The sequence below is a fragment of the Streptomyces sp. NPDC050534 genome (assembly GCF_044457745.1).
In the GTDB taxonomy this organism is placed as follows: Bacteria; Actinomycetota; Actinomycetes; order Streptomycetales; family Streptomycetaceae; genus Streptomyces.
Genome location: NZ_JBITHF010000005.1, coordinates 110,105 through 221,315 on the forward strand (window position 1 = coordinate 110,105; position 111,211 = coordinate 221,315).

Sequence of the window (111,211 nt, forward strand, 5' to 3'; positions counted from 1 at the left end):
AGTGGGCGTCGAAGTGGACCAGTCCCTGTGCGCTCATGAACGCCGTGGCGCGGGTCAGGGCCTTCTCCATCCAGGGCAGCGCGGTGTCGGCGTCCTGGTGGTCGGCCAGCCATGCGGCGAGGGTGTACGGCACGTGTTCCAGGAAGAGGACCAGACTGGCCGAGGACCGGCCGATGGCCTCCAGCCGGCGCCGCACCGCCGCGGAGCCCTCCCAGTGCGCGACGGCGCCCTCGATGCCGCCGAACGCGTCGGCGAAGCCCGTCGGCGGGTGATCGGGCAGGATCCGCCAGTGGTACAGCAGCGGAAAGCCCGGATGCCCGCCGCGCAGCACCCAGCCGGTCGTCATCAGATGCGCGGCCAGCTCCCGCCAGGCGCCGAATCCGGCGGACCCGACACCGTACTGGTAGAACAGCGGCAGTTCGAAGAGGTTCGCCGTCGACCGCATGTGTTCCGGCCGCAGTTCGAGGTCCGTCAGCGGCACCCGCTTCACGAAGACGCGCACCCCGTCCACCTCCAGCTCCGCCGCCCGGCCGCCGATCCCGGAGCCCAGCGCGGGAGCGGCGGCCACCACGTCGGCGAGGCGACGGTCGCTGAGCAGGGCGAGCGCCGTCCCGGCCGTCGCATGAGCGGACAGACGGGCTGCGGGCACATCACCCTGGGCGTGGTCCATGGCGGTCATCCTGCCCACCGTGTCCGCTCCGCGACAGCGATTGGCGCCCCTCGAGGATCTTCACGCCTCAGGGTCCAAGGGTGACGGTGTCCTCATCGGCGAGGCACAGGGCTGATGCCCGCCGTCCGCGCCCAGTCCGGGCGCCCTTCGTACGGGCGGGCGGGCCGGGCGGGCGGGCCGGGCGGGCGGGCCGGGCGGGGACGGTGCGTCCGCGCCCTCGGGGATCAGCCCAGCTTCTTGAGCAGTTCCTCGGCGACCGGAGCCGAAGAGGCCGGGTTCTGGCCGGTGACGAGGTTACGGTCGACGACGACCTTCGGTGCCCACGGCTCGCCGACCTGGACCAGGACACCGGCCTCGGTCAGGCGGTCCTGGAGGAGCCACTTGGCCTGGTCGGCGAAGCCGGACTGGGTCTCCTCGGCGTTGGTGAAGGCGGCCACCTGGTACCCGGCGAAGGAGTTCACGCCGTCCCGTTCGGCGGCGAGCAGCGCGGCCGGGCCGTGGCAGACGACGCCGAGAGGCTTGCCGGACTCCAGGGCGCGGGTGAGCAGCCGGCCGGAGTCGGCGTCGACGGCCAGGTCCTCCATCGGCCCATGGCCGCCCGGGTAGTACACGGCGGCGTAGTCGTCGAGGTTCACGTCCTCGAGGCGTACCGGGTGCTGCAGTTCGGCCGCCGCGGTGAGCACGGCGGCGACCCGGTCGGCGTTCTCCTGGCCGCCGTTGAACTCGGGCGCGAGGCTGGACTTGTCCACGGTGGGCTCGACGCCGCCCGGGGTGGCGACGACGATCTCGTGTCCGGCCGCCTTGAACGCCTCGTACGGGGCGACGGCCTCCTCGGCCCAGAAGCCGGTGGGGTGGAGGGTGCCGTCGGCCAGCGTCCAGTGGTCCGCGCCGGTCAGCACGAAAAGGATCTTCGACATGGGATGTGTCTCCGAGGGGTCGCGGAAGCTTGTCAGGTTCCGACCGTATGGCTCCCCTCCCATTGGAATCCAATAGGCTCGTCCATGTGAGAGATAGGGAAACCAATGGCAGGGAGACCAGGGACCGGTCCGCCGATGCCTCCGCCCTGGATCTCAACCTGCTGCGCACGTTCCTCGCCGTCTACCGGACGGGCTCCTTCACGGCCGCGGCACGGATGCTCGGGCTGTCGCAGCCCACGGTGACCACGCAGGTGCGCGCGCTGGAGCGGCAGTTGGACCGCGAGCTGTTCGAGCGCCAGGCCCGCGGCGTCTCCCCCGCTCCGTACGCGGACGAACTCGCCTCCCGGATCGTGCAGCCGCTGGACGCGCTCGCCGAGGTCGCGCCGGGCGGGCCGGGTTCCGGCCGTCCGCCGGAGCCCGTGCACCTGGCCGGCCCGCACGAGTTCCTGACCCGTTCCGTGCTGCCCGGCCTGGCACCCCTGGTGGAGCGAGGCGTACGGCTGCGCATCACCCCCGGCCTGACCGAGCCCCTGCTGGAGGAGCTGCGGGCGGGCCGCCACGACCTGGTGATCGCGACCTTCCGGCCCCGCGGGCGCGCTCTGGCCTCCGTACCGCTGGAGGACGAGGAGTTCGTGCTGGTCACCTCTCCCGCCTGGGCCGAGCACATCGGCGGGCCGGCCCGGATCGCCGACGCCGGGCCGGCCGCCCTGCACGGCGTCCCCCTCCTCGCGTACGCCGAGGACCTGCCCATCGTCCGCCGCTACTGGCGCCACGTCTTCGGGCGGCGCCTGGTCCGTCAGCCCGCGGTCACCATGCCCGACCTGAACGCGGTCAAGGCGGCGGTCGCCGGTGGTACGGGCTTCACCGTGCTGCCCCGCTATCTGTGCGCCGGCGAACTGGCCTCCGGCGCCCTGGTCCTGCTGCACGACCCGGACGACCCGCCCATCAACACGGCGTTCCTCGTCCAGCGCCCGGGCGCCGTCACCAACCCCCATGTGACGCTGGTCCGCGACCACCTGCTGGAGACCGCACGCGGCGCGTGACCGAGGCGTCAGTACTTCTTCGCGCCCGCCACGATCGCCTCGCGGATGCGGTGGTACGTGCCGCAGCGGCAGACGTTGCGGATCTCGTCGAGGTCGGCCTCGGTGATGTCGCGGCCCTCCTCGCGCGCCTGGCGGACCTTGGCGACGGCGGCCATGATCTGGCCGGGCTGGCAGTAGCCGCACTGGGCGACGTCGTACTCCAGCCACGCCTCCTGCATCGGGTGCAGGTCCTTGCCGACGGTGGCGGGCAGTCCCTCGATGGTCGTCACCTCGTCGGTGGGGGCGAGGTCCCCCACCGGGACGCTGCAGGGGTTGAACGCCTTGCCGTTGATGTGGCTGGTGCAGGCCTGGCACACGCCGAGCCCGCAGCCGTACTTCGGCCCGGTGACGCCGAGGACGTCCCGCAGCACCCACAACAGCCGTACGTCGTCCTCGATGTCCACGGTCACCGGTCTGCCGTTGAGGATGAAGGTGTGTTCGGGCACGAAGGGCCTCCAGAACTCCTAGTAGGCGCGGCTCAGGCCGTCGGTGGGGGACGCCGGGATCGGCGGGCTGGTGGGCAGCGGCTCGAAGCCGAGCGGGCCGTCGTGGTTGATCGGGAAGGTCGTCGGCATGGTGCCGGTGGCGCGTCCGTAGGCACAGGCCACGGCCGCCATCGCGCCGGCGACGGCGAGTTCACCGGCGCCGCCGGGCCTGCCGCTGGTCGGCGGCATGACGACGATCTCCAGCTCCGGCGGGGTGTTCCACTGGCGGGTGTAGAAGTAGTTGTCCCAACTGCCCTCCAGGAAGTGCCCGTTGTCCAGGTGCAGCCCCGAGCTGAGGGTGATCGCGATGCCGTCCATGATGCCGCCCATCATCTGGGCCTCCAGACCGCGCGGGTTGACGGCGAGTCCCACGTCGACGGCGCAGACGACCTTGGTGACCCGGGGCCCGGTGCAGGCGTCGGGGACCTTGCGTCCGGTGGTCTGGGGGCGGCAGTCGATCTCCGCGAGGACGGCGACGTAGCCGTGGTACTCGGGGTGCAGGGCGATGCCCTGGGCCGTGCCGGCGGGCATGCTGCGCCCCCAACTGCCCACTTCGGCCGCCTTGTCGAGGACGGCCCGGGCGCGGTCCTCCTTGAGGAACGACCTGCGGAAGTGGTAGGGGTCCTTGCCCGTCCGCCTGGCCAGCTCGTCCACCACCAGCTCCTGCGCGCACCGCACGTTGGGCGAGTAGATGTTGCGCATGGAGCCGGTGTGGAAGCCCTTGTCGGTCTCGCTGAGCAGCTGGGTCACGACGCCGAAGTTGTACGGCGTCTGCTGGGTGAGCGTGAAGATCGTCTCGGAGAAGGTGAGGTCGCCGACGGGCAGTTGGGCGGCCTCGGCGGTGATGATCTCGCCGACGCCGTGGCCGAAGTCGGTGGCCACGGAGGTGTGGTGCTGGTTGTAGGTGAGGACCTGGCCGAGGGCGTAGGAGGCGCGCACGCGGGAGGTGGACATGGGGTGGGTGCGTCCGTGCCGGAAGTCGTCGGTGCGGTGCCACATCAGCCGGACCGGCTTGCCCGTCGCCTTGGAGATCTCCGCGGCCTCGGCGGCGCCGTCGTGGAAGAGCTTGCGCCCGAACGAGCCGCCGCCCTCGGTGACATGGACCTTCACCGCGGCCGTCGGCAGTCCGAGGGTGAGCGCGATCTGCTCCTGGGCCGTGATCGGGGACTTCAGGCTGGCCCAGATCTCGGCGGAGTCCTGCCGTACGTCGGCGACGGCGCAGTTGGGCTCCAGGGCGCTGTTGCTGGCGAAGTGGAAGGTGAAGCGGGCGTCGACGGACTTGGTGAGCAGGTCGAGCGCGGGCAGCGGCAGTTCGGCCTTGCGGAGTTCGTCGCCGATGGTGTCGTCGGACTCGTCGTCGGCGGTGCCGGGGCCCCAGGTGACCTTCAGGGCCCGCACCGCGTCGATGCACTGTCCGAAGGTGCGGCCGCGGACGGCGACTCCGCTGGAGATCCGTACGACGTCGGTGATGCCGGGCATGGCCCGTACCGTGTCGAGGTTGTCGACGGAGCGGACCGTGCCGTTGATCGTCGGCGGCCGGCACACCATCGCGGGCAGCGCGTCCGGCACCTTCAGGTCCATGGCGTACTTCTTGCGCCCGGTGACCGCCTCCAGCGCGTCGATACGGCGCTGCGCGGTCCCGATGACCTTGAACTCGGAGGTGTCCTTGAGGGCGACGGACACCTGACCGGTGGTCACCGACGCCGCCTTCTGCGCCAGTTCGCCGTAGGTGAGGCTCTTGCCGGTGACGGTGGACGTGACGACTCCGGCCTTGGCGGTCAGGGTGCCGAGGGCTTCTCCCAGTTCGAGTGCCGCCGCGTGCAGCAGCCGGCCGCGGGCGACGGCGGCGGCCACCCGGATCGGGGTGAAGGTGGAGATCGTGGTGTTGGAGCCGCCGGTGAGCTGGTTGAACAGCAGCTCGGGGCGGGCGTCGGCGAGGGTGACGCGGACCTGGTCGAGCGGGAGGTCCAGCTCCTCGGCGACGAGCATGGCGCTGGAGGTGGTGATGCCCTGCCCGACCTCGGCCCGGGGCAGGGCGAAGTGCGCGGTTCCGTCGGGGTCGAGCCGGATGGTGATCAGGTTCGCCGTGGGCAGGGTGGCGTGCGTGAGCATGTCGTTGAGGTCGTAGATCTCGGCCGGTCCGGGCACCGAGGGGACGACCGCCGCGGCCGGGGTGGGGGCGAGGACGGCCTCGCCGAGTTCGGCGGCGACGGTCAGCGTCGAGGCGGCGACGACGTATCCCAGGAATCTTCGCCGCCCGATGCCGCCCGGGGTGGACACGGCATCCTGCGGCTGCGGGTGTTCGTGGGCTCCCATCAGCTGTCCTCCCAGCGCACGGCACTCGCCTTGATGGCGGCTCCTGACTGTGCACGTCGGTCGCGTGCCGCGATAGATCTACGTTCCGCTTCCACACGGAAACGCCATAAGGCGTCCGGTGTGTGAAGCGCTTCGGCACGCCGTCCGGAGAAAACCCGAATGCGCCGGCCGGCCGGGCTCTGCGATCATTCCGGAATGTCCCACCTTCTGGAACCGCTGGTCATCCGGCACACCCACCGCATCCCCCTCCCGGCCGGCCCGGCCGGTCAAGGGGACGTCGCGGCGCGGCAGTTCGACGCCGTGCTGATGTCGGTGGGCTTCAAGCTCTCGGCCGAGCTGCTGGAGCATCTGTCGGGACTGTCCGAGGGCACGGTCGTCGACACCGCCGTACGCACGCTGCGCACGGTCCGCGAGATGGTCGGCGACCACGTGCGGCACAACGTCTACTTCATCGACTTCCCGGCCAACGTGCCCGACACGTTCGACTTCTGGATGCGCTGCATCGCCGAGGCACTCGCCGACGACAAGGCCCGCCCCGGGACCGTCGCCCAGCTGGAGAGCGGCGTGGTGGACCTGCTCACGCTGCCCTCCTACGGCAACTACCGGCACACGTACGCCGAAATGCTGGCCGCGCACGGCGAGTTGATCGCGGCGGCGGGTGACCGCACGACCGTGCTGCACCTGGGCGGCAAGGCGGACGACGAGATCGGTGCGCTGTACCTGGCGCTGGCCGGCAGCGCCACCCCGCTGGGCGAGGACGACCTGAAGGACCTCAGGATGCTCGCCCGCCACTGCGTCGACGGCCCGCAGCCCGAGGAGATCCCGGTCCGGGAGAACCGCGCGGTCGTCAACGAGGCCCGGCTGCGGGCCGGCGCCGGCCTGCTCCTGGACACCGTGACCGACGTGCTGCGCCTGGCGTGCGCCCTGTCGGACGGTGACGTGACGCTGCAGACGGCCACCCGGTTCAAGGGGCTGTCGCGGCCGGTGCGCCGCGCGCTGCTCGCGGGTCTGGACGCGGTCGTCGCGGCGTCCCCGGCCAAGCTCGCCGACGTCAACGCGTGGCGGGAGGACTTCAAGCGGCTCGGGGAGCGGCTGCACCCGCACGAGTACCCTCAGTGGCCGCACGCGGCCGAGGTGTTCGCCGTCGCCCGGGGCGAGGTCCAGGCTCGGTCCTTCGACAGCCGCGTCGAGGAACTGCTCGCCGTGCACGACGTGACGGGTGCCGCGCGGCTGCTCACGTCCGCGCCGGGCAAGTTGTTCCGCTCGCTGGACCGGCTGCTGCGGATGGCGCTGACGCAGGACGAGCGGGAGGCCGTGGTCGCCGCCGCCGAGCAGGTCGTGCCCGAGGTGTCCGGCCGGGTCGTGCTGTCGGTGCGCGAGCACCTTCACAACCGCGCCGAGGCCACCGGCGAGCGCCGGGTGTTCGTCAACCGGCTCGGCCGCGCCTGGGTCGCCGAGGACGAGCGGCCGCCCGTGCTGCCGGCGGAGCGGGGGCGCCTGATCTCCGCGCTCGACGCCGAGATCCGGCGCCGACTGCCCTCTCCGGAAAGGGTGTTGGTCGATCCGGACGTCCTCGGCGTCGCGCTGCCGCTCAGCGGCAAGGCGACCGCGGCCGGTCTCGGGGTGCTGCCCCGCGGCTCCGTCTCCCCCGTCGAGGGTGAGCTGCTGCGCTTCTTCGTGTACTGGAAGGAGTCCCGGCAGCGCACGGACTTCGACCTGTCGGCGGTCATGCTCGACGAGCGGTACGAGACGCTCGCCTGGCTGTCCTACACCGCGCTCACCCAGCTCGAGGGCGAGCACTCCGGCGACATCACCGAAGCACCGGACGGCGCCTCGGAGTTCATCGACCTGCGCCTGGGAGCGGTGCGCGGCAGCTACGTCGTGCCGCAGGTCAACATCTTCGCGGGCGAGGGCTTCGAGGAGGTCGAGGAGTCCTTCTTCGGCTTCATGCTGCGCGAGGCCGAGCAGCAGGGGCGGCCGTTCGAACCGGCCACCGTGCGCATGAAGTCGGAGCTGCGCGGGCCCGGCCGGGTCGCGCTGCCGCTGGCGTTCCGGCGCGAGAAGGACGGCAGTTGGACCGCCAAGTGGCTGCACCTGTACCTCAGGGGGACCCCGTCGGCCAACCGCGTCGAGGGCAACCGCGTGACGGTCGCGACGCTGCTGCGCGGCATCTTCGAGCGCGAGCACCTGACGGTCCGCTACGTCACCGACCTGATGGCCGGGGGCGAGAGCGCGACGGAGGTCACCCTGTGGGACCGCGAGACCCTTCCACCGGGCCCCGTCACCTACATCGGCCTGGAACGTCCCGACGGGCTGCACCCGGACTCCCAGATCATCACCCCGGAAAATCTGCGCGACTTGATCCCCGACTGACTGTTAGGGTTGCCGCAGGCGAGGCCATGGACGGACTTCCTTCTCACACTCCTGAAACTAGTCCGTTCGCTCTCCTCGCCGCTCACTTCGGGCAAGGGTCCTCGCGTGACGTCACGCGAGGGCCCTTCGCGCTGCCGTGAGGGCCTGTTCGGCATAGCCGCGGCCGAAGAGCACGGCGTGCACCAGCAGGGGAAAGAGCTGGTGCAGCGCGATCCGGTCCGCCCATCCGTCCGCGAGCGGGGCCGCCTGCCGGTATCCGTCGACGACCTGCTCCAGGTGCGGGCAGCCGAAGAGGTGGAGCATCGCGAGGTCGGTCTCCCGGTGCCCGCCGTGCGCGGCCGGGTCGATCAGCCAGACGTCCCCGTCGGCGCCCCACAGCACGTTGCCGTTCCACAGGTCGCCGTGCAGCCGGGCGGGCGGCTCGGCGGGTCCGGCCAGTTCGGGCAGCGCCTCGCAGACGCGCTCGACCACATCCGTCTCGGCGGGGCGGATCGTGCCCCGGTCGACCGCGGCGCGCAGATACGGCAGCACGCGATGCTCGGCGTACCAGACGGGCCAGTCGGTGCCGGTGACGTTCCGCATGGGGGCGAGCCCGATGTACGCCTCGACGGGGCCGCCGGGTGGTGGCGCGCCGAACGCGGGGGCACCCGCGGCATGCAGGGCTGCCAGGCCGCGCCCGAACTCGTGCGCCGCCCCAGCCGACGGCCGGCCCTGCGGAATCAGGTCGGTCACCAGCCAACGCGCCTCGTGGCCATGGACCTTGGGAATGCGGACGGCGCCGGCTTCGGCCAGCCAGCACAGCCCCGCCGCCTCGGCCTGCGCCGCTCCGGGATCGTCCGCACGCTTGACCATCACCAACTGCCCGCCGTCCAGGCCGACTTCGGCGAGCGCTCCGGACATGGGGCGCTCGCCGCGCACCGTACGGCCGGTGATCCGGGCGGCAGCCGCGGCCGGTCCGTCGCTGTCGCCGTCGCCGTAGGACGAGGAGTCGTCGGAGGGAGAGGAGGAGCCGTCGGAGGAGGAGCTCCCGGACGGGGAGCCCTCGGAGGGGAAGCCGCTGTGCACGGGCACCAGGGTAGAGCTGCCGTCGAGCGGCCACGGTCAGCCGGGAAGCTCCTGTTCGCCGCCGCCGTCATCGGCGTCACGGTCGTCTCCGTCGTCACCGGTGTCGCCGTCATCGCCGTCATCGCCGTCGTCGCCGTCGTCGTGCGCGGCGTACGGATGCACGTAGCCCTCGTCGCCGAAGGGGATGAACCAGTCCCGGACGAGGCCCTTGCCGACGCCGTCCGCGGCCGGTGCGTAGAGCCACTCGTGGTCCATGTCCTCGCCCACTCCGTCGGCGAAGACCTGAAGCGCCGTCTCGACCTCCTCGCTCAGCAGCTCGTACAGGTCTGCCGTCGCCTCGGCCTGGCCGACGAGGAACTTCAGCAGCAGTTCCTCGGCGACGCAGCTCAGCCGGCCGAAGTGCGGCTGAGCGAGGCGGCCGGTCAGGGCCACGGCCGTGACGGTCAGGCGGCGCGCGAACAGGACCGAGTACTGCTGGGCGAACTGCCGGGGCAGCTCGTCGAGGATCATGAACGGCGCGTCGGTGTCCGCGACGGTGGGCCCTTCCTCCTCCAGACCGGCCAGGTCGGTGAACAGCTCGTCGACCAGGAGATCGACGGCGTACACGACGGCGCCGGCCGCGATCTCCGCCGCCTCACGGCTGACGATCCGTTTCTCCTCGTCGTCGGAGTGGCCGAAGGACGTGAGGGGGAAAGCCTGCAGGCTGGGGGCGAGGGACCGGAGCTTGCGCCGCATGTCCGCGACGTCGGTGTCGTCCCGGCGGCCCGTATCGCCGGACGACTTGCCCGCCGCGTGTCTGCGGGCGCGTTCGGCGGGGTCCGCCGGCGGTGCGTCGGGGCCGTCGGCCGCGTCGAGGCTCTCCTGGAGCACCTCGGGGGCGAGTTCCACGCCGCAGCGGGTGATCTCCCAGGCGGTGAGCGGTTCGGACCGCTCCAGCAGTTCCGCGACGACCTCACGCGCGGCGTCCTCGGCGAACTCCAGCGCGGGCGCGTCGACGTAGAGCTTGAGCCGGGCCCCCTGGGGATGGACGGTGATGACGTCGTCCACCAGGTCGACCTCCATCCCGTCGGGACCCTCGATCGCAGCGATCGAATCGAGGCCCTTGCGCAGCAGGAAGACCACGCCCTCCCGCTGAAGAACGTCGAGCCGCGGGCCGCCCTCGGGCAGCTCCACGTCCACAGTCACCGCGTATGTCACACGATCATGGTGCCTGAGGGAGGGCACGTGGGGGGAGGGAACCGGAAGGAAGCCGTCTTTAGGGGCGGAACCCGGTTTAGGGGCGGAACCCGGTTTAGGGGCGTAACCCGGCTTTCGCATGCCCACTTTGCATGACCATGCGAGATGATGCATACTCTTCCTATGTCCAAGGTCCTCACCTCCCTTCCCGCCGGCGAGCGCGTCGGCATCGCCTTCTCAGGCGGCCTCGACACGTCGGTCGCGGTCGCGTGGATGCGCGACAAGGGCGCCGTCCCGTGCACCTACACCGCCGACATCGGCCAGTACGACGAGCCCGACATCGCCTCGGTGCCCGGCCGTGCGAAGACCTACGGCGCCGAGATCGCGCGCCTGGTCGACTGCCGTGCGGCGCTGGTCGAGGAGGGCCTGGCCGCGCTCACCTGCGGCGCGTTCCACATCCGCTCGGGCGGGCGGGCGTACTTCAACACCACGCCGCTCGGCCGCGCCGTCACCGGCACCCTGCTGGTCCGGGCGATGCTCGAGGACGACGTCCAGATCTGGGGCGACGGCTCGACCTTCAAGGGCAACGACATCGAGCGGTTCTACCGCTACGGCCTGCTCGCCAACCCGCACCTGCGGATCTACAAGCCCTGGCTGGACGCGGACTTCGTGACCGAGCTCGGCGGCCGCAAGGAGATGTCGGAGTGGCTGGTCGCCCACGGCCTGCCCTACCGCGACAGCACGGAGAAGGCGTACTCCACGGACGCCAACATCTGGGGCGCCACGCACGAGGCCAAGACCCTGGAGCACCTGGACACCGGCGTCGAGACCGTGCAGCCCATCATGGGTGTGCGGTTCTGGGACCCCGAGGTCGAGATCGCCACGGAGGACGTGACGATCGGCTTCGACCAGGGCCGCCCGGTGACGATCAACGGCAAGGAGTTCGCCTGCGCCGTCGACCTGGTGATGGAGGCCAACGCCATCGGCGGCCGGCACGGCCTGGGCATGTCCGACCAGATCGAGAACCGCATCATCGAGGCCAAGAGCCGCGGCATCTACGAGGCGCCGGGCATGGCGCTGCTGCACGCGGCGTACGAGCGCCTCGTGAACGCGATCCACAACGAGGACACCCTGGCCCAGTACCACAGCGAGGGCCGGCGCCTCGGCCGCCTGATGTACGAGGGCCGCTGGCTGGACCCGCAGGCGCTGATGATCCGCGAGTCGCTGCAGCGCTGGGTCGGCGCGGCCGTCACCGGCGAGGTGACGCTGCGGCTGCGCCGCGGTGAGGACTACTCGCTCCTGGACACCACGGGCCCGGCGTTCAGCTACCACCCGGACAAGCTGTCGATGGAGCGCACCGAGGACTCCGCTTTCGGCCCGGTGGACCGGATCGGCCAGCTCACCATGCGCAACCTGGACATCGCCGACTCCCGCGCCAAGCTGGAGCAGTACGTCGGGCTCGGCCTGATCGGCACCGGCAGCCCGACCATCGGCGCCTCCCAGGCCGCCGCGACCGGGCTGATCGGCACCATGCCGGAGCTGCCCGAGGGCGGCGCCGAGGCGATCGCCTCCCGCGGCGAGGTCTCCGAGGAGGACGCGCTGCTGGACCGTGCGGCGATGGAGTCCGGCACGGACTGACCCGGACGACAGGCCGCATCTGCGGAAGAGGCCGGCTCGACGGCGCCCATGTCGTCGAGCCGGCCTCTTCCGCTGTCCTCTTCCGCTGCCCTCAGGGCTCGGCCGTCGTGTGCAGCGCCCGCAGCACGTCGTCGTCCGTGAGCTGCTCGAAATCCTCGTAGAAGTTGCCCACGGCCATGAAGGCGGGCGGGCGTTGCAGACAGATCACCTCGTCGGCCTCGGGCCGCAGGCGGTCGGCCGCGTCCGGCGAGCCGACGGGTACGGCCAGGACGAGGCGGGCGGGTTCTCTGCGCCGCACGAAGCGCAGGGCCGCGCGGGCCGTCGAGCCGGTGGCGAGCCCGTCGTCCACGACGATCACGGTCCGGCCTCTGAGTCCGGGCGCGGGGCGGCCCTCCCGGTAGAGGTCCTCGCGACGGTGGAGCTCTTCGCGCTCCCGCTCGACCACGGGGGCGAGTTCCGAGTCGCCGAGGCCCAGCTGATCCAGGAACTGCTCGTCGTAGAGCGGGTCGTCGTCGCCGACGATCGCGCCGACGCCGAGTTCCTCCTCGTACGGGACACCGATCTTCCGTACGACCAGGACGTCGAGCGGAGCGTCGAGCGCCGACGCCACCTCCTGGGCCACGGTGACACCGCCGCGCGGCAGGGCGAGGACGAGGGGATCGGGCAGCATGCCCTTCTCCTGCTCGATCCGCAGCCGCACGGCCAGTTCCCGTCCTGCCTGCTCACGGTCATGGAACTGCATCTGGGTCGCCGCTCCTTTCCCGTTCGTTCGCGCTGAGACATCCTTTTCGGTCCGGCTGTGCGAGTACCCGCACGGAGTGAAGTACCTCAGCAGATGATTTCAAGGATTCGAGGAGATGGACCCGGTCGCGGGCCTCAACGGAGCGCACGAAGGTGCCGCAGCTCCCCGATCTTCAGCAGACGGGCCGGCACGAGATACGCCAGGGCCAGCGCGAGCGTTCCCGCGCCGAGGGCGCCCGCCACGGCCCAGGTGCCGCTGCCCAGGAACCCGTTGCAGGCGCGGGCTGTGGGTCGCTCGCGCGCGCACGAGCTGGGGCACCAGTACGGCGTTGAGCGCGCCGCCGATCAGCAGTGTGTAGAGGCTGGTCGGCACGGTGTTCGCCGTGTTGTACGTGGTCGCCAGCAGGCCGGTGCCCAACGCCGCGGCCTGCAGGATCTGCCGTATCAGCCCGGTGGCCCGCGAGACGACAGTGGCGACCGCCATCAGCAGCGACGACCGCGCCGCCCCCGCCTGCACGTCCGGGGCGGCATGCCGCCCCTGTTCCCGTTCGCCCGGCGACGTGGTCGGCGCCGCGGGCTGCTCCCCCTGTGTCATGCGGCCCGATTATGCCTTCGAGATCGCGCCGCCCGAGACGCAGGGACGGCTGGTGGCGGCCAGGGAGAGGCGATCGGGTCGGGCCGCAGTCGAGTGGCCGCCCGGGTCACGTCGTTACCGGCGCCTCCACGGCAGCACCGCCGGGGCGGTCTCGGTGCCCTCGGCCCGGTGCAGTGCGTCGCTGATGGCCTCGCCGATCTCCGCGAACTGCCGTACCTGTTCCGGGGTGAGGGCGTCGAACACCGCCCGTCGCACGGCTTCCACGTGCCCTGGTGCGGCCCGTTCCAGCAGGGCGCGACCCTCGCCGGTGAGGACCGCGAGCTGACCGCGCCCGTCGGCGGGGTCCTCGCGCCGGTCCACGAGGCCGATGTCACGCAGCCGGTTCACCGCGTGGGTGAGCCGGCTCCGGGTGATCTTGAGCCGCTCGGCCAGTTCGGACATGCCGAGGGCGCCGTCGGGCGTGGCGGAGAGGTAGGCGAGCAGGCTGTAGTCGGCGTGCGTCACGCCCGCGTCGCGCCGCAACTGCCGGTTCAGATGGTCGCCGAGCAGGGTGGAGAAGTCGACGTAGGCCAGCCAGGCCCGTCGTTCGTCCGCGTCGAGCCAGCGGGGCGTCGTCGGCATGGGCACACTCTACCGCGAGTGCGTTTGAATTTTCAATCACATGGGCCGGGCTCCCGAAGGGCCGTGGCCGGAATGCGCGCCCGGCCCGACGGAGCATTGCGGCTCCGCGGTTCATCGGCGGCGCGCCTGGGCACGGATCGACCTCGGCGGATGTGTCGGCAGGAGCTGGAGGGGACGGGTGGCCACTGCGGCACAGCCGACCGCGGGCGGGGGCCGCGCGGGACGCGCCGTACGGATATGGCCAGATTCAGCAGCTCATCGGGTGCGGAGTGACATTGTTCGGTCACTGGGCGCTTCTACCAGTGTCGAGTATTTTCGACGGCATTAGGGAGGGATGCGTGTGCGGCATTGGGGAGGGGTGCGTGTACGCAAGTCGGGAGGGGTGTCCGTGCTGAGACGCAAGACGTTGCGGCTTCCCCGGCATCCGGCCTCGGTGGGCCTGGCCCGGTACCGGGTACGCCAGCATCTGGCCGCCTGGGGGCACGCCACGGGTGACGAGATCACGGAGCGGGTGGTCCTGCTCGCCTCCGAGCTGGCCGCGAACGTCGTGCGCCACGGGCCGATCATGGAGCGCGAGTTCGAGATGGCGGTGACGGCGCGGGCCGACGGCTCCTGCTTCATAGCCGTGTCCGACGAGAGCCCGGACAACCCCGTCCTGCAGGAGACACCCACCGGGGAGGACGAGCGGGGCAGAGGTCTGCACCTCGTCGACCAGCTGGCCCAGAACTGGGGAGTACGGCACCGGGGGCGGCAGGGCAAGACGGTGTGGGCGGTGGTGCGTCACACGCGTCCGCACGGCACGGTCCAGACGTCGCAGACGCGGCAGCACAGGTAGCGGACCCGTCGGCGCGCGATCCGCACCCCGAGCGGGCCGCGGTGCACCACCCGAGCGCCGGCCGGCCGGACGCCGTCGCCCGGACGACGGCGCGCCTCGACCGGTCCTACTGCGCCAACTGCGGGTACAGCGCCGCCAGTTCCCCGGCCAGTCCCGCCTTCACCTGGCGCGAGATGTCGTCGGCCAGCACCTCGTGGGCACCGGCCTCGACGCCGTCGAGGGCGAGTGCGGCGACGGCGCGGGGGTCGGACTTGGGGGCGTCGATACGCGTGGTCAGGTCGGTGTCCACGTAGCCGACGTGCAGGCCGGTGACCGCGATGCCGCGCGGCTGCAGCTCCAGGCGCAGGGAATTGGTCTGCTGCCACAGTGCGGCCTTCGAGGCGCTGTAGGAGCCGGCGTTGCCGAGCCAGGACAGCACCGAGTGGACGTTGAGGATGTGGCCGCCGCCGTTGCGCTCGATGACCGGGGCGAAGGCGCGCGTCACCAGCAGCGGGCCGTAGAAGTTGATGTCGAACTCGCGGCGCACGTCGTCCACGGGGGTGTCCAGGAATGTCCCGCCGACCGAGGCCCCGGCGTTGTTGATCAGGACCGTGACGTCCTGCGCCTGCTCGGCGGCGGCCGCCACCGAGTCCGGGTCGGTGACCTCCAGCGCCAGCGGGACGGCGTCGGGGTGCGTCACCGTCCGCGGGTCGCGCGCGGTGGCGTACACCTTGCCCGCGCCGCGGGCGTACAGCTCCTCCACCAGCGCCTTGCCGATGCCCCGGCTGCCACCGGTGACGAGGACGACGGCGTTCTTGATAGCGGTCATGACAGAGTCCTCCCAGACATAGGAAACCGATCGGTTTCACCGTGATGGTAAACCGATCGGTTTCCTATGTCCAACCGTCCTCGCCTCGGTCCTCGCCCCGCCTCCAAGCCCGCCTTCGGACCTGCCTACGAACCCGCCTCCGAACCCGTCCTCAAACCCGCCCTCGGTCGCCACCCGACCGACCGAGGGCGGCGGCGCGCTCGCCGAGTCTCTTGAGGACCGTCTCGCTCCAGCGGAGGTTGGCCCGCTCGTAGGCGATTCCCCCCTGCAGCGTCAGGTACGGGCCGATGCGCTCGGCGGTGGCGAGGTACTCCTCCTCGCCGCGTCCGTCGAGCATGCGCTCCTGCATGCGCAGGTAGCGGGCCAGCTTGGCGGTGGCCCGCTCACGGCGCTCGGCGACCGCGGCCCGTACGGCGTCGAACGCCGGGCCCTCCACGATGTCGACGCACTGCACCTTGACCATCAGCTCGTCCCGCATGGCCGGCGGCTTGTCCGGAGCCTGGCCGACGTAGTCGCGCAGGACGTCCAGGCCCGCCTCGGTGAGCGAGAAGAGCCGCTTGTTGGGCCGGCGTTCCTGCTGGACGACGCGGGCGGAGACCAGCCCCTCCTGCTCCATCCGCTCCAGCTCCCGGTAGAGCTGCTGCGGGGTGGCCATCCAGAAGTTGGCCACCGAGGCCTCGAAGCCCTTCGCGAGGTCGTATCCGGACGCCTCACCCTCCAGAAGCGCGGCCATCACCGCGTTGCGCAGAGCCATGGGCCCAACGTATCAGCGTGTTGATTAATCAACAGAGCGACTACGAGGGCTCAGGCGTCCCCTCGCTGAACGCGGTCACCGGGAGCAGCGCGGGCCGCTTGGCCTGCCGTCCGTCGCCGGACGAGCGGCCCCGGACGCGGCGCACGAGCCAGGGGCCCAGGAAGGTGCCCAGCCAGCGCAGTTCGGCGCCGACGGCCCGCAGACCCGTGTGCGCCGCCAGGTCCGGAGGCAGCGGCCGCGTCCAGCTGTCGTCGCTGCCCGGCACCTCCAGGGCGTGGGCGACCGCGGCGGCGATGCGGGCGTGACCGCTCGGGCCGGCGTGCAGCCGGTCCGGGCTCCACAGCCGGGGATCGGTCACCGCGGGGAACGGCTCCGAGTCGGCCACCACGACGTGGTGCCGCCTGGCGGCCGCCCGGATGCGGGCGTTGAGTGCGAGGACGCGCGGTGCGAGCGGCCGGGCCAGCGGCGCGATCCGGCCGATGTCGGGGAAGGTGAGCGTCGCGACGCGGGCACCCTGTCCGGTGAGCGCGGCGAACATGGCCTCCAGGTGGCCGGCCACCTCGTCCGGGTCGAACCGGGGCCGCAGCACGTCGTTGACCCCGGCGACGACGGTGGCCAGGTCGGGCTTCAACTCCAGTGCGGGTGCCAGCTGTTCGGCGCGCACCTGCCCGGCCAGCCGGCCGCGCACGGCGAGGTTGGCGTACAGCAGGCCCGGGCTGTCGTGGGCGAGCTGCTCGGCGAGGCGGTCCGCCCACCCCCGCAGGCCCCGCTCCTCGTCGCCGTCGCCGAGCCCCTCGGTCTGACTGTCACCCAGGGCGACGTACCGCAGATATCCACTGCCTGCCACGGATCGACCGCCTTTCGCCGCCGTCACGCACTGACTCCGACTGACCGACTTGTTGCTTATTCGCATTGTTGACTATACAGCCCGGGCAGCACCTATGCTCCTGCGCATGGTTGAGCATCGCGAGATCGGCGTGAACGGGATCCGGCTGCACATCGCGGAGCAGGGCGAAGGCCCCCTGGTCGTGCTGCTGCACGGCTTCCCCGAGTCGTGGCACTCCTGGCGGCACCAGTTCGGCCCGCTGGCCGAGGCCGGCTTCCGGGTGGTCGCCCCCGACCAGCGCGGCTACGGGCACAGCGACCACCCCGCCGACGTGGACGCCTACAGCATCCTCCACCTGGTCGGCGACGTGGTCGGGCTGATCCACGCGCTGGGTGAGGAGAAGGCGTACCTCGTCGGGCACGACTGGGGCGCCCCGGTCGCCTGGCACACCGCGCTGCTGCGGCCCGACGTCGTGCTCGGCGTGGCCGGGCTGAGTGTGCCACCGCCCTTCCGCGGCTCCGAGCCGCCGCTGGCCGTCATGGACCGGAGGTTCGACGGCCGCTTCTACTGGAACTGGTTCAGCCGGCCCGGAGTCGCCGACGCCGAGTTCGCGCGGGACACCCGCACCACGCTGCGGAAGTTCTTCTACATGGGCTCCGGCGACGCGCCCGGCGCGGGCACGGGCCGGCAGCCGCTCATCGAGCCCGGCCAGAGCTGGCTCGAGACCCTGCCGGACCCCGAGGTGCTGCCGGAGTGGTTCACCGAGGACGATCTCGACGCGCTCACCGAGAGCTTCTCCGGTGGCTTCACCGGTCCGCTCAACTGGTACCGCAACATGGACCGCAACTGGGAACTGACGGCCCCGTGGCACGGCGCCGTCGTCACCTCGCCCGCCCTGTACGTCTACGGCGACCGCGACCTGGTGCCCGCCTTTCCCGGCACGCCCGACCTCATCGCCGCCCTGCCCCGCCTGATGCCGAACCTGCGCCGCAAGCCGATCGAGCTGGCGGGCTGCGGCCACTGGACGCAGCAGGAACGCCCCGACGAGGTGAACGCCGCACTCGTCGACTTCCTCACAGAGCTCCGGGACGGCCCCGCACGCTGACTGCCCGGCGGGTCCCCGGACTCGACGCCGAGCCGCCGAGCCGCCGCGTCAGTGCACGGACAGCCCGCCGTCGACGAAGACGGACTGCCCTGTGACGTAGGCGGAGGCGCGGCTCGCCAGGAACACCGCGGCGCCCGCGAAGTCCTCGGCGAGGCCGTTGCGGCCGACCATCGTGCGGGCGGCCAGCTCCGCCACCTTCTCGGGGTCGGAGGACAGCCGCGCGTTGAGCGGTGTCATCACGAAGCCCGGCACGAGCGTGTTGCAGGTGACGCCGTACGGCGACCATGCCTCGGCCTGCGAGCGGGCCAGCGACTCGAGCGCCCCCTTGGACACCCCGTAGGCCCCGCTCTGGACGAACGCCCGATGCGCCTGCTGCGAGGTGACGTGGATGATCCGCCCGAAGCCGCGCTCGGCCATGCCGGGGCCGAACCGCTGCCCCAGCAGGAAGGGGGCCTCCAGGTTCACCGCCATCGTGGTGTCCCAGACGTCCTGGCCCAACTCCCCCAGCGGGGGCCGCAGGTTGATGCCCGCGCTGTTGACGAGGATGTCGGGCTCGCCGAACGCCTCGACCGCCTGCTCCGCGGCGGCGTGCACGCCGTCGCGGCTGCCCAGGTCGCCCGCGACCCAGGCCGCCCTGCAGCCGTCGGCCGTCAACTCGTCGACCGTTGCGGCCAGTTCCTTCTCCCCGCGGGCCACCACCACGACGCTCGCCCCGGCACGGGCGAGGGCGCCGGCGATGGCGCGGCCGATGCCGGAGCTGCCGCCGGTCACCACGGCGGTCCGCCCGTCCAGCGAGAACAGTTCGGAGAGATACGTCTGCGAGGTCATGCCCGCACCCTAGATCGCCTGCACGGCCTGCCAGGGCTCGGGGCGCGCGAGCGGCCGTCAGGTGGCGGTGTACCCGAGTTGGCGCCTCATGTACGGCGTCATCAGCGTCTTCGCCTTGGCCAGCACCGACGTACGGCCGCCGAGGACCGCGCTCTCGCCGCCCGGCACAGGCAGCAGGGTCATCCCGTCGCCCGCGCCGAAGGGCACGATGAGCGGGGCGCGGTGCGTCGCCCGGTAGTGGCGCAGCTGCTTTCGGTGCCTGCCCGAACTGGTCAGGTGGGTGCGGATGTTCCAGGCGGCGAGGTCCGCCTGGGCCAGCGCGGCGGGGGTGATCTTGAGTTCGGTGGCGTCGTTGACGTCGCCGACGGCGAACACGTCCAGTCGCCCCTCGACCCGCAGCGTGCGGTCGACCCTGACGTGCCCGGTCTCGTTCAGCCAGGCGCCGTGTCCGCCGAGCCGCAGCCAGAGCGTGTTGGGCGTGGTGCCGGTCGCCCAGAAGGACAGGTCCGCCTCCACGACCTTGCCTCGGCTGTCGCGATAGGTGCCGAAGTCGTTGCCGGGCGACATGAACGAATCCAGCCGTACGTCGACGTCGTGCGACTCCAGCCAGTCCCGCGCCCTGCGCCCGGCCCGTTCGACGCCGGTCGAGTGCAGCAGCGCCGGGCCGGCGTGCGCGAGGGTGACCCGGGCGTCGGGCCGTGCCAGGCGTATCTCCGCGGCGAGTTCGACGCCGGAGGGGCCTCCGCCGACGACGAGGACATGCTCGGAGGTGGCGATCTTCTGCTGGTGCCCGGCCAGGGCCTTCACCGCCTCGTCGGTGGTGGTGCCGGTGAAGCGGGCCGGTTCGGGGTAGTCGGCGCCGCTGGCGATCACCGCCACGTCGAACGGCAGCCGCTCCCCCGTCGCCAGCACGACCTGGCGCTCGGCGGTGTCGATGCGGACCGCCTTGCCCACGACCACACGGCCGTGGTTCAGCAGGCGGTCGTAGGGGATGAAGGGGGTCACCGACCATTCGGGGCGCACGCCCGCGCGCAGGGATGCGATGCGGTGGAAGAAGACTTCCTTGCGGTCCACCAGCGTGACCCGCGCGACCGGGTCCAGCCGCCGGGCCAGCCGGACCCCCGCGTAGCCGCCACCGATCACCACTACGTCGCCGTCGTGCACCCCGGGTCTCCTGTGCCTGCGGAGGGAGCGGCGCGAGGAGTGCCTACTCGACCGCTCGGACTGCCGCTGAGCGTAGCGCTTGAAACCTAAAGTTCACCCTGAGGTGTGTGGGCATTCTGTGAAGCGTGGGGTGTGACGGGGGGAGAGACGCCGGAATGGAGTCAGCCTGCCTCAGTCCTCCTCGCGGCACAGGCAGAAGGGATGACCGGCCGGGTCGAAGAGCACGCGTACATTCTCCTGCGGTTGAACCGGCGCCGGCGTGGCCCCGCTCGCCACGGCGACGGCCACCGCCTCGTCCAGGTCGCCCACCTGGAAATCGAGGTGCATCATCGGCCGCTGCTCTCCGTCGTGCGGCGGCCACGCCGGCGGCCGGTATCCGGTGGCCTGCTGGAAGACGAGGTAGACACCCGCCTGCGGCGGACCGACGACGGCGGTCCCGGGTTCCTCGTGAACGATCGGCCACTCCAGGAGCTCCGCGTAGAAGCGGGCCAGTCCCGCGGGATCCGGCGCTTCGATGGCGGTCCCCCACCACATGCCGCTCGTTCGAGATCGCATGCCTGACTTTAGCCGGGGGCCGGCTCGCCGGAACGGCCGAACACCGGGTCACGCCTGCCAAGGCACCCGCCCCCCGCCGTACCCCCTAGGGAGTGTCCGGCAATCGTTCCAGCGTCGCCGCGATCCCCGCTTGACCGACCGCGTCGATGAGGGCCTGGCCTATCACCGAGATCGGGTCGCGGGCCGGGAGGACCAGGCCGATGCGTTCTGTGCGGGTCGGGCGGACCAGGGGGACGGCGTGCATGCCGGCGGGGACGCCGAAGACGTGGAGCCAGGCGTGCGGCACGATGCTGGCCCATTGCCCGGCTCTGACCTGGGCGAACAGGGAGGCGATCGAGTCGGTCTCCACGCGCGGGGTCACGGAGACGCCGACCGCCTCGAAGGCCGCCTCGAGGACCTGGCGTCCCTGCATGCCGGGGTGCAGAAGGCAGAGCGGGTACTGGGCCGCGTCCTCCCAGGAGATCTCGTCCGGACGGGCCTCACGGGCGGAACGCTGGATCAGGAGGACGTAGCGCTCCCGGTACAGCGGGACGAACTTGAAGCCGTGTTCCACGACGGTGCTGTGGTAAGTGACCGCTGCGTCGAGTTCGTAGGTCCGAAGACGGTTGACGATGTCCACGGACTGCAGGTCCGCGAAGACCTGGACCGTGGCCAGTGGGTTGGCCGCGCAGAACGGCTGCGTCAGCAGCGCGACCGCCGTGGCCGCGGTCGGCACGGTCCCGATGCGCAGCCGGCCGCTGAGTCCGGCCTGCAGTGCCTGGATCTCGTCCTGCATCGCGTCGCGGTCGGCGAGGATGCGCCGGGCCCACAGCACGACGCGCTCGCCCTCGGGGGTGAAGCCGTCGAACCTGCGGCCCCGCTGCACGAGGGGGATGCCGAGCTCCTCCTCCAGTTTCCGGATGCCCTCGGACAAGGCCGGCTGGGAGACGTAGCAGGCCTGCGCCGCCTTCGCGAAGTGGCGGGCGCGGGCGAGGGCGACGAGGTACTCGAGTTGGCGGAGCAGCACCCTCCAATGATCCACCGCGGCGGGCCGTCCGGCACCGGTGTCGTCAGCCCCGCGCAAGTCACCCACCCAGCCCTCATCGGTGCTGCCTCTCAAGCGATAAGAACTTCCGCTTTGACCTGGCCCGACGCCCTGCCGAAGAGTGTGGCGCGACGACTGGGCGAGAACGGTGCCCGGCACGGAGAGGGCGTGGTACTCGATGCGGGACTTCGACGAACCGGACGAGGGCGAGCTGTCGGTCTCGGCTCCCAAGACGTGGGCCACCGGCGCGCCCGCGGTCGTCCACGCCCTGAAGTACGCGCTGGGCCAGACCTCGCCGAAGCGCACCGCACTGACCCTGCTCAACATCAACCAGGCGAAGGGCTTCGACTGCCCCGGCTGCGCCTGGCCCGAGCCCGCCCCCGGGCAGCGCCACCGCAACGAGTACTGCGAGAACGGCGCCAAGCACATCAGCGACGAGGCCACCTCCCACCGGGTGACCGCGGAGTTCTTCCGGCAGCACTCGGTCGACGAACTGAGCCGTAGGTCGGACTACTGGCTCAACCAGCAGGGCCGGCTGACCGAGCCGATGGTGCTGCGCGAGGGCGCGACCCACTACGAGCCGATCGGCTGGGACGAGGCCCTGGACCTGCTCGCGGGCGAACTGCGCGCCCTGGACCACCCGGACGAGGCGCTGTTCTACACCTCGGGGCGGCTGGCCAACGAACCCGCCTTCCTGCTCCAGCTGTTCGCGCGCGCCTTCGGCACCAACAACCTGCCGGACTGCTCCAACATGTGCCACGAGTCCAGCGGTTCGGCCCTCGGCGAGAGCCTCGGCATCGGCAAGGGCAGCGTCAGCCTGGACGACCTGTATGACTCCGACCTGGTCTTCGTCGTCGGGCAGAACCCCGGCACCAACCACCCGCGCATGCTGTCCGCGCTGGAGGAGACCAAGCGCCGCGGCGGACAGGTCGTCGCCGTCAACCCGCTGCCCGAGGCCGGGTTGCTGCGCTTCAAGCACCCGCAGAAGGCGCGCGGCGTCATCGGCCGCGGCACGGACATCGCCGACCAGTTCCTGCAGATCCGGCCCGGCGGCGACCTCGCCCTGTTCCAGGCCCTGAACCTGCTGCTGCTCGAGGCCGAGGACAAGGAGCCGGGCACCGTCCTGGACCGGGAGTTCATCGAGGCGCACACCACCGGCTACGACGCCTTCGCCGAGCAGTTGCGCGCCACGACGTCCTGGGACGCGGTCCTCCAGGCCACCGGGCTGAGCCGGGACGAGATCGAGCAGGTCCACGAGCGCGTGCTGAACAGCCGCAGCGTCATCGTCTGCTGGGCGATGGGCCTGACCCAGCACAAGCACGGCGTACCGACCATCCGCGAGGTCGTCAACTTCCTTCTGCTGCGCGGCAACATCGGCCGTCCGGGCGCTGGCGTGTGCCCGGTACGCGGGCACAGCAACGTCCAGGGCGACCGCACCATGGGCATCTGGGAGCGCATGCCGCAGGCGTTCATGGACCGCCTCGGCAAGGAGTTCCGCTTCACCGCGCCCACCAAGCACGGCCTGGACTCGGTCGACTCCATCCGGGCCATGCGCGACGGCCGGGCCAAGCTCTTCGTCGGCGTCGCCGGCAACTTCGTACGGGCCACGCCCGACAGCGACGCCACCGAGCGTGCCCTGCGCAACTGCCGTCTGACCGCGCACATTTCGACCAAGCTGAACCGGTCGCACGCGGTGTGCGGCCGCACCGCGCTGATCCTGCCCACGCTCGGCCGCAGCGACCGGGACGTGCAGGCGGGCGGCGAGCAGTTCATGACGGTCGAGGACTCCATGAGCGAGGTGCACGCCACGCGCGGGCGGCTCGCCCCCGCCTCGGAGCACCTGCTGAGCGAGGTCTCCATCATCACCCGGCTGGCCCGCCGGGTCCTGGGCTCCCGGCCCGGCATCCCCTGGGCGGACTTCGAGGCCGACTACGACCTGATCCGCGACCGGATCGCCCAAGTCGTCGAAGGATTCGCGGACTTCAACGAGCGGGTACGGCAACCGGGTGGATTCCGCCTGCCCAACCCGGTCAACGAGCGGGTGTTCCGCACGCCCAGCGGCAAGGCCGTCTTCACCGTCAACGACTTCACGATGCTCGAGGCGCCCGAGGGACACCTCGTGCTGCAGACCCTGCGCTCGCACGACCAGTGGAACACCGTCCCCTACGCGATGGACGACCGCTACCGGGGCATCAAGGGCGGCCGGCGCGTCGTCCTGGTCAACCCGGCCGATCTCGCCGACCTCGGCCTCACCGAGGGCGGTCTCGTCGACCTGGTGAGCATCTGGTCCGACGGCTCCGAGCGTCGCGCGGAGAGCTTCCGCCTCGTCGGGTACCCCACTCCCCCGGGTTCGGCCGCGGCGTACTACCCGGAGACCAATGTCCTCGTGCCGCTCGACAGCGTCGCGGACATCAGCAACACCCCGACGTCGAAGGCCGTGATCGTGCGCCTGGAGCGGGCGCGGGAGCGCGCCACGGCCTGACGCGAGGCTTCGCCCGCCCCGTGGCCGGCCCTCAGGAGTCGAGGTCGTCGGCGAAGTGCCGGTAGCCGTGGCGGGTGCGGTGCATGTCCCACAGCGCGTCCGCGAGGACGGCCGGGTCCTTGCGGTGGTGGCCGGGGATGATCGCGCCGGGGATGATCAGCTGCGCGACGTGGATGCCCTCGCCGGCGAGCACGTCGTGCAGCAGATGGCCGTAGGCGCTCTCGGCGGCGAAGGCGATGGAGGTGCCGGCCCGGTCGGGGTGCGGCACGACGGCGCTGCCGCCGTTCACGAACAGGACGGTGCCGCGGCCCAGGGCGCGCATCCCTGGGAGCACCTGCTGGACGGCGGCGACGGGGCCGTAGACGGAGAACTCGATCGGTCCGACGAGGTCGATGTGCGTCGTCTCCAGCACCGGCAGCATGAACTCCCTTTGCGGGACCGGGCTGTACTGCAGTACCTCGATCGGGCCCAGTTCGGTGTGCGCCGTGTCGAGTGCGGCCGCCAGGGCCTTCGGATCGCGTACGTCGGCGGCGAAACCGCGTGCCGTGATGCCCCCGTCGGACAGGGTCTCGGCGAGGGCGTTCGCCCGCTCCTGGCTGCGGGAGACGAGCGCCACGTCGAATCCCTCACGGCCGAAGCGGCGGGCGACGGCGGCACCGAGGCCCGGTCCGGCTCCGATGACGGCGATGGTGGTCATGGCGGCACTTCCTTCGTACGGACGGTCACTGCTGCGGCTCGGGTCCGGGACTCACCCGGGCCCACCCGTCCAGCACACCACTTACGGCACCGGCCCGCTCGCCCGCTTCGACATCCGGCACGCCGGTCGGTCTCCGGGCGCCGTCAACGATGCGCCCACGTCAGCCATTCGGCCGATCCGCCCGGTGGCCGTCGCCCCCTAGGCTGCGACGGGTGACGTCGATGACGTCCGGGGCCGACAGCCTTACGGGGCGGGCCGGTTCACCCGCGCGAACCCGAAGGACCAGCGAACGTGCCGTCGAAGAACAGTCGTCTCATGCTTGCTTCCGTGGCCGTCGTCGTGGCGGCCTCCGGCCTGACCACGGGACCCGCCATGGCGGCCACGCGGCAGGCGGCCCAGGAAACCGCCGCCTCGCCGCAGACGCGGACGCCCACCGCACCCGGCCACTACCTGGACGAGCCGGCCGGCGCCCTGCAGGCCGACGGAGAGCAGCACGAGTTCACGGTCACGTACCGCAACGACACGGCGCGGGATCGGACGGTCGCCCCGCAGCTTCTGGTGGTGTCGCCGGACGGGGGCCCGTACCTGGCGCCGTCGGACATCCTGCTGGAGCGCCTCGCGGCGGGCGGCTCCTGGGAGCCCGTCCAGGTCGGCAGCGGCACCGGCACCCTCTTCACCGACCTCCCCGGCGCCCGGCGCACCCTGCACCCGGGCGAGCGGCTCACCGAGGTCTACGGTCTCACCGTTCTCGACCCGTCGGCCGAGGGCACGGTGCAGCCGAGGGTGGCCCTCTACGACTGAGGCCGGCCGCGTCCGCTACGTCCGCAGGTGGCGGCTCAGATCGCCGGCCAGGTGGATGCGGACACGGCGTTCCGTGAACCGCCACCGCCCGTCGCGGCGCACGAAGCGGTCGTTGTACCGTCCTGCGGCTATGGACTGCAGCGGCAGGTCGGGCAGGGCCTGGAAGATGGTGACGTAGGAACGCGCGGCGGCCGTGCCCGTGGCCTCGTCGACCTCCACGGCGAAGTTGGTCGTGACGTGGTGGGTGCGCGGCGTGCCGTCCTCGTAGAGGATCACGGTGTCCCGCAGCATCCGCTCGACGGCCTCGCCTCCTTCGAGCGATGCCCCGCTGCCGATGAACACGGCGTCGGCGAACAGCGCGCCGGCACCGGCGAAGTCACCGGTGTCGACCAGTTCCGCGTACGTGGCGATCAGGTTCGTGACGGCGGACGTGTCCGCGGTTGCGCTCATGACCTGTGAGGATATGCGCCCGGGTGCACCGGGACCGTCCGCTGATAGTCACTGGGCCCGTCCGCCGAACTGCCAGTCGTGCACATCGATGCAGGCATACCGGTCCGCCGTCAGGACGGCCCGTGCCGCCTTCGCGTCAGGGGCCCGCAGCAGCACCGCCGTGCCGAGCCAGGTGGCGCCGTCGTCCGACAACAGGGGCCCGTACGCGATGAGTTCGTCCCTGTCGTGCGGTACGGCGAGGTCGGCGCCCTGTCCCGCGCCGAGCCCCAGCACGAGGTAGCGGTTGCCGCCCTCCCGGCCACCGGGGAAGTCCCACATGGTTCTCCCCAGCAGGTTGCGCCACCGGCGCAGCAGCACGTCGCGGTAGACACCGGCCTGGTAGTTGGGCTCGTCGAAGGCGAACGCACGGGCGGCGGCGGGATCGGGCAGATCGAGGATGTGCACGCTGCCGCTGGGGGTGGCACCGTCGTCGGCGAAGGTCGGGCCGCGGACGATCATCTCGGCGGCGTACCGGTCCATGTAGGACCAGTGCTCCTCCAGCAGCTCGTCGCGCAGCGCCACTGATCCGACCCGGTCCCGGTGGTAGCAGAAGTACTCCATGACCACGGAGCCTTTCCCATCGACGGGCGCCGTCTCAACCGAGTTGTGGCTCAGCGGTCGGCGGACAGGGCGGAGAGCCAGTCGATCAGGAGGCGGTTGACCTCGTCGGGACGCTCCTGCTGGATCCAGTGGCCGCAGCCGTCCAGAAGGTGGGAGGAGACCAGGCCGGGCAGCGTGACCGGGTAGGCCTCGATCGCGTCGGACAGCCAGGTCGTGGAGGCGTCCAGGGCGCCGCCGACGAACAGGGACGGCTGGGTGATGGGGGCGCCGTCGTAGGCGGCGAGGTCCTCCCAGTCGCGGTCCATGTTCCGGTACCGGTTGAGGGCTCCGGTGAGGCCGGTGCGTTCGAACTCCCCTGCGTAGACGTCGAGTTCCGCCTCGCCGAGCCACGCGGGCAGCCGGCCGGCGGGGAACCGGTCGCGCAGCGTTCCGCCCTTGCCGACGAAGTGCGGGTCGGGGGCGCCGGGTGCGGGCATGGTGTCGGCGGACAGGGCGGCGTAGAAGCCCGCGAGCCAGCCGCGGACGTCGGGCTCGATCTCGGCCTCGGCCCGGCCCGGCTCCTGGAAGTAGGAGACGTAGAACTCCTCGTCCCCGCCCATGCGGGCGAAGACGTCGCTGGGGCGGGGTCCGCCGCGCGGGGTGTAGGGGACGCTCAGCAGTCCCGCCGCGCGGAAGGTCCCGGGCCTGAGCAGGGCGGAGTTCGCGGCGATGGTCGCGCCCCAGTCGTGGCCGACGATCACCGCCGACTCCTCGCCCAGGGCGTGCACGACGGTGACGTTGTCCTCGACCAGTTCGAGCATGCGGTACGCGTCCGTCGCGGCCGGCCTGGAGGAGCGGCCGTAGCCGCGGACGTCGACGGCGACCGCGCGGAATCCCGCCGCGGCGAGGGCGGGCAGCTGGCGGCGCCAGGAGTACCACGACTCCGGGAAACCGTGGACGAGCAGCACCAGCGGCCCTGTCCCCTGTTCCGCGAGATGGATCCGGCCTGCCGGCGAGGGGATCAACCGGTGTGTGATCTCCGGGACTTGCTGCGTCATGCGCTCTCCTCCAGGACGGTTCCTATTTCTCTGCCGATGTCCATCGATCATGCGGAAAGCCCGGCGAGGAGGAGGAACGCGTTTGCCGATTCGGCAAGTCCCGCGAGCGCGCCTCGGCACCGTCACGCACCCGCACCGACACGCACCCTGGCTGACTTGATTTGATCGAACGCATGCTCGAATATTAAGGCATGTCTGCAAGACCGGTGGCGAGCGTTGAAGCAAGTGGCGGTGCTGCCGGGTCGGCTCGCGAATCGGCGCAGGCGTCACCGCTCGGAGCCTTGTTCCCTGAGGGGCGCATCCGCCCCGGAACGGCGGTCAGCGCAGGTGGCGACATGCCGCTGCTGCTGGCGCTCGCCGCGGAGGCGTCCAGCGGCACCGTCGGCTGGGCGGCGGTGGGCCTGCCGCAGATGGGGGCGCTGGCGGCGCAGGCCGCCGGGCTGGAGCTGGCGAGCGGGATGCGGATCGATGATCCGGGCCGTCAGTGGGCGCAGGTTCTGGCCACCGTGGCCGAGGCCGTGCCGGTCGTCCTGGTGGGCCGGCTCGGGCCGGTGCCCGACCGGATCGCCCGGCGCCTGGCCGCCGTACTGCGGCGCAGCGGATCGGTGCTGCTGGCCGCGGACTCCTGGCAGGGCGCGGAGGTGCGGATGAGCGTGGTGTCCGCGGCTTGGGAGGGCGTCGGCGGCGGGCACGGCCTGCTGCGCGGGCGGCGGGTGCGGGTGGCCGCCGCCGGGCGCGGCGCGGCGGCCGTGCCGCGTCATGCGGAGATGTGGCTGCCCGGGCCCGACGGCCACGTCGCGCCCGTGCACAGCGCGGCGGAACCGGGCGCGCGCGAGGCCGTGACCCCGGAGGCCGCCTCACGCCGGGAGCGGCCGGCCCTGCGCGTCGTGGGGTGAGCCGGCGGCAGGCCCACGCCCACCGCCTCCAGCCATCGGCCCACGCCCACCGCCTCCAGCGATCGGCCGTCCGCCTCCGAGGCCACGGGTCCTCCGCTTCCGAGGTGGCCGACCATCGGCGCCGGGGCTACTGGTTGCCACCACGTGGGCCGTCGAGCCAGGCTGGAGCGGACGGTCAGGGAGTGGCCGCAGCCCGGCGGAAGGATCGGCCGCATGACACAGGAGCAGGCGGCGCCGCTGCTCGGTGGCGGTACGACGCGCGATGCGGCCCTCTCGGTGCGGCCGGCCGCCGGCCGGGTGGAGATCCTCTGCCTGTCGGGCGTGCTGGACGCCGACGGCGCCATCGCGCTGACACAGGACCTGGCCGGTCACGCCGAAAAGGCGTCCCGTGCGGGGCGGCGCCTCGTACTCGATCTCACGGACCTCGGCCTCGTCAGCGCGGCGGCCGTCCGGGTCCTGGACACTCGTACGCGCCATCTCGGGAAGAACCCCGTCGTGGTGATCGCGACGGCTCCCCATGTGCAGGCGCTGTTCTCCCCCTCACCACCGCCGGGGCTGCGCGTGTACCCCACCCTCGGTGCGGCTCTCGCCGCGTTGACCCCCACAGGCTCCCGTATGGAGGTGCCGATCGGAGGCGAGGATCTGCAGGCCGAGTTGTTCGGCCTGCACGCCAAGATCCGCACCGGCCCGCTGATCGGGACGGCCCAGGGAGTCCTGCTCGAGCGCTACGCCCTGGCCGACGCGGACGCGGCCTTCGGCCTGCTGAAGCAGGCGTCCCAGCGGCACAACGTGCCGATGCGGGTTCTCGCCTCGGCCGTGGTGACCGCTCCGCCGCCCAGCGCGTCCTCACCCGAGTGGTTTCCCGGGCGCCTGCGCACCCCACCGCCCCCGCTGGAGCTGCTCGGCGGCCCGGGCTTCCAGGCCGACGACCGCAAGCACGTGCTGCGCAGGCTCGTCTACGAGGCCGTGACGCTCGCGGACGCGGACGGCGCGGAGGTGCACCTGTCCGACCGCGCTCTGGAGAACTTCCTGGTGCTGGAGGCGCAGGCGGGACTGGACGCGGCCTACCGCGACCGCCTCGCGCTGGTGAGCGGCCCGCCCGCCGTGTGCGCGCAGGCCCGGGACCTGGGCGAGCCGGTCTTCGTCGCGGACATCGCGGCCGACCCCGACCTCGCCGGGGCCGAGGAGGGGCTGGCCGCACTCGCCACCGGCAGCCGTGCGCTGTACGCCGTGCCCGCGCTGACCGAGACCGGCGAGTGCGCCGGAGTCATCTGCGTCCACCGGATGCGCCCCGGACGCTGGATGACGGCCGCGCAGCACACCGCTCTGGCCATCCTCGCGGACGATCTGGCCGCCTGGCGCACCTGGTACCGGCGCACCGTCGTCCCCGAAGCGCTGGAGTACGTGCACGCGCACGCCCCGCACCGCGGCTGACCCTCCGGGACCGAACGGGCCGGAGACCTGCAATCGGGTGTGTGAGGCGCCCGCGAAGGGGCTACCCGAAGTGGCGAGGGGTTGGGAAGACAGCTCCTCGGGTTCTCCGGGGCCGCCTTGCCCCGGGGAGCCGCCTTCCCGCCCGGTGGACGTTCGCAACAACATCGTCGCGTGAGCGCTCCACGGGCGGGATCGCTTTCCGTGCTCCACGCACACTCTTCCGTGCTCGACGCACACTCCCTGGGAACAGGTACATCACCTGAGACAGCCGACTTGATTAAATCGCACGCGCATTCGAATATCGGTCCATGAGCGACGGGCGGAGCAGCAGGATCATCGTCGGCTGGGTCCCGGACTTCCCGGTCGTCGCGGCCGGCCCCGAGGGCACCGAACCCGTCGCGGTCGTCCACCGCGACGAGGTGGTGGCCTGCTCGGCGGCCGCGCGGGCGGCAGGCGTACGACGGCGGATGCGCGTGCGGGTCGCGCAGTCCCGCTGTGCGCACCTGCGGGTGGTGGAGCGGGACCTCGCCGCCGAGATACGGGTGTTCGAGCCCGCCGTCCGTCATGTCGAGGGCACGGTCATGCCGCGCCTGGAGGTGATCAGGCCCGGCCTGATCGCCGCGCCCGCCCACGGCCCCTCCCGCTACTGGGGCGGCGAGCCACAGCTGGCCGAACGTCTGGTGGCCGCCTTGACCGAGGTGGGCCTGCCGGCCCGCGCGGGCATCGCCGACTCGGTCTTCGCGGCCGCCCTCGCCGCCCGCACCGGGGCCGTGGTACCCCACGGCGGCGAGGCGGCCTGGCTCGCCCCGTACCCGGTGGGCGTCCTCGGCGTGCCCAGGCTGGCGGAGCTGCTGCGGCGTCTGGGCATCCGCACGGTCGGCGCGTACGCGGCGCTGCCCGAGGCCAAGGTGCTGGCCCGTTTCGGCGCCGAGGGGATCACCGCCCACCGCACCGCCCGCGGCCGCCACGACCGCCCCCTCGCCGTACGGGCGGACACGGAGGCGCACACCGTGGCGTACTCGTTCGAGCCGGCCGCCGGCCTCCTCGAACCCGTCGTGTTCGCCGCGAAGGCGAGCGCCGAACAGCTCCATGAGCGCCTGTCCGCGGCGGGGGTGGTGTGCGCCCGGCTGGAGGCCGCCGTGGAACTCGCCGACGGCCGCACCCTGTCGAGGATCTTCCGCCACGAGGGCCGGCTGTCCGCGCTCGCGGTCGCCGAGCGGGTGCGCGGTGTCCTGCAGGCGTGGGCGGACGCGGGGCTGCTCGACGCCGGTGGCGAGCAGGGCATCGTGCGCCTCGCGCTGCGTCCGGAGCAGATGACGACGGCCACCGGCCGCCAGAGCGCGCTGTTCGGCGAGCGGCACACCCCCGAGGAGATCGAGCGGGCCGCCGCCCGGGTGCAGGCGATGCTCGGCCACCGTGCCGTGGTGCGCGTGGAGTTGGGCGGCGGCCGTGGCCCGGCGGATCAGGTCCGACTGGTCCCGTTCGGCGACCTGGACACCGGCCCGCGTCCGCCCGACGGCCCATGGCCGGGCCGGTTGCCGACTCCCCACCCGGCCACGGTCTTCCCGCACTGGCTGCCCGCCGATCTCACCGACGCGGGCGGGCGGCGGGTGGCGGTCTCCGGCCGCATGGCCCTGTCCGCCGCCCCGGACCGCCTCGCCGTGGAGGGCTACGGCGGCGCCCCGGTCGAGGGCTGGGCGGGACCCTGGCCGGCACTGGAGTGGTGGTGGGACGACGACCGCTCCCGCCGCATCGCCCGCATGCAGATCACCGCCGCCGACGGCCGCGCCTGGCTCCTGGTCGTCGAACACGGCCGCTGGTGGGCGGAGGCGCACTATGGCTGAGACCGACATCGAGGGCGCAGGACGCGGGAGCCCTCCGGGCGAGGACGCCACAGCGGCGACGGACGGCGTCACAGCCGGCTCGGTCCACCCGCGGGACGCGACGGGCCGCCTCGATCCCGCCGACACTCTCGGCACGGGATTCGTACCGCGGTGACAGCCGGTCGGCCGCCGACCGCTCAGGCGCGCGCTCGCACCCTCAGGAGCCCGCCACGGCTGATTAATCTTGTCGCATGGACGCTCACACCGAACCCACTGCTCAGCCGGTGGACAGGCAGGCGCGGATCCTCGACGCCACGCTCAAACTGCTGGCGCGTCACGGGATTTCGGGCGTGAGCGTCCGCGCCGTGGCCCGCGAGGCCGAGGTCGCGCTCGGCCTCGTGAACTACCACTACGCCGACAAGACCAGCCTGATCCGCGCAGTGCTCCACCGGATCGAGGAACAGGACGTGGCCCTCCTCGCCGTGGACGCGTCTCTCCCCCCGGAGAAGCAGGTTCGCCTCGTGCTCCGCCGCATCGCGGAACCCCAATTCCTGACCCAGGAGTACCTGTCACTGCGACTTCAGCTGTGGGCCCTCGCCCAGGCCCACGAGGACTTCGCCGACATCAACACGAGGGCCCAGAAGAAGTACCGGTCCGGTCTCGCGGCATTGATCCGCGCGGCACGACCGGCGATCACCCGAGGTGAGTCCAACCGCCGGGCGGCCGACATCGACGTCCTGCAGAACGGCCTGTGGCTGACGGCCCTCCTCGGCCTCGACCAGGCGTCGATCCGCAGATGCGTCAGGCGCTGCGAGGAGATCGCGTTCGCCGACCACTGAACCTGTCTGCGCGGTTCGGTGGACAACGGAGACGATGCGGCAGGCGGCGACCGCCGCAGCGCGGCCACCACCCATTGATTGCCTGAACGCTCGTTCAAGTCGTACATTGAGGACCGATGACTTCACACGATCACTCCGCCGCGTCGGCCGCAGCCGTCGACTTCGATCACACCTCGTTCGCCGTGCGCGACGCGATGAGCTGGGCGAGGCGGCTTCGCGGGGAATTCGGCGCCACACCTGTCATCGGGGAAACCCTCCAGGAGTTTCGGTACCTCCTGTTCTACGTCGGAACCCCCCACGGCGGCGGCCGCATCGAGCTGCTCGAACCGAACGGTCCCGGCTTTCTGAGCCGCTTCCTCGACAAGCACGGCGAGGGCGCGCATCACGTGACCTTCACGGTTCCCGATCTCCGCGAGGCCGTGGAGCAGGCGCGGTCCATCGGCGCCACCGTGGTCGGCGAGAACTACGACCATCCCGCCTGGCGCGAGGCATTCCTCCTGCCCGACGCCCGGCACCGTGTCGTCATCCAGCTCGCCCAGACGGACCGCGCCTACCCGTCCACAGAGCAGCTCCTCGCCACACGCGAGCGCGACGTCACGACTCTCCCGAGCACCGGCGGCGCGACCGACTCGGACTGGTGGACCTCCCTGTGGAGCACCCCTGCCGGGCCCGCCGTCACCCTCGGACCGACGCATCTCAGCACCACGGACCCCGAGTTCAGCAGTCGCCTCTTCGCATCCGTCCTCCAGGCCGGTGTCACCGAGCACGACGGCGAACTCGCCTTCACCTGGCCGAGTGGCTCCCTGCGCGTCCGCACCGCCGAACGCGCGGGGATCACGGGCGTCAGCCTGGAGGACACCTCCGCCGCGGGCCTGACGATCGGGTCGGTACCGCTGGGAAGTCCCGGCCGCTCCAGGTGAGTTCGGGAAGATTCCGCGGCATGAACCGCTGGAACAGCTCCGGGCTCGGATCGGGCTGACCCGTCCGGGGGTTGCGGGCGTGGGGGTGGATGATGGCCGCTCCGGCCTCGGCCGCCTCGACGGTGGGGGCGCAGGTGATGATCACCGGCTTGGGCATGTCGCGTCCTTCGCGGCCAGCGACCGGTAGGCGTCCAGCACCAGGCCGTGGAAGTGGTGGACACCGTGTTCGGACAGTCCCGAACCCCCCGCGTCGTAGACGATCCGGCCCTGGTCGAACGCGGGTGTGCTCATGCCGCGTTGGACGCTCTCCACCAAGGCGATGTCCTGCACCTGCAGCACGTCGTCGATGTAGCTCACCGACTGCGCCTCCGCCTCGGTGAGTTCGGGCGTCCCGAGGAAGAAGTCCCAGGTCTCCAGGGTGCGATCGGGGCCCGCCGGGACGACCTGGAACACCATGAAGTTGCCCCGGCCCGGGTAGCGGAGCAGGCAGGTGCTGGGCCAGAGCCACCACACGGCGTGGTCGTCGACCGTTGCTCCGGACACGTCGTAGGCGTTCTTCCAGTTGCTGCGCACGTCGTAGGTGAGGCGCTTGGCGTGCGTCAGGAAGGCCACATCGGGAGCCCACCGCGCGATGTCCGCGGCCAGATCACCGGCCTGCTCGGACAGGGGCGCGACCGTCGTGTCGAGGTTCACGTAGACCATCCCGCCGAACTCCTCCACCTGCACCTGGTCGAGGCAGATCCCGGACTTGTCGAAGGTCGGCATGCGGTCGGCGCGGCGCGCGGCCCTGAGTGAGCCGTCCAGGCCGTACGACCAGGCGTGGTACGGGCACACGATGTTCCGGGTGGTGCCCGAACCCTTGAGTCGCACAAGACTCGAGGCTGGACATTCGTTCAGTTCGGGCGAAGGCAGACCCGGCTTGCATCGTTCGTACATTTATTCGAATATTGGGAGTATGGGTGCGCCAGGGACGAGTGAAGGGACAGCCGAGGCGCAGATCATCGGCTTCCCCGTACCCTCCGGCGAGGAGAACGGGCCAGGCTGGGCCGAGCTGCACGTCCACTCCGCCTTCTCCTTCCTCCAGGGAGCCGCCCAGCCGGACGAGCTCGTCGCCGAGGCGGTCCGGCTCGGCATCAAGGTCCTCGCCGTCACCGACCGGGACGGCCTCTACGCCGCACGCCGCCTGGCGGAGGCAGCCGAACCGGCCGGCATCGGCACCGTCTACGGCGCCGAACTCACCCTCGACGACCCGGAGTTGGGCACACCCGTGGTCCTCGCCCGCACCCTGGAGGGCTTCCGGCTCCTGTCGGCGGCGATCAGCGCGGCCCAGCTGGCGGGCGCCAAGAACGCCCCCGTCCACGATCTCCACGCGCTGTCCGCGGCCGCGAGCGCCGGACACTGGGCGGTACTCCCCGGCTGCCCCGCCCCCGACACGGTGCGCTGCGACGTCGCCGCGGTCGCCCACCGTCTGGAGCGGCTGACCGACGTCTTCGGCACCGGCAGCGTGTACGCCGAGATCGTCGACCACCACCTGCCGCAGGACTCCGTCGCCGCCGACGTCACCGTCGTGGCCGCGCGCCGCCTCGGCCTGCCGGTGGTGGCGACCGGCGCGGTCCACTACGCCGCCCCGCGCCAGGCCCGAGTCGCCCAGGCGCTCGCCGCGCTGCGCCGCCGCGAGACCCTCGACCGCGCCGCCGGCCACCTGATGCCCGCCCCGACGGCGCACCTGCGCTCGTACGCGGAAATGCGCCGTGCACTCGCCCGCCACCCGGGCGTGCTGGAGACCACGCTCGAACTCGGTCGCTCCTGCGTGATCGACCTCGGTGGCCTGCGTCCGCAGCTGCCCGGCTTCCCCACCCCGCCCGGCTTCACCGAGAACGCCTGGCTGCGCTACCTCGCCGAACGGGCCTGTGCCGCCCGCTACGGCGACCGCGACGACCCCTCCCCCGACGTGGCCGCGGCCTGGAAGCAGCTCGACCACGAGCTGGATGTGATCGGCGAGTTGGACATGGCGGGCTACTTCCTCATCGTCCACGACATCGTCCAGTTCGCGACCGGCCGCAACATCTGGTGCCAGGGCCGCGGCTCCGCGGCCAGCAGCGTGGTCTGCTACGTCCTCGCCATCACCGCGGTCGACGCGCTCAAGAACGGCCTGCTGTTCGAGCGCTTCCTGTCCGTGGAGAAGGCCGGACCGCCGGACATCGACATCGACTTCGAGGCCGGCCGCCGGGAGGAGGTCATCCAGTACGTCTACAGCCGCTACGGCCGCGACCACGCCGCCCAGGTCGCCAACGTGATCACCTACCAGCCCCGGCTGTCCGTGCAGGACGCCGCCAGAGCCTTGGGCTACCCGGCCCCGCACATCCGCGAGATGACCCGGCACATCGACCACGGCCCGCCCGGCCCGGACCTCGACCTGCCCGCGGACGTACGTCAACTCGCCGCCCAACTCCACACCCTGCCACGGCACATGGGCATCCACGTCGGCGGCATGGTCCTCACCCGGCAGCCGCTCGGCGAGGTGATGCCGCTGGAGTGGGCGACCGCCGAGGGCCGCTCGGTCCTGCAGGGCGACAAGGACGACGTGGCCGCCGCCGGCCTGATCAAGATCGACCTGCTGGGCCTGGGCACGCTCGGCGCCCTGCACACCGCCTGCGACCTGATCGCCGAGCACTACGGGGTGCGCCTCGACCTCACCTCGATCCCGCCCGACGATCCCGGCGTCTACGCCATGATCGCCCGCGCCGACACCATCGGCGTCTTCCAGGTCGAGTCCCGCGCCCAGATCAGCACGCTGCCCCAGCTGCGCCCGAAAACCTTCAACGATCTGGCCATCGCCGCCTCGATCATCCGCCCGGGGCCGATCCAGGCCGGTTCCAAGCACCCCTTCCTGCGCCGGCGCCGCGGCGAGGAGCCGGTCACCTACCCCCACCCGCTCGCCCGCCGCGCCCTGGAGAAGACCCTCGGTGTCGCCCTCTACCAGGAACAGGCCATGCAACTGGCCATCGACTGCGCCGGGTTCACCCCCGGCGAGGCGGACCACCTGCGCAAGGCGATGGCCGCCAAGCACGCCCCCGAGAAGGTCGCCGCACTGCGCGACCGGCTCCTCGCAGGCATGGCCGCGAACGGCATCCCGCCCGCGGCCGCGGACCGGATCACCTCCATGATCGAGGCGTTCAGCGACTACGGCTTCCCCGAGAGCCACGCCCAGTCGATGGCCCACATCATCTACGCCAGTGCCTGGATCAGGCACTACTACCCGGCGGCCCTCACTGCGGGGATCATGGCCAACCTGCCCATGGGCTTCTACGACGTCCAGACCCTCATCCAGGACGCCCAGCGCCACGGCATCGGCGTGCGCAACGTCGACGTGCGCACCTCCCGGGTGCACGCGACCCTCGAACCCGACGGAGAAGAAGGGCAGTTCGCCATACGCCGAGGTCTGACCAGCGTCAACGGTCTCAGCGAGGACACCGCCCGCGGCATCGTCGCCGCCCGCGACCTACGGCCGTTCAGCGGTCTGGAGGACTTCGCCCGCCGCACGCGGCTGCCCGCCCGGCTGATGGAACAACTCGCCACCGCCGGCGCGTTCACCGCCTTCGACGACCACCGCCGCAGCGCCCTGTGGACGGCCGGCGCCTTCCCCCGCGGCGTCCAGCCCTACCTGCCCGGCCTCGGCACCCTCGCCTCCGCCCCCGATCTGCCGGTCATGAGCCCGGCGGAGGAGACGGTGGCCGACCTGACCGCCACCGGGGCCAGCACCACCGGACACCCGGTGCACCACGTCCGGCCGCTTCTCGACCGCCGGGGCGCCCAGACCGCCGCGGCCGTCCGCGCCATGGCCGACCAGACCCGCGTACGGCTCGGCGGACTCGCCAAGTACCTGCAACGCCCGCCCACGGCCAACGGCGTGGCCTTCGGTGCCCTGGAGGACGAGACCGGCATGATCAACCTGGTCTTCTCCCCGCCTGTCTGGGAGCGCTGCCGCCGCGTCCTGCTCGAGGCCCCGGCGGTCCTGCTCGACGGTCATGTCGAGCGCGAGCACGGCTCCTTCAACGTCATCGTCCACCGGGCCGGGAGCCTGGCGGTGCCGACATCGCCGCGTCCGCCGCGCCGTGGGCCCGGACGCCGATGAGCTCGTCGGCCACCCAGCGTGCGACGCCGGCCGGATAGGGCGACGGCAGTCCGAGGACGATGTGCCGGAAGCCGGCGTCGACCGCTTCGGCGATCGCGTCCCGGGTGGGGCCGGCCCGGTCGTAGTCGACGGCAAGGTGGAGGGAGCGGGTGATCGTGGCGGGGTCGCGGCCGATCTCGGCGCAGTAGCGGTCGAGGAGTGCGCTGCGGCGGACGACGTCGTCGATGTCGCCGCCCGGGATGTTCCACAGGTCGGCGTGCTCGGCGGCCACGCGCAGCGTCGCGGACGAGCGGCCGCCGATCAGGATCGGCGGGTGGGGGCGCTGGACGGGCTTCGGGTTCCCGAACGCTCCGGTGAGCCGGACGTACTCGCCCTGGAAGTCGAACGGTTCGGCCTCGGTCCACAACCGCCGTATCACCGTGCAGGCTTCGGTGAGGCTGCCCACCGCGTGGGCGGTGTCGTGGAAGGGCAGCCCGTGGGCGGCGTACTCGCGCCGGGCCAGCGGATGGCCGGGACGGGAGCCGACGCCGATGCCGAAGTCCAGCCGCCCGCCGGAGACGATGTCGACGGTGGTCGCGATCTTGGCGAGCAGCGCGGGCGGCCGGAACCGGTTGCTGGTCACCATCACCCCGAGCCGCAGCCGCCGGGTCTGTGCGGCCAGCGCCGAGAGCAGCGTCCAGCCCTCGTACGCCGGCCCGCCGGGGTCGCCGCCGATCGGCATGAGGTGGTCGAACAGCCACGCGTGCTCGATCTGCGGGATCGCGTCCGCCTCGCGCCAGACCCTCAACAGGTCGTCGTAGTCGACCTGTTGGGGAGCGGTCATGATGCCGAAGCTGGGTCGGGTGGTGTGCGGCATGAAGATCTCATTCCTCAGCGACGCCGGAGTGACGGGTCGAGCAGCGCGGGCGGGGTGTCGTGCTTCTCGTCCGCGGCGAGGTCGGTGCCGGGAGCGACGATCGCGTCGATGGCATCGAGTACGTCGGCGGAGAGCACGGTGTCCGCGGCCGCGAGGTGGGAACGCAGGTGGTCCAGGGTGCGAGGGCCGATGAGCGCGCTGGTGACGGCGGGGTGCGCGGTGACGAAGCCGAGCGCGAGCTGGATCATCGTCAGGCCGGCCTCGTCGGCGACTGCGGCCAGCCGCTCCACGGCGTCGAGCCTGGCCCGGTTGGCCGGGACCGCGGTGTCGAAGCGCTGGGGCATGAAGGCCGCGCGGTTGCCGGTGATCGCGCGGCCCTCGCGGATCGCGCCGGACAGCCAGCCCGAGGCCAGCGGGCTCCACACCAGCACGCCGAGCCCGTACTCCTCGGTCACGGGCAGGACGTGGGTCTCGATCCCGCGTTGCAGGACGGAGTAGCTGGGCTGCTCGGTGACGTAACGGCTCAGACGGTGTTCGCGGGCGGCCCACTGGGCCTGCACGATCCGGTACGCGGGGAAGGTCGAGGAGCCGAAGTAGCGGATTTTTCCCGCGCGTTGGAGGTCGGTCAGGGCCGACAGCGTCTCCTCGTCGCCGGTGCGCGGGTCCCATCGGTGGATCTGGTAGAGATCGACGTGGTCGACGCCGAGGCGGCGCAGGCTGTTGTCCAGCTCGGTGACCAGCCAGCGGCGCGAACTGCCCTGGTGGTTGCGCTCGTCGCCCATCGGCATGCCGGCCTTCGTGGCGAGCACGATGTCCTCGCGGCGGCCGGCGATCGCCTTGCCGACCATCTCCTCCGACTCGCCGTCGCCGTACATGTCGGCGGTGTCGATGACGTTGACACCGGCTTCGAGGGCGGCGTCCACGATGGCCGTGGCCTCGTCCTGCGTGGTGCGCCCGATCCTGCCGAAGTTCATCGCGCCGAGTGCGAGGGAGCTGACCTGCACGCCGGTGCGGCCCAAGGTGCGGTACTGCATGAGCGTATTCCTCCATGGGGGCATGGCTTGGTGGCCGGGCCCCGGCTCTGACATCATGAGCAAACGGAACCTCGTTCCGGAAACGACGATACGGAACACGGTTCCGTTTTGGCAAGAGACAGTGCGGGAGCGGCAGGGTGAACGACGGCGACGAGAGCAAGGGGCAGGCGGCCCGGACCAAGCGGGCGGACGCCAGGCGCAACAAGGAGACGCTGCTCAACGCGGCCGCCGAGGTCTTCGTGACGTCGGGCGTGGAGGCACCGGTGCGCGACATCGCGGCCAAGGCGGGCGTCGGCCTGGGCACGATCTACCGGCACTTCCCGACGCGGGCGGATCTCATCGTCGCCGTCTACCGGCACCAGGTCGAAGCGTGCGCCGAGGCCGGACCGGACCTGCTGGCGAACAGCCCAACTCCCTATGCCGCACTACGGGATTGGATCAGCCTCTTCGTCGACTTCCTGGTCACCAAGCACGGCCTCGCCGGCGCGATGCACTCCGACAGCGCCGGATTCGACGCTCTGCACGCCTACTTCCTCGACCGCCTCGTCCCCGTGTGCACCCAACTCCTGGACGCGGCAGCCGAGTCGGGCGAGGTCCCGTCCGCTCCGACGGCCTACGAGCTGATGCGCGGCGTCGGGAACCTGTGCGCCGGCGCGGACAACGATCCCCGCTACGACGCCCGAAGGCTGGTCTGCCTCCTCATCGCGGGACTGCGCCGACCGTAGGGGCGACAACCGGACAGGCCGGAACAGCACAAAAGGCCGGAACAACAGAAAGGGCAAGGAGAGATCTGCACTCCTTGCCACTCTCAACTTATAGCGCACTGGGGGGCTTGCGGCAAGGCCGGGGTCGTGCCGCACAATCGCAGGCCGAAGCCAGAACCTGCGGAAATGGGGGATTCCCGAAGTGCGCACGTCTTTGTCAGCATTCGATCTGCCCGATCGTCTCGCGCCCAAGGCGGACCCGGCGCTGATCGCCCGCGACGAGCGGCATTTCGCGGCCATCGCGCAGTGCCTGGAGCAGACGATCGCCGAACTGTCCGAGCAGCTCGCCGCCGAGCTCAGGGCGCCGGGCGGCCTGGGCCGGCAGGCGATGGACCGGGACGTCGAGGTCCACCGGCTGAACAGCCGTCTGCGCACACTGCGCCGCTTCGGCCTGGACCTGTGCCTCGGCCACGTCGTCGCCGCGGACGGTGCCGAGCCCCTGTACATCGGCCGTCTCGGCCTCACCGACAGCGAGGGCCGCCGGCTGCTGGTCGACTGGCGTTCCCCCGCGGCCGAGCCGTTCTTCGCGGCGACCCACGCCAGGCCCATGGGCCTGGCGAGCCGCCGCAGGTACCGCTGGACCCGCGGCCGGATCAGCGACTACTGGGACGAGGTGTTCACCGCCGACGGACTGGAGGGGCACGCCGCGCTCGACGACCAGTCCGCCTTCATCGCCAGCCTGGGCGGCAACCGGTCGGACCGCATGCGTGACGTGCTGGCCACCATCCAGGCCGACCAGGACGCGATCATCCGGGCGGGCTCCCGTGGCGGCCTGGTCGTCGACGGCGGTCCCGGCACGGGCAAGACCGTCGTCGCCCTGCACCGCACCGCCCACCTGCTGTACTCCGACCCGCGTCTCGGTCACCGGCGCGGCGGCGTGCTGTTCGTCGGCCCGCACCAGCCCTACCTGGCCTACGTCGCCGATGTCCTGCCCAGCCTGGGCGAGGAGGGCGTGCAGACCTGCACCGTGCGCGACCTCGTCACCGAGGGAGCATCGGCGGCGGCCGAGGCCGACCCGGCCGTGGCCGCTCTGAAGTCGTCCGCGGAGATGGTGAAGGCGATCGAGAAGGCCGTCCGGTTCTACGAGGAGGCGCCCACGGAGGCGATGACGGTCACCGTCGACTGGACCGAGATCCCGCTGACCGCCGACGACTGGACCGAGGCGTTCGAGGCACCGGAGCCGGGCACCCCGCACAACGAGGCGCGCGAGCAGATCTGGGAGAAGCTCGCCTCGATCCTGATGGACAAGCACGCCGGCGACGACCTCTCGCCCGAGCAGTTCCGCCGGTCACTACGGCAGGACAAGGAGCTGGCGGACACCCTCAACCGCGCCTGGCCGCTGCTCGAAGCGACCGACCTCGTGGGCGACTTGTGGTCCGTGCCCGCCTACCTGCGGATGTGCGCGCCGTGGCTCGACCGCGACCAGGTGAAGAAGCTCCAGCGCCCGGACGCGCAGGCCTGGACCGTGTCCGACCTGCCGCTCCTGGACGCGGCCCGGCAGCGGCTCGGTGATCCGGAGGCGGCCCGGCGGCAGCGGCGGCACGCGGCCGTCCTCGCCGCCCAGCGCGAGCGGATGACGCAGGTCGTGGACAACCTGATCGAGGCCGCGTCCTCCTCCGGCGCCGACATGGACGACGGCGAGGGCCTGGTGATCATGCTGCGCGGCCAGGACGCCAAGGTCAGCCTGGTCGACGAGTCCGAACTGGTCACCGCCGAGCCGGACTTGCTGGCGGGCCCCTTCGCGCACATCGTCGTGGACGAGGCCCAGGAACTGACCGACGCGGAGTGGCAGATGCTGCTGCTGCGCTGCCCGTCCCGCAGTTTCACCGTCGTCGGGGACCGCGCCCAGGCCCGGCACGGCTTCACCGAGTCATGGCGGGAACGGCTCGAACGGATCGGGCTCGACCGCATCGAGGTGGCATCCCTGAGCATCAACTACCGCACCCCGGAAGAGGTGATGACGGAGGCCGAACCGGTCATCCGCACCGTACTCCCGGACGCCAACGTGCCGACCTCCATCCGCAGCAGCGGCATCCCGGTCGTCCACGGATCCGTCGCGGAGCTGGATACGGTCCTCGACGCCTGGCTCGCCGACCACGACGAGGGGATCGCCTGCGTCATCGGCGCTCCCGCGTTCCGCGCGACGCCCCGCGTCCGCTCACTGCCGCCGGAGCTGTCGAAGGGCCTCGAGTTCGACCTGGTCGTCCTCGTCGACCCGGAGTCCTTCGGCGAGGGCATCGAGGGCGCGGTCGACCGCTATGTGGCGATGACCCGGGCGACCCAGCGACTGGTCGTCCTCACGAGCTCCTGACGTAGGCCAACTCAACTGCGGGGGAAGGCCGTTGCCGGGCTGTCCGGCTGTCCAGCTGTTCCGGTATGCGCTAAGCCCCCGCGGTCACGGCCTTGAGCTGGTCCATGGACTCCTCCATCAGCTCCTCCATCGGGCGTTCCTCGCCTTCCGCGACCCACCGCTCGAACCCGATCTTGAAGACGGCGAGGCCCGCTTCGGCGGTCAGGCTCGCGGCCGGTTCGGCGACGCCGCGGCGGCGCAGCGCGTCGGAGAGCGCGGCCGACAGCGAGGCGAGCTTGATCAGCTCGCGTTCCTGGAGTTCCGCGTTCGCCATGATCACGGCCTGGCGCTTGCGGGCGAAGGGGCGGCGGTCGACGAACACCGCGGAGACGGCCTCGAGCCCGGCCGCCACCATGTCGATGGGCGCCGCGGACTCCGGTGCCTCGGCGACGGACCGCACGAACAGCTCCTGCAGCGCGCCCGCGCCATCGAAGAGCACCTCGCGCTTGTCGGCGTAGTGCCGGAAGAACGTCCGCTCGGTCAGCCCGGCCTGCTTGGCGATCTCCGCCACCGTCGTTCGTTCGTAGCCGCGCTCGCTGTAGAGCTCCAACGCCGCTTTGGCCAGGCGTTCGCGTGCGTTCGGCTCCCATCTCACCATGCGCCAGATCCTACGCGATGGCAGTCACTGACATCAGGTGCTAGCGTTGATGACAGTCACTGACATCGACAGTTTGGGGCTTTCCCATGCGCATCTTCGTGACCGGCGCGTCCGGCTGGCTCGGCTCCGCGCTCGTTCCCGACCTCCTCGAAGCGGGTCACCAGGTCACCGGCCTCGCCCGCTCCGACTCCTCCGCCGCCGCCCTCACCGCCGCCGGGGCGGACGTGGTGCGCGGCAGCGTCGACGACCTCGACGTGATGGCCGCCGCCGCGGCCGAGGCGGACGGGGTCGTCCATCTCGCCTTCAAGCACGACATCGCCTTCAGCGGCGACTTCCAGGGCGCCGCCGAGGCCGACCGCCGTGCCGTCGACGCCCTCGCCGAGCCGCTGGCCGGCACCGGCCGCCCGTTCGTCCTCGCCTCCGGGCTGGCCGGTCTGAAGCCGGGCCGGGTGGCGAGCGAGCGGGACATGCCCACCGTGGACGGCTCGGCGATGTCCATCCGCGCGTCCACGTCCCTGGCGGCGCTCGCCCTCGCCGAGCGCGGCGTGCGCTCGTCGGTGGTGCGGCTCTCCCCGACCTGCCACGGCGAGGGTGACAACGGGTTCATGGCGTTCCTGGTCGCCGTGGCCCGGGACAAGGGCGTCTCCGGCTACATCGGCGACGGCGCCAACCGCTGGCCCGCCGTCCACCGCCTCGACGCCGCGCGGCTGTTCCGGCTGGCGGTCGAGAAGGCCCCCGCGGGGTCGGTGCTGCACGGCACGGCGGAGGAGGGGGTCGCGATCCGTGACGTGGCCGAGGTGATCGGCCGGCACCTCGACGTGCCGGTGACCTCCGTGTCACCCGAGGCCGCGCCCGGGCACTTCACCTGGATGAGCGGCTTCCTCGGACTCGACGCCCCGACGTCGAACACCCTCACCCGCGAACTGCTGGACTGGCGGCCGACCCAGCCCGGACTTCTGGAGGACCTCGACAAGGGGCACTACTTCGACGGCGCCTGAGCAGCGGGGACTGGGGCTGAGGGGTGGTGGGCCGGCTGCCGACAGGGGGCGGCGAGTGCGGGGTCCGCCGACGGCCGGAGGTTGGTTCCGCTGGGGGCCGACGGTCGGTTCGGCCGGCGGTCGGCGGTCAGTTCTGCCGGCGGCGTGCCCGCCTCAGCTCGCGGTCGAGGGCCCAGGCGTCCGCGACCGGTCCGACGTGACCGAGCTTGTCGGGATTGATCACCGAACGGATCGTGCGGATCCGCCCGTCCAGCACGTCGAGCACCATGACATTGACGACCCCGCCGTCCCGGTCGCGGAAGATCGCGCCGGGCTGGCCGTTGATCTCGTGGGGCTCGATGGTCACGTCGATCCGGGCCATCCAGGGGAAGACGGAGGCCAGCAGCCGGGCCACGTTGTCGGCGCCGACGACCGCCCTGGCCAGCTGCGGTGCCTTGCCGCCGCCGTCGCCCGCCATCGACACGTCCGCGGCGAGCAGGTCCTGCAGAGACGCGACGTCGCCTTCGCGCAGGGCGTCGAAGAACCGCGACGCCAGTTCGTCCCGCTCGGTGCTCACCGCTTCGAAGCGCGGCCGTCCGTCCTGCATGTGCCGTCGCGCCCGTACCAGCAACTGCCGGCACGCCGTCTCCGTCCGCCCCACCGCCGCGGCGACCTCGTCGAAGCCGAAGCCGAACACCTCGCGCAGTACGAACACCGCGCGCTCCAGCGGGCTGAGCCGCTCCAGCAGCAGCAGAGCCGCCATCGACACCGAGTCGGCCAGCTCCATCGCCCGCGCCGGATCCTCGTACGGGTCGTTCAGCAGCGGCTCGGGGAACCACGGGCCGACGTACTGCTCCCGCCGTACCCGCGCGGAGCGCAGCACGTCGATGGCGATCCGCGTCACCGTGGTCGAGAGGTACGCCTTGGTCGAGGTGGGACGGGTCGCCGTGCCGTCGAAGCGCAGCCATGTCTCCTGCACCGCGTCCTCGGCCTCACCCACGCTGCCCAGGATCCGGTAGGCGACCGAGAACAGCAGCGGCCGCAGCTCCTCGAACTCCTCGACCTTACTCACGTCCACTCAACTCCCCCTGCAGTTGTGTCCGTTGAGATCTTTTGGGACCTGTCGGGACCCATTGGCACCAGCCAAGACCTGTACCGATCAGTGGAACTGTCCGGGCTCGTAGTCTCCGGCCGGCTGACGGCTGATGACGTTGAGCCGGTTCACCATGTTCATGAAGGAGACCAGAACCACCAGGGCGGTGAGCTGCTCCTCGTCGTAGTGCTTGGCGGCGTACGCCCACACCTCGTCGCTGACCCCGCCGGCGCCGTCCGCGACCCGGGTCCCCGCCTCCGCCAGCTCCAACGCGGCGCGCTCGGCCTCGGTGAATACGGTGGCCTCCCGCCAGGTCGCGACCAGATTCAGCCGCACCGAGGTCTCGCCGGCCGCGGCGGCGTCCTTGGTGTGCATGTCGATGCAGACGGCGCAGCCGTTGATCTGGCTCACCCGCAGCGCCACCAGCTCCTGCGTCGCGGCCGGCAGCGGCGCCTCCTTCAGCGCCCGGCCCGCCGGCATGAGGTGCTTGACGGCCTTCCCGGCGCTCGGGCTGGTGAAGTAGTTCACTCGCGCTTCCATGGTGTGCTCCCCTGTGGTCGTCACTGGCTACACCCCTGGGACGGGGTGGCCCGACCCCCTGTGACATGCCCGGTTGTGACCTGCGTCTCCTCGCCCGGCGTCAGAGGGCGACCAGGCGGCTGCTGTGGCCGCGCAGCCGCACGGAGGCCAGTGCGCCGCACAGGAGCGCCACCCCGAGGAGCGTGCCGCAGGCCGTGGCGGCGGTGTGGGCGTCGCCGTCGAGTGCGGCGCGCAGGCCGCGGGCGGCCCAGTAGCCGGGCGAGGCCGGGGCCGCGTGGGCGACCCAGGCGGGCAGCACGCTGAGCGGTACGAGTGCGCCGCCGACGCTGCTGAGCAGCATGCCGCCGATGTCGTAGGCGGCCGAGAGCTCGCCCATGCTGCGCACCAGCACACCGAGGAGCGTGCCGAGCCCGAGCAGGGTGCCGCTCCAGCTGAGCAGGACGCCAAGGAGCAGGAACGGATGCGGGACGCTCAACCCGAAGGCGCACACCCCGAAGCCGATGATCAGCAACTGCTGGGCCAGCAGGGCCGCGAGGACGGGAACGGCCTTGCCCACGAGCATCTCCACCGGGTGCAGCGGCGTGGCGCGCAGACGGTCCCAGGTGCGGCCGATGCGTTCGGCGAGGATCGCGCTGCCGGCGATGCTGAGCGCCAGCAGGGAGAAGGTGACCAGTGTGCCCACGACGGCCTGTTGAGTGCCGGCCGTGCGGCCCTGTGCGGCCAGGTAGAGCGGGCGCAGCAGGGTCATGAAGGCGAGTGGCAGGATCATCCGGCTCAGCAGCGGGCCGGGTTCGCGCAGCATCAGCATCGCGTTGTGACGTACGAGGGCGCCCACGCGGGTGGCGGATTCACGCGGCGGCATGATCGGACTCCGGCACGGTGGTCTCCAGGGATCGGTAGAGATCGTCCAGGCTGGGACGGCGGACGTCGACGGACGCGGGCGTACGACCGGAGGTGAGCAGGGCGGCCAGATCGGCCCCGGGGTCGGTGGTGGGCATACGCAGGTCGGGTACGGCCGGGTCGGCGAAGGTGACGTGGAGTTCGCCGGGCAGGTCGCGGGTGAGCTCTTCCTGGGTGCCGCGGGCGATGACGCGTCCGGCGCGGGCGAGCGCCAACGTGGCGCCGAGATCGACAAGTTCGGGCAGGTAGTGCGTCGTGTAGACCACGGCGGCACCGGCCGCGGCCCGGGCCTTGACGGCGGCCAGCAGCGCGGAGCGGGTCTCCGGGTCGGCCCCGGCGGTCGGCTCGTCCAGCAGCAGGAGGGGCGGGGAGCCGACCAGGGCGGTGGCCGCCTGGACGCGGCGGCGCTGGCCCCCGGACAGGACGCCGACGGGACGGTCCGCGACGGCGTTCAGGTGCAACTCGCCCAGGACACGGGCGATTTCCGCGTCGCGGCGCCGGCCGCGCAGTCCGGCGAGCCCGGCGAACAGCCGCAGGTTCTCCCGCGCGGTGGCACTGCCGTACAGGGCCAGTTCCTGGGGAGCCACACCCAGCAGTCCTCGTGCGGCCCGCCCGTCGCGCAGGGCGTCGTGCGGACCGATGCGGATCCGGCCCGCGTCCGGCCGTACGAGACCGGTGACGATCTCGACGAACGTGGTCTTGCCCGCGCCGTTGTGGCCGATGAGGCCGACGATCTCGCCAGGCGCGACCGTGAGACCGAAGCCGTCGAGAACTCGCTGCCGGCCGTAGAGCTTCACCAGTTCCTGGGCGATCAGCATCCCCGCCTCCATGATGTCTACACCGTATACGTCTACACTGTAGACTCATGAGCGGCAGGCGGGAAGAGATTCTGGACGCGGCGCTGGACATCGCCGACGAGCACGGCCTCGACGCGGTGTCGATGCGTGCGCTGGCCGACCGTGTCGGCGTCACGCCGATGGCGTTGTACCGGCACGTCAAGGACAAGGCGGCATTGCTGGACGGCATGGTCGGACGCCTGCTGGCCGCCGTCCTGCCCTCGGAGCCGCCCCAGGAGCAGACCTGGGAGGAACGGCTCACCGCCCTCGCCCACGCCTTCCGCGAGATGACGCAGCGTCACCCCTGGGCGGCGCACCTGCTGTTCTCGCGGCCGGCGATCACGCCGGACGCCGTGCGCGCGGTGGACGTCATCTACGTCGCCCTCATCGAGGCCGGGGTCCCCGCGCCTCAAGTGCCCCGGCTGGAGCGCATGATCAGCACCTTCGTGATCGGGTTCGCCGCCTCCGAGGCGTCGGGCCGCTTCGCCCCCGGCAGCCTCGACCCGCGCGGCCGGCGCGGCCGGCTCCCGGACAGCGAACTCCCCGGCCACGGCACCCTCGCGCCGTGGCTCGACCTGCCCGTCGACCTCACCGCCGAGTTCGAGGCCGACCTGGAGGACATCCGGCGACTGGTCAACGCGGCGGCGGGACGAACGGACTGACCACCGCCCCGCGCCACCCGCGGGAGGTGCCGGGAGGAGCGGCGATCACACGGCCGTGAAGTGACGAACGGCGCGGACGACGGGTCGGCCGCGCCCTGCGAACCGGTGAGATCCCGGAAACGGCCCGTTCACCACGTGATCAACCTGCGGGAAACAAGCGGTTTCTAGCGTATCCGCCCATGGATTCAGAGTCGTATACGGCCCGGTCACCCGTCGACGTCCCGGACGCCACCGAGCCGTGCCCGCCAGCGCCGTCGGCTCAACCGCCGTGGTGAACGAGCGCGCCCGCCGCGCGCCGCGGTCTCGCGCCAACCGGCTCTGAAGACAAGGGACTTCTCTCCCCCCTCAACTCCCTGGCTGCCGACGACGCCACCCCGGGACGCCTCACCGCTCACCGCCCCGCCCCCCACCGGAGCACCACTCCACCCCGAAGGGCCGACCATGAGTGCAACCCAGTCCCCGCAGACCGGCACGCCACCAAAGTCCCCGCCCGGACAGGCGACCAAGGAGACCCTGGAGGACTACACCCTCCGCTTCGCACCGCGCAGTTACCGCCGCTGGACCCCGATGGTGGTGGCGACGACCGCGCTCGGCGGCATCGCCTACATGGCCGACTTCTCCATCGGCGCCGGCATCGGCCTGGCGCACGGCACGGGTAACGCGCTCGTCGCGATCGCCGTCGCCGCGGTCGTCATCTTCGTCACCGGCTTTCCGCTCGCCTACTACGGCGCCCGCTACAACATCGACCTGGACCTGATCACCCGCGGCTCCGGCTTCGGCTACTACGGTTCGGTCCTCACCAGCGTCATCTTCGCCAGTTTCACCTTCATCTTCTTCGCCCTCGAGGGCTCGATCATGGCCCAGGGCCTCAAACTCGGCCTCGGCCTGCCGCTGTGGCTGGGCTACGCCGTCTCCACGCTCATGGTGATCCCCCTGGTCGTCTACGGCATGAAGGCGCTCAGCAAGCTCCAGGTGTGGACCACCCCGATCTGGCTGCTGCTGATGGTCGGCCCGTTGATCTATTTGATCGCCACCGACCCCAACACGGTGGACCGCTTCCTCTCCTACGCCGGCACCGACGGCGACGGCGGCGTCGGCATCGCGCCCGTCCTGCTCGGCGCAGGGGTCTGTCTCTCCCTCATCGCGCAGATCGGCGAGCAGATCGACTACCTGCGTTTCATGCCGCCCAAGACCGCAGTAAACAAGCGCACTTGGTGGACCGCCGTGATCATGGCGGGCCCCGGCTGGGTGGTGCTCGGCGCACTGAAGCAGGCCATCGGCGCCTTCCTCGCCGTCTACATCCTCGCCGAGGTGGGAGCGGAGGCGGCGCCCGAGCCGATCCAACAGTTCCGCGGTGCCTTCGACGCGATGATGCCGTCATGGATGGTCGTCCCGCTGGCCGTGGCGCTCGTCGTGATCAGCCAGATCAAGATCAACGTGACGAACGCGTACTCCGGTTCGCTCGCATGGACCAACTCCTTCACCCGCGTCACCAGGCACTACCCCGGCCGCATGGTGTTCGTCCTGGTCAACCTGGGCTTCGCGCTGGCCCTGATGGAAGCCGACATGTTCAGCTTCCTCAACAGCATTCTCGGCTTCTACTCCAACTGCGCCATCGCCTGGGTGGTCACCGTCGCCACCGACATCGCCGTCAACAAGTACCTGCTCAAACTCTCCCCGCTCCGGCCGGAGTTCCGCCGCGGGATGCTCTTCGCCGTCAACCCTGTCGGCGTCGTGGCCTTCGTCGCCGCCTCCGGTCTGTCGATCGCCATGTACTTCCACCTCTTCGGAGACACCCTCCAGCCCTACTCCCCCGTCGCCGCGGCCGTCATCGCCTTCGCCCTCACCCCGCTCATGGCCGTCCTCACCAAGGGCAGGTACTACCTGCGCCGCACCGACGACGGCATCGAGGAGCCGCTGCTCGACGCGGAGGGCAACCCCACTGCTACGACGTACGACTGTCACGTCTGCCACCAGCCCTACGAGCGGCCCGATCTGACCGCCTGCGCCACCCATGACGCACTGGTCTGCTCGCTGTGCCTGAGCACGGACAAGATCGGCGACCATGTGCTTCCGGCGACGGCATAGCACGTGACGGCGAGCGGGGTGCGTCGCCGCCCCGCTCGTCAAGCATGAAGAAGAGCAGGCGCGTTCGCGCTCCGTACGGCCCGCGCATGACCGCTGCTCCCTGACGTCACCGTCATCACCTCCCTCCTGCCCGTCAGACCTGCCCGTCAGAGCCAGTGCCGCGACGAATCCCTCCGGCCGACAGCCCCTTCGCGCACCGGGGCCGGCCGGGACCCGTCCGCCCGCCCGGCTGACCGCGCGTGCGCCAGACGGGCGCACGTGGCGCGCCGCGACCGGGCGGGGCGTGACGGGGTGTCGAAGCTGGGGCCTCCCCGAGCCCCACTGACGCCCCGTCACCAGGAGGTGCGCACCTTGATGCGCCGCATCCTCAAGGCCGCAGGAACCGCCCTGGCCGCGGCGGTCTGCCTGACCGCCGCCGCCCCCGCCGCTTCGGCCGTCCCGCCCAGACCCCACCCGGTCGCCGCCTGGGCCCCGTCCACCGCGCCCGCCAACCACTTCGGTTATCTGGGGGCGGTCAGCACGGGCCTGGCCGCGCTGGCCTCGCTGCCGAACCCGGACCGCTCCCCCGCCGGAGCCAACGACTTCAGCTGCAAGCCCTCGGCCGCCCACCCCTACCCGGTGGTGCTGGTCCACGGCACCTTCGCCAACGCCTACGACACCTGGAGCGGGCTCGCACCGGTGCTGAGGAACGCCGGCTACTGCGTCTTCGCCCTCAACTACGGCGAGAGCAAGCCCCACGCCCTGATGAAGGCGACCGCCCACGTGCCCGACTCGGCCAGGCAACTGGCCTCCTACGTCGACAAGGTGCTGGCCGCCACCGGCGCCTCGAAGGCCGACCTCGTGGGCCACTCCCAGGGCGGCGGTGTGACCCCCGAGTGGTATCTGCGCTTCGACGGCGGGGCCGCGAAGGTGCACCAGCTCGTGGGCATCAACCCCAGCAACCACGGCACCGACGCAGCCGGCCTGGCCAACCTCCTCGATGCGGTGCTGGACGTGGCGGGCCGGGCCGGCAAGCCGCTCGGCCTGGACAGCCCCGCGGCCAGGGACCAGACGACCGGCTCCCCCGTGCTCCAGCAGCTCTACGCCAAGGGCGACACCGAGCCCGGCGTCACCTACACCACCCTCGTCACCCGCACCGACGTGGTGGTGACCCCGTACACCCACCAGTTCCTCAAGGCCGGCCCCGGCGCGACCGTCCACAACATCCTGCTGCAGGACACGTGCCCGCTGGATCTCACCGGTCACGTGGGCGGCATGTACGACCCGAACATCAACCGCCTGGTGCTCAACGCCCTCGACCCCGCACACGCCGAACCGGTGCGCTGTGCCCTCATGCCCGTACCGCTGTAAATCCGGTCGCGCCTTCCGGGGACCTCGACCGAGCCCCGGAGGCGTGGTCCACACCCGGGCCGTGACCCGTTGGACTGTCAGGGTGGTGGACGCGTCGCCCGGGCCCGTGCGCCCGGGGAAGCGCGGTGCCGGCTGCTAGCTTCCAGAGCTGTCGGAGGGTCCCGTCCATCTCGCGCAGAGACGGGGCCATTGCTATGAGCTGAGGCGAAATTGACTGGTACGACAGAAAATTCGGACAGCCCGGCAGTTGCCCCCTTCAAGCGCAGGAGCTTCCTGGCGACCGCCGCCCTGGCAGCGGGCGCCCCGGTCGCGGCCACCGGTCCTGCGCAGGCCGCCGCACGGCCGGCGAGCTCAACGCCCGCCGCGCCCGGCCACCACTCCGTGGCCCGTCTGCTGGCCGTACCCGAGGACGGCCGCGGAATGAGCTGGCTCCGCAACGCCCTCCAGGTCGCGGTCGCACTCGAACTGGCCACCATTCCCCCCTACTTGTGCGGCTGGTGGTCCATCAAGGACCGCAGCAGCGAGGCCGCCCGGCTGATCCGGCGCATCGTCGGCGACGAGATGTTCCACCTCGGCGTGGTCTGCAACCTCCTGGTCTCCGTGGGCGGCAGGCCGCAGATCAAGGCAGTGGCGTCCACCTACCCCGGCCCGCTGCCCGGCGGCGTACGCCCCGGAGTCACCGTCTACCTGTCGGGCCTGACCCGGTCCTTCGTGCACGACGTGATGATGGCGATCGAAGCCCCCGACCGGCCCCTCGCCCGCAGCATCGAGGCCGAACCCAGCGTGGGCACCTTCTACGGCGACATCCTGCAGACCTTCCGCAATGTGGCACCGGACCTGCAGGAGCGAGGCCAACTGTCCACGCGCATCGGCTCCGACGTGCTGGAGCCGGTGAGGACCCCGGACGACGTCATGCGCGCCATCGAGATCATCAAGGAGCAGGGCGAGGGCACCACCAGCTCTCCCGCCACGGCCTTCGACGACGACTACCCCGCGCACTACTACGCCTTCGGCGAGATCTACCACGGCCGGCGGCTGCGCGAGAGCGACGGCGACTGGGAGTTCTCCGGCGCTCCCGTGCCCTTCCCCGACGCGCGCCCCATGGCCCCGGTCCCGGCCGGCGGCTGGTCCGACGCGCCGGGCGAGGTGCGGCGACTCCTGGACGGCTTCGACGCCACCTACCACGCCGTCCTGCAGAACCTGGAGATGGCCTGGGCCGGTGGCGGCCACCGCACCCTGCACACGGCCATCCACACGATGCGCGGCCTCGAACACCCCGCCGTGGAGCTGATGGAGCGCTCGATCCCCGACGCGCCGGGCAACTACGGTCCCCAGTTCCGCCCCTTCTGATCGTTCGAGGACACGGCTGCTCTTCCTCCTTCCGGCTTGTGCCGCCCGCCCCGATCCCGGCTAGTGCTGCTCGCCGCCGACCTGGCGGGGGCCGGCCGGGGCGGGGCGCAGCCTCGGCAGGAGCGCCGGGACGCGGGCGCGGTAGGCGTCGTAGGAGGCGCCGAACTGATCGGCCATCAGCCCGTCCTCTCTTCGCACCCGGCGCAGCAGCCACGGCACGGCGACCGCCACGCACGCCGTCCACACGCCGAATCCGCAGGCCAGCATGGCGCCGACGACCAGGCCGAGGAGACCGGTGTATATGGGGTGCCGGACCAGCCGGTAGGGCCCGTCCGTGCGCAGCTCGTGATGCTCCTGGACCATGGGGATGCTGGCCCACATCGTGCCCAGGACCCAACGGGCCCACAGCAGCAGAGCGGTGGAGGCGACAGCCAACAGGCCGCCCAGCAGGGCGACTTCGGGCTGCCAGTACTGCAAGTGGTGCCAGAAACCCTGCGAGTGTCTGATCAGCGTGACAAAGATCCAGACGCCTGCGATCAGCAGTATCCGGCGAGGCAGTTCGCGGCGCAGTCCGCGCATCCAGCCGTGCAGGCCGGCCTGGCTCTTGACGCCGAAGTAGACGGCGCCCGCGAGCCAGGCCGCGACGAAGACCACGAAACAGACGCCGATCAGAACGACGAGTGCCGAGTGCAGAGAACTCATGCCTCAAGGGTGCTCCGAGCAGTGAGCCGATCACCACCACCCACGAGTCGATGGACACGTCTCCACCCAGGGATGGAGGAAAACCCCCAGGCACGGCGGCGGGCCCGCCGGATGGTGACGATCAAGCCGAGCCGGGACTCTGTAAGTGATCGCTCCACACGACGTGATCACCGGACACGTACCGGACGAAGTACCGGACAAGTACCGGACAAATGACGGCAGTTGCACCGCGACCGGCAGCTGCACTCGTATCGACCAAGGGGACCAGCCATGCAGACCCGCCGTGCCGTTTTGATGTCGGCCGCCGCCGCCTTCGCCGTGTCCGCGCTCCCGGCACGCGGCGCGTCCGCGTCCGCCGCGTCAGCGTCTCCCGCGTCTCCCGCGTCGCGCAAGGACGGGCTGGTGCGGCTGACGTTGCCCGGGCCGAGTGGTCCGTACCCGGTCGGCACGGTCTCGCTGCACCTCGTCGACCGTTCCCGCCCCGATCCCTGGATCGCGTCGCAGCCGTACCGGGAGCTCATGGTCGACGTCCGCTATCCGGCCAGGACGGTCACCGGACATCGACGCGCGCCGCAGATGCTGCCCGGCGCGGCCGCCGGATTCGCCGCCCTGAACAGCTTCTCCGATGTGCCCGCCGACAAGGTCGACTGGGCGGCCACCCTCACCCATGCCCATGAAGGCGCCCCCATCGAGCGCGGCAGCGGACCGTTCCCGGTCGTCCTCTACTCACCGGGCGCCGGCGACCCCCGCACCATGGGCACGACACTCTGCGACGACCTCGCCTCGCGCGGCTATGTGGTGGTGAGCGTGGACCACACCTACGACGCCTCGGCCGTGGAGTTCCCGGGCGGCCGCGTCGAAGACTCCGTCCTGCCCGCGGAGTACGCCAAGGCATCCCCCGACCAGGAGCGCATCAGGGCGCTGCTGAAGAAGGCGATCGGCGTGCGGGTGGCCGACACCCGCTTCGTGTTGGACGAACTGCCCAGTGCCCTGCCCGGGGCCGTGCGCGGCATGCCGGACTTCGGCCGTCTCGGCATGTTCGGCCAGTCGGCGGGCGGCTTCACCGCCATGCAGACCATGCACGACGACCCGCGCATCGCGGCCGCGGCGGACCTGGACGGCCTCCTCGCGCACGAGCAGGAGGACAGCACCCCCGGCCACCTCTCCACCGTGGCCGCCGACGGCGTCGACCGCCCCTTCCTCCTGATCGGCAAGGACGGCAACGACCTGCGGACCGTACCGTCCTGGAAAGCCGTGTGGCGGCACAGCCATGGCTGGCACCGCGGCCTGAACCTGCGAGGCGCGGAGCACGCCACGTACACCGACGCCGTCGCCCTCGTCCCGCAGATCGCCCGTCTGCTGGGCCTGCCGCACGAGACCGTCGTGAAGAACATCGGCACGATCGCACCGAGCCACGCGATCAGCGCCGAGCGGGCGTACATCACCGCGTTCTTCGGCCGCTGGCTGCGCGGCCGGGACGATCACGGGCTGCTGGACGGGCCCTCGCCTTGCCACCCGGAGGCCCGCTTCTTCTGAAGCCGCGTGCGCGGCGGCAGGGCCGGCGCCGAGGCTTGGTGCCGGCCCTGTGGCCAGGAGCCAGGGAGACGTCACGGCCACCGAAAGGCCCGGGAGAGCCCGACACGCCTCGTTGATCGACCACAGGCCACAGGACTGTGCTACGGTTTCCGTGTTGCAGTTGTGGTACCCATGAACCTATGTGCGCCTGACGGGAATGTTTCTCCTTCAGGCGCATTATTTGTTTTCCGGCATATCCGGGTGGGCCCTCTGCCTAGAGAAGGAGTAAGTCATGGCACAGGGAACCGTGAAGTGGTTCAACGCCGAAAAGGGTTTCGGCTTCATCGAGCAGGACGGCGGCGGTCCGGACGTCTTCGCCCACTACTCGAACATCGCGACCCAGGGCTTCCGTGAGCTCCAGGACGGTCAGCGGGTCTCGTTCGACGTCACGCAGGGCCAGAAGGGCCCGCAGGCGGAGAACATCGTCCCCGCCTGATCGCAGGACGCGTATCCGCTCACCGGGGTCCGCACCTTTATGGTGCGGACCCCGGTTTGTGCTGTTCCAGGAAGGCAGACAACCGAATGTCCCGCAGGTCCCAGAAGCCGAACCGGCGCGCCTCGTCGCCCGCACCGTCCGCCCAGTCGCCGCGGGAATTCCGGCTGCCCGAAAACACGACCCCCGCCCTTCCCGCCGTCGAGGACTTCGCCGGTATGGACATGCCGGCGGGGCTGCTGAAGACCCTCGCCGCGCAGGGGGTGACCACCCCCTTCCCCATTCAGGCCGCCACGCTGCCCAATTCGCTGGCCGGACGTGACCTGCTGGGACGAGGACGCACCGGTTCCGGCAAGACGCTCGCGTTCGGGCTGGCGCTGCTGGCCCGCACAGCCGGGCTGCGCGCAGAGCCCAAGGCCCCCCTCGCCCTCGTGCTGGTGCCCACCCGGGAACTGGCTCAGCAGGTGACGGACGCGCTCACCCCGTATGCGACGGCCGTGAACCTGCGGCTGACCACCGTGGTCGGCGGGCTCTCCATCACCAAGCAGGCCGGTGCGCTGCGCCGCGGCGCGGAGGTGGTCGTGGCGAGTCCCGGCAGGCTCAACGATCTGGTGGAACGCGGAGACTGCGTGCTCGACCAGGTACGCATCACGGTGCTGGACGAAGCCGACCAGATGACCGACATCGGCTTCCTGCCGCAGATCACCAAGCTGATGAAGCTGGTGCGGCCCGACGGACAGCGGATGCTCTTCTCGGCCACCCTGGACCGCAACATCGACCGGCTGGTGAAGCAGTTCCTGACCGACCCCGTGGTGCATTCCGTGGACCCGTCCGCGGGAGCGGTGACCACCATGGAGCACCACGTGCTCCATGTGCTGGACGAGACCGACAAGAAGGCCGTCACCACGCGCATCGCGGCCCGTGACGGCCGGGTCATCCTCTTCCTCGACACCAAGAGATCCGCCGACCGGCTCGCCAAGCGGCTCCTGGCCGTCGGTGTCCGTGCCGCGGCACTGCACGGAGGCCGCTCCCAGCCGCAGCGCAACCGCACCCTGGAACAGTTCAAGAACGGCCACGTCACCGCCCTGGTGGCGACGAACGTCGCGGCCCGGGGCATACACGTCGACGACCTCGACCTGGTCGTGAACGTCGATCCCCCCACCGACCACAAGGACTACGTCCACCGGGGCGGCCGCACGGCCCGCGCCGGCGGCTCCGGCAGCGTGGTCACGCTCGTCCTGCCCGAACAGAAGCGGGACGTCACCCGGCTCATGTCGGACGCGAACATCCGTCCCCGGACGGCGCGCATCAAGTCGAGCGACGCGGAACTGACCACCATCACGGGCGCCCGCGAGCCTTCCGGCGTGGCCGTCACCATCGAGGTCCCCGAACCGCCGGCACCGAAGGCGTCCCGCCCGGGCGGGAAGACCGGCAGCGGGGCGAGCAGGCGGTCCGGCCGGCGCCGTAGCAATGGGGCTGGGGCCGGGGCCGCGACCGGTGCCGCCGCCGGTGGGGAGAGCCGTGGATCGGGCCGTCGCACCGCGGCCGGTGCGACGGCCACCGGTGGCGCCTCCGCACCCGCCAAGCGCGGTTCTGCCCGCCGGGCAGGCTCCGGCGGGGCCAAGAGCGGCGCCGCCGCAGCGGGCGGCCGCGGCTCGGACCGTCAGTCCACGGGAGCCCCGGCGACCGGCGGCACCACCGGCAAGGCCGGCCGCGCGTCCGGGCGGCGGCCGGCAGCCGGCGGAAGCACGAGCGGCACGAATGGCGCCGTCAAGGGCGGCGGGCGCGGCTCCGACCGACGAGGAGGCACCCGCCGTACCTCTGCGACCTAGGGGTGCAAGGCAGCGCCGGGCTGATCGGCCATGAGCTCTGCGCTGCCGGAACCGGCTGTGTGCCGGCCCGCGGGCCGGTCCCGCCGGAGCGGCCAGGGTGCGGGCGGCACGGGTGGCCCTCCCGCCTGCGGAGAGCCACGCGTCCTCGAGCCGCGCCCATCGCATACGGCGGTTCGGCCCGGAGCACGGTGTCAGCCCCCTTCGGGGATCGGCACAGCCGTGGTCCCGGAATCCGCAGGGACGGGGTGTGGTCAGCCGGGTGGGCCGGCGGCAGTCCGGTCGGCTTGTCGCTGGTTGAGAAGCTCCACGATCTTCCGCGCGGCCGACGATCCGGTGGTCGTCAGGCGGGCCCATGAACCGTCACCGAAGCGGATCCTGAAGTCGGACTCGTTCATGCTGAAGGACTTGACCTCCGCGCCGGCTATGTCCTGCCGCGGCAACTCCCAGAGGACGGCCTCGGATCCCGGCACCTTCCCGCCGCCACCCCATTCGACGAAGCGGTTGCCGCGTGCCGTGTCCTCGTAGGACGTGATGCGTACGAGGCCGTCGGAGTCGGCGAGTTCGAGCTCGGTGACGGTTCGCCGGGGCCGCCGGGAGGGATCGAGCTGCCAGGGCAGGCTGCGAGCCGTCTCGCCCGGAGCCGCGCACATCACGGGGAAGTCGTCGATCTCATTCTCGCGCTCCTCCAGCTTTCCGCGTCTGTCGGGTGACGCGGGGCTGTTGAAGAGGCCGGCGATGACGTACAGCGGCAGCATCAGCAGCCCGCCGACGACGGTTTGGACGTGCTGGCCGAGCTTGCCGAAGAGCCCTCGTACCACGAAGGGCCGCTTAGGAAGCCAGCCTGGCAGGTCCGCTTCCACGTCATTGCGCTCGTGGTCGCGGAACGAGCGTCGCTTCGCCACTGAGGCGGCCGTGCCACTGGCGAACTCGACCCGGAACCGCTGGTGTTCGGCGTCCATCTGCCCCGTCTCTCCCTGGCCCTTCGTGCCGGGTCAACTATGCCAAGTGGGGCCGCGGTTGCCGCACCCTGGGCGGGACCTGGCCGACGGGGCCCGGCCTGCGGGGCCCCGAGGTGCGGCCCGTGCGTGAGCCTGCGGAAAAGGAGTTGCCTGCGGGCCGCGCCTTCGATCAGGATCGCCCGCATGGATCTGTAAACGCTGCCACGTACCCACAGTCGACCTGTCGCGCGATCGACCTCGGAGCCTGACGACCCGGCCTCGAGGCGGCACCCGCGCCCTCGTGTGCATCCGCCAGATCCCAGGAGTCGCGGCCTGGCCCGCGTGAGCTCCTGCTGAGCCCAGGAATCAACCACATTCATGAATACCGCCCGCAAGGCCCAGTGGGCCGTGCGTCAATCCGCCCTGCCCACCGTCGTGAAACCCTGCCTGGATTGCACCGGCACGCGTCATCGTCCCTCGGGCAAGTTCCGCGTCAACGCGAGCGGCAAGCTCCTCGACGTCTGGCTGCTCCTGAACTGCGCCGTGTGCGACCGCACTTCGAAGGTGCCCGTCCGCGAACGCATCCACGTGTCGTCGCTGGAACCCGCTCGCCGGGTGGCATATGAGTCCAACGACCCTGCCGTGGTTGGGGAGTTGACGATGAGCGCGTCGCTGGCCGCGAAGAACGGATACCGCCTCGACTGGACCGGTACCTGGCGACTCCGGACCGGCACACCTCTCGACGCACTCCACGACCCGTCACCGCTCACGGTCCGGATCAGCTTCGAACTGCCCGCGCCGGTCCGGGTCGAACGACTGCTCATGCTGGGGCTCGGCCTCAGCCGTACCGCGGTGCGACGCATGGTCGCGGACGGGCGCATCCGGCTGCCGCTGGCTCCCGGGGCCAAGACCCATCGGGACTTCGAGTTCACCGTTGCCCGATCCGACCCCGCCGGCGTCGCGAAAGGCTCAACGGTCCTTGTCGCTCCGGCGGTTGAGGAGCGCACCTACCTACGGCGAGCCGGGGCACGCGACGCACGGTCGAGGGTGCTGAGCTCGGCGGTGCCGGCGGGAGAGTAGACGAGGGACAACGGGGCTTCCCGGACGGCTCGTCGGCGCAGACACGCTGCGAGCCGCCAGGAGGCCCTGCTGTCGTGCGGGGCCCTAGCGGCGCACCCTGAACCTCAGATGCAGCACGCCCTCGCCCTGGATGACCACATGCGGGTCCTCCAGCAGATGCTGGGCGTCGATGCCGCCGAAGTATCGTTTGCCCGAGCCGAAGATCACCGGAACCACGTCCATGGCGACCTCGTCCACGAGACCGGCTGCGAGGATCTGGCCGCCTGCCTCGCCGGCGTTCACGGCGACCACTCGATCCCCGGCGAGGTCCTGCGCCTTGTCGATCGCGGCCGTGGCGCCGTCGACGAAGTGGTAGGACGCCTCGGGGTGCCAGCCCTCGGGCTTGGGCCGGTGGGAGACCACGACCACGTGGTCTCCCACGGGCGGCGCGCCCTCCCAGCCGTTCACCAGGTCGAACAGGTTGCGGCCCATCACGATCGTGCCGATGGAGGCCCACATCGACCGGACGTACTCCGCCGACGCCCGCGAGACCTTGAAGCGGCTGCCGGCCCCGGAGTGGTCGTACCGCTCGTCCCCGCTTTCGATGATCGGGACGTCCCCGTTGAAGTACCAGTCGTGAAGTGGCCCGACCGCGTCGTTCTTGTCGGCGATGAAGCCGTCCACCGACACCACGCTGTGCATGATCACTGTGCCCACAGGACCTCCTCGCGGTCGCCTTGCCAGCCGCTCCCATCTTGTCGCCCCGAGGGTGTCCTGGCATGTAAGAAATCAATCGGCCGGCATCGGGCCGTTGTCCTGCGGGGCCCCCGGCTCGGCGGGGAATCGGCGCCGCAGGGCCAGGTACTGCGTCGGAGTGTGGCCGGTGAAGTCCTTGAACTCCCTGCTGAAATGGGCGTGATCGAAGTAACCCGCCGCGTGGGCGAGCTCCGACCAGTCGACCGGACGCAGGGCGTCCACGGACACGATGAGCCGCGCGAAGCGGTAGATGCGTGCCACCCGCTTCGGGGTGACGCCGACGTGGTCCTTGAACAGCTTGGCCAGGTGATTGCCGCTCACCCCGGCGTCATCGGCGAGCGCACCGACCGGGATCGCGCCGTGGGAGGTCTCCAGCCGCCCGCCTGTGTGCCGGACGAGGTCGAGACCACGCCACGGTGGCTCGGTGAGGCGTGATCGCAGCTCCTCCTCCACCACCCGCAAGGTGTCGGCGGGCGATGCGGCTTCGCCGACCCGGTCACGCATCCGGTCCACGGACCGCTGCCAGACGGCGTCGACCGGCACCCATCGGTTGCGCAGCTCGTTCGCCGGTATGCCGACGAACGGCGACATCCCCCAGGGTTTGAAGTGCACCCCGACGAGCCGCACCCGTGCGGGATACTCGAAGAGGAAGCGCCTGGTCCACACCCCCATGAACCATGCGTCGGTGAACACCGCCGGCGGCACCGAGCGGTCGGAATCCAGCAGGCGGACGGGGCCGCCCAGGTGAATGAACAAGTGGGCCGACGGCATCGGCGGGACGTTCATCCACCGGTGGCGCGGCACCCCGGTCAGGCAGTAGATGTCGTCGACGAACAGGTCGAGCGGCGGAGCGGGAACCCGGCCGACGTATTCCATGCAATCAGTGTGGCCGCCCAGGGGACGGTTCGCGACGGAAGTGCCGCAGGACGACGTCAGGACGGGCGGTCCCGACCAGCACGACGTCGCCCGACCCGTCCCCCGAGCCCGTCCGCATGTACAAGACTGTGTTCCGTGACCGTGTGTGCCGCCGGCCGGCGCCGCGTGCAACCGTATGAAAAGGCACTGCCCCGGGAGAGCAACCCAATGATCATCTTCGGCACCAAGCGATACGTGTACCAGCTCGCGATACTGACGCTGGTGTGTGGCAACTGCGGCAACCCCTCCGCGCACACGCTCAAGAGGTACGTCACCAAGTTCTCGCTGTTCTTCGTGCCCCTGTTTCCGATCTCGACGAAGTACGCGACACAGTGCACCTTCTGCGGTCTGGAGCAGAAGGTGACGAAGGAGCAGACGGAGCAGCTGCAGGCGCAGGCCGCGGGCGGGCAGAGCGGTCAGGCGTACGGGCAGCCCCAGCAGCCCTATCAGTCCTGAGCCGGTCAGCGCCCCCGTCAAGATCCCCGAATCGGTGGTCGGAACCGACAGTGCCCGCTACGTTGTCGCTTGCCACCGGCGGGGAGCAAGGAGCGTGTCATGCCTGAGGAATCGGCCGACGATCGTGAGGCGGTGCTGGCGCGCCTGGACCTCAACACCCCGCATTCGGCGCGGGTGTGGAACTACTGGCTGGGCGGCAAGGACAACTACGGCCCCGACCGCTCCATGGGCGACCAAGTCCTGCAGTACTTCCCGGAGATCGTCGATTCCGCGCGCGCCGACCGGGCGTTCCTCGGGCGGGCGGTGCGTCATCTGGTCGGCGACGTGGGCATCCGCCAGTTCCTCGACCTCGGCACCGGCCTGCCCACGGCGGACAACACGCACGAGGTCGCCCAGCGGCTGGCCCCCGACGCGCGGATCGTCTACGTGGACAACGATCCCCTGGTCCTGGTCCACGCCCAGGCCCTGCTCACCAGCAGCCCCGACGGCGTCACGGACTACATCGACGGGGATGTCCACAGCCCCGGCACGATCCTCGAAAGCGCCGCCCGCACACTGGACTTCGACCGGCCGATCGCGCTCATGCTGCTGGGCATCATGCAGTTCGTGAACGACGACGAGGAGTCGTACGGGATCGTCGACCGCCTCGTCGCCGCCCTGCCTTCCGGCAGCTACCTGGCCCTCGCCCACCCGACCGCCGAGGTGCACACCGAGGCCATGACGGCGGCGGTCGCCAGCTGGAACGAGCAGGGCTCGGCCCCGATGAAGCTCCGCAGCCGCGAGCAACTGCTGCGCTACTTCCGGGGGTTGGAGCTTCTCGAGCCGGGCGTGGTGTCCTGCTCGCGCTGGCGTGCTGACCAGCCCGACATCGGTGAGATCGTCGACGTGACGCAGTTCTGCGGAGTGGCGCGGAAGCCGTGACACGAAGCCCGGCGGCGAGCCGGGCGCCCCGTCCCGCGGGGAGGCCCGGGCTCGCCGTCGTGACGGATGCCGAGCCGTGGCGCGCGGTCAGCGCGCGGCGAGCAGTTCCAGCGTGTCGATGACGCGGTTGGAGAAGCCCCACTCGTTGTCGTACCAGGCGACCACCTTGACGTGGCGGCCGTCGACGCGGGTGAGGGCCGAGTCGAAGATGGACGAGGCCGGGTTGCCGGTGATGTCGGAGGAGACCAGGGGGTCCTCGGAGTACTCGAGGACGCCGGCCAGCGGGCCCTCGGCCGCGGTGCGGTAGGCCGCCAGGATCTCGTCGCGGGTCACGTCGCGGGCGACCGTCGTGTTGAGCTCGACGATGGAGCCGACCGGGACCGGCACGCGGATCGAGTCGCCGGACAGCTTGCCGTCGAGGCCGGGCAGGACGAGGCCGATCGCCTTGGCGGCGCCGGTCGTGGTCGGCACGATGTTGACGCCGGCGGCGCGGGCGCGGCGGGCGTCGCGGTGCGGGCCGTCCTGGAGGTTCTGCTCCTGCGTGTAGGCGTGCACGGTGGTCATGAACCCGTGCTCGATGCCCGCGAGTTCGTCGAGGACGGCGGCGAGCGGCGCGAGGGCGTTGGTCGTGCACGAGGCGTTGGAGACGACCGTGTGCAGCTCCGCGTCGTAGGCGTCGGTGTTGACGCCGTAGGCGAGCGTGACGTCGGCGCCGTCCGACGGCGCGCTGACGAGGACCTTGCGTGCGCCGGCGTCGAGGTGGGCGCGGGCGGCCTTGGCCGAGGTGAAGCGGCCGGTGGACTCCAGCGCGAGGTCGACGCCGAGTTCGGCCCAGGGCAGCTGCGCCGGGTCGCGCTCGGCGAGCACCTTGATGCGGCGGCCGTCGACCACGAGGGTGTCGCCGTCGACGCTCACCGGGCGGCCGAGGCGGCCGGCCGTGGAGTCGTAGGCGAGCAGGCGGGCGAGGGTGGCGGGCTCGGTGAGGTCGTTGACGGCGACGACCTCGAGGTCGCTGTCGCGCTCGAGCAGGGCGCGCAGCACGTTGCGTCCGATGCGGCCGAATCCGTTGATGGCGATGCGAGTCATGACTGTCCCTTGTGTCCCTGTCCATGTCCGTGCGGTACGTCTCCAGCCTCGCGTGCGGGGGCCCGGTCGTGGCCGTGGCGTGAGCGCCATGGTTCGCAAGGATCGCGCCAAGCCCGGCGGACGGCGGACTACTCGCCTCGGGTGAAGGTGCGCCGGTACTCGCTGGGCGTCGTGCCGAGGATGCGCTGGAAGTGCATGCGCAGGTTGGCTCCGGTCCCGAGCCCGACGTCGTTCGCGATCTGCTCGACGCTCCGCCCGGAGCGTTCCAGCAGCTCGCGGGCCCTGTCGATGCGTGCGCGCATGACCCACTGCATCGGTGTGTATCCGGTGTCCTCGACGAAGCGCCGCGAGAAGGTGCGCGGTGAGACGGCCGCGTGCTGGGCGAGGGTTTCGAGGCCGAGGGGTTCGTCGAGGCGGTGCAGGGCCCATTCGCGGGTGGCTGCGAACCGCTCCCCGAGCGGCTCGGGCACGCTGCGTGGCACGTACTGCGCCTGGCCGCCGCTGCGGTAGGGGGCCGCGACCAGACGCCGGGCCGCGTGGTTGGAGGCGGCCACCCCGAGGTCGGCGCGCAGGATGTGCAGGCACAGGTCGATGCCCGACGCGGCGCCGGCCGACGTCAGCACGCTGCCCTCGTCGACGAACAGGACGTTCTCGTCGACCTGGACACGCGGGTGCTTGCGGGCGAGGGCGCGGGTGTAGTGCCAGTGCGTCGTGGCGCGCTTGCCGTCGAGCAGACCCGTCGCGGCGAGCGCGAACGCGCCCGTGGAGATCGCGGCGAGCCGCGCGCCCCGGTCGTGGGCGGCGACCAGCGCGTCGACGACGGCCTGCGGCGGATCGTCGCGGTCCGGGAACCGGTAGCCGGGCACGAACACGATGTCCGCCCAGGCGAGCGCGTCGAGGCCGTCGGCGACGTGGTACGCCAGTCCGTCACCGCCGGTCACCAGGCCGGGCGCCGCCCCGCACACCCGCACCTCGTACGGCATGCTCCGGCGGGTGGTGAACACCTGCGCGGGGATCCCGACGTCCAGCGGCTTCGCGCCCTCGAGCACCAGGACGGCGACGCGTTGCAGGCGGGAGGAGGACACGAGGACAGGGTACGAGGGGTGCGCAGTCCAGCCGATCATCCGGAGCCGAGCCGCACCCTTCCTCGGGTGATCTCGGCCGACCTCTTCGGGTGTTCACGGCCCGACCTCTTCGGGTGTTCACGGCCCGACTTCTTCGGGTGTTCACCGGCGACTTCTTCGTGCGTTCACGGCGAATCGCTCAGTTCACGGCCGTCAGGGTGCCGGCCCACTCCTTCGTCGTGGCCACCTCGCCGCGGCGGTTGAGGACCGCGGTCATCAGGGTGTGGTGCAGGTCGGGGTCGGGGTCGGCGCACGCGTCGGACAGGACGGTGACGCGGTGGTCCAGGTCGGCCGCCTGCAGGGCGGTGGACAGGACGATGCCGCCGGTGGCGATGCCGGCCAGGACGAGGTGGTCGATGTCCTGGGCGGCGAGGATCTGCTGGAGGTTGTTGCCCGCGAAGGCGCTGACGCGGTTCTTGTGCACGACGATCTCGTCGCCGCGGGGCGCGACGTCGGGGTGGATGGCGGCACCGGGGTCGTCGGCGGTGAACAGGTGGGTGGGCAGGCCGCCGAAGATCTTGTTGCGGGGGTGGGCGTCGACGTGGCCGGGACGGAGCTGGAGGGCGACGTGGATGACGGGGACGCCGGCGGCTCGGGCCGTCTCCAGCGCCCGTACGGCGGCGGGGAGGTAGTCGTCGGGGACGTGGCCGAGGTTGCTGAGCTGGAGGTCCATGGAGAGCAGGGCGGTGCGGGGCATGGAAGGGCCTTTCGGTACGGGTGCGGAACGGCTGCGCCTGCGGAACGGCTATGACGTGCTGGTGCGTTCGGCCACGTCGGCCGACGGGCGTCGCAGGCTTCGGTCGAAGACGGTGACGAGGAGGTACAGGGCCCCGGCGCCGAGCATGATCCAGGCGAGGTGGTGCATGCCGGAGGTGCTGGCGCGCTGCCCGAAGGACGCGGCGGTGGCGGAGGAGGCGACCATCGAGCCCAGGTAGGCGAAGGTCCGCAGCAGACCGGCGGAGGAGGCGGTGCGCCGGGGGTCGGACTGGAAGTACACGGAGTTCTGCAGTGCCAGGCCGTTGGCGCCCTGCGGCACACCGAAGATCACCGCCAGGACGAGCAGCGTCCATACGGCACTGCCTTCGGTGAGGGTCAGCATCAGGACGCAGGCGGCGATCTGGCCGGCGCCGCCGAGCAGGAGCTTTCCGAGGACTCCGGTGCTCCGGCCGACGGTGACGGAGACGCCGATGCCCACCAGGAACATCGGTATCTGGACGAGCCCGGCGTGGAAGGGCGTGAGCCCGTAGCTCTCCTCCGTCCACTGGGTGAAGCCGTAGAGGAAGGCGTAGGAGACGACGTACGCCACCAGTGCGCGCCCGTAGGTGGCGAGCAGGGCTGGGTTGCCGCCGAGTACGCGCAGGTCGATGAAGGGGGTCCTGGCGCGCAACTCCCGTACGGCGAAGGCGGTTGCGGCGGCGACGGTGATCACCGGGAGGTACCAGGTACCGGCGTGCAGGTTCATCAGGAACAGCAGGAGTGAGAACAGCATGGCCGCGAACAGGGCCATGCCCGGCAGGTCGATCTGCGCGGCCAGGCGGCCCCGGACGGCAGCCGTGCCGGTGCTGGGCTGCCTGGGCAGGCGCAGCGCGCCGAGGGTGACCGCGACGGCGGCGAGGGGGATGTTGAGGGCGAAGGTGGAGCGCCAGCCGCCCAGGCCGATCAGCAGGCCGCCGAGCAGGGGGCCGGCCACGGCGATGGTCTGGTTGGCGACCGCCAGCGCGGTCAGCACGCCGGCGGGACTGTCCTGCCCGGTCCGTGCGGCCTCGGTGCGCAGCAGGGCCATGGCGGCGGGGTAGCCGGCGCAGGTGCCGAAGCCGAGCAGGACCCGGGCCGCGATCAGGACGCCGAGGCCGGGGGCGAGGGTGCCGACGACACCGGCGACTCCGACGAGGCTGGTGCTGAGGAGGAAGAGGCGGCGCGGGCCGAAGATGTCGATCAGGCGGCCGACGATCGGCTGCCCGAGGGCGGTGGCCAGATAGAGGGCCGAGACCAGCCAGGCGGTCTGCGAGGGCGGCGCTCCGAACGCGGCGCCGATGGGCACGAGGGCGACCGCGATGACGGTGGAGTTGACCGGGTTGAGGACCGAGCCCAGCATCATCGGGGGTATGAGCCGGCGGTCGAAGCCCGCCTTCCCGATGTCACCGCGCGCCGTGGTGGTCCGGTCAGTCATGGACGAGTCGCTCCAGTACGGCCATGGCCGCGATCACGGTCTGCCGCTCTTCCTCGGTGCACTTGTGCTGCAACTGGCCGGCGAGCCATTCGCCGCGGGCCGCTCTGCCCTCCTCGGCCCGCCGGCGGCCCTCGGCGGTGAGTGCGATGAGCATGCGCCGGCCGTCGCCGGGGTCCCGGTGGCGTTCGACGAGGCCCAGGCCGTCCAGCGCGCCGACCGTGCTCGCCATCGACTGGTGGCGCATGCCCTCGATCGCGGCGAGATCGCTGACCGTGAGCCCCTCGGTGTTCGTCAGGCGGGCCAGCACCGACGCCTGGGTGAGGCTGATGTCCCCGGTGTCCGCGGCCGCGCGGATACGGCGGCGCAGGCGCCCGACGACCGACCGCACGTCCTGCGAGGCGCGGAGGGCGGAAGCCGACGGTTCGGCGTGTGCACTCATGACCTCCACCCTAGAACCGTCAGTTCAAGCTGTCCAGTTTACCTGCGCAGATGACCTGCACAACTGGCGGCTGGAGCGGGACAGGTGAACGCCGGTCCACTTTCTTGTGTCACTCTCACCCCCTTCGGGTGAACCGAACGCGCCCGATCCCCCCTCTACATGATGTAGTAGGCAATTGTGGAGAGGGCGGACATGAGCACCCAAGGCGTCGACACCGACCTGCGGCGGCGCGACGCGCCCTCGTCCGTCGGCGGCCCACTGCGGGCTGCTCCCTACGACGCGCCCCGGCAGTGGCACCGGGGCATGACGCTGATCGCCACGATCAGTCTGTTCATCGGCACCCGCGCCGCCTGGACGCAGGCGATGCTCGACCATCCGCCCGTCGCCGCGGTCATCTCCGTCTGCTACGCCGGGATCCTCGTGTGCGGGGTGTTCACCCTGGCCGTGCGGAGCCGGCGGGCCCTGGCCCGGGTCGACGTCGCCGTCCTGGTCCTCGCGATCGCCCTCGTGCTCTGCGGGTACTGGCTGAGCCACGGCGGCACGGACGAGGGAAGGCTGACCGCGCAGGCCGCGGACCAGATCTGGCACGGCCAGCCGGTCTACGGACAGCCCTGGCCCTGGCTGTTCGGCACCTCCAGCTCCGGCCTGACCAAAACCATGTCAGGCGGAGCGGACCTCACCTACGGCTATCCGCCGCTGACCGCCCTGCTCGCCGCACCGGTCCACGCCGTGCTGCACTCGGTGGCGGCCGCCACCCTCGTCACCACCGGCGCGCTGATCGCCGGCGCGGTCGCGCTGTGGCTGCTCGTGCCGGCCCCCTGGCGGTCGGCGGCCACCGCCGTGTGCCTCGGCTTCGGCATCCTGCCGGGCTACGCCCGCTCCGGATACCCGGCCATCGTCGCGCTGGCCCTCCTCGTGCCGGTGGTGGTCCGCTGGCCGGCCACCGGCGCGAGCGGGCGGCTGGGACGGGGCGGAGTGCTGCGGGCCGTGTGCCTGGGTGCCGCCTGCGCCGCCCAGCAACTCGCCTGGTTCTTCACCCCGTTCCTGCTGATCGGCCTGTACGCGGTGCGGCGCTCCGACCTCGGGGCCCGGCCCGCGTCGGCCCTGGTGGCCCGGTTCGCCGGCGTCGCCGCGCTGACCTGGGCGGGCGTCAACGCCTACTTCGCCGCCCGGGGCTTCTCCGCCTGGCTGCACGGACTGCTGCTGCCGATCACGCAGAAGGCGATCCTGCACGGCCAGGGCCTGATGGGCATCTCCTACTACTTCACCGCCGGCAGCAGCCGCCTCGACTACTACTCGTACGCCAGCATGCTGCTTCTGGCCGGTCTGCTCGCCGCGACCGTGCTGTTCGCCCGGCGGCTGGGCACGGCCATCACCGTCCTGCCATGGCTGTCCTTCTACCTGGCCACCCGTTCCCAGGACGGCTACTTCCTGATGATGACCCCGCTGTGGCTGGCGGCCGCGGCGACCGTCCCTGCCTCCTCGCTGGCCCACGCCTGGCAGCCCCGGCTCCCCCGCGTCACCGGCCGCCACGCCAAGGCCGCCGTCGCCGCGGCTCTCGTCGTCCCGGCCCTGCTGTGCGCCACCGTCGCCGCCGCCAGCCCGCCTCCGCTGCGCCTGACGCTGGCCCCCCACGTCAGGGGCCGGGCGCACACGACCCTGACGGCCGTGACGGTACGTGCGGTCAACACGACGGGCACCGCCCTCACCCCGCACTTCGCCAGCCGCGTCGGACAGGGCGCCTCCAACTGGTGGACGATCACCGGCGGTCCCGCCACACTCGCCCCGCACAGCAGCGCGGTGTACGTCGTGCGCCCGCCCGGCGGCCACCGCCCCCTGCCCCACGGACGTCAGCGCATGTACCTCATCGCGGTCACCGGAACGCCGATGACGATCAGCAACGCGCGCATCGAGGCCACCGGGTAGCCGTTCAGGTGCACGGCCGGGCGAGTCCGTGGTCGTAGGCGAAGATCACTGCCTGGATGCGGTCGCGGGCGCCGATCTTGGCCAGGACGCGGCCGACGTGGGTCTTGACGGTGGACTCGGACAGGACGAAGCGGGTGGCGATCTCGCCGTTGGTCCAGCCCTTGCCGATGGCGACCAGGATCTCGCGCTCGCGGTCGGTGAGGGAGCCGAGGCGTGGGTCCTGGCCGGAGTCCGCCCGGTGGGCGGGGACGTAGCGTGCGAACTCGTCCAGGAGGCGGCGGGTGAGGGCGGGCGCGATGACCGCGTCGCCGCCGGCCACGGCCCGGATGCCGGCGAGGAGTTCCTCGGGGCGGGCGTCCTTGAGCAGGAAGCCGCTGGCGCCGGCGCGGAGGGCGGCGTGGACGTACTCGTCGACGTCGAAGGTGGTCAGCACGAGGACGCGTGAACGCTCGCCCGCGGCGACGATGCGGCGGGTGGCCTCGATGCCGTCCATGCCGGGCATCCGGACGTCCATCAGGACGACGTCGGGGCGCAGTTCGGCGGCCTTGCGGACGGCCTCGGCGCCGTGCGCGGCCTCGCCGACGACATCGGTCTCGGGGACGGACTCCAGCAGCATGCGGAAGCCGTAGCGTTGCAGCGGCTGGTCGTCGACGACGAGCACGGTGGTCACCGGACACCGCCCTGGGGGGTCAGGTCGAGGACGGCCTCGACGCTCCAGCCTCCACCGCCCGCCGGTCCCGCGTTGACGGTCCCGCCGTAGAGGGCCGCCCTCTCCCGCATGCCCACCAGGCCGTGTCCCTCCTCGTGCGGCCCGGGCGTTCGGTCCGGGCCGGTGTCCTGGACCCGGATGGTCAGCCGGGCCTCCGTCTCGACGATCGCCAGGTGCACCCGGGCTTCGGTGTCGGCGTGCTTGAGGGTGTTGGTGAGAGCCTCCTGAACGATGCGGTACGCCGTCAACTGCACCCCGCTGTCGAGGGCGTCCACGTCGCCGGAGGTCCGGTAGACGACCTCCCGTCCGGCGGCGCGCACGGTGGCGCACAGGGCGTCGACGTCCGCGAGGCCGGGCTGCGGGCTGAGTTCGGGCCCGCCCGGGGCGGCGTCCGCCGGCTCGCGCAGGACACCGAGCACGCGCCGCAGCTCACCGAGGGCCTGCCGGCCGGTGTCGCCGATGAGCTGGAGGGCCTCCTTGCCGCGTTCGGGTGCGGTGTCGGTGGCGTAGGCGCCCGCGTCGGCGAGCGTGATGATGACGGAGAGGTTGTGGCCGACGATGTCGTGCATCTCGCGGGCGACACGGGTGCGCTCGGTGGCCGTGGCCAGCCGGCTGCGCTGGTCGCGCTCGATCTCCAGGCGGGCGGCCCGCTCACGCAGTCCGGCGAGCTGGGCCCGGCGGACGCGGATCATCAGACCGAGCGCGACGGCCGCGGTCGTGGTGCTCAGCAGGAAGAACAGCGCGTCCCAGACGGATACGGTCGGGGACACCCGTACGGCGACCAGCACCATGGCGCCCGCGGTGGTGGCGCAGGCCCACGGCAGCTGCCGTAGCCGCCCGTGCAGGGTCAGGCTGTACAGCGCGACGAAGAGGGCGACGTCCGCGCGCAGCGCCGCGCCGAGGGACCACTGCAGGACGAACACCGCGGCGATGACGGCGAAGGCGGCCACGGGCCTGCGCCGCCGCCACAGCAGGGGCAGGACGAGTCCCGCCTGCAGGGCCAGCATGCCCGCGACGGGCAGCTGGGTGAAGGCGAGCCGGAAGCGGCGCGGGCCGTCGCCGTCGCCGGTCCCGCCGTGCAGCAGGTCCGCCAGGCAGAACATCAGGAAGACCACGGCCACGACCGCGCTGTCCAGCACCCAGGGGCGATTCCGGTCGGCCTGCCGCAACCGCCGGCCGCCCCGGGAGAGCCGGGCGACCAGCGGTCCCATCCCGCTGAGGTCTTCGGTGGTCACGGATGTCACCTGTTCATGGTGCGGGGTGCGTCGACGGCGCGGGGTGTGGTGGCGGTGCCGGGCGTGGTCATGGTGCAGGGCGTCAGACGTCGCTGCGTGCCATCCGGTACGCCGCGCCGCCCAGCGCCAGTGCCGTCCAGCACAGGAAGACCAGCATTCCGGCGCCCGGCGACAGGGTGGTCGAATCGTGGGTGAGGGCGAACATCGACTCTCCGGCGTTGGAGGGCAGATAGGGGCTGATGTCGTCCTGCCAGGAGCTCGGCAGCAGCGAGACCAGTCCGGGGATCAGCATGAGGGTGGCCACCAGCACCGAGATCCCGCCGGCCACCGACCGCAGCAGCGCGCCCAGCGCGACGCCGATCACGCCGACCAGGCCGAGATACAGCCCGGCGCCCAGCAGGCTGCGCAGAACACCCGCGTGCGAGAAGGTCATGGCCGCGGGCGTGCCCGACACGATCCCGCTGCCGAAGAAGAAGGCGACGAACGCCCCGAGCGCTCCCAGCACCAGAGCGACAAGACCGTACGCGGCAGCCTTGGACCACAGCACGGGCAGCCGGCGTGGCACCGCCGCGAGCGTCGAGCGGATCATGCCGGTCGAGTACTCCCCCGCCGTGATCAGCACGCCGAGGACGCCCAGGGCCAGCTGGGCGAAGTTCGTGCCGAAGAGGGACAGGCTCACGGCCGTGGAGCGTGCGAAGTCCCGGTCCATGTGGTCGGAGCCGATGCCCGACTTGTAGCGGCTGGAGGCGATCAGCCCGAAGGCGACCAGGAACAGCAGGCCGAGGCCCAGGGTGATCCAGGTCGAGCGCAGGGACCACAGCTTGGCCCACTCCGAGGACAGCACACGCCGTCCGGTCACCCGGTACGCGGGCCGGGCGGGGGCGGTCCTGGGCTCCTCGGCGGTCGCGGTGAGGGTACTCATGCCGGCCTCCCGACGGTCTCGATCCCGGTCGTGCCGTGGTACTCCACGGCATCCCTGGTCAGCTCCATGAACGCCTCCTCCAGCGACACCGACCGGGCGGTCAGTTCGAACAGCGGGATTCCGTGCTCAGCCGCCGTCAGCCCGATCTGGCGGGCGGTCAATCCCGTCACGTGCAGTTCCTCGGAACCGATACGGCCGGTGATGTCGACGCCGGGCCCGGCCAGTACGTCCCGCAGCCGCGCCGGGTCCTGGGTCGCGACCGTCACCGTGTCGCCGCCGGCTTCGCGGACGAGGTCCCCCACGGTCGTGTCGGCCAGCAGCCGCCCCCTGCCCACGATGATCAGGTGGTCCGCCACCAGGGCCATCTCGCTCATCAGGTGCGAGGAGACGAACACCGTGCGGCCCTCGTCGGCGAGCGCCTTGAGCAGGTTGCGGATCCAGAGCACGCCTTCGGGGTCCAGCCCGTTGACCGGCTCGTCCAGCATCACCGTCTGCGGATCTCCGAGGAGCGCCGCGGCGATGCCCAGCCGCTGGCCCATGCCGAGGGAGAAGGCACCGGCCCGCTTCTTCGCCACACTGCCCAGCCCGGCGAGGTCGATGACCTCGTCGACGCGGCGGCGCGGAATGCCGTGGGTCAGCGCCAGGGCTCTGAGGTGGTTGTAGGCCGAGCGGCCCGGGTGGACCGACTTCGCCTCCAGGAGGGCACCGACCTCCTGCAACGGTGCCCGGTGGCGGGCGTAGCGCTGTCCGTTCACGGTGACGGAGCCGCTGGTCGGGGCGTCCAGGCCGACGATCATGCGCATGGTCGTGGACTTGCCGGCGCCGTTGGGCCCCAGGAATCCGGTCACCGTGCCCGGCTTCACGTCGAAGTCCAGCCCGTCCACGGCCGTCTTCTCGCCGTACCTCTTGGTCAACTGCCGTGCGTCGATCATGCGCGCTCTTCCTGTCGGCCTGCGGCGTCGGTCGCCTGCGGCACCTCACGACCAAGCTAAGAGCCGGATCACCCCAGACCGGTGGTACCGGGAGGCTGGATTGCGCCGGGCGGGTGGTACCGCGGTACTACGCGGGGCCGGGCGGACCTGTGCCCGGCCTCGGCACCGCCCGCTCGCACCGTCAGCGGTCACGCCGTGACGTCGCGCTGGATGTCCTTGCGGGAGGCGGCCAGGTAGCCCACGAAGCCGAGGATGGCCACGGTCCAGGACAGCGTGACCGGCCCCAGGCCCAGGGCGAGCCCGCCGCGGCCGTGGCCGACGGCCATCCAGTCGGCGACGGAGGCGCCGAGCGGGCGGGTGATGACGTACGCCGCCCAGAACGCGGTCACCGCGTTCAGGCTCCCCCAGCGGTGCGCTACGGCCGGGACGGCGATGGCGGCGGCGTACAGGACGGCGGAGCCCAGGTAGCCCAGGCCGATCGTCGCGGTGAGGTCACCGGCGGCGGTGCCCAGTGCGAACGTGGCCAGCACGGCGGCCCAGTAGAAGGCCTCGCGGCGCCGCGTGTGGATGCTGTGGATGGACAGGGTGCCTTCGCTGCGGTGCCACAGGACGAAGACGACGGCGAGCGCGGCCAGGAAGAACGGGGTCGAGAGCATGTAGGGCACGCCGAGCCCGACGTGCAGGACGTCGGCGGCCATCGTGCCGAACACGCTGACCATCACGATCGCCGTCCAGTAGATCCAGGCCACGTAGCGCCGGACGGCGAACTGCACCGCCAGGGCGGCCACCAGGGCGACGCCGCCCAGTCCGACCGCGGGAATCGGCCCGAGCAGATGGGCCAGGAAGTCGGAGGCCGTCTCGCCCATCCCGGTCGTCAGTACCTTGATGATCCAGAAGTAGACGGTCACCTCCGGCACCTTGCTCGCCGCGTGTCGTACGTGGCGCATGGGTCGGTCGTGCATGAGGTGATCTGTCGTCATGCGGGGCACGATGGCACGGCCCCCGGTGATCACCCCAGACCTCTTTGCCATTGTTTTGGCGCTTCTGGAGAGTGAGTTGGCCAAGGCTCCACCGGACCTGAACGCAACCTGAACGTCGAGGCGTGTGCGCTGTTCAGCGGGGCGCGGCGGGTGTTATCCACGCTTTCGCGGCGGGTCTGCCGGCCACGTGGCGACACCGCCGAAGCGCGGCAAGACCGTGGAGATCACCGGGCTGAACGAGCCCAGCGCCCGGGTCCACGGGACGCTCAGCGGGGAGCTGAGCGGGAGCCACTGAACCGGGAGCCGCCAAGAGGCCGCGATGACTTTCGCCGTGGCCTTCGGTCTGCAACTCCGACACGTGACCAGCCGCACGCTAGGAGATCACCGTGACCGCCACCTACACCTTCGACGTCTTCTGCAGCCTCGACGGCTTCGGCGCCGCCGGCGGCAACTGGACCGGCTACTGGGGCAAGCAGGGCCCCGAGCTCCTCGACCACCGCCTCGGCCTGTACGGCGAGAAGCAGCGGATGGTCTTCGGAGCCAACACCTACCGGGCGTTCGCGCAGATGCTGGCCTCCAGCACCGAGGAGTCCGAGGTGCGCGATCCATGGGTCACCCGGATGAGGAACATGCCGGCCACGGTGGTGTCGTCCACCCTGGAAGGAGACCTCGACTGGCCGGACGCGACCGTCGTCGGCGGCGACGCCGTCGACGTCGTCGCCCGGCTCAAGGAGGAGTCCGACGTGCCGTTGCGCTCGCACGGCAGCCTGTCGATGAACCGGGCGCTGATGGCCGCCGGCCTGGTCGACCGCGTCCAGGTCACGCTCTTCCCCGTGATCACCGGCGAGACCGGCCTCGACCCGGTCTTCGGGAATGCGGCCGACTTCGACCTCGAACTGCTCGAGAGCCGCACGCTCGACCGTCACATCCAAGAACTCGTCTACCGGCCCACCCTGCACGTCTGAGGTGTTCGGGCGAGGGACCCCATGCGTCTTGCGGGCTGGTCGCCCGCGAGGTGATGTGCCCGACGGCGCTCACACCTCTCCCAGCCCCCTACGCCCTCTCCGAGGCCCTCTTCCAGGCCGCCTCACGCAACAGCCGCAGGCCGTTGAGCCCGACGATGACCGTGGATCCCTCGTGGCCCGCGACACCCAGGGGCAGCGGCAAGGTCGCGGTCAGGTCCCAGGCCACCAGGCCCGCGATGAAGACGCCGGCGATGACCAGGTTCTGCACGACCAGCGCGCGGGCCCGGCGGGACAGGGAGATCACGGCGGGGACGGTGGCGAGTTCGTCGCGGACGACCACCGCGTCGGCCGTCTCCAGCGCGAGGTCGGAGCCCGCGCGGCCCATGGCGACGCCGGTGTGGGCGGCGGCGAGGGCCGGGGCGTCGTTGACGCCGTCGCCGACCACCAGCACCTTACGGCCCGTGTCCGCCAACTCCCGTACGGCGGCCACCTTGTCCTGCGGCAGCAGCCCGGCGCGCACCTTCTCGATGCCGGCTTCGGCGCCGAGGCGGGCAGCGGCGCGCCGGTTGTCGCCCGTCAGCAGCACGGGTGCGATCCCGGTGAGGGACGTCAGCCCGGAGACGGTGGCGGCGGCGTCGGGGCGCAGCCGGTCCGCGATGCCGAGCACGCCCACCGGCCTGCCGTCTGCGGTGACCAGGACGGCGGTCCGCCCGCCGTCCTCCAGTTCGGCGGTCAGCACCGCGGCGCGGGCGGAGTCCGCGTCGCTCGCGCCCTGGAGCAGCCGGGCCGGTGCGCCGACCGCGACGACCTGATCCTCCACGGTGGCACGCACTCCGACGCCGGGCGTGGAGGCGAAGTCCCAGGCCACCGGCAGGGCGAGCCCGCGCTCGTGCGCCGCGTCCACGACCGCGCGGGCCAGCGGGTGTTCGCTCGGGTGCTCCGCGGCGGCCGCCAGAAGCAGAACCTCGTCCGGGCCCGCGGCGGTCAGCGGCCGGACGTCGGTGACCCGCGGGGTGCCCTCGGTCAGCGTGCCCGTCTTGTCGAGTGCCACGGCGTCGACCTGTCCCAGACGCTCCATCACCACGGCCGACTTGACCAGCACCCCGTGCCGTCCCGCGTTGGCGATGGCCGACAGCAGGGGCGGCATCGTCGCGAGCACGACCGCGCACGGCGAGGCCACGATCATGAACGTCATGGCCCGCAGCAGCGCCTGCGTGAGCACCTCCCCGAACGCGAGCGGCACCAGGAAGACGGCGAGCGTGGCCGCCACCATGCCGAGCGAGTAGCGCTGTTCGACCTTCTCGATGAACAACTGCGTCGGCGCCTTGGTCTCCGACGCCTCCTCCACCATCCGCACGATCCGGGCGATCACCGAGTCGGAGGCGTCCCGTTCGACGCGGACCCGAAGCGCGCCGGTGCCGTTGAGCGTCCCGGCGAAGACCTCGTCGCCCTTCTCCTTGACCACCGGCAGCGGTTCACCGGTGATGGTCGCCTGGTCGACGTCGCTCGCCCCGTCCAGCACCCGGCCGTCCGCGCCGACGCGCTCGCCGGGCCGTACGAGAATCGTGTCGCCGACGGCCAACTCCGCGACGACGACGGTCTTTTCGCCGCTGTCGGCGTCGAGGCGCGTGGCGGTGGCGGGTGCGAGGTCCAGCAGGCCGCGTACGGAGTCGGCCGTGCGGGCCGTGGCGAGTGCCTCCAGCGCTCCGGACGTGGCGAAGATGACGATCAGCAGCGCGCCGTCCATCACCTGCCCGATCGTCGCCGCCCCGAGCGCGGCGACGACCATCAGCAGGTCGACGTCGAGGGTCTTCGCCCGCAGCGCCGTCAGCCCCGCCCGGCCCGGCTCCCAGCCGCCGGTCACGTACGCGAGCGCGTACAGCGCACCCCACGCCCACACCGGCGCGCCCGTCAGCTGCAACGGCAGTGCGAGCAGGAAGAAGACGGTGGCCGCGAGCGCCCAGCGCGCCTCGGGCAGCGCGAGGACGCGGGTGCGGCGCCTCGGGGGGCCACCTGAGGACGCGGGCGCGGCCAGTTCGGCGGACGGCTGGGAGACGGTGGTTGTCATCGGGGCGGAGGCCCTTCGCGAACGGAGGCATGGCGAACAGCGGTCGGCCGGGTTTCCGGCACCGCACTCTCCACCGTACAGGACCACATGAAGACTCATTCATGTGTTCATGGCTCACGCTCCGTAGGATGAGCGCCATGGGCCACGGAGCTGACGCCAAGACCACCACCGCCACCGCGCGCGAGCGCCTGGAGAGCGTGGGTGCCGCCGACGTGGCCACCACGCTCCAGGCCCTGGCCACCCCGTCCCGGCTGCGGATCCTGGCCCGCCTCCAGGAAGGCCCGTGCGCGGCGACCGAACTCGCCGACGCCGTCGGCATGGAACAGTCCGCCTGCTCCCACCAGCTGCGCCTGCTGCGCAACCTCGGCCTGGTCACCGGTGAGCGCCGCGGCCGCTCGGTCATCTACGCCCTCTACGACAACCACGTCGCCGAACTGCTGGAGCAGGCCCTCTACCACGTCGAGCACCTGCGCCTCGGCCTGCGCGACACCCCGGACGAAGCCCCGTCCACGGTGAGCGGCACCGGCTGACGCACCCTCGAAGGGGACCGAGTCGCAGCCCCCTGTCCGGGTACCCGCCGGGTAGTCGCCATCCACCCCATCACCCCTACAACGTGTAGGGTTCTCTGTGTCCTGCAAGGCGTGGGGCGGGGCGGATGGTGAGCACACGGGAAGAAGCATGGACAAAGCGCGGGCGCCCCGATCATGCGTCAAGCCCTCGTCCGTCCGCCCTCCCCGACCGACCACCGCATCGCGTACGGTGAACCACCCCTGCCTCGGGCATCGCGGACCTCGGGCCGGCGCTTCCTCGGACTGCGCCGTGCAAGCGGTCCGGCATGCGGCCACCCACCGCGTGTCCCGTCCCCAGCTGTCCCGAACCCACCGCTCACTCCCCAAGGTGACCGCCAGTCATGTCCGTTCAGCAGCAGTCAGCACCGATCCCCCGCCGGCGCACCGCTCCCGAACAGCCGTCCGCCCCGTCCCAACTACGAGCGAGGGCAGCCGCGTTCACCGTCTGGTACCTGCGGCTCATCGCCCTCGTCAACATCGCGGCGGTCATGTCGGTGCCGTTCCGGCGCGAGGTCGCCGAGCACAACACCGGCCGGATCTACGCCTCCCACAGCGCCCACCGGTTCCACGCGCACCACGCGGGTGAGTTCTTCACGCCGTACCTGGCCACGGCCGGCCTGGTCTCGGCGGCGCTCGCCATCTTCCTGTCGCTGGTGATGCGGCGCGGGAAGCGGGCCGCCTGGGTGGTCAACATGGCCCTGGCCGGGCCGCTGTTCCTGATCTACGCCGTCGCACTCACCCAGGACCCCTACCGCGCGCACCTCTTCAACTGGGTGTCGGCCCTGCTCACCGGCCTGTTCGTGGCCGCGCTGGTGATCGGGCGCCGCAACTTCGAAGCGGTCGGGGACCCGTCCAACCCGAAGCTGGCGGTCGCCGTCGGCGCGGGCGGCCTCCTGGTCAGCGGCGCGATCGGCACCCTGCTGGTCGGTGCGACCAACACGCTGCAGGGCTCCACCCTCTTCGACAAGGTCGCGTACACGCTGCTGCGGGGCATCAGCGTCGGCCCGCTCGCCGACCGTGTGTCGGCCGTGCACTCACCACGCTGGGTGGACGTCGTCATCAACATCATGATGGCGGCGAGCTTCTGCCTCGTCCTGTACGCCGGCTTCCGCTCGCCGCGCGGCCGCGAACTGCTCGGCGAGGAGGACGAGGAGCGGCTGCGCGCGCTGCTCGACCGGCACGGCGAGCGCGACTCCCTCGGCTACTTCGCGCTCCGCCGGGACAAGGCCGCCATCTTCTCCCCCAGCGGCAAGGCCGCCGTCACCTACCGGGTCGTCGGTGGCGTCAGCCTCGCCTCGGGCGACCCGATCGGCGATCTTGAGGCATGGCCCGGCGCCATCGACGCCTGGCTCGCCGAGGCCCGCCGGCACGCCTGGACGCCCGCCGTGATGGGCGCGAGCGAGGAGGGCGGGGGCGTCTACGCCCGGCACGGCCTGGACGCCTTGGAGCTGGGCGACGAAGCCATCGTGGACGTCGCCGACTTCACCCTGGAAGGACGCGCCATGCGCGTCGTACGGCAGGCGCACAACCGGGTGCGGCGGGCCGGGTACACCGTGCGCATCCGCCGTCACGCCGACATTCCCGACGACGAGATGGCCACGCTGATCGACCGGGCCGACGACTGGCGCGACGGCGCGACCGAGCGCGGCTTCTCCATGGCGCTCGGCCGCATCGGCGACCCGGGCGACGGGCGCTGCGTGATGCTGGAGTGCCGGGACGCCGAGGACCGGCCGCGGGCGCTGCTGAGCTTCGTGCCGTGGGGCGAGCGCGGGCTGTCGCTGGACCTGATGCGCCGCGACCGGGCCTGCGAGAACGGCCTGATGGAGTTCATGGTCGTCGAACTTCTGCTGCACGCCGAGGAGTTGGACGTACGACGGGTGTCCCTGAACTTCGCCATGTTCCGTGCCGTCTTCGAGCGCGGTGCTCGGCTCGGCGCCGGGCCGGTGCTGCGGCTGTGGCGCTCGATCCTCACCTTCTTCTCCCGCTGGTGGCAGATCGAGTCCCTCTACCGCGCCAACGCCAAGTACCGGCCCGTGTGGGAACCCCGCTATCTGCTGTTCGCCAAGAGCGCCGACATCCCGCGCATCGGTCTGGCCAGTGCCCGTGCCGAGGGCTTCCTCACCCCGCCGCGCCTGCCCCGGCTGGTGAACCGCCGTTCCCCGGAGGCGGCGCAGCCGGACCGGGCACACGAACCCCTCACGCCGTAGGGTTTCGACATGGCAGGCACATCTCCCCGTGGCGGTGGGGAACGGCGCATCGCCGGCGCGCTGGAGAGCGAGGTCCTCGCCACCCTCTGGGCGACCGAGGACACGCTGTCCCCGGCCGAGATCCAGGACCGGCTGGGCGGCGACCTCGCGTACAACACCGTGCACACCATCCTCAAGCGTCTGTACGACAAGGGGCTGGTGCTGCGGGATGTCGCCGGGCGGCGCGGCGCGTACCGCCCGGCGAAGAACGCCGCCGAGGTGACGGCCGAGGCCATGCGTCAGGCCCTGGACCGCGGGCCCGATCCGATCGCCGCGCTGCAGCAGTTCGTCAACGGGCTGACCCCGCGGGAGGAGCAGGCACTGCGCGACCTGCTCGACGAGGAGCCGTAAGGGTCCCCGTAGGCGGGGAGCCGTAGGGGTCCTCGTGGGCGCGGCGCCATCGCATCTGCACCCGTACCCCGACAAGACGTAGGGTTGAAGAACGGAGTCAGGGGCATCCCGGCCCCGCAGGAGCGGCGGCCGCTCCTGCGGGTAGCACACGGGGCGCCGGCTTCCGCACCGGGATGACCCCGGCGCGCACTCCGAGCTGGGAACGGGCCGATGGGAGACTTCGGACAGCAGGCGTCCCGGGTCGGACGCCGGACCGTACTGCTGGCGGTGGGCGGCCTGGCGTTCGGCGTCGCGGGCTGCTCCGCGTCGCGCCCGCACCCCACCGCTTCGGGCACCCGGCGCACAGAGGCGCCGAGACGGCAGCCGTCCGCCGGCGGCAGCGCTCCGCCCGCACTCCCCCGTGCCGCGGCCTGGCATCCCAGCCCCCATGACGTCGATCCGCAGGTCAAGCTCCGTGCCGTCCAGCTCGTCGAGGCACTCGGCAGCTGGCACACCGGGGAACACGGCATGGTCGCGGCCCGGCGCCGGGTGTCCGCCCTCGGGCTCGATCCGGGCCTCGCGGGGCCCGCCGCGCCGCTGCTCGCCTCCGCCGACGAGGCGGTTTTGCGGGTCGTGGACGCCCAGTACGGCGGCATCCTGGCGGACACGGGCAGCGTGCTGGTGGTCTGCCGGCAGTGGACCCGCCGGGGAGGCACCGTCACCGCGGGCGGAACCACGGTGGACGTACGGCTCAGCCGCGCGCGGCCGCGGTGGACGGTCACCGCGCTGCACCCGGCCGCCCCCGGCCCGGCGGTGTCGTCCCTGCCCGCGGCCGCGCGCAAGGTGCTGGACGACTCACGCATCGAACTGCCGCCCGCCGCACGGGCCGACGTGCGCAGCGGGCACATCCACCCCACCGCCCTGGGGGCGCTGCGGGAGCTGGCGGGCACGTATCGGATGTACGTGAGCGTGATCCGCTCGGGCCATCCGCTGTACGTCTTCGGCACCTCCCGCCGCAGCGACCACCCGCGCGGCCGGGCGTTCGACGTCTGGCAGATCAACGGCCGCTCCGTGGTCGACCCGGCCACCCCGCGCCGTCTGGTCGAGTCGTTCATGCGGGACGCGGCGGCGGTCGGCTCCTACAACGTCGGCGGCCCGGTACTGCTGAGCGGCGGCGCCCCGGGCCACTTCTTCAGCGACCCCACCCACCACGACCATGTCCACGTCGGCTTCACCACCTGACCGGCCACCGGGCAGCCCCTCCCGTCGCGCCCGGCGCGCGCTGACGGGCGAGATCGTGAGGTTCGCCGCGGTGGGCGGTCTCGGCGTGGTGGTGAACTTCGCGGTGTTCAACCTGTGCCGCGCGCTCACGTCGCTGCCCGTGGTGCGGTGCAGCGTCATCGGCACCGTCGTGGCGCTGCTCGTCAACTACCTGGGCTTTCGCTACTTCGCCTATCGCGACCGCGACAAGCGGCGGCCGGCCCGTCAGTTCACGCTGTTCGTCGTGTTCAGCGTCGTCGGCCTGGTCATCGAGAACGGCGTGCTGTACGCGGCGACGTACTGGTTCGGCTGGGACAGCGCCGTACAGAACAACTTCTTCAAGGCCGTGGGCCTCGTGATCGCCACCGGGTTCCGTTTCGCGGTGTACCGGACCTGGGTGTTCCGGCCGCGCAAACCCGAGGACGAACACGGTCGCAGCCCGGCGACAACTCCCAGCGTGACGCGGTGATGCAGGTCACAACCACGGACCTGTCACAGGTCATGGGCCGGCCTGGTCAAACGTGTGTATCCGCATCACGACCAGGAGATCACCGTGGAATCACGTCTCAACTTCTTCACCCACCCCCTCGCGGGCAAGGTGCTGCGGCACATCAACTCCGCCAACAAGGTGGTCGCCGACTCGACCCTGCCGCATGCCACGCAGGAACTGGTGAAGATCCGCGCCAGTCAGATCAACGGCTGCGGCTACTGCACCGACATGCACACCAAGGACGCCACAGCCGCGGGTGAGACGCAGCAGCGCCTCAACCTCGTGGCGGCATGGCGGGAGGCCACGGTGTTCACCGAGGCCGAGCGCGCCGCGATGGAGCTGGCGGAGCAGGGCACCCGCATCACGGACGCGGCCGGAGGCGTCCCGGACGAGGTCTGGGAGAACGCCGCCAAGCACTTCGACGAGGACCAACTCGCCGCGCTGGTCGGCCTCATCGCGATCATCAACGCCTACAACCGCGTGAACGTCATCACCCAGCAGCCCGCCGGGGACTACCAGCCCGGCATGTTCGGCTAGCCCGCACCTTCCTCCGCGCCCGACGAAGAACGAACCCCACGGGCGCGGGGGCCGCGGCGGCCGCCGGATGGTAGGCATGAGCGGTGATCGGTCGCCTCCCGCTCGACGAGCAGCTCGCCGCCCTCAAGTCCGCGCTGTCCCGCAACGAGGTGCTGCTGGAGGTGCTGGACCGGGCGGCCGCCTTGAACCTTCCCAACTGGTACCTCACGGCGGGCTACTTGTTCCAGACCGTCTGGAACGTGGTCACGGACAGGCAGCCCACCAGCGGCATCAAGGACTACGACGTCTTCTACTTCGACGACCGCGACCTGTCGTGGGAGGCGGAGGACGCCGTGATCCAGGCTTCCCGCGAGGCGTTCTCCGGGCTGCCGGCGGAGGTCGAGGTCCGCAACGAGGCCCGCGTCCACCTCTGGTACGAGCAGAAGTTCGGCGTCCCGTGCGCGCCCTACACGTCCACCGAGGCGGCCGTCGACAGCTTCGCGGCAACCACGTGCTGCCTGGGCGTACGGCTGGAGCCGGGCGGTTCGTGGCGCGTCTACGCGCCGCACGGGCTCTCCGACGTGTTCAACCTCGTCGTACGCCCCAATCCGGTGCTCGCCCCGCGCGAGGTGTACGAGGCGAAGGCGGCACGCTGGCAACAGCACTGGCCCGAGCTGACCGTGCTCGACTGGCCGGCGGCATCGACGAGCCCGCCGGCACCGGGCCTGGACAACCGCACCGCATGAAACCTCAGGCGCGTTTCTCGTTGTCCGCGACCACACTCGATGCTCCGAACGCCCATCGGACGGCACGCCACCGGCGGAGCCAGGCTGTCGTTCCGGACGGAGCCGTTGCCCCCCGGGGGGCGCGAGTGTCTCCGCCTTCCAGCCTCAGGCCGATGTAGCGCGCGCCGTCCGTGGCACGGTCAGACGACGGGACGCGGTGCTCGCAGGTGGGCCCTGCGGGCCAGTTCCTCCTCGTCGACGAGGGTGAGCATCGGCCGGCCGGGGGCGCAGAGCATGGTCACGATGAAGCGGCAGGGCACATCCGTGCGGGCGTTGCCGTCCTGGTAGTGGATGACGTCGCCGCCCGGCTCCCAGAAGGTCTCCCCCGCCCTGACCACGCGCTCGGGCTCACCCTCCAGCTCGAACCGCACCTCGCCCTCGACGACGTAGCCGAAGGCCGGCCCGGAGTGGCGGTGCGGGGGCGTGCCCGGGTCACCGGGCGGCCACTCGACCAGGATGGTCATGCCGGATGCGCCCTCGGGGACGAAGAGCGGCTTCGCGTCCTGCAGCATCTTCGCCGCCGTCTGCCAAGTCCCGGACTGGCGCTGTCCGTTGGTGTTGTCTGCCGACTGTGTGTCAGGCACTGAGCTGCACCTCCATGAGTACGCCCCGGGACGAGGGAATCGCCGCAGGGCGGGAGAACGGTTCCGCAGTGTTGACCGGACACACTGTGTGGTTGTGACACCTTCCTCCGGCCGCCGCGTCGCACGCCACGGTGGCGGAGGTGGGAGCGGCCCCACCTGAGTGACAGCTTGTAGCATGGTGATCCACTTCTGGAGGACTCACATGCGCGCCGGAGAAGACCCAGACTCCCTCGACCAGGCAACGAGGGAATTCCTGGCCGCGCGCCCCCAGCTGTTCGGCATCGCCTACCGCGTGCTGGGCAGCGCCACCGAGGCCGAGGACATCGTCCAGGAGGCCTGGCTGCGCTGGCAGAGGGCCGACCGCGCGGAGATCCTGGACCCGACCGCGTTCCTGGCCACGGTCACGTCCCGGCTGGCGATCAACCTCGCCCAGTCCGCGAGGAAGCGGCACGAGACGTACACCGGCCCCTGGCTGCCCGAGCCGGTCGACACCAGCAAAGATCCGCAGCTGGGCGCGGAACGGGCGGAGGCGCTCGACCTGGCGGTGCTGTTCCTCCTGGAGAAGCTGAACCCCGTGGAGCGCGCGGCCTACGTCCTGCGGGAGGCGTTCGACTACCCGTACCGGCAGATCGCGGAGATGCTGGAGACGAGCGAGGCCAACACGCGCCAGCTGGTCAGCCGCGCCCGCAAGCATCTGTCGAAGGAACGCAAGGAGCCCGTGAGCACCGAGGCCCACCGGCGGCTGCTGGAGGTGTTCCTCGCCGCGGCGCAGACCGGCAACCTGTCGGTCCTGGAGGACGTGCTCACCGCGGACGTGGTCAGCTACACCGACGGCGGAGGAATGCGCGGAGCGACCAGGATCCCGGTCGTCGGACGTCTGCACGTCTCCAAGTACCTCGCCGCCTTCGCGCCGCGCTTCTGGCCGCGGTCGGACGTCCGCTGGGTCGAGGCGAACGGCAGGCCGGCCGTCCTGGTCACCACCGGCGGCAAGGCCGTGGCCCTGCTCAACATCGAGGCGTCGGAGCGCGGCATCGAGCGCGTCATGTGGGTCATGAACCCGGCGAAACTGGCGCCCTACGTGGCCTCGCTGGAGAGCTGAGAGTCACTCTCCCACGCCGTGGAGGGCGTGCCCCCGGCACAGGCTGTCCGTCGCCGTCGGTGTCCTGCTCGCGGGCGCGGTTGAGGTGCTGGGCCACCAGCACCGCCGCGCGGATCGTGGCGGAGTTCGACGGCTGGGCGCCGGAGCTCACCGCGCCGGTCACCGACAGCGACACCCCCGCCGGTCCTGCGCCCGACGTGCTGCCGCAGGTGCGCGGTGGCAGAAGCAGCGGAGCGGTGTCACAGTTACCTCGTCGCCCCGGTCGTACTGAAGGAAACAGATGACAACCCTGGCGACCGGAGATGACCGTGGCCCTCACCGAACAACGTCTTTCCACCATGGTGCTGGTGATCGGCACCGGAGGCGCCGGCCTGCGTGCGGCGATCGAACTGGCCGAGGCCGGGGTCGACGTGCTCGCGATCGGCAAGCGTCCCAAGGACGACGCCCACACGGCGCTCGCCGCCGGAGGCATCAACGCGGCGCTGGCCACCATGGATCCCGAGGACAGCTGGCAGCAGCACGCGGCGGACACGCTCAAGGAGAGCTATCTGCTGGCCGATCCCCGGACCGTGCAGATCGTCACCCAGGGCGCCGCCCGCGGCATCGACGATCTCGAGCGCTATGGCATGCCCTTCGCCCGGGAGGAGGACGGCCGGATCTCCCAGCGGTTCTTCGGGGCGCACAAGTTCCGGCGGACCGCGTTCGCCGGTGACTACACCGGCCTGGAGATCCAGCGCACCCTCGTCCGGCGCGCGGAGCAGCTCGCCATCCCCGTACTGGACGGGGTGTACATCACCCGGCTGCTGGTGCACGACGGCGCCGTCTTCGGTGCGTACGGCTTCGACCAGACGAACGGCAGGCGCTATCTGATCCACGCCGACGCCGTCATCCTGGCGGCGGGCGGCCACACGCGGATCTGGCGGCGCACCTCGTCACGGCGCGACGAGAACACCGGTGACTCCTTCCGCCTGGCGGTGGAGGCCGGGGCCCGGCTCCGGGACGCGGAGCTGGTGCAGTTCCACCCGTCCGGGATCATCGAGCCGGAGAACGCCGCGGGCACCCTGGTCAGCGAGGCCGCCCGAGGTGAGGGCGGCGTCCTGCGCAACGCGCTCGGGGAACGGTTCATGGCGCGATACGACCCCGAGCGCATGGAGCTGTCCACGCGTGACCGTGTGGCGCTGGCCTCCTACATGGAGATCAAGGAGGGCCGCGGGACGCCCAAGGGCGGCGTATGGCTCGACGTGTCGCACCTGCCCCGGCAGACGATCATGACGCGGCTGCCCCGCGTCTACCAGACGCTGCTGGACCTGCAGATGCTGGACATCACCCGCGAGCCGATCGAGATCGCGCCCACCGCGCACTACTCGATGGGCGGGGTGTGGGTACGGCCCGAGGACCACAGCACCGACGTACGCGGCCTGTATGCCATCGGCGAGGCCTCCAGCGGGCTGCACGGGGCCAACCGGCTCGGCGGGAACAGCCTCATCGAGCTGCTGGTGTTCGGCCGGCTCACGGGCCGGGCGGCGGCCGCGTACTCGGAGTCCCTGACCGCGCAGCGCCGGTCGGCGTCGGCGATCGCCGAGGCCCGCGCGGAGGTCGACGAACTGCTGGCCGCCGACGGGACGGAGAACGTACGCGCCCTGCAGCGCGCCCTGCGCAACACCATGACCGAGCACGCCGGTGTCGTACGCAACGAAGAGGGGCTGCGCGCCGGGCTCGCGGAACTCGCGGAGATCGAGAGGCGGATGGAGGACGTCGGCGTGCACCCGGACATCGCCGGCTATCAGGACCTCGCGCACGCCTTCGACCTCAAGTCCGCCGCTCTGGCGGCCCGGGCCACCCTCGAATCGGCCCTGGAGCGTCGCGAGACACGCGGCTGCCACAACCGCAGCGACTTCCCCGGCCAGGACCCCGCGCTCCAGGTCAATCTCGTGTGGTCCCCGAACACCGGCGTCACCCGCGAGAGCATTCCGGCCGTCCCGGACGAGATCTCCTCTCTGATGCAGGAGATCTCGACGGAAGGAAAGCTCGCCGAGTGACCCCGTCACACATGGCGGACCTGTCCGGTCTCTCTTGATGCAGAGCGAATTGCTTCCCCAAGAAGAATCCGAGAGGAATCCGTCATGAAGATCGTAGTGATCGGTGGCACCGGGCTCATCGGCTCGAAGCTGGTCGGCAAATTGAAGGAGCACGGGCACGAGGCGGTTGCGGCGGCGCCCAACACCGGCGTCAACACGCTGACCGGCGAGGGGCTGGCCGAGGCGCTGGAGGGGGCGCCGGTCGTGGTCGACGTGTCCAACTCCCCCTCCTTCGCGGACGATGCGGTCATGGAGTTCTTCCGCACCTCCACCACCAACGTGCTGAAGGCGGAGGCGGAGGCGGGTGTGCGACACCACGTGGCGCTGTCTGTGGTCGGCACGGACCGTCTCCAGGAGAGCGGCTACTTCCGCGCCAAGCAGGTCCAGGAAGACCTGATCAAGGCGTCCGGCATCCCGTTCACCATCGTCCACGCCACCCAGTTCTTCGAGTTCGCGAAGGGACTGGCCGACGGGGTCACCGAGGGCGACACCGTGCGCCTGCCTGCCGCCAAGATCCAGCCCATGGTCTCCGACGACGTGGCCGCGGCCGTCGGCCGCGCCGCGGTGGGCGACCCGGTGGGCGGCGTGGTGGAGGTCGGGGGGCCGGAGGCGTTCGAGCTCGAGGAGTTCGTCCGCATGGGGCTCTCCGCCGTGGGCGACCCCCGCAAGGTCGTCACGGACCCCCAAGCGCGTTACTGGGGTGCCGAGTTGGAGGAGAACACCCTCCTGCCGGGTCCTGACGCGCACCTCGCTGGAACCAGGTTCGCGGACTGGCTCGCACAGCAGCAGTAGCAGTGGCGCCAAACCCTCGAAGGGGGCCCCCGCCGGAAGGCGGGGGCCCACTTCACTTGGTCGGAGCAGCCGATCCTCACCGGCTCGTCGACGATCGCTCACCTGCCTGCCGGTATCGCTCACCTGCCTGCCGGTGGCGTGGGCCCGGCCGTGATCTCCTGGTGCTCTCGCTCGGTCGGCTCGTCGATCGGGACCTGCGCGCCGTAGAAAGTGCGCTTCAGCGCGGCACGCAGGCGGCGCACCGGGCGGAATCCGTCGTCCGGGTCTTCCCCGTCGGCCGAGCGGCCCGGACCGATCGCACGGTACTGGTCGCGCTGCGTGAGAAGGGCCAACTCCTCCTGGCTCAAAGGCTCGTGCACCTCGACGAACTCACCGTTCGGCATGCGCTTGATGATGCCGGTCTCGCGGCCGTGCAGCACCTTGTCGCGATCCTGGCGTTGCAGGCCGAGTGCCCAGCGCCTGGTGAGGACGTAGACGAGGGGAGGTACGACGACGAGGCCGATGCGCACCGCCCAGGTCACCGATTCGACGGCGACATGGAAGCGGGTGGCGATGATGTCGTTCGCGGCGCCGAGCAGGGCCACCAGGTAGAAGCTGATCCAGGAGACGCCAAGGGCCGTACGGACGGGGCGGTTTCGGGGGCGGTCGAGCAGGTGGTGCTCACGGTCGTCACCGGTCACCCATGCCTCGATGAACGGGTAGACGCCCATCGCGGCGAAGACGGCGACGCCCGCGAGCAGCGGGATCAGGTTGTCCAGCGCCAGGGTGTGGCCCCAGAAGGTGAGCTCCCAGCCGGGCATGACCCGCAGCAGGCCGTCCGCAACGCCCATGTACCAGTCGGGCTGCGACCCGGCCGAGACCTGGTCGGCGCGGTAAGGGCCGTACCGCCAGACGGGGTTGATCTGTGCGACCGCGGCGACGGCGAAGATGACGCCGGCCACGAGGCAGAAGAGTCCCCCGGACTTCAGGGCCCGTGCCTTGAGCGGCAGGCCCACGACGTTCTTCTCGGTGCGCCCCGGGCCGGGGTATTGCGTGTGCCGGTGGGCGAGGGCCAGGAAGAGGTGAGCGACCAGCAGTCCCACCATCAGGGCCGGGATGATCAGCACGTGGATCGTGTTGAAGCGGGCCACCAGATCGTGCCCGGGGAACTCGCCTCCGAAAAGGAACATCGAGAGGTACGTGCCGACGATCGGGATGGAGAGGATCGTGCCGTTCACGACGGCGAGCCCGGTGCCGGACAGCAGGTCGTCGGGCAGGTCGTAGCCGGTCAGGCCGCCGAACATGCCGAGGACCAACAGCAGGAATCCGAAGACCCAGTTGAGTTCGCGGGGCTTGCGGAAGGCGCCCGTGAAGAAGACGCGCATCAGGTGGCACAGCATGGCGGCGACGAAGACCAGCGCGGCCCAGTGGTGGGCCTGCCGGATGAGCAGACCGCCGCGGACGTCGAAGGAGATGTGCATCGTCGAGTCGAAGGCTTCGGACACCATTCGACCGCGCAGCGGTGCGTAACTGCCGTGGTATTCGACCTGGTTCATCGACGGGTGGAAGAACAGCGTCAGATAGATGCCCGTGATGATGACGACGACGAAGCTGTAGAGGCTGATCTCGCCGAGCAGGAACGACCAGTGGTCGGGAAAGGCTTTCCGGGCCTTTCCCCGCATCAGGTTGTAGAGACCCAGACGCCCGTCGGCCCATTCGGCGACCCTTTCGCCTCTACCCCGCTCTGATGCATCGTGCTCCTGGAGTCCGTCACCCACGCCCCATCACCGCCATTCCGTGAAGTGTCAGAAAGAGTTGCGATCAGGCCGCCGTGGTGACCGAGTCCTGGCCCTGGTGGACGTCGCGCCGGCTCGCCGCCCGGCGTTCGCTCTCCGTGGTGCCGCCCCAGATGCCGTCCACCTGCCCCGCCTTCAGGGCCCAGCGGAGGCACTGCTCCACGACCGGGCACCGTCCACAGACGGCCTTGGCCTCGTCGATCTGGACGAGCGCCGGACCGCTGTTGCCCACGGGGAAGAAAAGCTCGGGGTCCTGCCCCAGACAGGCGGCCCGTTCGGGCCAGGGCAGGGCGGGATCTCCTCTTACGGCGCTCATGGGAAGCGCACCTCCAGCTTCGCCGGGAGTGGTACCGGTCTCTGTAGGTGAGACAGGACAACCGGCGCAGATGTGACACGGGGGCGAGTGTCGTGCGTCACCGCGGGGGCGTCCGGCGGAAAGACGCCTGTCACAACATCCGCGGGTGCCCGGTCGGACAAGGTGAACCGACATGCCGAGATGGATGTGCCGGTCGGACTCCGATGCCGCTGAAGCCCTGGCGCGGGAGGGGGGATGCCGTATGGACGAGGCGGACGCGGTGCCGATCGCGGATCTGGTCGACGAACGCCGGTATCTGCTGGACGTGGCCTACTGGATGCTCGGCAGCGCCGGGGAGGCGGAGCGGGTCGTCGACGAGGTCTATCGCCGCTGGTACGGGCTGTCGGACGAGGCGCGTCGGCAGATCGCACGGCCGAGGTCCTGGCTGGCGAAGACCGCGGGGCAAGGCTGTCTGAGCCGCCTGGCCGGCACCGGGCAGCGCGACGGCGGGCCTGAGCAGGAGTGCCTGCCCACAACGCAGCAGTGCCTGCTCACAGCGCTGGACGTGCTGTCGCCGCCCGAGCGGGCCGCGTTCGTGCTCGGCGATCTGTTCGGGACGGCCCAGGAACAGGTCGCCGACATCGTGGAACGCAGCGGGCCGGAGTATGCCGAACTGGCCGAGCGGGCCCGGGAGAGCGTGCGGACGCAGCGCGCGCGGCAGGTCGCGCCGCGGGAGCAGGACGCCGTGGTGCGTGCGGTCGGGCGCGCGTGCCGGGAAGGAGACGGTGAGCTGCTGGCGTCGCTGCTGTGCGCGCGGGCCACGGCGTTCGTCGACGGGGGCGGCAAGGTCAGGGCGCCGGACCGGCCGGTCCACGGGGGCCTGCAGGTGGCCCGCACCTTGCTGACACTGCTCGCGCGCCGGCCGCGTACCACCTTGAGCGCGCAGTCCGTCAACGGGCGGACGGGGCTGGTCGTCCGCTACGAGCGCCGGGTGGCCGCGGTGATCTGCCTCGATGTGGCCGATCACCGCGTCGCGCATGTCTGGGTGATCCTCAACCCCGACAAGCTGCGGTCATGGAACCTGCCTTCGGACCCCCTCCCCACGGGAGAGTGACTCCGGAGGCGACGGCCGGCTCGGGCGCGACGCGGGGACTGTCCGTGCCGTTTCCCATGTGCTGAGGAAAGGGATGACCGATACCGAATCAGCCAAAATAGGGAGCGATCGTCTCTCAGGGCATCGCACGACAAGGCACGGCGAAGCCGACCTTGCACGCGCTGGAGGACCGGTGCGCACACCGGCAGGTGCCGTTGAGCATGGGCGTCGTGGAGGGGGACGCACTGCGCTGCTGCTATCACGCGTGGGCCTACCGCGGTGACGGCCGCATCTCGCAGATCCCGTATCTGTCCAAGGGTGACGGCCGGCCGCCGCGCGGGGTGCGCGGCTATCCGGTCCGTGAGACGTACGGCCTGGTGTTCGTCTTCCCGGGCGCCCCCGAGCGGGCGGCGGACACGCCGCTGCCCACGCTGCCGGAGTTGGGCTCGGCACGCTGCAGGACCATGACGTTCTCGCGGACCGTGCGCTGCCACTACTCGTTCCTGCACGAGAACCTCCTCGACATGAACCACCAGTTCCTGCACCGGGGTGTGGTCGGCAGGATCCGTCCCGAGCTGCTGGGACACCGGGCCGACGCACGTTCGGTGGAAGCCAGATATCGCTTCACGCACGCGGGAGGGAAGCGGAATCGCGGCGCCGGCATCCTGGCCGGCGAGGGCCTCACAGGGCGCGGCTCCAGCGATTTCATGACCATTCGTACGGAGTATCCGTACCAGACGCTCGACCTGGTGCCGGAGGGTGCCGAGCGGCCTGCGTTCCGGCTGTGGGCCGCGTACGTGCCCGAGGACGCCGAGCAGCGGATCTGTCACACCTACGGCCTGCTGATGATCGAGAAGCCTCGCGTGCCGGGTGTGCTTCAGCTGGCCTGGCCGCTCATCAGACGCTTCACCGAGCGGGTGTTCGCCGAGGACCGGATGGCCGTCGAGGCAGAGCAGCGGTCCTGGGAAAAGCAGGGCGGGGACCGCAACCACGAGGTCTTCCCCCTGATCCTGGACGTCCGCGAGGTGCTGCGCGGCAACGGCTTACCCCTCGGTCCTACAGGGGGCTGCGCCACCTCGATGTGCGGTGGCACGGCGCCGGCGGCGTGCCACCGTCACGAGGAGCCGGGGCCTCCCGCCGGGTGAGGGGCTGCGTGCTCAAGCGACGAGGAAGTCCGCCTGGCCGGTCTTGGCGCCCTTCAGGAACGAGATCATCTCGTCGCGGGTGTAGACGAGTGCCGGCCCTTCGGGGTCCGCGGACTGGCGGAAGGCGACGCTGCCGTCGGGCAGTCGCTTCACCTCCACGCAACTGCCCCCGTTGGTCCCGCTCCAGGGCTTGTGCCAGCCCTCGGCTCCCAGGCCGGCGGCCGGCATACCGCTGTAGACGCGTCCTTCGGCTCCCATGGTCACAACTCCTTACGCAGGTCACCCAGGATCTCCCTGGTTCGTGCGACCGGCTCCGCCTGAACGGACATCCGGTCCAGGACTTCGAGATGGGCGACGACGTCCTCGGGCCGGTCCACGTAGACGGCACCGGTGAGGTTCTCGGCGTAGACGACGTCGGGCAGTTCGGAGAGTCCGAAGCGGAAGTGGTGGAAGGGGCCGAAGGCGCCGGGGTGGGCGCCCACGGAGACGGGCATGACCTGGATACGGACCTTCGGCCTGGCCAAGCACTCGACCAGCCGGTCGATCTGAGCCCGCATCACCTCGGCCCCGCCGACGGGACGGCGCAGCACCGTCTCGTCCAGGATGGCCCACACGGCCGGGCCGTCCCGCTTGTCGAGGAGGTCCTGGCGCCTGAGGCGCAGGGACACGCGGCGGTCGATCTCGTCCTTCGGCGTGCCGGGGAAGCCCGTGCGCAGCAGGGCGGCCGCGTAGTCGTACGTCTGTAACAGGCCCGGCACGTAGTGGGGTTCGTAGAGACGGATGACGCTGGCTTCGCTCTCCAGGCTCACGTAGGCGCTGAACCACTCGGGCAGCACGTCACGGAAGGCGTGCCACCACCCGGGCCGGTTGGCCTCCCTGGCCAGGGCGACGAAGTCCTCGATCTCCGCCGCCGGGACCCCGTAGCGGTACAGCAGTTCCCTCACGTACGGGATCCGCAGCCCGACCTCGGCCTTCTCGATCCGGCGGACCGTCAGCGACGTCACCCCGAGGGCCCCCGCCGCGTCCTCGAACGACACCCCGGCCCGCACACGCAGGGCCCGCAGGCGTCTGCCGAGCACGATCCGCAGGACCGTCGGCGCGCTGCCGCCCGAGCGGTTCTCCCCCACGTTCCACCTCCCGGAACGGCGGTCACGCTCTGCAGTCTGCCACGAACGCCATGACGCCGACAGAACGATGCGATAGATCTGAAATTATCGGAACGAAGGTTGCGAGCTGAGATTGCTGGACGTCATAGTGATCTGGTGACCTGTCGCACTGTGCCCTTACGTTGCGCCCAACTGCCGTTGGCGCCAAGGGAACTGATGTTCCGACGGGTCGGCCGCTGCACCTCACCTCCGGACCTCGGCACGCCGGCCCACCGCCGGTACCGACGGCCACCGGGGCAGCCACCCCACAACAGGGCTGCGTACGAAGGAGGTTCGATGACGGCCTTCAGGGCTTCATCGCGCCACACGCCGTCACCCCCACCGGCACCCGACGCGGACACCGCCGTCACCCACGTGCCGACCGCCCGGCTCCGCCCTCCCAGACCGGTCGTGGACGAGCTTCTGCGCTCCACCTTCCCGGCCGACCCCGCCTGGGGCACCGCGGTACGGCGCCTGGTCACCGAGCGCCTGGCGGCACTGCTGCCGCATCCCGAGCGGCTCGACGACGCGGCGACGGCGACCGGCGAGCTCTTCGCCAACGCCGTCAGACACGCCAGCCGCGGTCCGGACGACACGGTCACCGTCGCCATCGAGTGCACCGAGCACACGCTGCGCGTCCTCGTCGCCGACCGCTCCCCCGTGCCACCGCGGCCACGGCCGGCGGACGACGTGGCCGAGTCGGGGCGCGGGCTGGCCATCGTCTCCGCGCTGACCGACGGCTGGGGCACGGCACCACCCGAGCCGGGGACGCAGGGCAAGCGGGTGTGGTTCGCGATCGGACGAAGGGGAGCGACACCGTGAAGGGCAGGGCGGGGCGAGTGGGCAGCGGCGTGAACGGCCGCGCGCACGGTGACGGACCCCGCGACGCTGCACCACCGGAGGCCGCCGCGCCGGCCGCGCCCACCGCGGCAGCAGCGCCCCTGGCGGCTGCCTCGGCCCTGGCGGCCGAGCTGCTGCGCCGCGCGGACGAGGACCGGCAGCTGACGCGCCAGGCGCAGGCCGATCCCACGCCGCTGCGCAAGCACCGCATCGCCCAGTGCCACCGGGACAACGGCCAGGCACTCGCGGCGATCGTCGGCCGCTACGGCTGGCCGCACGCCGACCTGGTCGGCTCGCCCGCCTCGACCGCGGCCCTGATGATCCTGCTGCACGCCCCCGACCTCGGCTTCCGGCTGAGGTGCCGCGACCTGATCGCGGACGCCATGGCGGACGGGCACAGCCCCGCCATACACCTCGCGTACATCGCCGACCAGTGCGCCGTCGACCTGGGCCAGCCGCAGTACTACGGGACGCGGATCAACCCCCGCACACTGCGCCCGTATCCCATCCGCCGCCCGCAGAGCGTGGACGAGCGTCGTGGGGACGTCGGCCTGGGCCCGCTCCAGGAGCAGTTGCGGGCCCTGCGCATCACCGGCTGACACACGCCGGCCCGCCGGATACCACGCCAGGTCGGACACCCACACGTGGGGCCTGTTCGACCTGGGCGCGCCAGTTGTGGAGAATCAGGGACATGAGCGAGAACGTTTATTTCGAGATTTCGGCCAATGGCGAGAAGCTCGGCCGCGTCGTCTTCCGGCTGTTCGACGACGTCGTGCCGAAGACCGCGCGGAACTTCCGTGAGCTGGCGACCGGCCAGAACGGGTACGGCTACAAGGGTGCGCCCTTCCACCGGGTCATCCCGGAGTTCATGCTGCAGGGCGGTGACTTCACCAACGGCAACGGCACCGGCGGCAAGAGCATCTACGGCGAGAAGTTCGCGGACGAGAACTTCCAGCTGAAGCACGACCGGCCGTTCCTGCTCAGCATGGCCAACGCGGGCCCCGGCACCAACGGTTCGCAGTTCTTCATCACGACCGTGGTGACGCCGTGGCTGGACGGCAAGCACGTCGTCTTCGGTGAGGTCGTCGAGGGCGAGGACGTCATCAAGGCCGTCGAGGCCCTCGGCAGCCGCTCGGGGACGACCGCCAAGAAGATCGTCGTCGAGGACTCCGGCGTCGTCGCCTAGTCCCGGTTCCCACACCACCGCGCCGCCCGCATAAGGACGGCAGCGCGGTGGAGCAAGGCCAGGCAGCTGGTCGCAGCCCCGTCGCCCCGGGTGGTCTCACCCCGGGCAGCGGGGCCGCGCTGCTCTCCGGGTGACCTGCGCCGACACGGCAGGCGAACCGCACGCCTCCGAGAATTAGCCAAGCAACTTGGCAAAGTTGCTTGAGGAGTTTTACGGTGGTCGGCATGACCACCGACCCCCGCCCGCAGCAGTCCACCGCCTCCGCCGTGGCCGCGCAGCGTCTTCAGGACGCGATGAAGCGGCTGCGGGCACGCCTGCGTGCGGAGTCCGGGCAGAACGCGACCGGGCTGACCCCGACCCAGATCGCCGTGCTGGGCAGGATCATCCGGCAGGGCCCCCTCACCGCGGCCCGGCTCGCCGCGCTGGAACACGTCAGCGCTCAGGCCATCGCGCAGAGCCTGGCCGTGCTCAAGACCGCCGGCCTGATCCACACCGCGCCCGATCCGCAGGACGGCCGCAAGAAGCTGGTCAGCGCCGACGCGTCCGCGACGGAACTGCTCGACCGGCTCCTGACCGGCCGCTCCGACTTCCTGGTGCGCGCCATCGACGAGGTCATCGCCCCGGACGAGCGCGCGGACGTGGAGAAGGCCATCGAGATCCTGGAGCGGCTGGCCGACGCCGACCTGCGCGGCGGCGGCATATGAGCCCCACCACCCGCCGGGGCGAGAACGCGGCGCCCGAACCGCGGCACGAGCCCTTCGCGTGGTCCTTCACCACCCCGCTGTACGTGGGTTCCGCCCTCAACCCGATCAACAGCTCCATCGTCGCGACCGCACTGGTGCCCATCGCGGGCGAACTGCACGTCCCGGTGGGCGCCACCACCGTCCTCGTCTCCTCGCTCTACCTGGCCAGCGCGATCGCCCAGCCGACCGCGGGCAAGCTGGCGGAGGTCCTCGGGCCGCGCCGCGTCTTCCTCAGCGGCATCCTCCTCGTACTGCTCGGCGGTCTGATCGGCGGCCTGGGCCAGAACCTGGCGATGCTGACCGCCGCCCGCGTCCTGATCGGCGTCGGCACCTCGGCGGGCTTCCCGTGCGCGATGGTGCTCATACGACGCCGCGCCGCCCGGGCCGGCCTGGACGCACCGCCGGGCGGCGTGCTCGGCGGCCTCGCGATGGCGGGCATGGCCACCGCCGCGATCGGCCCGCCCCTCGGGGGCCTCCTGGTCGGCGCCGCCGGCTGGCGCTGGGCCTTCCTCGTCAATCTGCCCGTCACGGCGATCGCCCTGACGATGACCTTGCGCCAGCTGCCCAAGGACCCGGTCCTCGACCGCGCGCAGAGCGGATTCCGTCAGATCGCCGACCGTATCGACCTGCCCGGCATCCTCGGCTTCGCCGCGTCGATGACCTCACTCGTCGTCTTCCTCACGGCCCTCCCGCACGCGAGGTGGGCCGCCCTGGCCGTCTTCGCCGTGACCGCCGTCCCCACCGTCGTCTGGGAGCTGCGCAGGACCGCGCCGTTCTTCGACTTCCGCGGACTCGCCGCCAACGGCGCCCTCGCCCGCACCTACCTCCGGCAGGCCCTCGCCCTGCTCGGCGTCTACACCGTGATGTACGGCATGACCCAGTGGACGGAGGCCGCCCACGGCTACTCCACCGTGGCGGCGGGCCTCCTGCTGCTGCCCATGGGCGCCGTCTCCGCGCTGCTCTCGCGGCCGCTGGCCCGCCGCAACCTGGTGCGCGGCCCGCTGATCGCGGCCGCCGTGACGATGGTGCTCGGCTCCGGCGGCCTCGTGCTGCTCACCTCGCACAGCCCGGCCGTCGCGATCGTCCTGGTCTCCCTGATCTTCGGCGTCACGTCGGCTGCCTCCACCGTCGGCAACCAGACCGCCCTCTACATCGCCGCGCCGGCGGACCAGATCGGCACCGCCTCCGGCCTGTTCCGGACCTTCGGATACCTCGGCACCATCACCTCCTCCGTGATCGCCGGCATCGTCTTCCGCGACGGCGCAGGCGACCACGGCCTGCACACCCTCGGCCTCGTCCTGGTGGCGGCGGGCGTCGCCGTCCTGCTGCTCACCCTCCTGGACCGCCGGCTGACGGCGCCCAGGACGCAGGGCGCACCCGACGCCCCACTCCCCCACAACTCCCCTGCCCGCACTGCCGAACCGGCAACGAACCCCCGCAAGGAGCACCACGCATGACCACCCCCGCCGCCCCCTCGATCGACCCCGCCCGGACCGCCCTGCTCGCGATGGACTTCCAGAACGGGATCCTCGCGCAGGTGGCCGAGCCCGACGCGCTCGTCACCCGGGTCAAGGACGTGATCGCCGACGCTCGCGCCGCGGGCGCCACCATCGGCTACGTCCGCGTCGCCTTCACCGAGGACGACTGGGCGAAGGTCCCGGCGACGAACAAGACGTTCAGCGCGGTCGCCGCGGCGAAGCTGATGCATCACGAGGACGACGCCACCCGGATCGACACCCGCATCGCCCCCGAGGACGGCGACATCGTCGTCCGCAAGATCCGCTTCGGGCCGGGCTCGAACACGGACCTCCACGAGCAGCTGCGCGACCGCGGCATCGACACCCTGATCCTCTCCGGCATCAGCACCAGCGGCGTCGTCCTGTCGACCCTGATCGACGCGGCCGACCGCGACTACCGCGTCTACGTCCTCACCGACGGCGTCGCCGACTCCCGCCCCGAGGTCCACCGGGTGCTCGTCGACGAGGTGTTCCCCTCCCGCGCCCACCTGATCGACACGGCGGAGCTGCGGGAGCTGCTCAAGGCTGCCTGACAGGCATCGGCGAAGGGGCGAAAGCGGCGCCGCGCACGGCGCGTTCGCCCCTTCGTGCCGCTCCCGGCCTACTCCTCGAAGAGCAGGCAGAAGCCGTCGTGGCCGGGCAGTTCGACGTTCAGGGCGCGCAGATCGTCGACCACGCCGACCTCCGTGCCGGTGAGGGCGTCCCGGGCGCGCGCGCCCGGCCGGAAGTGCTCCGATGCCACGGAGCCGGCGACCGATGTGGAGCCGAAGTTGAGGACGGTCGCCTGGATCTGGTCGCTCTCGGGGATGCGGTGGACCATGACGAGCAGCGCGGGGTGCGGCACCGCCGGGATCTCGATCTGGTCGGCGGTGGCGATCCCGGTGTCCTCGCGCACCTTCAGCAGGTGTTTCAGGCTGGAGGCGAAGGAGTTGGGGTCCGCGAGCTGGGACGGGAGGCTGCCGTAGAGACTGTGTCCCTTCGGCATGCCCGATCCGGACGCCGTCGCCTCGGGCCGGTAGTCCATGAGGTCGTAGGCGGCCCGGTGGATCCATCGGGTGTCACCGGTGGCCAGCAGGCCGCCCACCTGTTCGCGAGGCAGCGTCAGCATGCCGCACAGGTCCCAGCCGGAGAGCGAGAAAACGCCCGGTTGAAGGGCGTTGAACATCGCCAGGAGCAGATGGGCCCTCCTGATCTCCCGCACGTCCTGGTTGGCGAGGTTGTCCAGCGACTCGTGCCCGAGCGCGGCGGCGATGATGGTGGCCGTCGTGGAGGCGATGCCGTTCGTGGTGAAGATGGCGTTGTAGGGCGCGTCGGGGCCGGTCAGCCTCTGCACCAGCTCGGCACGGACGTGCTCGGCGAGCTGGCCGCCGGTGACGTCGACGCCGTGGTAGGTGAAGTGGTCGTCCTTGTGCAGCGTGGCGAAGTGGACCAGCTCGTAGGTGAGTTCGTCGTGGTTCTGCAGGGCGTGCACGAGGCTGGCGGCCGCCACCCCGCTCTCCAGGGCGATGCCCAGCGTGAGCCGCAGGAACTCGGTGTCCTCGGTCGCCAGGGCGTGGTGGTAGGCGGGCCGGTTGACGAAGTCGTACGAGAGATCGGCGCCGGCCTCGGAGGTGATCCTGATGTCGTCGACGGTCAGGTTGAGCTCCTGGAAGGTGAAGCCGCCCAGTTTGCGCACCATGCTGGCGATCAACTGGTTGGCGGCCTCCGACAGCGGGTGCCCCTCCGACCAGGCCGGCAGACCCTCCGCGCTCTTCTCGACGCCCAGGAAGCCGTTGGCGTCCAGACGCAGCGCGCCCGATCCGAGGTCGCCGATCGAGTGCAGGGCGTCGCCGATGACGAGCCGCATGCCGGCGAAGGTCGGGTCGAGCCAGTTGATGGAGGGCTGGCCCTCCTTGAAGTAGTGCAGGTAGACCCAGCGCCGGGTGATGCCGTCGGGTCCGAGGACGGGGGCCGTCGCACTCCAGTTGGTGTCCTTGACGCCCGGGTCGTGGAAGATCACCCGTTGCAGGGCGCCGATGATGTAGCCGGCCTTCGCCAGCGCCTCCTCGGCCTCGGTGTCGAGGTTGGCCGAGTCGCGTCCCGCCGGTACCTCGGGCAGCAGGTGCCAGTCCTCCGGCTCGACCTGGACCATGTGGTAGATGCCGGGGTAGTCGCCGACGTTCATCTCGGCGAGCCGGAAGTCGGGCCCCTTGCCGGTGTGACCGGGCACGATGTCATCGATGATGGTTCCGCCGTGGTCGGCGGACACCTGGCACATGCGCCGGAAGTCGTCCTCCGTGCCGAACGCGGCGTCTATGGCGGTGCTGATGCGGTCGAAGTGGCCGTCGACGCTCGGGGTCGGGTCCCAGCCCGAGATTCCGCCCGCGCGCTTGACGGGCCCGGTGTGCACGGCCCGGATCCCGATGTCGGCGAAGGTGCGCCACAGCTCAGGGTCGGCCAGCGTGCCGAGGAAGCTGTCGCCGGGGCGGGTGATGAGAGAGATCGGATACGCCGTGAACCACACCGGGGCGACGCTCACGGCGGCCTTGGGGTCGGGCCGCGCGAAGGGGTTCTGCCACATGCTGCCCTGGCCGGTGAGCTGCACGGCGAGGTCCCGGGCGTCCTGGAGCATGGAGCTGCGCAGCAGCCATGACACGTAGTCGGGGTTGGTGCCGACCGGCTCTCCGGTTCGCTCGTGGGGCCGGGGCTGTCCCTGCGGCCTCAGGCGCGCGCGAGGTCGCAGAGATCGCGGACGCGCCGGATAGAACTGTTCGGAGTAGGTGATCTCTGTGGGTCCGTGCTGACCCTGATCGTCAGCCGCCGCCTGCTCGTCTGTCATGGATGGGCATCTCCCTGCTGGTTCAGAGCATATGAGACGGCTGCCCCAGAAGGGGCCAGGGATGCTCATCCTTACAGCACTCCAGTCCTCCGGCCTCGGTGTTCGAGCCGGTATTTCGAGCGCCGGCCCGTGGTAGCGTCCGTATACAAGCTGTATGCGATGTCTGGGGGTTGCCGTGGCGTCCGGTCGGGAGAAGGCGTACGCGTATCTCAAGGACACGGTGCTGACGGACCCCGGGATGCAGGGGGCCTTCCTCTCGGAGCAGGACCTCGCCGACCGCATCGGCGTCTCGCGCACGCCCATCCGGGAGGCGCTGCTGCAGCTCGCGGCCGAGGACCTGGTCGAGCTCGTGCCCAAGCGGGGCGCCCGGGTGGCGCCGCTGACGGGACGCGAGATCCGTGAGCTCATGGAGCTGCGGGGCATCGTCGAGCGCTACGCCGCCGAGCACTTGGTCTCCGCCGGACGGGCGCCCGTGGCGGAGCTGCGCTCGCTGCTGGACCGGCAGCGCGAGCTCACCGGCGCCGAGGACGCAAAGGAGTTCATCGACGTGGACCACCAGTTCCACTCCGCGCTGGTCTCCGCCGTCGGCAACACCCTCCTGGACCGCCACTACGACGGCCTGCGCAGCCGCCAGGTCCGCGCCGGAGTGGTCGCGCTCTTCAACCAGCAGGGCCGCCAGGAAGCGGTGATGGAAGAACACGATGCGATCGTCGACGCCCTGGCCGCGGGCGACGCACGGGCCGCGTGCGCCGCCATCGACCACCATCTGGAATCGACGCTGAAGGTGCTGCTCGCGGGCTAGGGTCCGTCCGGCGGATGAAGGCGGCGCAGGCGATCGCTCAGGGGTAGGTGATCACCAGCATGGTGACGCCCTCCCGTGAGGTCCAGGGACCGTGGGGCATGCCGGGCGGGCGGCAGGCGTACATGCCTGCGGTGAAGGTGCGGTCCAAGGTGAGGTCGTGCAGGGCGCCCTCGACGAGGTAGACCTCCTCCCAGAAGTCGTGGTGTGCCACGCCGCCGGCCGACGTGTCGGTGCCCGGTGCCCAGCGGACCAGTGCGGTGCGGCAGCCGCGCTCGGGGTCGTCGGCCAGGACGCGCTCCTCGACGCCGGGGCCGGACCCCGCCGGGGCGCTCCAGGGCCCGTCGGGGAGGTGGAACTCCAGCTCGGGCTTGCTCATCGCCACACCTCCGGGCGCCGGTTGGCCAGTACGGACGTCTTCTGCCGCACGGCGGCGACCTCGTCGAGGTCCAGATCGGCCACGAGCAGCTCGGGCCCGGCGCCCAGGGCGTGCCGGACGGTGCCGTCGGGTCCGGCGACGCGGCTGTGCCCGATGCCCGTCGGCGCGGAGCCCGGCTCGCCGCCGGGGTCGGCCTGGCCGACCGCGGCGAGCCACACCGTGGCGTCCAGCGCACGCGCCCGCACCAGCAGCTCCCACTGTTCGAGCTTGCCGGGCCCGGCGCCCCAGGACGCGGCCAGCAGAGTGGCGACGGCACCGGCATCGGCCTGGGCCCGGAACAGCTCGGGGAACCGCACGTCGTAGCAGGTGGCCAGGCCCAGCCGGACGCCGTCCACGTCGATCACCGTCGGGGCCGAGCCCGCCGCGACGGTGTCGGACTCGCGGAACCCGAAGGCGTCGTAGAGGTGGATCTTGTCGTACGACGCCTCGACACCGGGTCCGGTGGCCAGCAGGGTGTTGGTCACCCTGCCTCCGGGCGCCGGGGTGAACATCCCGGCCACGACGATCGTCCCGGTGGCCTGCGCGATCTGCCGTACGCCGTCGGCCCACGGCCCGTCCAGGGGCTCGGCGAGCGGCGCCAACCGGGTGCCGAAGCAGGCCATCGACGCCTCGGGGAAGACGACGACGCGGGCTCCGGCGTCCGCCGCGCGAAGTGTCCACTCCTCCACGAGCCGGAGGTTCTTGTCGGGGGCCGGGCCGGTGGTGAGCTGGCTCAGGGCGATCCGCATGACGCGGTTCCTCCTCGGAGGGGTCGGGGGTCAGGGGTTGGTGGGGGTGGCGTCCGCCGTGCTGCGGGCTTTCGGCGCGGCGAGCGCGGTGTCCTCGTGCACGGCGGCCTCGGGGTCGCGCCCGAGGAAGATCCCGGCGAGGGAGACGGCCGAGGCGAGGGCGATGTAGGCGGCCAGGGGCACCCAGGTGCCGTAGGCGCTCAGCAGGCTGGTGAACAGCAGCGGGGCGATCGCGCCGCCGATGATCCCGGCCAGCGTGTAGGCGAGGGAGGACCCGGTGTAGCGCAGTCGGGGCGAGAACTGCTCGGCGATGAAGGCGGCCTGCGGCCCGTAGAGACAGCAGTGGATCACCAGGCCCACCACCACACCGGCGGCGAGCGGCAGCCAGCTGCCGCCGCCGATCATCGGGAAGAACAGGAAGGGCCACACGGCGGCGGCCAGCGCGGCACAGCCGGACAGCAGGCGGCGGTTGACGCGGTCGGAGAGGGCACCGGCGAGCGGCATCAGGAAGACCTGGAGCGTGGAGCCGATGAGGACGGCAGCGAGGGCGGAGCCGCGTGACATGCCGAGTTCGTTGGTGGCGTACGTCAGGACGAAGACGGTGAACATGGCGTACAGCACGTCGGGGCCGACGCGGCACAGGATCGCGGCGAGCAGGGCGCGGGGCTGGGTGGCGAAGACCTCGCGGATCGGCGCCTCGGGGCGGGAGTGCTCGGCCTCCATCGCCTTGAACACCGGGGTCTCCTCGAGCTTGGCCCGCACCCACAGCCCGAATGCGACCAGGACGCCGGAGAGCAGGAAGGCCACGCGCCAGCCCCACGACTCGAACTGCGCCTCGGTCAGCAGCGCGCCGAGTGCGGCCAGGACGCCGTTGGCGAGCAGGTTGCCGGCGGGCGGGCCGACCTGGGCGGCGGAGGCGTAGAAGCCGCGGCGGCGCGGGTCGCCGAACTCGCTGGACAGCAGGACGGCGCCGCCCCACTCGCCGCCGACGCCGACGCCCTGGGCGAAGCGCAGCACGACAAGGGCGATCGGGGCGGCCACGCCCACCGTCGAGTACGCGGGCAGGACACCGATCAGGAAGGTGGCCACCCCGATGAGGACCAGCGTGGCCATCAGCACCTTCTTGCGGCCGATGACGTCCCCGAGGCGGCCGAAGACGAAGCCGCCCAGGGGGCGCGAGACGTAGCCGACGGCGTAGGTGGAGAACGCCAGCAGTGTGCCGGTGAGCGGGTCCTCGGAGGGGAAGAACAGGTCGCCGAAGACCAGGGCGGCCGCGGCGGAGTAGACGGCGAAGTCGTACCACTCCAGTGCGGTTCCGGTCAGGCTCGCGACGAAGGCCCGGCGGACGCCGGAGTGCCGAGCGGACGCCTTCATGTCGTCCTTCGGGGTGCGGGGCATGGTTCCCATCCTTGCTCGGGGACATCGACCTTCCGGCATACTTCTTGTATACAGGTCGTATGCGCAACCCCCTGCGCCGAATACTTCACCGTGGATCCGATCTCTGGGAGTGCCCTCATGGCCGTGCTGACCTTCGAACTGCCCGACGGATCGACCCGCGAGGTCGACGTCGTCCAGGTCCTCAACGCCGGGTACGCCGGTCGCAGCCAGCAGGACGTCGCCGCGCACGTCGCGGAACTCGCCGAGCTGGGCGTTCCCGGACCGTCGGTGACGCCGGCCCTCTATCCCGTCTCCCCCTACCTCGCCCAGCAGACCGACCGGGTCCAGGCCCAGCACGGGCGCACCTCGGGCGAGGCGGAGTGGGCGCTCGTCGTCGCGGACGGCGGGGAGCTGCTGCTGACGGCCGCCTGCGACCACACCGACCGCGACCTCGAGGTGCACGGCGTGGCCTGGAGCAAGAACGCCGGACCCGACGTCCTCGCCCGCCGCGCCTGGCGGCTGGCCGACGTGGAGTCCCGCATCGACGAGCTCACCCTGCGCGCCTGGGTCACGCACGACGGCACGCGCACCGAGATCCAGCACGGCACCCTGGCCGAACTCCTCACCCCCGCCTACTGGGTGGACGTCCTGCGCTCCCGCGACGCCCTCACCCCGGGCACCGTCCTGATCTCCGGCACCATCCCCATGGCGCCCGGCGTCGACCAGTTCGCCGACGGCTGGACGGTGGAACTGGGCGACCCCGTCACCGGGGACACCATCCGCCTCGACTACGCGGTCCAGCCCATGCCGGTGCCGATCGGCTGAGGCGACGACGGGCGACGGGCCGACGTCCCGCCCGTGGCCCGGACGCCACTACTGCCGCTGCTCGGCGGCGGTGTCGTCCGACGCCGCCCCGGACTTGGCGTGGAGGACCTCGCGGGCCTGATCCGCGGCACGGGCGATGCTCTCGGAGACGAAGTCGACGAAGCGGGCGATATTCTCCAGGCGGGTCGCGGCCGGGGTGCCGCGGCCGAGGACGCCGATGCCCTGCCGCGCCGTCTCGCCGAGCTGGGCGGTGCCGCGGGCGCTGGCCATCATGGACTGGTACCAGACGTCGTCGTCGACGACATATCGCTCACGGCGCCGCTCGTCGCGCTCCCGGCGCACGAGGCCCTGCTCCTCCAGGAACGCGATCGCCTTTGAGACGGACGCAGGGCTCACCTGGAGGCGCTGCACGAGGTCGGCCGCGGTGAGGCTGCCCGCGTCGGTGGTGTAGAGGCAGGCCAGCACCCGGGCCATCATCTTGGGCGCGCCCGAGCCCATGAGTACGGTGGTGAGCGTCTCCTCGTACTCCCGCACGGCCTCGGCGTCGCGCCCGTAAGCCTGCGGGGGCGCCTGCACATTGCTCGGCGCTGCCTGCTTGCGCCGGTGGGCGCGGCGTTCGGTGGCACGGTGGGCGAGGTCGGCACGGTAGGCGGTGGGGCCGCCGTTGCGCATGACCTCGCGCGTGATGGTCGACGTCGGGCGGTCGAGACGCCGGGCGATCTCCGCGTAGGCGAGACCGTCGGCCAGCCCCAACGCGATCTGCTGACGTTCCTGCTGGGTGAGTCTGCCTCCCGGCATCCGGGGCTCCTTCGCGGTTCGTGGTTGCACCGGAGAATAGCGTTCACTTCCATATCATTGCAACGTTCGGCGTGAGGGTTGTTGCGTTAGGCGGGAGACTGTTGCAACGATCTCTGCACGCTGACCTGCCTCTATATCCTTCAAGCGCAATAACACGGTTCTCAAATCCATGAATGCAACGTAGCGTTTCCTTCATCAGAAACGGCGGGCCGCAGAGCCCCCGATCCGATGCCCGATGAAGGAGAGCACGATGCAGAAGTTCGCCACCCCCGCCCCGATCTCCGCCGTCCTGAACATCCCCGCCGGACGCATCCAGTTCATCGCCGCCGACCGCGCCGACACCACCGTCGACGTCCGGCCCGCCAACCCCTCCAAGAACCGCGACGTCCAGGCCGCCGAGCAGACCACCGCCGTCTACGCCGACGGCGTCCTGCGGATCAGCACCGGCGAGTCCGAGAGCCGGCTCTCCGGTCCTTCCGGATCCCTGGAGATCACCGTCCAGCTGCCCGCCGGCTCCCGCGTCGAGGCCAAGACCGCCAGCTCCGAGCTGCGCAGCGTCGGCCGCCTGGGCGACGTCGCCTTCGAGGGCGCGTACCACCACATCAAGATCGACGAGGCCGGGAGCCTCCAACTCACCGCGACCGACGGCGACGTGGAGGTCGGCCGGCTGGGCGGTCCCGCGGAGATCAGCACCGCGCGCGGCGACATCCGCATCACCGAGGCCGTGCGCGGCACGGTCGTTCTGCGGACCCAGTCCGGCGACATCTCGGTCGGTGCCGCCGCCGGCGTCTCGGCCGCCCTGGACGCCGACACCGCCTACGGCCGCGTCAGCAACTCCCTCAAGAACGACGGCACCACCGAACTCGACATCCGCGCCACCACCTCCCGCGGCGACATCACCGCCCGCAGCCTCTGAACGAGCGCGACCTGGGCGGCCCGGCCGGGCCGCCCAGGGGTCCGCTCCTCAGGAGCGGACCGCAGAACAACCCGCACAAGACACCCGACGCGACAGCGCGACAGCGCGACAGCGCGACAGCGCGACAGCGCGACAGCGCGACCAAGGAGACGACATGACCAAGCACAGCCCTTCCTCGACCAGCTCGAACTGGACCGGCATGGTGCCGGTCGACGACACGGCCCTGGCCGTCACCGACACCGGCGGCCCCGGCGTCCCCGTGATCTACCTCAACGGCCAGTTCGCCACGCAGGGTTACTGGCGGCGGGTCATCGCCGAACTGGGCCCGGCATGGCGGCACATCACCTACGACGAACGGGCCCGCGGCCGTAAGTCGCAGCGTTCGGCGGACTACTCCTTCGAGGCCGCCGTCCGCGATGTCGATGCCGTTCTGGCGGCCAGGGGTGTGGACCGGGCACTGGTGGTGGGCTGGTCGTACGGGGCATTCGTCGGGGCGCACTGGACCGCCCGGAATCCGGAGCGCACCGTCGGTGCGGTCATGGTCGACGGCGCTTTCCCCTACGACTGGCTGGACGAGGCCATGGAGCAGCGGATCCGGAAGCAGTTCCGGCAGTGGGGCCGGTTCCTGCCGCTGCTGCGCCCGACGGGTCTGACTCCACGGATGAATGCCGACCAGATGGCGGACTGCAACATCGAACTCGGCAGGCTCTCCCGCGAGAGCGAGCTGGCTCCCGTACTGGACGCCATCACCGTCCCGGTGCGGTACGTGGTCGCTTCGGGGACGTCCCTGGGCAGCCGCGGCGACGAGCAGGAACGGATCCGCACCGGCCTCGACGCGGTGACCGCCCGCAACCCGCACATCAAGGTGAGCGCGAAGGTCGCAAGCAACCACGGCGCGCTGCTGAAGAAGGACGCCCCGGCCATCGCGACGGCCGTGCGCGAGGTCGCCACTCTTGGGGGCGCCGACGTAGGTGGCGCATGAGCGACGGGCGTTCAGCGGGGGCGTTCGCGGGCTGCCGCAGGAGCGGCTCAGGGCTGGCAGTGCATGAAATCGGATCACCTGGGTATCCGGCATGGCGCTTGCCCGGGGAGGGGCCGTGGTACCTGGGGAGGTCGAAGCGGCCCTTCCCCGCATCTCTGGTCCGCAGGAAAGTTCTCTCACACACGTCGGCTGCCACCTGGTGACCACGGCGATCACGCCGGAGCGCCGCCCGTGCCCGTCATCGTCGGCCGGGCGGAAGGAGCAGCGGGCGGGCCGGAGCCCAGACACCCAAGGGTCCGTCGGCGGCTCCGGCCCACGTCCTCCGGCCTGGTTCGAGGGGGGACTCGACGGCCGGGAGGACCTCCCGCGCGAGGCCCCGGGGGAAGTGGGTCTCGCGCACTGCAGCCCCGTCAGCGCCGACTCGGACGGTGGCCGCGCACGTCCGAATACCCCAATTCCACTGCGCCATGCTGTCGTTGACGATCGCGTGGCGGCCACGGCGAAGGTGGAACCGACTTGCTGTTCCACCGGCCCCACCGGCACCGGCCTGGATCGGCCGATCCCCGCTCCATCACAAGGTCGACTTCCTCCGGATATCCCATACGGCCCGGGGTACCCGCCGCAGAGCACGGCTCATGGTCGAGTCCGGTACGCGGTGACAGCAACGGAGAGCAGATGAACGTCCCCCGATCAGCAGCCCTGTCGGCGCCCCCGCCGGTGACAGGGGACGCACAGTCCGTTCAAGTCCTCTCCGGACGCTACCGGTTGGGCGTCAGAATCGGCTCGGGCGGCATGGCCGACGTCTACGAAGGAATCGACATGCGCCTTCGGCGGCCGGTGGCCGTCAAGGTCTTCCGGCCGGGCTCGGACCCGGAACCCGAGAACTGCCTCGCGGCGGAGGCCGTCCTGCTCGCCCGCCTGGAACACCCCGGGCTGGTCACCGTCTACGACTCCGGCCGCCACGACGACCGCGCCTACCTGGTCATGCAACTGGTCGACGGCCCCACGCTGCGGGGCCTTCTCACGAGCGGAACGCTGCCTCAGCGGCGCGTGGCCAAGCTGGGCGGCGCCCTCGCGCGAGCGCTCGCCCACGTCCACCGGGCCGGCATCGTGCACCGCGACATCAAACCGTCGAACGTCCTGCTCGACACGACCGGCGACCCCCACCTGGCCGATTTCGGCATCGCACGCCTGACGAACGCCACACGCCACACGGCACCGGACGCCCTGACAGGCACCGCCGCCTATCTGGCGCCGGAGCAGGTCGAGGGACGGCCCGTCGGACCGCCCACGGACGTCTACGCTCTCGGCCTGGTCCTGCTGGAGTGCCTGAAAGGGGAACTGGAGTACCAGGGCACTCCGTTGGAGGCCGCCATCGCCCGCCTCCACCGCCCGCCCACGATCCCCACCTGGCTCGCCCCCGGCCTGGCGGACCTGCTGCGGGCCATGACCGCCCGGGCCCCCGAGACGCGCCCGGACGCGGAGCAGTGCGCGGCGCTGCTCACCTCGATGGACCTGAACGCCGTGAGCGAGCCGATCCCGACGCCGCCCAGCGCGCGTACGACCGACCTCGAGGGCATACGCACGCAGAAGGTGGCCGTCACGCGTCCCCATCTTCCGGGCGGCCTTCGGCACAACCGCCGCCTGGCCGTCGGAACCGCCCTGGCCGCACTCACCGTGGCCCTGGGAACGACGTTCACCATCGCCGCGAGCACCGACGGACACAGCGACAACCGCACCGACGCGACGCCCTCCGCCGTCCACCCGCCCGCAAGCACGGCGACTCCCGAGAGCGGCCCCGGTGCCGCCGCCTCCACCGGTTCCCACCGCGCCTCCGCCCCGCCGTCCGGATCCCACACCGATCCCGCCGACACGAACCGAGACTCCTCCGACGTGGTAGCCCTGACACGCCAGGGTTCACCAGGACACCGCGCCCCTGACCTCCACGGGCCGGCCGCGCACCCGCCCCGCGGCAAGAACGACCCCGCCCACGCAACACCTCACGGCACTCCGAAGCAGCCTGCAAAGTCCAAGGGGCCCTCGCACCGGTTGCCGTAATCCGGGGTAGGTGAGCGAAGCCCGACGTAGGCCATAAAGCCCGGTTCGCCCGACTCCCGGACTCATGGAGGGCCGGAGTCGCCCGTGGCCCGTATCAACACAGTTGGGTGAACGCGTCGAAGTATGGATCATGGACGTGTGACGAAGCGGACGAAGGACGGACCTCCGGTCGACCAGCCGGTTCCTGAGCCGGAGCTTTCCCCGTACCAGCAGGCGATGAGGCAGAGACTCCTCGCCGCCCCGGTGGTACAGGCTCCCGAGCCCTGGCGGCGCGTGGCGTACGCCCCGGTCGGTGGACTTCTCGGTATCGGCTTCGCCTCGCACCCCGGCACCGGCCAGGACTTGGTGATGGTCGTCTCGCACGACGGCCACGGGCTCTTCGACGCCGTCACGGGGGAGAAGATCGCACGGGATCGTGACCCGGACGCCGAGGACGACAGCCGTGACGCGGATCCCGCTCAGTGGTGTCCTGGGCTGGGACCGGTCGCCGGAATCAGGGTGCGCGTCGCGGGGCTTTTCGGCGGAGGACTGCACACCGCCGACGAAGATGGCTGGAAGCTGGAGGTCGTTGCCCCGGCTTGGCCGAACGAACGTGTGCTGCTCTCTCGCGGCGGTGGTCTGCCGCACTCCGGTCCGCATGGGGAGGGTTGGTGGCACATCTTCCACTCCCACTACTCCGAGCTCCGTGCCGCTGGATTCTCGCCCTCCGGGCAGACACTTGCCGTGGCGACGAGCAGCGATCTGTCCCTCTGGACTCGCGCCGCCGACCACAGCCGTAGCAGTGGCCACTGACGATCAGCTGGGGCCTGGGAGTTGAGGTCGTCGGTCTGCTGATCCTCTTTGGCCACCATGCGCAGGCTACGAGGTTCCAGGTATGGCCCACCGCGTCGCCCTGGGGTCGGCTACGGGGATGTGGCCCATCTTCACCATTGGTTCGTGAGCCTCTGGGCTCGGCGGCGGCGCACGATGACGAACAGGCCCGTGCCCGTGACCACCGCCGCGGCAGCCACGCCCGTGATCGGCAGCGCCGAGGACCCGGTGTCTGCCAGGGTGCCGCCGTTCGTCGTCGTCGTCGCGTCGCCTCCGGTCGACGACGGCCCGCCGGCGGATCCGCCCGAGCCACTGGTCGAGCTGCCCGAGCTGCCCGAGCTGCCCGCGCCGTTGGTCGAGCTGCCCGTCGAGCCTGTCGGATCCCCACCCGTGACGTCCAGCGTGATGGCGGCCTTGTCGTTGGTCTTGTCGGGGTCGAACGGCCGCGCCTCGGTGCTCAGCGCCACCGAGCCCTTGGCGTGCGCCACCCGCTTGTCGATCTTCAGTTTGAAGTTGTAGGTCTCTCGGCCGCCTTCGTAGAGAGCCCGCTCACTCGTCCCGCAGTCGTACGCCTTCCCCTTGGCCTTGCAGAACCCGGGGGTCTTGACGACCGACGTTCCGGCGGGCGGCATGATCATGACCCTTACGGACGGGACCCCCACCTTGGTCATGACCCAGGCGGGCCCGGCGTTGGTGAACTCCACCTTCATCGGCACCGTTTCACCGATGCTCCCCTTCAACGCGGCACCCGTCACCTGGTAGTCGGCCGTGTTGACGGAGGTGACGGGCACATCGACGACTTGGGCGGCCCCCATGCCCCCGTGCTGTGTTTCGACCAGTTTCACCGCCGGAGCGGTTCCCGCCACCGGCGGAGTGCCGTTGTCGTCCACCCCCGGCTCGTCGGCCCCGACGCGTAGGCGCAGTTCGTCGTGGAACGCGC

106 protein-coding genes and 2 pseudogenes (2 of these 108 cut by a window edge) are annotated in these 111,211 nt (G+C 71.4%); 53 read left to right on the plus strand and 55 right to left on the minus strand.

Going from position 1 to position 111,211, the window contains the following annotated elements; all coding sequences use genetic code 11:
- Positions 1–670 carry the 5' portion of a protein kinase family protein gene (locus tag ACIBN2_RS17755; RefSeq protein WP_399135821.1) on the minus strand. Its footprint begins 395 nt before the window's first position, so 670 of the gene's 1,065 nt are visible here — the first part of the coding sequence; the start codon lies at positions 668–670; its stop codon lies beyond the left edge, outside the window.
- 224 nt (positions 671–894) lie between these two features.
- Positions 895–1,587 (minus strand): type 1 glutamine amidotransferase domain-containing protein, encoded by a 693-nt coding sequence (locus ACIBN2_RS17760; protein WP_399135383.1) that lies wholly within the window; start codon positions 1,585–1,587, stop codon positions 895–897.
- A gap of 86 nt (positions 1,588–1,673) precedes the next feature.
- On the opposite strand from ACIBN2_RS17760, the gene ACIBN2_RS17765 reads away from it, so the two are divergent.
- Positions 1,674–2,630, plus strand: coding sequence for a LysR family transcriptional regulator (locus ACIBN2_RS17765; protein WP_399135384.1), 957 nt, complete (start codon positions 1,674–1,676; stop codon positions 2,628–2,630).
- 8 nt (positions 2,631–2,638) lie between these two features.
- On the opposite strand, the gene ACIBN2_RS17770 is transcribed toward ACIBN2_RS17765, so the two are convergent.
- Together ACIBN2_RS17770 and ACIBN2_RS17775 are read right to left on the minus strand one after the other, a co-directional pair.
- Positions 2,639–3,115, minus strand: coding sequence for a (2Fe-2S)-binding protein (locus ACIBN2_RS17770; protein WP_399135385.1), 477 nt, complete (start codon positions 3,113–3,115; stop codon positions 2,639–2,641).
- 18 nt (positions 3,116–3,133) lie between these two features.
- Positions 3,134–5,470: a molybdopterin cofactor-binding domain-containing protein gene (locus tag ACIBN2_RS17775; protein ID WP_399135386.1), complete on the minus strand. Its 2,337-nt coding sequence runs from the start codon at positions 5,468–5,470 to the stop codon at positions 3,134–3,136.
- A 195-nt stretch (positions 5,471–5,665) separates the two neighbouring features.
- Here ACIBN2_RS17775 and ACIBN2_RS17780 point away from each other — a divergent pair, with 195 nt between their 5' ends.
- Positions 5,666–7,843, plus strand: a complete 2,178-nt coding sequence (locus ACIBN2_RS17780; protein ID WP_399135387.1) for a hypothetical protein — start codon at positions 5,666–5,668, stop codon at positions 7,841–7,843.
- A gap of 111 nt (positions 7,844–7,954) precedes the next feature.
- Here ACIBN2_RS17780 and ACIBN2_RS17785 read toward each other — a convergent pair whose 3' ends face one another.
- Positions 7,955–8,776 carry a fructosamine kinase family protein gene (locus ACIBN2_RS17785; RefSeq protein ID WP_399135822.1) on the minus strand — a complete coding sequence of 274 codons (822 nt, stop codon included), beginning with the start codon at positions 8,774–8,776 and terminating at the stop codon, positions 7,955–7,957.
- Positions 8,777–8,944: 168 nt separating this feature from the next.
- Positions 8,945–10,105 carry a hypothetical protein gene (locus ACIBN2_RS17790; protein ID WP_399135388.1) on the minus strand — a complete coding sequence of 387 codons (1,161 nt, stop codon included), beginning with the start codon at positions 10,103–10,105 and terminating at the stop codon, positions 8,945–8,947.
- A 162-nt stretch (positions 10,106–10,267) separates the two neighbouring features.
- On the opposite strand from ACIBN2_RS17790, the gene argG reads away from it, so the two are divergent.
- Positions 10,268–11,722: an argininosuccinate synthase gene (gene argG, locus ACIBN2_RS17795; RefSeq protein WP_399135389.1), complete on the plus strand. Its 1,455-nt coding sequence runs from the start codon at positions 10,268–10,270 to the stop codon at positions 11,720–11,722.
- A 91-nt stretch (positions 11,723–11,813) separates the two neighbouring features.
- On the opposite strand, the gene ACIBN2_RS17800 is transcribed toward argG, so the two are convergent.
- From ACIBN2_RS17800 to ACIBN2_RS17810, 3 genes and pseudogenes are all read right to left on the minus strand, one after another.
- Positions 11,814–12,464 (minus strand): phosphoribosyltransferase, encoded by a 651-nt coding sequence (locus ACIBN2_RS17800; RefSeq protein WP_399135390.1) that lies wholly within the window; start codon positions 12,462–12,464, stop codon positions 11,814–11,816.
- A 288-nt stretch (positions 12,465–12,752) separates the two neighbouring features.
- A pseudogene (locus ACIBN2_RS17805) lies at positions 12,753–12,947 on the minus strand (lipid II flippase MurJ); the annotation flags it as partial.
- Between the two features lie 225 nt (positions 12,948–13,172).
- Complete coding sequence (locus ACIBN2_RS17810; RefSeq protein ID WP_399135391.1) at positions 13,173–13,679, minus strand: MarR family winged helix-turn-helix transcriptional regulator; 507 nt, start codon at positions 13,677–13,679, stop codon at positions 13,173–13,175.
- A 388-nt stretch (positions 13,680–14,067) separates the two neighbouring features.
- Here ACIBN2_RS17810 and ACIBN2_RS17815 point away from each other — a divergent pair, with 388 nt between their 5' ends.
- Positions 14,068–14,514: an ATP-binding protein gene (locus ACIBN2_RS17815; RefSeq protein WP_399135392.1), complete on the plus strand. Its 447-nt coding sequence runs from the start codon at positions 14,068–14,070 to the stop codon at positions 14,512–14,514.
- 106 nt (positions 14,515–14,620) lie between these two features.
- Here ACIBN2_RS17815 and ACIBN2_RS17820 read toward each other — a convergent pair whose 3' ends face one another.
- The 3 genes from ACIBN2_RS17820 to ACIBN2_RS17830 all read right to left on the minus strand — a co-directional run bounded on the left by ACIBN2_RS17820 (position 14,621) and on the right by ACIBN2_RS17830 (position 16,923).
- Positions 14,621–15,322 (minus strand): SDR family oxidoreductase, encoded by a 702-nt coding sequence (locus tag ACIBN2_RS17820; RefSeq protein WP_399135393.1) that lies wholly within the window; start codon positions 15,320–15,322, stop codon positions 14,621–14,623.
- A 151-nt stretch (positions 15,323–15,473) separates the two neighbouring features.
- A complete protein-coding gene (locus ACIBN2_RS17825) occupies positions 15,474–16,076 on the minus strand; it encodes a PadR family transcriptional regulator (protein ID WP_399135394.1) in 603 nt (200 codons plus the stop codon).
- 40 nt (positions 16,077–16,116) lie between these two features.
- Positions 16,117–16,923, minus strand: a complete 807-nt coding sequence (locus ACIBN2_RS17830) for an SGNH/GDSL hydrolase family protein (RefSeq protein ID WP_399135395.1) — start codon at positions 16,921–16,923, stop codon at positions 16,117–16,119.
- A 106-nt stretch (positions 16,924–17,029) separates the two neighbouring features.
- Between ACIBN2_RS17830 and ACIBN2_RS17835 the strand changes: the two genes are divergently transcribed.
- Positions 17,030–18,007 (plus strand): alpha/beta fold hydrolase, encoded by a 978-nt coding sequence (locus ACIBN2_RS17835; RefSeq protein ID WP_399135396.1) that lies wholly within the window; start codon positions 17,030–17,032, stop codon positions 18,005–18,007.
- 48 nt (positions 18,008–18,055) lie between these two features.
- Here ACIBN2_RS17835 and ACIBN2_RS17840 read toward each other — a convergent pair whose 3' ends face one another.
- The 4 genes from ACIBN2_RS17840 to ACIBN2_RS17855 form a co-directional block, all read right to left on the minus strand.
- On the minus strand, positions 18,056–18,835 hold the full coding sequence (locus ACIBN2_RS17840) for an SDR family NAD(P)-dependent oxidoreductase (RefSeq protein WP_399135397.1): 780 nt from the start codon (positions 18,833–18,835) through the stop codon (positions 18,056–18,058).
- A 57-nt stretch (positions 18,836–18,892) separates the two neighbouring features.
- Entirely contained in the window at positions 18,893–19,999 is a 1,107-nt protein-coding gene (locus ACIBN2_RS17845) for an NAD(P)/FAD-dependent oxidoreductase (protein WP_399135398.1), read from the minus strand.
- Positions 20,000–20,170: 171 nt separating this feature from the next.
- Positions 20,171–20,554 carry a VOC family protein gene (locus ACIBN2_RS17850; protein ID WP_399135399.1) on the minus strand — a complete coding sequence of 128 codons (384 nt, stop codon included), beginning with the start codon at positions 20,552–20,554 and terminating at the stop codon, positions 20,171–20,173.
- An 85-nt stretch (positions 20,555–20,639) separates the two neighbouring features.
- Positions 20,640–21,560 carry a LysR family transcriptional regulator gene (locus tag ACIBN2_RS17855; RefSeq protein WP_399135400.1) on the minus strand — a complete coding sequence of 307 codons (921 nt, stop codon included), beginning with the start codon at positions 21,558–21,560 and terminating at the stop codon, positions 20,640–20,642.
- A gap of 196 nt (positions 21,561–21,756) precedes the next feature.
- Between ACIBN2_RS17855 and ACIBN2_RS17860 the strand changes: the two genes are divergently transcribed.
- Positions 21,757–24,060, plus strand: coding sequence for an FdhF/YdeP family oxidoreductase (locus ACIBN2_RS17860; protein ID WP_399135823.1), 2,304 nt, complete (start codon positions 21,757–21,759; stop codon positions 24,058–24,060).
- Positions 24,061–24,091: 31 nt separating this feature from the next.
- Here the strand turns inward: ACIBN2_RS17860 and ACIBN2_RS17865 are convergent, their stop codons facing one another.
- A complete protein-coding gene (locus tag ACIBN2_RS17865; RefSeq protein WP_399135401.1) occupies positions 24,092–24,757 on the minus strand; it encodes an SDR family NAD(P)-dependent oxidoreductase in 666 nt (221 codons plus the stop codon).
- Between the two features lie 315 nt (positions 24,758–25,072).
- Between ACIBN2_RS17865 and ACIBN2_RS17870 the strand changes: the two genes are divergently transcribed.
- The gene (locus ACIBN2_RS17870) at positions 25,073–25,558 is read left to right on the plus strand and encodes a signal peptide protein (protein ID WP_399135402.1); all 486 of its coding nucleotides are present in this window, start codon (positions 25,073–25,075) and stop codon (positions 25,556–25,558) included.
- 15 nt (positions 25,559–25,573) lie between these two features.
- Here ACIBN2_RS17870 and ACIBN2_RS17875 read toward each other — a convergent pair whose 3' ends face one another.
- The 3 genes from ACIBN2_RS17875 to ACIBN2_RS17885 are packed head-to-tail and all read right to left on the minus strand — an operon-like array spanning position 25,574 to position 27,645.
- Positions 25,574–26,008, minus strand: coding sequence for a nuclear transport factor 2 family protein (locus ACIBN2_RS17875; RefSeq protein ID WP_399135403.1), 435 nt, complete (start codon positions 26,006–26,008; stop codon positions 25,574–25,576).
- 48 nt (positions 26,009–26,056) lie between these two features.
- A complete protein-coding gene (locus tag ACIBN2_RS17880; RefSeq protein WP_399135404.1) occupies positions 26,057–26,608 on the minus strand; it encodes a YciI family protein in 552 nt (183 codons plus the stop codon).
- A 50-nt stretch (positions 26,609–26,658) separates the two neighbouring features.
- Positions 26,659–27,645 (minus strand): alpha/beta fold hydrolase, encoded by a 987-nt coding sequence (locus ACIBN2_RS17885; RefSeq protein ID WP_399135405.1) that lies wholly within the window; start codon positions 27,643–27,645, stop codon positions 26,659–26,661.
- Between the two features lie 335 nt (positions 27,646–27,980).
- Here ACIBN2_RS17885 and ACIBN2_RS17890 point away from each other — a divergent pair, with 335 nt between their 5' ends.
- From ACIBN2_RS17890 to ACIBN2_RS17915, 6 genes are all read left to right on the plus strand, one after another.
- Entirely contained in the window at positions 27,981–28,541 is a 561-nt protein-coding gene (locus ACIBN2_RS17890; protein ID WP_399135406.1) for a hypothetical protein, read from the plus strand.
- 213 nt (positions 28,542–28,754) lie between these two features.
- A complete protein-coding gene (locus ACIBN2_RS17895; RefSeq protein WP_399135407.1) occupies positions 28,755–29,975 on the plus strand; it encodes an ANTAR domain-containing protein in 1,221 nt (406 codons plus the stop codon).
- 308 nt (positions 29,976–30,283) lie between these two features.
- Positions 30,284–31,819, plus strand: a complete 1,536-nt coding sequence (locus ACIBN2_RS17900) for a DNA polymerase Y family protein (protein ID WP_399135408.1) — start codon at positions 30,284–30,286, stop codon at positions 31,817–31,819.
- The gene (locus ACIBN2_RS17905) at positions 31,812–31,973 is read left to right on the plus strand and encodes a hypothetical protein (RefSeq protein ID WP_399135409.1); all 162 of its coding nucleotides are present in this window, start codon (positions 31,812–31,814) and stop codon (positions 31,971–31,973) included. The genes ACIBN2_RS17900 and ACIBN2_RS17905 overlap by 8 nt, the downstream gene beginning before the upstream one ends.
- Before the next feature lie 76 nt (positions 31,974–32,049).
- A complete protein-coding gene (locus ACIBN2_RS17910) occupies positions 32,050–32,637 on the plus strand; it encodes a TetR/AcrR family transcriptional regulator (protein WP_399135410.1) in 588 nt (195 codons plus the stop codon).
- 116 nt (positions 32,638–32,753) lie between these two features.
- The gene (locus tag ACIBN2_RS17915) at positions 32,754–33,557 is read left to right on the plus strand and encodes a VOC family protein (RefSeq protein WP_399135411.1); all 804 of its coding nucleotides are present in this window, start codon (positions 32,754–32,756) and stop codon (positions 33,555–33,557) included.
- On the opposite strand, the gene ACIBN2_RS17920 is transcribed toward ACIBN2_RS17915, so the two are convergent.
- The gene (locus ACIBN2_RS17920) at positions 33,481–33,714 is read right to left on the minus strand and encodes a 3-keto-5-aminohexanoate cleavage protein (RefSeq protein WP_399135412.1); all 234 of its coding nucleotides are present in this window, start codon (positions 33,712–33,714) and stop codon (positions 33,481–33,483) included. The genes ACIBN2_RS17915 and ACIBN2_RS17920 overlap by 77 nt on opposite strands.
- A complete protein-coding gene (locus ACIBN2_RS17925) occupies positions 33,699–34,427 on the minus strand; it encodes an SRPBCC family protein (protein WP_399135413.1) in 729 nt (242 codons plus the stop codon). Before ACIBN2_RS17925 ends, ACIBN2_RS17920 begins: the two co-directional genes overlap by 16 nt.
- 85 nt (positions 34,428–34,512) lie before the next feature.
- Here ACIBN2_RS17925 and ACIBN2_RS17930 point away from each other — a divergent pair, with 85 nt between their 5' ends.
- Positions 34,513–37,692, plus strand: coding sequence for an error-prone DNA polymerase (locus ACIBN2_RS17930; protein WP_399135414.1), 3,180 nt, complete (start codon positions 34,513–34,515; stop codon positions 37,690–37,692).
- On the opposite strand, the gene ACIBN2_RS17935 is transcribed toward ACIBN2_RS17930, so the two are convergent.
- Together ACIBN2_RS17935 and ACIBN2_RS17940 are read right to left on the minus strand one after the other, a co-directional pair.
- A complete protein-coding gene (locus ACIBN2_RS17935) occupies positions 37,616–38,548 on the minus strand; it encodes an LLM class flavin-dependent oxidoreductase (protein WP_399135415.1) in 933 nt (310 codons plus the stop codon). The genes ACIBN2_RS17930 and ACIBN2_RS17935 overlap by 77 nt on opposite strands.
- Positions 38,549–38,562: 14 nt before the next feature.
- Entirely contained in the window at positions 38,563–39,582 is a 1,020-nt protein-coding gene (locus ACIBN2_RS17940; RefSeq protein WP_399135416.1) for an aldo/keto reductase, read from the minus strand.
- A 137-nt stretch (positions 39,583–39,719) separates the two neighbouring features.
- Between ACIBN2_RS17940 and ACIBN2_RS17945 the strand changes: the two genes are divergently transcribed.
- Positions 39,720–40,307, plus strand: a complete 588-nt coding sequence (locus ACIBN2_RS17945; protein ID WP_399135417.1) for a TetR/AcrR family transcriptional regulator — start codon at positions 39,720–39,722, stop codon at positions 40,305–40,307.
- 193 nt (positions 40,308–40,500) lie between these two features.
- Entirely contained in the window at positions 40,501–42,657 is a 2,157-nt protein-coding gene (gene helR, locus ACIBN2_RS17950; RefSeq protein WP_399135418.1) for an RNA polymerase recycling motor ATPase HelR, read from the plus strand.
- Between the two features lie 70 nt (positions 42,658–42,727).
- On the opposite strand, the gene ACIBN2_RS17955 is transcribed toward helR, so the two are convergent.
- Positions 42,728–43,294 carry a TetR/AcrR family transcriptional regulator gene (locus ACIBN2_RS17955; RefSeq protein ID WP_399135419.1) on the minus strand — a complete coding sequence of 189 codons (567 nt, stop codon included), beginning with the start codon at positions 43,292–43,294 and terminating at the stop codon, positions 42,728–42,730.
- A gap of 86 nt (positions 43,295–43,380) precedes the next feature.
- Between ACIBN2_RS17955 and ACIBN2_RS17960 the strand changes: the two genes are divergently transcribed.
- Positions 43,381–44,292: an SDR family oxidoreductase gene (locus ACIBN2_RS17960; RefSeq protein ID WP_399135420.1), complete on the plus strand. Its 912-nt coding sequence runs from the start codon at positions 43,381–43,383 to the stop codon at positions 44,290–44,292.
- A 127-nt stretch (positions 44,293–44,419) separates the two neighbouring features.
- On the opposite strand, the gene ACIBN2_RS17965 is transcribed toward ACIBN2_RS17960, so the two are convergent.
- The 4 genes from ACIBN2_RS17965 to ACIBN2_RS17980 form a co-directional block, all read right to left on the minus strand.
- Positions 44,420–45,343 carry an RNA polymerase sigma-70 factor gene (locus ACIBN2_RS17965; protein WP_399135421.1) on the minus strand — a complete coding sequence of 308 codons (924 nt, stop codon included), beginning with the start codon at positions 45,341–45,343 and terminating at the stop codon, positions 44,420–44,422.
- 87 nt (positions 45,344–45,430) lie between these two features.
- Positions 45,431–45,904, minus strand: coding sequence for a carboxymuconolactone decarboxylase family protein (locus ACIBN2_RS17970; RefSeq protein WP_399135422.1), 474 nt, complete (start codon positions 45,902–45,904; stop codon positions 45,431–45,433).
- A 100-nt stretch (positions 45,905–46,004) separates the two neighbouring features.
- Positions 46,005–46,766 (minus strand): ABC transporter permease, encoded by a 762-nt coding sequence (locus ACIBN2_RS17975; RefSeq protein WP_399135423.1) that lies wholly within the window; start codon positions 46,764–46,766, stop codon positions 46,005–46,007.
- Positions 46,753–47,622, minus strand: coding sequence for an ABC transporter ATP-binding protein (locus ACIBN2_RS17980; RefSeq protein WP_399135424.1), 870 nt, complete (start codon positions 47,620–47,622; stop codon positions 46,753–46,755). The genes ACIBN2_RS17975 and ACIBN2_RS17980 overlap by 14 nt, the downstream gene beginning before the upstream one ends.
- A gap of 47 nt (positions 47,623–47,669) precedes the next feature.
- On the opposite strand from ACIBN2_RS17980, the gene ACIBN2_RS17985 reads away from it, so the two are divergent.
- The 4 genes from ACIBN2_RS17985 to ACIBN2_RS18000 all read left to right on the plus strand — a co-directional run bounded on the left by ACIBN2_RS17985 (position 47,670) and on the right by ACIBN2_RS18000 (position 53,090).
- On the plus strand, positions 47,670–48,302 hold the full coding sequence (locus tag ACIBN2_RS17985; RefSeq protein WP_399135425.1) for a TetR/AcrR family transcriptional regulator: 633 nt from the start codon (positions 47,670–47,672) through the stop codon (positions 48,300–48,302).
- Between the two features lie 441 nt (positions 48,303–48,743).
- On the plus strand, positions 48,744–50,390 hold the full coding sequence (locus ACIBN2_RS17990) for an allantoin permease (protein WP_399135426.1): 1,647 nt from the start codon (positions 48,744–48,746) through the stop codon (positions 50,388–50,390).
- Positions 50,391–50,744: 354 nt separating this feature from the next.
- On the plus strand, positions 50,745–51,740 hold the full coding sequence (locus ACIBN2_RS17995) for an esterase/lipase family protein (protein ID WP_399135427.1): 996 nt from the start codon (positions 50,745–50,747) through the stop codon (positions 51,738–51,740).
- Between the two features lie 210 nt (positions 51,741–51,950).
- A complete protein-coding gene (locus ACIBN2_RS18000; RefSeq protein ID WP_399135428.1) occupies positions 51,951–53,090 on the plus strand; it encodes a ferritin-like protein in 1,140 nt (379 codons plus the stop codon).
- 60 nt (positions 53,091–53,150) lie between these two features.
- Here ACIBN2_RS18000 and ACIBN2_RS18005 read toward each other — a convergent pair whose 3' ends face one another.
- Positions 53,151–53,792 carry a methyltransferase family protein gene (locus ACIBN2_RS18005; protein WP_399135429.1) on the minus strand — a complete coding sequence of 214 codons (642 nt, stop codon included), beginning with the start codon at positions 53,790–53,792 and terminating at the stop codon, positions 53,151–53,153.
- Positions 53,793–54,062: 270 nt separating this feature from the next.
- Here ACIBN2_RS18005 and ACIBN2_RS18010 point away from each other — a divergent pair, with 270 nt between their 5' ends.
- The 3 genes from ACIBN2_RS18010 to ACIBN2_RS18020 all read left to right on the plus strand — a co-directional run bounded on the left by ACIBN2_RS18010 (position 54,063) and on the right by ACIBN2_RS18020 (position 57,632).
- A complete protein-coding gene (locus ACIBN2_RS18010) occupies positions 54,063–55,328 on the plus strand; it encodes an alpha/beta hydrolase family protein (protein ID WP_399135430.1) in 1,266 nt (421 codons plus the stop codon).
- Positions 55,329–55,599: 271 nt separating this feature from the next.
- A complete protein-coding gene (locus tag ACIBN2_RS18015) occupies positions 55,600–55,803 on the plus strand; it encodes a cold-shock protein (protein ID WP_240111487.1) in 204 nt (67 codons plus the stop codon).
- An 86-nt stretch (positions 55,804–55,889) separates the two neighbouring features.
- Positions 55,890–57,632 carry a DEAD/DEAH box helicase gene (locus ACIBN2_RS18020; protein ID WP_399135431.1) on the plus strand — a complete coding sequence of 581 codons (1,743 nt, stop codon included), beginning with the start codon at positions 55,890–55,892 and terminating at the stop codon, positions 57,630–57,632.
- A 251-nt stretch (positions 57,633–57,883) separates the two neighbouring features.
- Here the strand turns inward: ACIBN2_RS18020 and ACIBN2_RS18025 are convergent, their stop codons facing one another.
- Positions 57,884–58,591 (minus strand): hypothetical protein, encoded by a 708-nt coding sequence (locus ACIBN2_RS18025; RefSeq protein WP_399135432.1) that lies wholly within the window; start codon positions 58,589–58,591, stop codon positions 57,884–57,886.
- Positions 58,592–58,948: 357 nt separating this feature from the next.
- Here ACIBN2_RS18025 and ACIBN2_RS18030 point away from each other — a divergent pair, with 357 nt between their 5' ends.
- Positions 58,949–59,650, plus strand: coding sequence for a DUF1062 domain-containing protein (locus tag ACIBN2_RS18030; protein ID WP_399135433.1), 702 nt, complete (start codon positions 58,949–58,951; stop codon positions 59,648–59,650).
- A gap of 84 nt (positions 59,651–59,734) precedes the next feature.
- Here ACIBN2_RS18030 and ACIBN2_RS18035 read toward each other — a convergent pair whose 3' ends face one another.
- Positions 59,735–60,346, minus strand: coding sequence for a dihydrofolate reductase family protein (locus ACIBN2_RS18035; RefSeq protein WP_399135434.1), 612 nt, complete (start codon positions 60,344–60,346; stop codon positions 59,735–59,737).
- A gap of 72 nt (positions 60,347–60,418) precedes the next feature.
- Complete coding sequence (locus ACIBN2_RS18040; protein WP_399135435.1) at positions 60,419–61,261, minus strand: helix-turn-helix domain-containing protein; 843 nt, start codon at positions 61,259–61,261, stop codon at positions 60,419–60,421.
- A gap of 207 nt (positions 61,262–61,468) precedes the next feature.
- Between ACIBN2_RS18040 and ACIBN2_RS18045 the strand changes: the two genes are divergently transcribed.
- Both ACIBN2_RS18045 and ACIBN2_RS18050 read left to right on the plus strand, forming a co-directional pair.
- Positions 61,469–61,756, plus strand: coding sequence for a zinc-ribbon domain-containing protein (locus ACIBN2_RS18045; RefSeq protein ID WP_399135436.1), 288 nt, complete (start codon positions 61,469–61,471; stop codon positions 61,754–61,756).
- A 99-nt stretch (positions 61,757–61,855) separates the two neighbouring features.
- The gene (locus tag ACIBN2_RS18050) at positions 61,856–62,677 is read left to right on the plus strand and encodes an SAM-dependent methyltransferase (RefSeq protein ID WP_399135437.1); all 822 of its coding nucleotides are present in this window, start codon (positions 61,856–61,858) and stop codon (positions 62,675–62,677) included.
- 87 nt (positions 62,678–62,764) lie between these two features.
- Here the strand turns inward: ACIBN2_RS18050 and gap are convergent, their stop codons facing one another.
- From gap to ACIBN2_RS18075, 5 genes are all read right to left on the minus strand, one after another.
- Positions 62,765–63,763, minus strand: a complete 999-nt coding sequence (gene gap / locus ACIBN2_RS18055; RefSeq protein WP_399135438.1) for a type I glyceraldehyde-3-phosphate dehydrogenase — start codon at positions 63,761–63,763, stop codon at positions 62,765–62,767.
- Between the two features lie 128 nt (positions 63,764–63,891).
- Positions 63,892–64,848, minus strand: a complete 957-nt coding sequence (locus ACIBN2_RS18060) for a GlxA family transcriptional regulator (RefSeq protein WP_399135439.1) — start codon at positions 64,846–64,848, stop codon at positions 63,892–63,894.
- 178 nt (positions 64,849–65,026) lie between these two features.
- Positions 65,027–65,584 (minus strand): cysteine hydrolase family protein, encoded by a 558-nt coding sequence (locus tag ACIBN2_RS18065; RefSeq protein ID WP_399135440.1) that lies wholly within the window; start codon positions 65,582–65,584, stop codon positions 65,027–65,029.
- Between the two features lie 48 nt (positions 65,585–65,632).
- Complete coding sequence (locus ACIBN2_RS18070) at positions 65,633–67,057, minus strand: MFS transporter (RefSeq protein ID WP_399135441.1); 1,425 nt, start codon at positions 67,055–67,057, stop codon at positions 65,633–65,635.
- The gene (locus ACIBN2_RS18075; RefSeq protein ID WP_399135442.1) at positions 67,050–67,496 is read right to left on the minus strand and encodes a MarR family winged helix-turn-helix transcriptional regulator; all 447 of its coding nucleotides are present in this window, start codon (positions 67,494–67,496) and stop codon (positions 67,050–67,052) included. The genes ACIBN2_RS18070 and ACIBN2_RS18075 overlap by 8 nt, the downstream gene beginning before the upstream one ends.
- A gap of 192 nt (positions 67,497–67,688) precedes the next feature.
- Here ACIBN2_RS18075 and ACIBN2_RS18080 point away from each other — a divergent pair, with 192 nt between their 5' ends.
- A complete protein-coding gene (locus tag ACIBN2_RS18080) occupies positions 67,689–69,422 on the plus strand; it encodes a hypothetical protein (RefSeq protein ID WP_399135443.1) in 1,734 nt (577 codons plus the stop codon).
- A 4-nt stretch (positions 69,423–69,426) separates the two neighbouring features.
- On the opposite strand, the gene ACIBN2_RS18085 is transcribed toward ACIBN2_RS18080, so the two are convergent.
- The 5 genes from ACIBN2_RS18085 to ACIBN2_RS18105 form a co-directional block, all read right to left on the minus strand.
- Positions 69,427–70,092, minus strand: coding sequence for a response regulator (locus tag ACIBN2_RS18085; RefSeq protein ID WP_399135444.1), 666 nt, complete (start codon positions 70,090–70,092; stop codon positions 69,427–69,429).
- The gene (locus tag ACIBN2_RS18090) at positions 70,089–71,342 is read right to left on the minus strand and encodes a sensor histidine kinase (protein WP_399135824.1); all 1,254 of its coding nucleotides are present in this window, start codon (positions 71,340–71,342) and stop codon (positions 70,089–70,091) included. The genes ACIBN2_RS18085 and ACIBN2_RS18090 overlap by 4 nt, the downstream gene beginning before the upstream one ends.
- A gap of 106 nt (positions 71,343–71,448) precedes the next feature.
- Positions 71,449–72,288, minus strand: a complete 840-nt coding sequence (locus ACIBN2_RS18095) for an ABC transporter permease (RefSeq protein WP_399135445.1) — start codon at positions 72,286–72,288, stop codon at positions 71,449–71,451.
- Entirely contained in the window at positions 72,285–73,220 is a 936-nt protein-coding gene (locus tag ACIBN2_RS18100) for an ATP-binding cassette domain-containing protein (protein ID WP_399135446.1), read from the minus strand. Before ACIBN2_RS18100 ends, ACIBN2_RS18095 begins: the two co-directional genes overlap by 4 nt.
- A 188-nt stretch (positions 73,221–73,408) precedes the next feature.
- Complete coding sequence (locus tag ACIBN2_RS18105) at positions 73,409–74,200, minus strand: hypothetical protein (protein ID WP_399135447.1); 792 nt, start codon at positions 74,198–74,200, stop codon at positions 73,409–73,411.
- A 386-nt stretch (positions 74,201–74,586) separates the two neighbouring features.
- On the opposite strand from ACIBN2_RS18105, the gene ACIBN2_RS18110 reads away from it, so the two are divergent.
- Positions 74,587–75,165: a dihydrofolate reductase family protein gene (locus tag ACIBN2_RS18110; RefSeq protein WP_399135448.1), complete on the plus strand. Its 579-nt coding sequence runs from the start codon at positions 74,587–74,589 to the stop codon at positions 75,163–75,165.
- An 88-nt stretch (positions 75,166–75,253) separates the two neighbouring features.
- On the opposite strand, the gene ACIBN2_RS18115 is transcribed toward ACIBN2_RS18110, so the two are convergent.
- Positions 75,254–77,233, minus strand: a complete 1,980-nt coding sequence (locus ACIBN2_RS18115; protein WP_399135449.1) for a heavy metal translocating P-type ATPase — start codon at positions 77,231–77,233, stop codon at positions 75,254–75,256.
- Between the two features lie 137 nt (positions 77,234–77,370).
- Between ACIBN2_RS18115 and ACIBN2_RS18120 the strand changes: the two genes are divergently transcribed.
- From ACIBN2_RS18120 to ACIBN2_RS18150, 7 genes are all read left to right on the plus strand, one after another.
- Positions 77,371–77,763: an ArsR/SmtB family transcription factor gene (locus ACIBN2_RS18120; protein WP_399135450.1), complete on the plus strand. Its 393-nt coding sequence runs from the start codon at positions 77,371–77,373 to the stop codon at positions 77,761–77,763.
- Positions 77,764–78,143: 380 nt separating this feature from the next.
- A complete protein-coding gene (locus tag ACIBN2_RS18125; protein WP_399135451.1) occupies positions 78,144–80,009 on the plus strand; it encodes a phosphatidylglycerol lysyltransferase domain-containing protein in 1,866 nt (621 codons plus the stop codon).
- Positions 80,010–80,018: 9 nt separating this feature from the next.
- Complete coding sequence (locus ACIBN2_RS18130; protein WP_399135452.1) at positions 80,019–80,399, plus strand: BlaI/MecI/CopY family transcriptional regulator; 381 nt, start codon at positions 80,019–80,021, stop codon at positions 80,397–80,399.
- Positions 80,400–80,609: 210 nt separating this feature from the next.
- Positions 80,610–81,620: a hypothetical protein gene (locus ACIBN2_RS18135; RefSeq protein ID WP_399135453.1), complete on the plus strand. Its 1,011-nt coding sequence runs from the start codon at positions 80,610–80,612 to the stop codon at positions 81,618–81,620.
- Positions 81,595–82,107 (plus strand): GtrA family protein, encoded by a 513-nt coding sequence (locus ACIBN2_RS18140; protein WP_399135454.1) that lies wholly within the window; start codon positions 81,595–81,597, stop codon positions 82,105–82,107. The genes ACIBN2_RS18135 and ACIBN2_RS18140 overlap by 26 nt, the downstream gene beginning before the upstream one ends.
- Before the next feature lie 84 nt (positions 82,108–82,191).
- Positions 82,192–82,665, plus strand: coding sequence for a carboxymuconolactone decarboxylase family protein (locus ACIBN2_RS18145; RefSeq protein WP_399135455.1), 474 nt, complete (start codon positions 82,192–82,194; stop codon positions 82,663–82,665).
- 83 nt (positions 82,666–82,748) lie between these two features.
- Positions 82,749–83,390: a nucleotidyltransferase family protein gene (locus tag ACIBN2_RS18150; RefSeq protein ID WP_399135456.1), complete on the plus strand. Its 642-nt coding sequence runs from the start codon at positions 82,749–82,751 to the stop codon at positions 83,388–83,390.
- 179 nt (positions 83,391–83,569) lie between these two features.
- Here the strand turns inward: ACIBN2_RS18150 and ACIBN2_RS18155 are convergent, their stop codons facing one another.
- Complete coding sequence (locus ACIBN2_RS18155; RefSeq protein ID WP_399135825.1) at positions 83,570–83,941, minus strand: cupin domain-containing protein; 372 nt, start codon at positions 83,939–83,941, stop codon at positions 83,570–83,572.
- Positions 83,942–84,215: 274 nt separating this feature from the next.
- On the opposite strand from ACIBN2_RS18155, the gene ACIBN2_RS18160 reads away from it, so the two are divergent.
- The 3 genes from ACIBN2_RS18160 to ACIBN2_RS18170 all read left to right on the plus strand — a co-directional run bounded on the left by ACIBN2_RS18160 (position 84,216) and on the right by ACIBN2_RS18170 (position 87,982).
- Positions 84,216–85,112 (plus strand): RNA polymerase sigma-70 factor, encoded by an 897-nt coding sequence (locus tag ACIBN2_RS18160; protein ID WP_399135457.1) that lies wholly within the window; start codon positions 84,216–84,218, stop codon positions 85,110–85,112.
- Between the two features lie 338 nt (positions 85,113–85,450).
- Positions 85,451–87,151, plus strand: coding sequence for an L-aspartate oxidase (locus tag ACIBN2_RS18165; RefSeq protein WP_399135826.1), 1,701 nt, complete (start codon positions 85,451–85,453; stop codon positions 87,149–87,151).
- A gap of 84 nt (positions 87,152–87,235) precedes the next feature.
- A complete protein-coding gene (locus ACIBN2_RS18170; protein WP_399135458.1) occupies positions 87,236–87,982 on the plus strand; it encodes an SDR family oxidoreductase in 747 nt (248 codons plus the stop codon).
- 119 nt (positions 87,983–88,101) lie between these two features.
- Here the strand turns inward: ACIBN2_RS18170 and ACIBN2_RS18175 are convergent, their stop codons facing one another.
- Positions 88,102–89,643, minus strand: a complete 1,542-nt coding sequence (locus ACIBN2_RS18175; RefSeq protein WP_399135459.1) for a cytochrome bc complex cytochrome b subunit — start codon at positions 89,641–89,643, stop codon at positions 88,102–88,104.
- Between the two features lie 139 nt (positions 89,644–89,782).
- Complete coding sequence (locus tag ACIBN2_RS18180) at positions 89,783–90,073, minus strand: WhiB family transcriptional regulator (RefSeq protein ID WP_399135460.1); 291 nt, start codon at positions 90,071–90,073, stop codon at positions 89,783–89,785.
- A gap of 241 nt (positions 90,074–90,314) precedes the next feature.
- Between ACIBN2_RS18180 and ACIBN2_RS18185 the strand changes: the two genes are divergently transcribed.
- The gene (locus ACIBN2_RS18185) at positions 90,315–91,166 is read left to right on the plus strand and encodes an RNA polymerase subunit sigma (RefSeq protein ID WP_399135461.1); all 852 of its coding nucleotides are present in this window, start codon (positions 90,315–90,317) and stop codon (positions 91,164–91,166) included.
- 152 nt (positions 91,167–91,318) lie between these two features.
- Positions 91,319–92,290: pseudogene (locus ACIBN2_RS18190) on the plus strand (Rieske 2Fe-2S domain-containing protein); the annotation flags it as partial.
- A 12-nt stretch (positions 92,291–92,302) separates the two neighbouring features.
- Here the strand turns inward: ACIBN2_RS18190 and ACIBN2_RS18195 are convergent.
- A complete protein-coding gene (locus tag ACIBN2_RS18195; protein WP_399135462.1) occupies positions 92,303–92,548 on the minus strand; it encodes a DUF397 domain-containing protein in 246 nt (81 codons plus the stop codon).
- Between the two features lie 2 nt (positions 92,549–92,550).
- The gene (locus ACIBN2_RS18200) at positions 92,551–93,417 is read right to left on the minus strand and encodes a DUF5753 domain-containing protein (RefSeq protein ID WP_399135463.1); all 867 of its coding nucleotides are present in this window, start codon (positions 93,415–93,417) and stop codon (positions 92,551–92,553) included.
- A gap of 315 nt (positions 93,418–93,732) precedes the next feature.
- Here ACIBN2_RS18200 and ACIBN2_RS18205 point away from each other — a divergent pair, with 315 nt between their 5' ends.
- The 6 genes from ACIBN2_RS18205 to ACIBN2_RS18230 all read left to right on the plus strand — a co-directional run bounded on the left by ACIBN2_RS18205 (position 93,733) and on the right by ACIBN2_RS18230 (position 98,254).
- Positions 93,733–94,257 (plus strand): ATP-binding protein, encoded by a 525-nt coding sequence (locus ACIBN2_RS18205; RefSeq protein WP_399135464.1) that lies wholly within the window; start codon positions 93,733–93,735, stop codon positions 94,255–94,257.
- Positions 94,254–94,874, plus strand: coding sequence for a DUF6624 domain-containing protein (locus ACIBN2_RS18210; protein WP_399135465.1), 621 nt, complete (start codon positions 94,254–94,256; stop codon positions 94,872–94,874). Before ACIBN2_RS18205 ends, ACIBN2_RS18210 begins: the two co-directional genes overlap by 4 nt.
- Positions 94,875–94,966: 92 nt before the next feature.
- Positions 94,967–95,461 (plus strand): peptidylprolyl isomerase, encoded by a 495-nt coding sequence (locus ACIBN2_RS18215; protein ID WP_399135466.1) that lies wholly within the window; start codon positions 94,967–94,969, stop codon positions 95,459–95,461.
- A 224-nt stretch (positions 95,462–95,685) separates the two neighbouring features.
- Positions 95,686–96,165: a MarR family winged helix-turn-helix transcriptional regulator gene (locus ACIBN2_RS18220; RefSeq protein WP_399135467.1), complete on the plus strand. Its 480-nt coding sequence runs from the start codon at positions 95,686–95,688 to the stop codon at positions 96,163–96,165.
- Complete coding sequence (locus ACIBN2_RS18225) at positions 96,162–97,661, plus strand: MFS transporter (protein ID WP_399135468.1); 1,500 nt, start codon at positions 96,162–96,164, stop codon at positions 97,659–97,661. Before ACIBN2_RS18220 ends, ACIBN2_RS18225 begins: the two co-directional genes overlap by 4 nt.
- The gene (locus ACIBN2_RS18230; RefSeq protein ID WP_399135469.1) at positions 97,658–98,254 is read left to right on the plus strand and encodes a cysteine hydrolase family protein; all 597 of its coding nucleotides are present in this window, start codon (positions 97,658–97,660) and stop codon (positions 98,252–98,254) included. The genes ACIBN2_RS18225 and ACIBN2_RS18230 overlap by 4 nt, the downstream gene beginning before the upstream one ends.
- Positions 98,255–98,322: 68 nt before the next feature.
- On the opposite strand, the gene treS is transcribed toward ACIBN2_RS18230, so the two are convergent.
- Complete coding sequence (gene treS / locus ACIBN2_RS18235) at positions 98,323–100,539, minus strand: maltose alpha-D-glucosyltransferase (protein WP_399135470.1); 2,217 nt, start codon at positions 100,537–100,539, stop codon at positions 98,323–98,325.
- A 175-nt stretch (positions 100,540–100,714) separates the two neighbouring features.
- Between treS and ACIBN2_RS18240 the strand changes: the two genes are divergently transcribed.
- Positions 100,715–101,341: a GntR family transcriptional regulator gene (locus tag ACIBN2_RS18240; protein ID WP_399135471.1), complete on the plus strand. Its 627-nt coding sequence runs from the start codon at positions 100,715–100,717 to the stop codon at positions 101,339–101,341.
- Between the two features lie 37 nt (positions 101,342–101,378).
- Here the strand turns inward: ACIBN2_RS18240 and ACIBN2_RS18245 are convergent, their stop codons facing one another.
- Genes ACIBN2_RS18245 through ACIBN2_RS18255 form a run of 3 tightly spaced genes read right to left on the minus strand, consistent with a single transcriptional unit; the run spans position 101,379 to position 103,903 of the window.
- Positions 101,379–101,717, minus strand: a complete 339-nt coding sequence (locus ACIBN2_RS18245) for a cupin domain-containing protein (protein ID WP_399135472.1) — start codon at positions 101,715–101,717, stop codon at positions 101,379–101,381.
- On the minus strand, positions 101,714–102,505 hold the full coding sequence (locus tag ACIBN2_RS18250; protein ID WP_399135473.1) for a carbon-nitrogen hydrolase family protein: 792 nt from the start codon (positions 102,503–102,505) through the stop codon (positions 101,714–101,716). The genes ACIBN2_RS18245 and ACIBN2_RS18250 overlap by 4 nt, the downstream gene beginning before the upstream one ends.
- 30 nt (positions 102,506–102,535) lie before the next feature.
- Positions 102,536–103,903, minus strand: a complete 1,368-nt coding sequence (locus ACIBN2_RS18255; RefSeq protein WP_399135474.1) for an MFS transporter — start codon at positions 103,901–103,903, stop codon at positions 102,536–102,538.
- Positions 103,904–104,020: 117 nt separating this feature from the next.
- On the opposite strand from ACIBN2_RS18255, the gene ACIBN2_RS18260 reads away from it, so the two are divergent.
- Entirely contained in the window at positions 104,021–104,707 is a 687-nt protein-coding gene (locus ACIBN2_RS18260; protein WP_399135475.1) for a DUF2848 domain-containing protein, read from the plus strand.
- A gap of 48 nt (positions 104,708–104,755) precedes the next feature.
- Here the strand turns inward: ACIBN2_RS18260 and ACIBN2_RS18265 are convergent, their stop codons facing one another.
- Positions 104,756–105,505, minus strand: a complete 750-nt coding sequence (locus ACIBN2_RS18265; protein ID WP_399135476.1) for a helix-turn-helix domain-containing protein — start codon at positions 105,503–105,505, stop codon at positions 104,756–104,758.
- A 250-nt stretch (positions 105,506–105,755) separates the two neighbouring features.
- Between ACIBN2_RS18265 and ACIBN2_RS18270 the strand changes: the two genes are divergently transcribed.
- From ACIBN2_RS18270 to ACIBN2_RS18285, 4 genes are all read left to right on the plus strand, one after another.
- On the plus strand, positions 105,756–106,421 hold the full coding sequence (locus tag ACIBN2_RS18270; RefSeq protein ID WP_399135477.1) for a DUF4097 family beta strand repeat-containing protein: 666 nt from the start codon (positions 105,756–105,758) through the stop codon (positions 106,419–106,421).
- Positions 106,422–106,575: 154 nt separating this feature from the next.
- The gene (locus tag ACIBN2_RS18275) at positions 106,576–107,403 is read left to right on the plus strand and encodes an alpha/beta fold hydrolase (RefSeq protein ID WP_399135478.1); all 828 of its coding nucleotides are present in this window, start codon (positions 106,576–106,578) and stop codon (positions 107,401–107,403) included.
- A 675-nt stretch (positions 107,404–108,078) separates the two neighbouring features.
- Complete coding sequence (locus ACIBN2_RS18280) at positions 108,079–109,461, plus strand: serine/threonine-protein kinase (protein WP_399135479.1); 1,383 nt, start codon at positions 108,079–108,081, stop codon at positions 109,459–109,461.
- A gap of 216 nt (positions 109,462–109,677) precedes the next feature.
- The gene (locus tag ACIBN2_RS18285; protein ID WP_399135827.1) at positions 109,678–110,253 is read left to right on the plus strand and encodes a hypothetical protein; all 576 of its coding nucleotides are present in this window, start codon (positions 109,678–109,680) and stop codon (positions 110,251–110,253) included.
- Between the two features lie 131 nt (positions 110,254–110,384).
- Here the strand turns inward: ACIBN2_RS18285 and ACIBN2_RS18290 are convergent, their stop codons facing one another.
- Positions 110,385–111,211, minus strand: partial view of a hypothetical protein gene (locus tag ACIBN2_RS18290; protein WP_399135480.1) — the 3' portion only. Its footprint extends 412 nt past the window's final position; 827 of the gene's 1,239 nt are visible here — the last part of the coding sequence; its start codon lies beyond the right edge, outside the window; it ends in the stop codon at positions 110,385–110,387.

Bases quoted from the DNA above. Each gene is read 5' to 3' on its own strand.
- ACIBN2_RS17835 (WP_399135396.1), top strand. From the start codon at position 17,030: ATGGTTGAGCATCGCGAGATCGGCGTGAACGGGATCCGGCTGCACATC.
- ACIBN2_RS18045 (WP_399135436.1), top strand. From the start codon at position 61,469: ATGATCATCTTCGGCACCAAGCGATACGTGTACCAGCTCGCGATACTG.
- ACIBN2_RS18115 (WP_399135449.1), bottom strand. From the start codon at position 77,233: ATGACAACCACCGTCTCCCAGCCGTCCGCCGAACTGGCCGCGCCCGCG.
- ACIBN2_RS18070 (WP_399135441.1), bottom strand. From the start codon at position 67,057: ATGACTGACCGGACCACCACGGCGCGCGGTGACATCGGGAAGGCGGGC.
- ACIBN2_RS18030 (WP_399135433.1), top strand. From the start codon at position 58,949: ATGAATACCGCCCGCAAGGCCCAGTGGGCCGTGCGTCAATCCGCCCTG.
- ACIBN2_RS18220 (WP_399135467.1), top strand. From the start codon at position 95,686: ATGACCACCGACCCCCGCCCGCAGCAGTCCACCGCCTCCGCCGTGGCC.
- ACIBN2_RS18105 (WP_399135447.1), bottom strand. From the start codon at position 74,200: ATGACGACAGATCACCTCATGCACGACCGACCCATGCGCCACGTACGA.
- ACIBN2_RS17780 (WP_399135387.1), top strand. From the start codon at position 5,666: ATGTCCCACCTTCTGGAACCGCTGGTCATCCGGCACACCCACCGCATC.
- ACIBN2_RS18125 (WP_399135451.1), top strand. From the start codon at position 78,144: ATGTCCGTTCAGCAGCAGTCAGCACCGATCCCCCGCCGGCGCACCGCT.
- ACIBN2_RS17935 (WP_399135415.1), bottom strand. From the start codon at position 38,548: ATGCCGCACACCACCCGACCCAGCTTCGGCATCATGACCGCTCCCCAA.
- ACIBN2_RS18270 (WP_399135477.1), top strand. From the start codon at position 105,756: ATGCAGAAGTTCGCCACCCCCGCCCCGATCTCCGCCGTCCTGAACATC.
- ACIBN2_RS18130 (WP_399135452.1), top strand. From the start codon at position 80,019: ATGGCAGGCACATCTCCCCGTGGCGGTGGGGAACGGCGCATCGCCGGC.
- ACIBN2_RS18225 (WP_399135468.1), top strand. From the start codon at position 96,162: ATGAGCCCCACCACCCGCCGGGGCGAGAACGCGGCGCCCGAACCGCGG.
- ACIBN2_RS17980 (WP_399135424.1), bottom strand. From the start codon at position 47,622: ATGCTGATCGCCCAGGAACTGGTGAAGCTCTACGGCCGGCAGCGAGTT.
- ACIBN2_RS17885 (WP_399135405.1), bottom strand. From the start codon at position 27,645: ATGACGCAGCAAGTCCCGGAGATCACACACCGGTTGATCCCCTCGCCG.
- ACIBN2_RS18265 (WP_399135476.1), bottom strand. From the start codon at position 105,505: ATGCCGGGAGGCAGACTCACCCAGCAGGAACGTCAGCAGATCGCGTTG.
- ACIBN2_RS18095 (WP_399135445.1), bottom strand. From the start codon at position 72,288: ATGAGTACCCTCACCGCGACCGCCGAGGAGCCCAGGACCGCCCCCGCC.
- ACIBN2_RS18165 (WP_399135826.1), top strand. From the start codon at position 85,451: ATGGTGCTGGTGATCGGCACCGGAGGCGCCGGCCTGCGTGCGGCGATC.
- ACIBN2_RS17930 (WP_399135414.1), top strand. From the start codon at position 34,513: ATGGGTGCGCCAGGGACGAGTGAAGGGACAGCCGAGGCGCAGATCATC.
- ACIBN2_RS17920 (WP_399135412.1), bottom strand. From the start codon at position 33,714: ATGCCCAAGCCGGTGATCATCACCTGCGCCCCCACCGTCGAGGCGGCC.
- ACIBN2_RS18160 (WP_399135457.1), top strand. From the start codon at position 84,216: ATGCGCGCCGGAGAAGACCCAGACTCCCTCGACCAGGCAACGAGGGAA.
- ACIBN2_RS17970 (WP_399135422.1), bottom strand. From the start codon at position 45,904: ATGGAAGCGCGAGTGAACTACTTCACCAGCCCGAGCGCCGGGAAGGCC.
- treS (WP_399135470.1), bottom strand. From the start codon at position 100,539: ATGACAGACGAGCAGGCGGCGGCTGACGATCAGGGTCAGCACGGACCC.
- ACIBN2_RS18205 (WP_399135464.1), top strand. From the start codon at position 93,733: ATGACGGCCTTCAGGGCTTCATCGCGCCACACGCCGTCACCCCCACCG.
- ACIBN2_RS17990 (WP_399135426.1), top strand. From the start codon at position 48,744: ATGAGTGCAACCCAGTCCCCGCAGACCGGCACGCCACCAAAGTCCCCG.
- ACIBN2_RS17800 (WP_399135390.1), bottom strand. From the start codon at position 12,464: ATGCAGTTCCATGACCGTGAGCAGGCAGGACGGGAACTGGCCGTGCGG.
- ACIBN2_RS17995 (WP_399135427.1), top strand. From the start codon at position 50,745: ATGCGCCGCATCCTCAAGGCCGCAGGAACCGCCCTGGCCGCGGCGGTC.
- ACIBN2_RS17825 (WP_399135394.1), bottom strand. From the start codon at position 16,076: ATGGCTCTGCGCAACGCGGTGATGGCCGCGCTTCTGGAGGGTGAGGCG.
- ACIBN2_RS17900 (WP_399135408.1), top strand. From the start codon at position 30,284: ATGAGCGACGGGCGGAGCAGCAGGATCATCGTCGGCTGGGTCCCGGAC.
- ACIBN2_RS17955 (WP_399135419.1), bottom strand. From the start codon at position 43,294: ATGGTGAGATGGGAGCCGAACGCACGCGAACGCCTGGCCAAAGCGGCG.
- ACIBN2_RS18180 (WP_399135460.1), bottom strand. From the start codon at position 90,073: ATGAGCGCCGTAAGAGGAGATCCCGCCCTGCCCTGGCCCGAACGGGCC.
- ACIBN2_RS18020 (WP_399135431.1), top strand. From the start codon at position 55,890: ATGTCCCGCAGGTCCCAGAAGCCGAACCGGCGCGCCTCGTCGCCCGCA.
- ACIBN2_RS17960 (WP_399135420.1), top strand. From the start codon at position 43,381: ATGCGCATCTTCGTGACCGGCGCGTCCGGCTGGCTCGGCTCCGCGCTC.
- ACIBN2_RS17875 (WP_399135403.1), bottom strand. From the start codon at position 26,008: ATGAGCGCAACCGCGGACACGTCCGCCGTCACGAACCTGATCGCCACG.
- ACIBN2_RS18285 (WP_399135827.1), top strand. From the start codon at position 109,678: ATGAGGCAGAGACTCCTCGCCGCCCCGGTGGTACAGGCTCCCGAGCCC.
- ACIBN2_RS18280 (WP_399135479.1), top strand. From the start codon at position 108,079: ATGAACGTCCCCCGATCAGCAGCCCTGTCGGCGCCCCCGCCGGTGACA.
- ACIBN2_RS18195 (WP_399135462.1), bottom strand. From the start codon at position 92,548: ATGGGAGCCGAAGGACGCGTCTACAGCGGTATGCCGGCCGCCGGCCTG.
- ACIBN2_RS18080 (WP_399135443.1), top strand. From the start codon at position 67,689: ATGAGCACCCAAGGCGTCGACACCGACCTGCGGCGGCGCGACGCGCCC.
- ACIBN2_RS17850 (WP_399135399.1), bottom strand. From the start codon at position 20,554: ATGCGATCTCGAACGAGCGGCATGTGGTGGGGGACCGCCATCGAAGCG.
- ACIBN2_RS18090 (WP_399135824.1), bottom strand. From the start codon at position 71,342: ATGGGACCGCTGGTCGCCCGGCTCTCCCGGGGCGGCCGGCGGTTGCGG.
- ACIBN2_RS18185 (WP_399135461.1), top strand. From the start codon at position 90,315: ATGGACGAGGCGGACGCGGTGCCGATCGCGGATCTGGTCGACGAACGC.
- ACIBN2_RS18275 (WP_399135478.1), top strand. From the start codon at position 106,576: ATGACCAAGCACAGCCCTTCCTCGACCAGCTCGAACTGGACCGGCATG.
- ACIBN2_RS18245 (WP_399135472.1), bottom strand. From the start codon at position 101,717: ATGAGCAAGCCCGAGCTGGAGTTCCACCTCCCCGACGGGCCCTGGAGC.
- ACIBN2_RS18170 (WP_399135458.1), top strand. From the start codon at position 87,236: ATGAAGATCGTAGTGATCGGTGGCACCGGGCTCATCGGCTCGAAGCTG.
- ACIBN2_RS18230 (WP_399135469.1), top strand. From the start codon at position 97,658: ATGACCACCCCCGCCGCCCCCTCGATCGACCCCGCCCGGACCGCCCTG.
- ACIBN2_RS18100 (WP_399135446.1), bottom strand. From the start codon at position 73,220: ATGATCGACGCACGGCAGTTGACCAAGAGGTACGGCGAGAAGACGGCC.
- ACIBN2_RS17985 (WP_399135425.1), top strand. From the start codon at position 47,670: ATGAGCGGCAGGCGGGAAGAGATTCTGGACGCGGCGCTGGACATCGCC.
- ACIBN2_RS17915 (WP_399135411.1), top strand. From the start codon at position 32,754: ATGACTTCACACGATCACTCCGCCGCGTCGGCCGCAGCCGTCGACTTC.
- ACIBN2_RS18025 (WP_399135432.1), bottom strand. From the start codon at position 58,591: ATGGACGCCGAACACCAGCGGTTCCGGGTCGAGTTCGCCAGTGGCACG.
- ACIBN2_RS17865 (WP_399135401.1), bottom strand. From the start codon at position 24,757: ATGACCACCATCGCCGTCATCGGAGCCGGACCGGGCCTCGGTGCCGCC.
- ACIBN2_RS17890 (WP_399135406.1), top strand. From the start codon at position 27,981: ATGCCGCTGCTGCTGGCGCTCGCCGCGGAGGCGTCCAGCGGCACCGTC.
- ACIBN2_RS17910 (WP_399135410.1), top strand. From the start codon at position 32,050: ATGGACGCTCACACCGAACCCACTGCTCAGCCGGTGGACAGGCAGGCG.
- gap (WP_399135438.1), bottom strand. From the start codon at position 63,763: ATGACTCGCATCGCCATCAACGGATTCGGCCGCATCGGACGCAACGTG.
- ACIBN2_RS17810 (WP_399135391.1), bottom strand. From the start codon at position 13,679: ATGCCGACGACGCCCCGCTGGCTCGACGCGGACGAACGACGGGCCTGG.
- ACIBN2_RS18075 (WP_399135442.1), bottom strand. From the start codon at position 67,496: ATGAGTGCACACGCCGAACCGTCGGCTTCCGCCCTCCGCGCCTCGCAG.
- ACIBN2_RS18040 (WP_399135435.1), bottom strand. From the start codon at position 61,261: ATGGAATACGTCGGCCGGGTTCCCGCTCCGCCGCTCGACCTGTTCGTC.
- ACIBN2_RS17870 (WP_399135402.1), top strand. From the start codon at position 25,073: ATGCTTGCTTCCGTGGCCGTCGTCGTGGCGGCCTCCGGCCTGACCACG.
- ACIBN2_RS18255 (WP_399135474.1), bottom strand. From the start codon at position 103,903: ATGCCCCGCACCCCGAAGGACGACATGAAGGCGTCCGCTCGGCACTCC.
- ACIBN2_RS17820 (WP_399135393.1), bottom strand. From the start codon at position 15,322: ATGACCGCTATCAAGAACGCCGTCGTCCTCGTCACCGGTGGCAGCCGG.
- ACIBN2_RS17905 (WP_399135409.1), top strand. From the start codon at position 31,812: ATGGCTGAGACCGACATCGAGGGCGCAGGACGCGGGAGCCCTCCGGGC.
- ACIBN2_RS18175 (WP_399135459.1), bottom strand. From the start codon at position 89,643: ATGCGGGGAAAGGCCCGGAAAGCCTTTCCCGACCACTGGTCGTTCCTG.
- ACIBN2_RS17940 (WP_399135416.1), bottom strand. From the start codon at position 39,582: ATGCAGTACCGCACCTTGGGCCGCACCGGCGTGCAGGTCAGCTCCCTC.
- ACIBN2_RS18015 (WP_240111487.1), top strand. From the start codon at position 55,600: ATGGCACAGGGAACCGTGAAGTGGTTCAACGCCGAAAAGGGTTTCGGC.
- ACIBN2_RS17895 (WP_399135407.1), top strand. From the start codon at position 28,755: ATGACACAGGAGCAGGCGGCGCCGCTGCTCGGTGGCGGTACGACGCGC.
- argG (WP_399135389.1), top strand. From the start codon at position 10,268: ATGTCCAAGGTCCTCACCTCCCTTCCCGCCGGCGAGCGCGTCGGCATC.
- ACIBN2_RS18260 (WP_399135475.1), top strand. From the start codon at position 104,021: ATGGCCGTGCTGACCTTCGAACTGCCCGACGGATCGACCCGCGAGGTC.
- ACIBN2_RS18135 (WP_399135453.1), top strand. From the start codon at position 80,610: ATGGGAGACTTCGGACAGCAGGCGTCCCGGGTCGGACGCCGGACCGTA.
- ACIBN2_RS17760 (WP_399135383.1), bottom strand. From the start codon at position 1,587: ATGTCGAAGATCCTTTTCGTGCTGACCGGCGCGGACCACTGGACGCTG.
- ACIBN2_RS18010 (WP_399135430.1), top strand. From the start codon at position 54,063: ATGCAGACCCGCCGTGCCGTTTTGATGTCGGCCGCCGCCGCCTTCGCC.
- ACIBN2_RS18120 (WP_399135450.1), top strand. From the start codon at position 77,371: ATGGGCCACGGAGCTGACGCCAAGACCACCACCGCCACCGCGCGCGAG.
- ACIBN2_RS18050 (WP_399135437.1), top strand. From the start codon at position 61,856: ATGCCTGAGGAATCGGCCGACGATCGTGAGGCGGTGCTGGCGCGCCTG.
- ACIBN2_RS18140 (WP_399135454.1), top strand. From the start codon at position 81,595: ATGTCCACGTCGGCTTCACCACCTGACCGGCCACCGGGCAGCCCCTCC.
- ACIBN2_RS17840 (WP_399135397.1), bottom strand. From the start codon at position 18,835: ATGACCTCGCAGACGTATCTCTCCGAACTGTTCTCGCTGGACGGGCGG.
- ACIBN2_RS17775 (WP_399135386.1), bottom strand. From the start codon at position 5,470: ATGGGAGCCCACGAACACCCGCAGCCGCAGGATGCCGTGTCCACCCCG.
- ACIBN2_RS17860 (WP_399135823.1), top strand. From the start codon at position 21,757: ATGCGGGACTTCGACGAACCGGACGAGGGCGAGCTGTCGGTCTCGGCT.
- ACIBN2_RS18065 (WP_399135440.1), bottom strand. From the start codon at position 65,584: ATGCCCCGCACCGCCCTGCTCTCCATGGACCTCCAGCTCAGCAACCTC.
- ACIBN2_RS18155 (WP_399135825.1), bottom strand. From the start codon at position 83,941: ATGCTGCAGGACGCGAAGCCGCTCTTCGTCCCCGAGGGCGCATCCGGC.
- ACIBN2_RS17975 (WP_399135423.1), bottom strand. From the start codon at position 46,766: ATGCCGCCGCGTGAATCCGCCACCCGCGTGGGCGCCCTCGTACGTCAC.
- ACIBN2_RS18215 (WP_399135466.1), top strand. From the start codon at position 94,967: ATGAGCGAGAACGTTTATTTCGAGATTTCGGCCAATGGCGAGAAGCTC.
- ACIBN2_RS18005 (WP_399135429.1), bottom strand. From the start codon at position 53,792: ATGAGTTCTCTGCACTCGGCACTCGTCGTTCTGATCGGCGTCTGTTTC.
- ACIBN2_RS17880 (WP_399135404.1), bottom strand. From the start codon at position 26,608: ATGGAGTACTTCTGCTACCACCGGGACCGGGTCGGATCAGTGGCGCTG.
- ACIBN2_RS18250 (WP_399135473.1), bottom strand. From the start codon at position 102,505: ATGCGGATCGCCCTGAGCCAGCTCACCACCGGCCCGGCCCCCGACAAG.